Here is a 113,947-nt window from a genome sequence, read left to right as displayed (position 1 = left end):
CCTCGTTGAGTTCCCACAGATCGATGTCGTCCACCTTCAGGCCCTTGGCCTTGAGCAGCTTGGGCACCGAGAACACCGGGCCGATGCCCATCTCGTCGGGCTCGCAGCCGGCGACGGTAAAGCCACGGAAGAACGCCTTGGGCTTGAGCCCCAGGGCCAGTGCCCGTTCCAGGCTCATCACCAGGGTCATGGAGGCGCCATCGGACAGCTGCGAAGAGTTGCCCGCGGTCACCGAACCGTCCTCGGCAAACACCGGCTTCAAGGCCGCAAGGTTGTCCAGGGTGGTGTCCGGGCGGTTGCAATCGTCGCGGTCCACCACGCCGTCGAGGACCTGCACCTGCCCGGTACTCTTGTCCTCGACCTTGTACTTGACCGTCATCGGCACGATTTCATCGCGAAACAGGCCGGCGGCCTGGGCCTGGGCGGTACGCTGCTGGCTTTGCAGGGAGTACCGGTCCTGGGCTTCGCGGCTGACGTTGTAGCGCCGGGCCACCACCTCGGCGGTCTGGCCCATGGGGAAGTAGATGCCCGGCACCTGCTCCTTGAGCAGCGGGTTGATCAGGTTGTCGGTGTTGACGCTCTTCATGGTCAGGCTGATGGATTCGACACCGCCGGCGACGATGATGTCGCTGCAGCCGGAGGCGATCTGGTTGGCAGCAATGGCGATCGCCTGCAGGCCTGAAGAACAGAAACGGTTGAGGGTCATGCCCGCGGTGCCAGTGCCCAGGGCCGAGAGCACGGCGACGTTGCGACCGATGTTGAAACCCTGAGCGCCCTCATTGGAGCCGGCGCCGACGATGCAGTCTTCGACACTGGCCGGGTCGATGCCGTTGCGGGCAAGCAGCGCATTGACGCAATGCGCGGCCATGTCATCCGGACGGGTCTGGTTGAACTTGCCGCGAAAGGACTTGGCCAGGCCGGTCCGTACGCTGTCGACGATCACCACTTCACGCATGACGCACCTCAATTGTTGTTGTCGGGAGGAAGAGCATCGAGCATAGAGGCCCCTCCTCGGCGACCGCGACAATCATTCACTGGGCGTATGCGCGACCATCGGCCTACTTCTTGTCCTTCTTGTCTTTCTTGTCGTGCTTGTCGGAACGCTCGAACGCGGCTTCCAGGGCACGGTTGATGGTGCGCAAAACCTTGACCCGAGCCCAGCGTTTGTCGTTGGCCTCCACCAGGGTCCAGGGCGCCACTTCGGTGCTGGTGCGGTCAACCATGTCGCCGACGGCAAGGCGGTAGTCGCCCCACTTGTCGCGGTTGCGCCAATCGTCCTCGGTGATCTTGAAACGCTTGAAGGGAATCGCCTCCCGCGCCTGGAAACGCTCCAGTTGGGTGTCCTTGTCGATCGCCAGCCAGAACTTCACCACGATCACCCGGGCATCAGCCAACTGCTCCTCGAAGTCGTTGATCTCGCTGTAGGCCCGCAGCCAGTCCGCCGGCTGGCAGAAACCCTCGACCCGCTCCACCAGCACCCGGCCATACCAGGAGCGGTCGAAGATGGTGAACTTGCCCCGCGCCGGAATATGCCGCCAGAAACGCCAGAGATAGGGCTGCGCCCGTTCATCTTCGGTGGGCGCGGCAATCGGCACGATGCTGTATTGGCGCGGGTCCAGGGCCGCCGCGACCCGGCGAATGGCGCCGCCCTTGCCCGCCGCGTCATTGCCCTCGAAGACCGCCACCAGGGCGTGCTTGCGCATGCGCTTGTCCCGCAGCAGACCGGCCAGGCGCGCCTGCTCGGTAATCAACTGTTCCTCGTAATCGTCCTTGTCCAGGTGCTGGGTCATGTCCAGGCTGTCCAGCAGACTCAACTCATCCACCGCCGTCGGCAGCGGTGCGGCATTGACCTGGGTCGGCTTCAGCGGTTGACGGTTCAAGGCATTCTGCAACCCCTCCAGCAGGATCCGGCCCACGGTGAGGCTGCGGTAATGCGGATCGACGCCCTCGATCACATGCCAGGGCGCGTAGTCGCGACTGGTGCGGCGCAACACCCGCTCGCCGTACTTGACGAACTTGTCGTAAGTCTCCGACTGCTGCCAGTCCAGCGGGCTGATACGCCAGCTGTGCAGCGGGTCATCCTGCAACGACTTGAGGCGGTCCTTCATCTGCTTCTTGGACAGGTGAAACCAGAACTTGAAGATCAGCGCGCCTTCATCGCAGAGCATCTTTTCCAGGCGTTCGGCACCATTGATCGCCTGATCCAGGCGCGGGTCCTTGATCTCGCCATGCACCCGGCCCTGGAGCATCTGGCTGTACCAGTTGCCGAAAAACACCCCCATGCGGCCCTTGGCCGGAAGCATCCGCCAGTAGCGCCAGGCCGGAGGTCGCGACAGTTCTTCATCGGTCTGCTGATCGAAGGTGCGCACCTCGATCAAGCGTGGGTCCATCCATTCACTGAGCAGCTTGACCGTCTCGCCCTTGCCTGCGCCCTCGACACCATTGATCAACACAATCACCGGAAACCTGGCCTTCTGGCGCAGCTCGAACTGCGCCTCAAGCAAGGCCTCGCGCAAGGCCGGCACCTCGGCGTCGTAGGTTTCCTTGTCGATGGCGTGACCGATTTCAGCGGATTCGAACATGGGTGGCTCCCTTCCAAGAATTTTCCAAGACTAGCGGATGGACCTCGGCCAAGGAAAACAAATCCCTTAACCCGCCGCGGCTTGCCGTGGATCAGGCACGGAGCCGGTGATCGGCTAGAATGGCCGCCTTGCGCAACATGAGCCGAACATGACACCTGAACTGCCCCACGCCCAGCTCGACTGGGACGACCAAGGACGCCCGCGCTCGCGGGTCTTCGACGACGTTTACTTCTCCAGCGACTCGGGCCTGGAAGAAACCCGCCATGTGTTCATCGAACAGAACCGCCTGCGGGAACGCTTTGCCGCCTTGAACGCCGATGCGCGATTCGTCATCGGTGAAACCGGCTTCGGCACCGGGCTGAACTTTCTCTGCGCCTGGCAGTTGTTCCGGCAACAGGCGCCGGCCACTGCCCGGCTGCATTTCGTCAGCGTGGAAAAGTACCCCCTGCGTCCGGCCGATCTGCAACGGGCCCTGGCCCTGTGGCCGGAACTGACCGAACTGAGCCAGCCGTTGCTCAAGCACTACGTCGCCGTGCACGGCGGTTTCCAGCGCATCGTGCTGGATGACGGCCGGGTCACCCTGACCCTGCTGATCGGCGACGCCCTGGAGCAGTTGCCGCAACTGGACGCCCAGATCGACGCCTGGTTTCTCGACGGTTTCGCCCCGGCGAAAAACCCCGACATGTGGACCCCGGAACTGTTCGCCGAACTGGCGCGTCTGGCTGCACCAGGTTCCACCCTCAGCACCTTCACCAGCACCGGCTGGGTACGCCGCCTGTTGAACGCCGCGGGCTTCAAGATGAAGCGCACCCCGGGCATCGGTCACAAGTGGGAAGTGCTGCGCGGCGAATTCCTTGGCTGGCCCGAAGACAGCCCATCGCCGGCACAGGTCAAACCGTGGTTTGCCCGCCCGCCGGCCCAGGCCAAAACCGCCTTGGTGATCGGCGGCGGGCTGGCCGGTTGCGCCAGCGCCGCCAGCCTTGCCACCCGCGGCTGGCAGGTGCAATTGCTCGAGCGTCACGCGCACCTGGCCCAGGAAGCCTCGGGCAATCCGCAAGGGGTGCTCTACCTCAAGCTCTCCGCCCACGGCACCGCGCTGTCGCAGATGATCCTCAGCGGCTTCGGCTACACCCGGCGCCAGCTTGAACACCTGCAACGCGGCCTCGACTGGGACGGGTGCGGGGTACTGCAACTGGCCTTCAACCCCAAGGAGGCCGAACGCCAGGCGCAGTTGGCCGCGGCCTTCCCCACCGACCTGCTGCGGCAGCTGGATCAGCCAGAGGCCCAAGCCCTGGCCGGCATCGGCCTGGACCACGGCGGCCTGTTCTACCCCGAAGGAGGCTGGGTGCATCCGCCGGCCCTGTGCCAGTGGCAGGCCAAACATCCGCAGATCCAGGTCCTGGCCCACCGGGAGGTGCTGGAATTACGTCGGGTCGATCAGCAATGGCAAGCCTGGGACGGCGAACGGATGCTGGCCAGTGCGGCGGTGGTGATCCTTGCCGGTGCCGCCGAAATCAAGCGCTTCCCGGCCAGCGCCGAATTGCCCCTCAAACGCATTCGCGGCCAAATCACCCGCCTGCCGCAGACCGTACAAAGCCAGAGCCTGGCCACCGTGGTCTGCGCCGAAGGTTACGTCGCTCCGCCGCGACTGGGGGAGCACACCCTGGGCGCCAGCTTCGACTTCAACAGCCAGGACCTGACCCCGACCAGCGCCGAGCATGCCGGCAACCTGGACATGCTGCGGGAAATCTCCAGCGACCTGCTGCAACGCCTGAACGCCGAACAACTGCCCCTGGACAGCCTGCAAGGTCGTGCGGCCTTCCGTTGCACCAGTCCGGACTACCTGCCCATCGTCGGCCCCCTGGCGGACCCGGCAGCGTTCGCCGACACCTACGCCGTCCTGGGCAAGGACGCGCGCCAGGTACCAGACCTGCCCTGCCCCTGGCTCGACGGCCTGTACATCAACAGTGGCCATGGTTCTCGCGGCCTGATCACCGCGCCGCTGTCCGGCGAACTGCTGGCCGCCTGGCTGGAAAACGAGCCGCTGCCACTGCCCAGGAGCGTGGCCGAAGCCTGCCATCCCAATCGCTTTGCCCTGCGCCGCCTGATTCGCGGCAAGGCCTGAGACAGAGCGCCAACCCCGGGTATTGAACGGCACCGCCGGCCCTTGGCCGAACGCAAAAGCGCTCTTCACGCCTCAGCACCACCGGTCGGCTTATAACCGATCGGTCTAAAACTCCCGAGTTATGCACAGGTCAGTTTCCAGGTAGCCGCCCCTTTGGCGACTGCGGATCGACTCTCCCCAACGGAAAAACCGGTAAGGACTTATGTGCGGATTAGCTGGCGAATTACGCTTTGATCATCAACCTGCCGACCTGGCAGCGGTTGAACGAATCACCCACCACCTGGCCCCCCGTGGCCCCGACGCCTGGGGCTTTCACAGCCAGGGCCCGATCGCCCTGGGCCATCGACGACTGAAAATCATGGACCTGTCGGACGGCTCGGCGCAGCCCATGATCGACAACCAACTGGGCCTGTCCCTGGCCTTCAACGGCGCCATCTACAACTTCCCCGAATTGCGCGCCGAACTGGAAGCCCTGGGCTACGCCTTCCATTCCGGCGGCGACACCGAAGTGCTGCTCAAGGGCTACCACGCCTGGGGCACGGACCTGCTGCCCAAGCTCAACGGCATGTTCGCCTTCGCCATCTGGGAGCGCGACGCCCAACGCCTGTTCATCGCCCGCGACCGCCTCGGGGTCAAGCCTTTGTACCTGTCGCGCAGCGGCCAGCGGCTGCGCTTCGCCTCGGCCCTGCCAGCCTTGCTCAGGGGCGGGGATATCAACCCGATCCTCGACCCGGTGGCGCTCAATTACTACCTGAACTTCCACGCCGTGGTTCCGGCACCACGCACCTTGCTGGCGGGCATTGAGAAACTGCCACCGGCCACCTGGATGCGCATCGAGGCCGACGGCCGCACCGAACAGCAGACCTGGTGGTCCCTGCCCTACGGCCCCCGTGCCGACGAAACCCGGCTGAGCCTGGAAGACTGGACTGACCGAGTGCTCGATAGCACCCGCGAGGCGGTGGCCATCCGCCAACGGGCGGCGGTGGATGTCGGCGTACTGCTCTCCGGCGGGGTCGACTCCAGCCTGCTGGTGGGCCTGCTGCGGGAAGTCGGAGTGGACAACCTGTCGACCTTCTCCATCGGCTTCGAGGATGCCGGCGGCGAACGTGGCGACGAGTTCCAGTACTCGGACCTGATTGCCCGCCACTACGGCACCCGGCATCACCAGTTGCGGATCGACGAGCGCGAGATCATCGAACAGTTGCCCGCGGCGTTCCGCGCCATGAGCGAGCCGATGGTCAGCCACGATTGCATCGCCTTCTATTTGCTATCCCGAGAAGTGGCCAGGCACTGCAAGGTGGTGCAAAGCGGCCAGGGCGCCGACGAACTGTTCGCCGGCTATCACTGGTACCCGCAAGTGGATGGCGCCAGCGATCCCTATCAGGCTTACCGCGACGCCTTCTTCGATCGCAGCCATGACGACTACGCGGCCACCGTGCAGCCACAATGGCTGACCGACCACGACGCCGCCGGCGACTTCGTCCGCGAGCATTTCGCCCAACCCGGCGCCGATGCGCCGGTGGACAAGGCCCTGCGCCTGGACAGCACGGTGATGCTGGTGGATGACCCGGTCAAGCGGGTGGACAACATGACCATGGCCTGGGGCCTGGAGGCGCGCACGCCGTTCCTGGACTATCGCCTGGTGGAGCTTTCGGCCCGAGTGCCGGCGCGCTTCAAGTTGCCGGACGGCGGCAAGCAGGTGCTCAAGGAAGCAGCGCGGCGGGTGATCCCCAGCGCAGTCATCGACCGCAAGAAAGGCTACTTCCCGGTACCGGGCCTAAAGCACTTGCAGGGCGACACCCTGAACTGGGTGCGCGAACTGCTGCTGGACCCGAGCCAGGATCGCGGCCTGTTCAACCCGGCCATGCTCGATCGCCTGTTGACCGATCCCCAGGGCCAACTGACCCCGCTGCGCGGCTCCAAGCTGTGGCAGTTGGCGGCCTTGAACCTGTGGCTCAGCGAACAAGGAATCTGACCGATGAAAGCCAATGCCACGGCCTACAGCCAACGCCTGCTACGCGGCCAGGCGCCGTCCTATGAACGCCTGCAAGCGCGCTTTGCCGAGGACGGCAGCGAACCCGGGCGCGCGCCCATTGCCCTGCACTGCGGTTGGGGCCGACTGCTGATCGGCCACACCTTTCCCGATCCCGGCAGCCTGGCTGCGGAACTGCTCAACGAGCAGCCGGGTGAACGCGACATCGCTCTGTACGTGGCTGCACCGCAGCAGGTACTGGGCCTGGAACCGGCGCAGCTGTTCCTCGACCCTTCCGACACCCTGCGCCTGTGGTTCAGCGACTACCGCCAGGCCACCCGGGTGTTTCGCGGTTTCCGCATCCGTCGGGCGCAAAGCGAAGCCGACTGGCAGGCCATCAACCGCCTGTACCAGTCCCGGGCCATGCTGCCCATCGATTCGCAACGGCTGACCCCACGCCATCAGGGCGGTCCGGTGTACTGGCTGGCCGAAGACGAGGACAGCGGCGCGGTGATCGGCAGCGTCATGGGCCTGAACCACCACAAGGCCTACCAGGACCCGGAGCACGGCAGCAGCCTCTGGTGCCTGGCGGTGGATCCCGACTGCAGCCGCCCGGGCGTGGGCGAAGTGCTGGTGCGGCACCTGATCGAACACTTCATGAGCCGCGGCCTGAGCTACCTCGACCTGTCGGTGCTGCACGACAACCATCAGGCCAAGAACCTGTACGCCAAGCTGGGATTTCGCACCCTGTCGACCTTCGCCATCAAGCGCAAGAACGGCATCAACCAGCCGCTGTTCCTCGGTCCCGGGCCGCAGGCGGACTTCAACCCTTATGCGCGGATCATCGTCGAGGAGGCCCATCGTCGCGGCATCGATGTGCAAGTCGACGACGCTGCCGCCGGGCTGTTCACCCTCAGCCACGGCGGGCGCCGGGTGCGTTGCCGGGAATCCCTGAGCGACCTGACCAGCGCCATCAGCATGAGCCTGTGCCAGGACAAGCGCCTGACCCACAAGGTGCTCAAAGAGGCCGGCCTGCATCTGCCCGCGCAACAGCTGGCGGGCAGCGCCGACGACAACCTGGAGTTTCTCGACCAGCACCAGCGGCTGGTGGTCAAACCCGTGGACGGCGAACAGGGCCAGGGCGTGGCCGTGGACCTGCGCACGATCGAAGAGCTGCAGCGAGCGGTCGACAGCGCCCGCCGCTTCGACAGCCGGGTCCTGCTGGAGAGTTTCCACGAGGGCCTGGACCTGCGAATTCTGGTGATCGGTTTTGAAGTGGTGGCCGCGGCCATCCGCCGTCCCGCCGAGATCATCGGCGACGGCCAGCATTCCATTGGTGCCTTGATCGAAGCCCGCAGCCGCCGGCGCCAGGCGGCCACCGGCGGCGAAAGCAAGATCCCCCTCGACCCGGAAACCCAGCGCACCCTGCATGCCGCCGGTTTCGACTACAACAGCGTGCTGCCCGCCGGCGAGCGGCTGTTCGTCCGGCGCACCGCCAACCTGCACACCGGTGGCACCCTGGAAGACGTCACCGGCGTCCTCCATCCGACCCTGGCCGAGGCCGCCATCCGCGCGGCCCGGGCCCTGGACATTCCGGTGGTCGGCCTGGACCTGATCGTGCCGGCGGCAGACCAGCCGGACTACGTGTTCATCGAGGCCAACGAGCGCGCCGGGCTGGCCAACCACGAACCGCAGCCCACAGCCGAGCGTTTTATCGACCTGCTGTTTCCCCACAGCCAACCGGCGCCTTGATCCTTCGCCGGCAAGCCGGCTCCTACCCTCTCGTAGGAGCTGGCTTGCCAGCGAACTCTCATCGAAACCATCGATGGCCTTTTCTCATTCGGAGTTTCCATGACCCGTCAGATTCCCCAGCCCGATCTCGCCTACCTGCAGAAAGTCCTCCTGGAAATGCTCGCCATTCCCAGCCCCACCGGCTTTACCGACACCATCGTGCGCTATGTCGCCGAGCGCCTGGAAGAACTGGGCATCCCCTTCGAACTGACCCGGCGCGGGACCATCCGCGCCACCCTCAAGGGCCAGAAGAACAGCCCCGACCGGGCTGTCTCGGCGCACCTGGACACCATCGGCGCCAGCGTCCGTGCGGTGAAGGACAACGGCCGCCTGACCCTGGCCCCGGTGGGCTGCTGGTCCAGTCGCTTTGCCGAAGGCAGCCGGGTCAGCCTGTTCACCGACAACGGCGTGCTGCGCGGCAGCGTGCTGCCGCTGATGGCCTCCGGCCACGCCTTCAACACCGCGGTGGATGAACTGCCCATCAGTTGGGACCATATCGAACTGCGCCTGGACGCCTATTGCACCACCCGCGCCGATTGCGAATCCCTGGGTATAGGCGTGGGCGACTTTGTCGCCTTCGACCCCTTGCCGGAATTCACCGAAAGCGGCCACATCAGCGCCCGGCACCTGGATGACAAGGCCGGCGTCGCCGCCTTGCTGGCGGCGCTCAAGGCCATCGTCGACAGCGGCGAGCCGTTGATGATCGATTGCCACCCGCTGTTCACCATCACCGAGGAAACCGGCAGCGGTGCGGCGGCGGCCCTGCCCTGGGACGTCAGCGAATTCGTCGGCATCGACATTGCCCCGGTCGCACCGGGCCAGCATTCCAGCGAGCATGCGGTGAGCGTGGCCATGCAGGACTCCGGCGGCCCTTACGACTATCACCTGTCCCGGCACCTGCTGCGCCTGGCCGCCGAGCACGAACTACCGGTGCGCCGCGACCTGTTCCGCTACTACTTCAGCGACGCCCACTCGGCGGTCACCGCCGGCCATGACATTCGCACCGCGCTGCTGGCCTTTGGGTGCGACGCCACCCACGGCTACGAGCGCACCCACATCGACAGCCTGGCGGCGCTCAGCCGCCTGCTCAGCGCCTATATCCTCAGCCCGCCGGTGTTCGCCAGCGATGCGCAGCCGGCCCAGGGCTCCCTGGATCGCTTCAGTCATCAGCTGGAACACGACGCGCAGATGGAGAGCGACACTCGGGTGCCCTCGGTGGACAGCCTGGTGGGTAACAGGTCCTGAACCACGACCTGGGGTTTGTGCGCGCTGCAACTGGCGGCACGACCCCGGGCGCAGTAGCATCCGGGATTGTTTTTCGGAGCCCCCCAAAATGCTGATTCCCCACGACCAACTTGAAGTCGACACCCTGACCCGTCTGATCGAAGACTTCGTCACCCGCGAGGGCACCGACAACGGCGATGAAACGCCTCTGGAAACCCGCGTGCTGCGGGTGCGTCAGGCCCTGAGCAAGGGCCAGGCGGTAATCGTTTTCGATCCGGACAGCGAGCAGTGCCAATTGATGCTCAAGCACGATGTGCCCAAGGAATTGTTCGACTGATGCCGGGACCGGCCCAGCCTTTGGGCCAGGATGCTCAGCCGTTGGAAAAGCGCGGGCCGAACAGAATCACGCTGGCCCCGATCACACACAGCAGCAACCCCAACCAGTCCGAGCCCAGGGGCCGCACACGCTCCACCACCGCCAGCCAGCCAATGGACGCAACGATGTAGATACCACCGTAGGCGGCATAGGCGCGTCCGGCGTAAGTGGCTTCGACTTTGGTCAGCAACAGGGCGAACAGGGTCAGGCTGATCAGGGCGGGAATCACCCACAGGGCGCTCTTGCCCTGGCGCAACCACATCCAGAAGGCATAGCAGCCGGCGATTTCAAACAGCGCCGCAAGGAAGAACCAGAGGTAATTGAGCATGCAAGGTCTCGTCAGGATTGCCAGGTGCCGGCAACCCTAACGAGGCCATGGCGGTGGAGCAAGCTCAGTGGGCGCTCTGTTTGGCCTTGGCGCGCATCTTGTCGGCCATCAGGGTCATTTCGTCGTACAGCGCCTGAGGTTTTTTCTGCTTCAGGGCCCAGGCCATGCGCCCTTGTTCGTGGGGCAGGATCATGAACTGGCCGGCGTTGACCTGGGTGTGAATGTAATCGGCAATCTCGGCGGCGGTGATCGGCGAGCTTTCCAGCAACTTGCCCACCTGAGCCTTCATCGCCGGGGTCGGGCCGCGGAAGGAGTCCAGCAGGTTGGTCTGGAAGAACGACGGGCAGACTACGTGCACGCCGATTTCCTGCTGCGCCAGCTCCACCAGCAGGCTCTCGGACAGCGCCACTACGCCCGCCTTGGCCACGTTGTAGTTGCTCATGGCCGGGCCCTGCATCAAGGCGGCCATCGAGGCGATGTTGATGATCTTGCCCTTGCTTTGCTCCAGCAGCGGCAGGAAGGCCTTGCAGCCCTTGACCACGCCCATCAGGTTGATTGCGATCTGCCAGTCCCAATCCTCCAGGGACAGCTCGCTGAAGAAACCGCCCGATGCCACACCGGCGTTGTTGACGATGATGTCGATGCCGCCGAACTTGACCTCGCAGGCCTGGGCAAAGGCCGTCAACTGGCTGTAGTCACGCACATCGCAGCGCTGCACGAAGCCGTCGCCACCGGCTGCGCGTACCTGCCTCAGGGTTTCCTGCAGTCCCGCCTCGCTGACATCGGACAAGGCCAGCCGCCAGCCATCGCGGGCCCAGCGCAAAGCGATTTCGCGACCCAGGCCGGAGCCGGCGCCAGTGATCATCATGCGATTTTGCATAAGAGTTGCCTTGTTGTTCCGGGGAAGATGGGCCGCAGTGTAGCGAAGGCCACTGCGCCACCCACGCACCATCAGAATGCTGAATGCCCCGGGCAAACCAATCAGTTGGTGAACACTACAGCGCCCGCAAAAGGCAACCTTGCCAGGTGTAAAGGAAATAACCCTGGAAGCGAAAAAACTTAAAAAACTTTGAATTTTCTCGAAAGGAGCCTGGTCGGACTTATTAAGCGCCTGGCTTTATCCATCAAGCCAAGTTGTCCTTGAACAACCGGGTTGTTCAACACTACTCCAATAAGGAAACCACCATGGGCACCATTCTGATCGTCATTCTGATTTTGCTGCTGATTGGCGGCCTACCTGTTTTCCCACACTCCAGAAGTTGGGGCTATGGTCCTTCGGGAATCATCGGTGTCGTGCTGGTGGTGCTCCTGGTTTTACTGCTGCTGGGCAGGATCTGAATTATTGAAAAAGTTCCACCATCGATTCACACAAGCCAAAAGCGTCCTGATCAACAGGGCGCTTGGTGCAGTTCAAACATCAATGAAAAACGTCCACTCATTCATAGATGAACGTCACCATGGCATTGGTCCGAACATAACCAGCCGTCACTTTCGGACCGTAATTCAAGTAAAAGACGGTTAACGGTATGCTAAGCATTTCTTCATCGACAGTAGTTTGCGTAGTCTTGAACTCCGTCCGGGTGCCAAGTTCCTGTATAACCTGGCTACTGGCATCACCTTGTACCAGAATCAACCCCACCCCCTTGGCCATGCCCTCGTCTTGGCTATTGAGCAGAACATGCCCATTGTAGATGCCCCCATCAATGACATAGGCCACCTTGATCCCTTTGTCACACTTAAGATCGATCGCGAACGACGTAGGGTTAAACACAAATTCATCCGTAGTGAACTTTCTCAACGGGACGGAAGGCATGATGACCGTTTGCACCGGACGCAGAACACTACAACCACTGCGCTGAGCGTTGTACGACACGTTATTGAACAAGATCTCATTGCTCAATTGGTTGTGGTAATAAATCCTGATCTTGTGATCGGTGAACTTTCCTGAACTGATGGGACCAGTCTTGACCAGTTCCAACTTGAACTTATGTGGGGGTGTATAAGTAGTGGGGTTCAGCCGACGCTCGAACCTGGGCCACTCCATGTACACACCACCCTCGTTGTACCAGTAAATCCGCATGCCAATTCCTGGCACCCCGGTCTCATAGACATGTTCGTAGGCTGTCTTGGTGGCGCCCCCCACAAAACCGTAGTCAAACCAAAGCCCATCACCGCTACAGTTCATGGTCGTTTTACCCTGATCAATTTCCTTGACCAGAATAGTGCTGCCCACCGGAATATCGCGAGGAGGCTTAAGCATGGCGAAATCGGCACTGGTAAAGTGTGTCGACAGTGGACTTCCGGTACAGGTATTAGCCCAAGCATAATTGCCATACATGGTGCTAAGCAGTAACCACGCGATCAAGGGCCATCGATTGTTTAGCAGGACTCTAATATTCATCCATTACCTACCTGTTTAAGATTCGGCTGCCCGTATGGCAGGGCAACTCCAATTGCTGGTAGTACTCGTCATTCGGAGCGGGATCGCTGGGCATGCGATAAGACGCGAGGCAGTTCTGCCCTTCTCCCCACTGGATCAATAACTGGCCTTGACCTTCCAAGCCTCGGACAAAGGCTCGACCGCCCTGTCCAACCTGCGTCAACACCTCCCCCGTAGGCCCGAAGACTTGCGCCCCCAGGGGAATCATCTCGCCATCGTCGCGCACCAGCTTGAGCAGCATCGCCCGGCCCGTCACGGTCGGATAACGCAGCATGACCACGGCGCCCGCGCGCGGAGCGACCTGCTGCGATGTCATCTCCAGCTCGACATCCCGAGAGGTGCCTTTAGGGTCCAGCGCCATGTCGTTGCGTCGATAGGGCGTTAGCCCCGTCACCACCGCATACCCGTTGTCAGCGATTCGAGTAGAGGCGTTACTGAGCACTTGAGCGCCCTTGGCACCGGAGGCTTCAAGCACGGCTATGGTTTCGCCCTGACTCGAGGTTGCGTTGATGCCTCCCGGGTGGGCGACCAGGGTGCCTTGCATGGCCAAGTTGGCTTGCTGATAGTTCTCTCCGCGGCTGGCACTCAGGCTGTAATTGGCGTGGCTCGCGTCATAGCGCAGGTTCCCGCCATAGTTGCTATTGCTCTGCCCCTCATACAGGTCGCGTGAACCGTAGAGGCTGTAACCGACCTGGCCACTTTCACCAAGACCACCGCTCAACGAAGTATTGACGCCGTGATTGCCGCTGCCGTCGTAGCTGATGGACGAGTTCAGAAAGGGTGAATAGCGGCTGCGCCCCAAAGGCAAGCTGATACTCAGCAGGTACTGATTGTCCATGCTGCCGCTACCACTGCGGGTGCGGGTGGCGCTGAAGCTGAAGCCTCCCCAGTCGAAGTTGTTGGAGTACCCCACCTGATAGCTCAAATCCCGCCCCTGGTCGCGACTCCAGTAGTTCTGCGCCAGACCGGAAAAACTCAGTTGTCCCAGGCGTTCGCCTATCGGTTGGCTCAGGCTCAACTGCAGCCGACTGCGTTGCTTGAGCGACAGGTTTTGCGACGGGTTGTCCTGCAGGCGCGCGAACTCGTCGAAGTTCAGATAGCCCTCGCTGGAAAAGCGGTAGGCCGCCACGCTGAAGTTAGTGGCGGTGCTTGCAATCTGCTTGTTGTACGACAAACGCAGGCTGCGGCCACTCAATTGCGCGCTGCTGTCAGCCTGGTCACCGTTCAAGCCTGAGGCCTGGGAATGAGTCAGATCCATCGCCACCGCGCCCAGGGAAGTGCTCAAGGCCACCCCACCCTGCAAGGCCCGATAATCCCGAGCCAGGATACTGCCGCCGTAACCGGTCCACAGATTGGACAAGCCGTACTGATAGGTGCCCTGGACAAAACCGGGCAGGCTATCAAGGCTGTCATCGCGCAAGCGTCCGGCGCTCAGGCTGAAGCGCGAACTGCCGGGCCGCAGTAGCTGGGCCATCGAGGCATAGGGCACCACAAAGCTTTTGGTCCGTCCATCGGCCTCGGTGATGGTGACGTTGAGGTCACCGGCGTAACCGGCGCTGTTCAGATCGTCAATGGCAAAGGGCCCAGGAGGCACCGTGGTCTCGTACAGCAGATTCTGCCTCTGGCGCACGCTGACCTTGGCGGTGGTATCGGCAACACCACGGATCACCGGAGCAAACCCACGCATCGAATCCGGCAACATGCGCTCATCGCTGCGCAGCTGTATGCCGGTAAAGGAAAAACTGTCGAACAGATTGCCGGGGGTATAGAACTCGCCCAGGGTCAATTGGGCCTGGGCGGCGGTGATATCGCGCTGCACATAGCTACTCAAGGCGTTGTACTGACTGCTCCGGCCGGAACTTGACTGGCCGTCGTAGCGATAGGAGCCATTGTGTCGCAGACGCCATTGGCCAAGGTTCAGACCGGTGTTCAGGCCGCTGTAGAACTGACGACTGCTCTGTCCACTGCTACGGTTCTCGGACAGGTTGTGGTTGTAGCCAAGAAAGCCGGCATTGACCCCCGCGTCCCATTCTTTGGGAGACACATAGCCACGTTTGGTCCGGGTCAGGTAAAGCTGGGGAATGGAAAGATCGGCACGCAGGTCGGCCATATCCACCTCAAGATGCCCCTGAGGCACCATTTCATCAGGCCCCAGGCACTCTGCTGCCCGAGCCAGGGTGGCCTGATCCTCAGGCAACCGGGTGAAATCAACGCCAAGCTGCTCCAGCAAAGCAGGCGGCAGACAAGGCTCGACCTTCGAGCCATCGACCGATCTCCTGAGCAGGATTTCTTGAGTCCCAATGCGGTTCTGGTTGAGATACAAGTCAAGGCGATAGGTGCCAGGCGTCAGTGGGTTGCCTCGCTCATAGCTGGACAGATCCAGCGTTTCTCCACGGCCGTTGCCAAAAAATGCCGGATTGAAGCGAATAGGTTCAGCTGCATCGCTTGCATCGCTAGCCACACACAACAAGACCAGCATCATCGTTGGTGGAATGAAATCGTCACGCACAACAAGACACTTTCTAAAGTAAGAAAATGCACGAAGCACAACTAAAAATAACAAAACTGACAAAGCACTCATCTAACCTGTCCATATAGTCAGAACGATGAATCAATGACTAAAGTACCGAGCGAATCATCTCAGCACGAACATGAAGTGAGTGATAGCCAACGAATTTTCTGTTTTTTATAACGACAGCTTAGCCTCAGCATGCACATTTGACCCAAAATCGTTGATCCAGTCGTATATCACCCCACCCTCTATCTCCGAGGTATTTATTGCTTGTTCAAAAACGAAATCAGCAGAAGATTTTGGTGCAACCATGTGACTCTTTACCTTCAGCGCCTTACCATTTTTAAGTTTCAATTCAACAGAATTGAAAGACACATGAAAGGCACCATCATTCGTCACACGCAATACAGTTCCCTTAGTAGAACCTAACAAACTCCAACGCAATTTTTCGGCGCTCTGACTGACGCTTCCCGGGAGATCTGCAGGGCGAAAAAACAACTTCAGACGTGTACGAAAAGCAAACTGCATATGATTGCCAATCTGCTTGCCGGGTAATGGTGGCACATCTAACACATTGAGCCAGAACACCGACTCACGATCCTTGGGTACAGTGTTTGACGGAGCATAAGCAATACGCAGCGACTGCCCCTTGCTAGGGTCTATCCTCACCATGGGCGGCGTTACCACGAATGGTGCATCCACCTCATCGGGCTTTGCATCGACGCGACCATCGTCGATCCACGTCTGGACCAACGCCGCTTTTTGCCCTTGATTGCTCAGCCTGAGAGAAACCTCACGCTCCTTAGCTGGATAGACGATTCGTGTAGCATCAATCACCACGCTGGCTTGGACAGATAAAGAACACAGCGAAATAGCGATACAACTAAGTAGCCCAGAAGGGAAACAGCGAAACATAGATTTATTTGCTCGCAACGTAAAGCCTTGAAGCTTTAGCCTCAAGGCTTTTATTTCATTCGTAAATGAGGTCAAACATTAATTCAGCTTTTACATCACCCGATGTAACTGGTCCATTAGCGGCCAGATACTGAGCAAAAAACGGAAATACTGTCAGCTCAGTATCAGCTGCAAATGGAACTAGCGGATTCCCAGCGAACTGTTCGAGAAGGTGAATGGCTTTATAGTCATGATCAAGTAGCTGTATCTGAGCCGTCGACCCACCGGGAGCCTTGTTGAGGATAGCGCCAGTAGCTTCATCAATCGTGTTTGAGTTTACGACAAATCTCCCCTTCAATTTAGTTCCATCACACTTAGTGACCGTGATAGAAAAAGGACGTGGAGAAGAAACATTGCCAGCGGCTTTAAGAGCATTGACACTTACCGTATCAAGTTCGGGATTTGTAGCCTCTACTACGCATGTCGACTCCGTCACCTTACCTTGAAACAGAACCAGCACATCATGCGCAAAAGCACTGTTTACTCCGAGGAATAACCCAGATACAACACCCGCTGCCAAACAAAACTTTTTCATTAGATTCTCCCTTTACCCATCGTCATGGCGCACTAACAACCGCACCATTCAACAATCAATGCTGCGTGCCAGATCTGGAGTGCTGTAGGTATCCATCCGGGCCGAAGCGGATGCGATCATTACAGTCTGTTGTATTGGCTAACATCAGATGAATCCTAAAACCCAAGAAACTTCCTGTTTGAAGGCGAGAAATCGACTACTCCGCAAGAAACTTTTCCCAAGAAGAACGGGAAATACCTCAAGACCAGTGAATGGCCTCATCTGTCGACAGGCAAAAAAAAACACCCCATCAGGGGTGTTTTCTTTACCAGTCAGGTCTTGCCAGCGCTCCACGGGAGCGGACAGGTCCAGCAGTCAATCCGGCTTGCCGTTGACCACGCCAGCGGTGTTGTCGAGCAGGCTCTTGGTCGCGGTCTGCAGGAAGGACTCCAGCTTCTGCTTGAGTTGCGCCTCATCGGCGGCTCCGGAAATCAGCTCGCCGCCTGGGGTTGCACCCAGTTCGTACTTGTACAGTCTGGGCGGCATTTCCTTGGGCAATACCAGCACCCGATCCGCCGTCAGCAGCGCCACGGTCTGATCGCTACCCGAGGGCTTGATCACGCCAAAGCCCTTGTCGCCTTCGGGCAGGTTGAGCAGGTCGCGCCCCCAGCACTGGTGCAACACATCGCCACCGAGGCGGCCCATGATGGTTGGCACGATATCGATCTGCGTGCCCACGGTGTGGTCGCGCTGGCCGAACTTCTCCTGGATACCGGGTGCAATCATCAGCATCGGCACGTTGAAACGGCCCAGGTCCATTTCAGTAATCTGCTGCTCGTTGCCAAAACCGTGGTCGCCGACCACGACAAACAGCGTTTCCTTGAAGTACGGCTCCTTGCGCGCCTTCTCGAAGAACTGGCCCAACGCCCAGTCGGAGTAGCGCATGGCGGTCAGGTGCTCGTTGAGACTGCCACGGTCGGTGACCTTCTCCACTGGCAATGGTGTCGGCAATGCATAAGGGGTGTGGTTGGACAGGGTTTGCAGCAGGGCATAGAACGGCCCCTTGCCATCACGGGCCTTCAACTCTTCCAGGCCGCGGTTGAACATGTCCTGGTCGGACACACCCCAGGTCGGGTCGGAGAACACCGGATTGACGAAGTCATTGCGGCCGACGAAGTTGGTCATGCCCTGGTTGCCAAAGAACCCCGACTGGTTGTCCCAGGCGAAATCACCGTTATAGACATACACATCGTCGTACTTGCGGGCGCTGAGCAGTTGCGGCAAGCCGGACAGCTTGTGGCTGCCTTCCGGAGTCTGCATCAGGTACTCGAAGCCCGGCAGGTTGGGGAAGCAAGCCATGGTGGCGAACATGCCCTGGTGAGTATGGGTGCCGTTGGAGAAGAAGCGATCGAACAGCAGGCCTTCCTTCGACAGCTTGTCGAAATAGGGTGTGACCTGACCCGGACGCTCCAGCGCTCCAACCGAGTGCCCGGCGAAGCTTTCCATCAGGATCACCACGACGTTCTTGATCGGCAGGGTCTTGTCCGCATCCGGGGTGTAGTTGCGGCGCACGGCGGCGATATCCGCATCCACCAGCTTGTCGCTCGGCACCAGCAGCATGTCGCGTACGGTCTGCTGAGCCAGAGGCTGAGGCAGGGTCGCCTTCCAGATATTGTTGCGGTCTTCGGACAGGCGATCCTTGGCCGCCGCCATCAACTGCAGAGTGCCGTTGAGGCCCAGCTGGTTGGCGAAGTTCGACTCGGTGGTGTAGACGTCGCCCCAACGCATGGGCGGGCCCTGACGCAGCGTGCCACGAGCGGCGACCACACAGATCAGCAGGCAGACCACGAACACCGCGATGCGCGCATACCAGGGCGCAATCTGCCGAGTGCCGACATTGCCTCCGCTGAACGGGCCGCGCGGCCGGGTAGCGCGGTCAGCGCCCTTGAATGCCAGGCTGAGAATCCAGGTCCCCACCGCCCAGGCCAGCAGGTAGCGAACCACCGGGAAACCGTACCAGAGCATGCTCATCACGGTTTTCGGATCTTCTTTCACGTACTGAAAGACCAGGCCATTGAGGCGCTGGTGGAATTCACGGTAGAAGTCCATCTCCATCAGGCCGAGGAACAGCGCGATGCTGGAGGTCACCGTCAACCAGAAGCGCAACAGTCCGCGCGCCGCCATGGCCCGGGCACTGGTCAGCGCCAGGATCAGCGGAACGCTGAGATAGACCACCAGCCGCAGGTCAAAACGCAGCCCGTTGGCAAACGCCTCAAGGAAGGTCGAAGCCGGAGTGTCGAGAATCATCTCGCGGTTGTAGATCAGCAGCGCAACGCGCAACAAAGAGAGCATCACCATCACGACCAGCGCGCACAGCAGCGTGTAGGCCAGATGGGATTTAACGGTCGGTTGCAGCAGGCGATTCGAGGATCGCTGCTGACTCAGGGCATCCGAGTTTGCCATGTCGTTTTAGGACCCATTGGAAGTTTAAGTTGCAAAGAAAAAGCAGCGTTCTGCCCTCTTTTTGTCGCCAGGGCGACGGGGGATTACGCGGTGCGCAGATGTTGCACGATCACTGAAGGCATTGCCATTGATTAGTGGGTACTACCGACAAGCCCACCTCCTACAGCTCTGGAACAACAGATTGCAGGGATTTACAGCTCGTGGAAAAACGCCGGCGAATTGTCTTTGAGGCTTTGTGAAAATTTCGTCCAACGCATGTTTAGACACACAAAAAGGGCCTCACGGCCCTTTTCTTCATCTTGCAACCTTCGCGGGTCAGAGCCGCACATTGCCTCGCGGCCCGGCAATGGCCCAGATGATCAACCCCAAGACCGGCAGGAAGATGATCAACAGCACCCAGAGGATCTTCATCCCGGTTTCGGCGCCGCTTTTCAGCACATTGATGATGGCCCAGATATCCAGGGCCAGAATGATCAGGCCAATCAGGCCATTGAAGGTGGAACCCATGGTGTCGCTCCCAAATGATGGTGTGCTTCCTTAGGATAGCCGTCCGCCTTCGGGGTTCCGCTGTGTTGCACCAAGGCCCGTGATTCAGACGTGCACGGCAATCTTCAGCGCTTCCAGGGCCGGCGCCGCGGCGATACCGACCTCGGCACACAGCTCCAGCACTCGCGGCAGGTCATTGCCGTAGACCAGCACCATCTGCAGCTCGTCATCCAGTAGCTGGCTGAAATTCATCAGCACATAGCCGCCGTTCTCCGGGTTCATGCTGCCCATCTGGATCTGGATGCGGTTCAAGGCCGTCAAGGCATCGATCTTCGCCAACTGCTTGGGCTTGATGTTGAAAGGCACGTCCTTGCCGAAGGAAGCGACGATCTGTGCGAACAGGTCGACATAAGTGTCGGCCTGAAACAGCACGGTATCCGGCAAGCTGCCAACCACCACCCACTCGCCCAGGGGAATGGGGAAGCTGTCGTCATAGTTGATGTCCGGGTTGGCTGCCAGGAACGCCTGGGGGTCGGCGTAGGCCTGGGCCGCTTCGTCGGCGATCTGCTGGATCTCGGCGTCGCCCATGCACCCGGAGCTGATTTTGCTGATGAGTTCAATGAGGGCGGTTTTCATGGGCACATCCTGAAGGCAAGGAAATTCGAGGGCGCGAAGGATAGCCTAAAGTGCGCGGCCAGACCTACGCCTGTTAGGCGGGCCTGGCGCTCTCGCCCCTCGGGCCCGGACGGCTCAGGCGAGGAGTTTTTCCAGCTGTGCGGCAGTGTCCATCGCGCCCATGGTCTTGGCGGCTTCCAGGGCGCTGACACCATTGCTGTCGCGCGCCTTGAGATCGGCGCCCTGGCTGATCAGGTAGGTGACGATTTCGCAGCGGTTGAACATCGCCGCCATCATCAGCGCGGTCCGCCCGTCAAAGGACGCCCCCTCAACTTGCGCGCCGCCCTCCACCAACGCCTTGACCACCGCCAGGTCGCCCTTGAAGGCGGCGCCGGCAATCGGACTCTGGCCATTGTCGTTGCGGATCTCGGGATCGGCCTTGTGCTTGAGCAGCACCTGCACGGCGTCCACATGCCCGTAATAGGCGGCCAGCATCAGCAAGGTGTCACCCTTGTGGTTGCGCAGGTTGACCGGCAGGCCACTGGCCGCCAGCTTGTCGAGCATCTGTGCGTCACCCTGGCGGGCCACGTTGAATACCTGTTCGACAAACTGGGCGGCCTCGTCTTCAGTCATCTGGCGGCTTTTGTCGGTCATCGGAAACTCCAGGTTCGGCCAATCGGAAAGGCGCTAGTGTCCCCAAGCCGGCCGCGGCCTGTCATCCCTTTTTTGCCAAGAACCGCCATAGACAGAATCAATAACGCAGGCGTCCGGCCTGAATGTCCGCCAGAATCGGCGGGGTCAGCCGCACGTAAGTGTCCGACCCCGGCAACCAGGCGTAGACCGGATCATCGGCCACCTGCTCCAGGTCGAATGCCTGCTCCTTGAGGCGGCTTTTCTGGTATTTGAAAGTGCCCGTGGTGTCCATCTTCACCTTGATCCGCAGAAACAGGGGCACGGCATACGCCGGCAACTGCTGCCGGGCAAATTGCAACAATTCGCTGAAATCCAGGGTCGCCAGGGACTGCGCGGGGGTGATCGCCACCATCCCCGCCCGGCCGTTGGTGTTACGGATTTCAACGCCATAGGCCACCACTTCGGCAATCTGCGGATGCCCCAGGAGAATGTTCTCCACTTCAGTGGTGGAAACGTTCTCGCCTTTCCAGCGATAGGTGTCCCCCAGCCGATCGACGAACTGCACATGGCCAAAACCGATGTCGCGCAGCAAGTCACCGGTGTTGAAGTAGCAATCGCCCTTCTCGAACACATCCTTGAGGATCACCTTGAGGTTCTTCTCCGGATCGGTGTAGCCATCCAGCGGCGCCTTGTCGTCGATCTTCGCCAACAGCAGGCCCTGACCGCCCTTGGCCACCTTCTGCATGAAGCCCTGGCTGTTGCGCAGTGGCGCGCCGGTGTCGTGGGCATACTCCACCAACGCCCAGGGAATCAGGGAAAACCCCACCGTGTTGTCGAAGTTGAGGATATTGCTGAAACCGATATTGCCGTCGCTGGCCGCGTACAGCTCACAGACATGAGCGACGCCGAAACGCTGCTTGAACTCGCTCCAGACTCCCGGGCGCAGGCCGTTGCCGATCATTTTCAGCACACCATGCTCGGTGTCCTGCGCACTGCCTGGCTGATCGATCAGGTAGCGACACAGCTCACCGACGTAGCCCAGGGTCGTCGCCTTGTAGCGACGCGCATCATCCCAGAACTGACTGGCGCTGAACTTGCGGCGAATGGCGAATCCCGACGCCCCGGTGATGGCCGAGCCCCAGCACACGCACAACCCGGTGGCGTGGTACAGCGGCAGGGTGCAATACACCACGTCGTCGGGCCGCATATCCAGGGCAATGGTGCCGAAACCAGCGGAGGTGCGCATCCAGCGCCCATGCTTGAAGATCCCCGCCTTGGGCAGCCCGGTAGTGCCGGAGGTATAGATATAGAAGCAGGGGTCATTGAAGAAGATCTGCTGGGTCTGCTGCAGATTGTCTGCGGGATAACCGGCACTCTCGCGCATCAGGTTGAGCATCCCCTCCGGGGCACTGCCCGGATCGGCGAGGGTATCCTGATCGGCCACGAACCAGGTGCGCTGCGGGTCGATACCCACCTGATCGCGCACCGCGCCATAGGCCGCCAGCAACTCACCGCCCAGCATGATTCCCGCCGGCTTCACCAACTGCAGACTATGCGCCAGCACGCTGTGGGTCTGGGCCGTGTTGAGCATGGCGCAGATCCCGCCGAGCTTGGCCACCGCCAGCACCGTGACCAGCAGTTCCGGACGGTTCTCGATGAAGATCGCCAGCACATCGCCCTTGCCGATGCCCCGGTCGTGCAGGTAGGCGGCGATACGGTTGGCCCACTGATTGACCTGGGAATAACTGAGAACCCGCTCGCCGCACAACAAGGCCGGCCCATCGGGATTGCGCAAGGTCGCCTGCTCGAAACTCCAGCCCAGACCACAGGCCTGATCAGGCTTGTCGATGTTGCCCGCCCTGACGCCGCGCACCACCCGCGGCAGGGCCCTGGCAATGGAGGGCAGCTTACGCAGCATCATGCCCCAGGTGATCATGTCGCTATTGTGCTTGTTCATGCTGACTCCGGTTCGAAGACAAAGGTCTGTGCCCCGACCACACAGGTCGGACGTGACAAGTTCTGGAACAAGAATCAACCGGGCGCTACGCCCCTAGTGTCGGCAACAGGCAAGCAGAGGCGGTGGATGGATCCCGGGACGGGACGGAAGAACAACAAACGCGGCGCTGCTGACAGCACCGGCAGTGGAGCGGTGGGACCGTTCATGGAGGGCGTCCTGGTATTTTTATTATCTGGTGGGCTGGATCGCTCGATCACGCCACAACCATTCCATGTCACAGACACGCCTCGCAAAGGTCTTTGGCAAAGGGCCAAGGCCGATTTGAAACGGCGCGACTGGCTGGAAAATACGTCAGCGGTCGCGAGACTGTACACGGAGTTTTTGCAAACTTTTGTATCTCACCCGCTGCGTTCTGCCGAAGGCTGCAACCCCCGTATCAGCGAGTGAATTTTGCGCCGGAGCCTGCAGTCACACCCTCGTGCCCAGGCCAGCCCCAACCCGCCGCCGGCCTGCAAAATGCAGGATGCACGATGGCCTTTCATGCAATTTGCACGAATCACGATTTCAACAAAAATTATAACTAATTGATTTAAAAGGAATTTTAAAAAAAACAATACTGGCACAATCACTGCACCTATCCGTTCACGCTTGCCATTCAAGAGCTAACGGAGCTGATAGACATGAGCCTGATCCAAGAAAAATTCTCCTCCCTGTTCTCCAACTTCGAAGTCACCACCCAGCCTCGTCCCGACGGCGGCATCCTGCTGACCTTGCGCAACAGCGAAGGCAAAGTGTTCAAGCGTTCGATTTCCTACGCGCAGCTGCACGCCGCCGACCAACTGTCCTGGGCCATCAGCGCGATTCGTCGGGATCTGGCCGAACAGGCCAGTGAACTGCCACAGATTTCCATGCTGCAAAGCCAGAACCGCTTTGCCCTGCCGACCTACCACAGCGCATAAAGCCTGCTGCCATGGTTCGACTGGCCGGCCCACCTTGCGTGGGACCGGCCTATGGCCGTTGTTCCTCGTGCCTAGTCTTCCAGCCGCGGGAACTGGCTGGCGATGGCGTCGCCGGTCGGATTGGCGACCCAGCCTTGCGCATTAGTGAACAGACGGATGGCCACCAGATTGGGTTCCTCGCCCATATCGAACCAATGCGCAGTGCCCGCAGGCAGCGAAATCAGGTCATTTCTTTCGCAGAGCACGGCATAGACGTAGTCGTCGATGTGCAGGGAGAACAGGCCGCGTCCGGCCACGAAAAATCGCACTTCATCCTCGCCATGGCGATGTTCGTCGAGAAAGCTGGCGCGCAGTTCGGCTTTCTGTGGGTGGTCGCGGTTGAGGCTGATCACGTCGACGCTGAGATACCCCTGCTCGGTCATCAACCGGTCGATCTGCTCTCGATAAGCGTCGAGCACCTCTTGCTGGCTGGCGCCCGGCGCGATGCGGGTGGTAGCCGGCCAGCGCTCGAAGCGAATGCCCTGCTCGGCCAGGGTCGCCGCGATATCGTCGAAATGGGTCAGAACCTTGTTCGGCAGGTCCGGGCTGGATACGTGGTAGACGGACAGGCTGCTCATGACGGCAACTCCTCTTGCATGCGGGTGGCAATGATAACGGCTGCGGCCATGGCGGCGACGCTGGCAATACTAAAGGTCAATGTGGCGCCCAGGACGTTCCAGCTGTAGCCGGCATACAAGGCCCCCAGCGCGCCACCGGTTCCAGCCAGCGCGGCATACAACGCCTGCCCCTGGCCTTGCTGGCGCGCACCGAAACTGCGCTGGACAAAATGAATCGACGCGGCGTGAAAACTGCCGAAGGTGGCCGCGTGCAACACCTGCGCCAGCAACAGCATCCAGAAATACTCGGCCAGACTGCCCAGCAGCAACCAGCGCAGCGCCGCCAACAGAAAACTCGCCAACAGCACTCGACGCACGGAAAACCGCGCGAGAATCCGGCTCATGGCCAGAAACATCAGCACCTCGGCCACCACTCCCAGGGCCCAAAGCACGCCGATCAGGCCGCGGGTATAACCCAGACGTTCCAGATGCAGGGTCAGGAAGGTGTAGTAGGGCCCATGGCTCATTTGCATCAACGCCACGCACAGGTAGAAGGCCAGTACCCCGGGACCGCGCAACTGCTTGAGAAATCCGTCCCCGGCCAGGCGCGGCCCCTGAACCACGGGGCGGGCATTGGGCACCCACAGGCTGCTGAGCACGATCCCCGCCATGATCAGCACCAGCGCCACGGGATAGATATCCAGGCTCAACCACTCGAATAGGCGGCCCATCGCGACCACCGTAAAAATGAAACCGATAGAGCCCCAGAGACGGATCTGGCTGTAGCGAGAGGCCTGCCCTTGCAAGTGCGCCAGGGTGATCACCTCGAACTGTGGCAGCACTGCGTGCCAGAAGAAGGCATGCAGGGCCATGACCATCGCCAGCCAGGCGTAGCTCTTGCTGACGAAGATAAGGGAGAAGCAGACCAGGGTGCAGAACGCGCCAAAACGCACGATTGCCAGGCGCCGGCCGGTGTAATCACCGAGCCAGCCCCACAGGTTGGGCGCTACGCAACGCATGAGCATGGGAATGGCCACCAGCTCACCGATCCGCGCGCTGGAAAAACCCAAATGATCGAAATACAACGCCAGGAACGGCGCGGTCGACCCCAGCAGGGCGAAGTAGAACAGGTAGAAGCTGGAAAGCCGCCAGTACGGCAGCGTCGCCCCGGCCATCAGGCCGTGGCGACTGGCAGAACCGCCATTACAGCTGACCCAATACCGGCGTGCTGACGCGCACGTCGGCATTCTGGCCGCGGTGACGCAGCAGATGATCCATCAGCACGATAGCCATCATCGCTTCAGCGATCGGCGTGGCGCGAATACCCACGCAGGGGTCATGGCGGCCCTTGGTGATCACGTCCAGCGGGTTGCCATCGATATCGATGGAGCGCCCTGGCGTGGTGATGCTGGACGTCGGCTTGAGCGCCAGGTGGGCGATGATCGGCTGCCCCGAGGAAATGCCCCCGAGGATGCCGCCGGCGTTATTGCTGAGAAAGCCTTGCGGGGTCAGTTCATCACGGTGCTCGGTGCCGCGCTGGGCGACGCAGGCGAAACCGGCGCCGATCTCCACGCCCTTGACCGCATTGATGCTCATCAATGCATGGGCCAGTTCGGCATCCAGACGATCGAAGATCGGCTCGCCCAGGCCCGGCATCACGCCTTCGGCCACCACGGTGATCTTGGCTCCCACCGAGTCCTGATCCCGACGCAACTGATCCATGTAGGCCTCAAGCTCCGGAACCTTGTCCGGATCGGGACTGAAGAAGGCGTTGTCTTCTACCGAATCCCAGGTCTTGAAGGGAATCTCGATCGGCCCCAGTTGGCTCATGTAGCCGCGGATCACGATGCCCTGGGTGGCCAGGTATTTCTTGGCAATGGCTCCGGCCGCCACGCGCATGGCGGTTTCCCGCGCCGAACTGCGACCGCCGCCGCGGTAATCGCGAATGCCGTACTTGTGGTGATAGGTGTAGTCGGCGTGAGCCGGACGGAACAGATCCTTGATCGCCGAATAGTCCTTGGACTTCTGGTCGGTGTTGCGGATCAGCAGGCCAATGGAACAGCCCGTGGTCTTGCCCTCGAACACTCCGGAAAGGATCTCGACTTCGTCGGGCTCCTGGCGCTGGGTGGTGTGCCGACTGGTACCGGGCTTGCGCCGGTCCAGATCACGCTGCAAATCCTCCAGTGACAGCTCAAGACCCGGCGGGCAGCCGTCGACAATGGCGACCAACGCCGGGCCATGGCTTTCGCCCGCGGTGGTGACAGTGAACAGCTTGCCGTAGGTATTGCCGGACATGCGGGGAGCTCCGTGAAATCAGCCGAAATAACTCAATCAGGATTACTGAAGGGCGCAAGTATACGCAGGCTACCCAACTAGTTCATCCTCGAACCTTCTGCCGCTGCCCGAGTCCAACTGGCACCTTATCCATGATGGCGTGATGATGCTGCGAGCCCTTCTCTTGAGCCTTTCCCTGTTCACCGGCCTGGTCCAGGCCACCGTCCTGCAACGCCCAGTCAGCCTGGACACCGGCCACGGCGAGCTGTATGGCTCGTTGCTGCTGCCCAAGTCCGAGCAACCCGTGCCGGTGGTGCTGATCATTTCCGGCTCGGGCCCCACCGACCGCGACGGCAACAATCCCGACGGCGGACGCAACGACAGCCTCAAGCGCCTGGCCTGGGTCCTGGCCAAGCACAACATCGCCAGCGTGCGCTACGACAAGCGCGGTGTGGCAGCCAGCCTCGCGGCGACCCCGGATGAACGCAACCTGACGCTCGATGCCTACGTGGCCGACGCTGTGGCCTGGGGCAACAAGCTCAAGGCCGACCCGCGCCTGGGCCAATTGATCGTACTGGGCCACAGCGAGGGGGCGCTGATCGCCAGCCTCGCCGCACCGCAACTGGATGCCGCGGGGGTGATCTCCATCTCCGGCACCGCCCGGCCCGTGGATCAGGTCCTGCGCCAGCAATTAAGTTATCGCCTGCCGCCAGCACTGATGGTGCGCAGCAATGAACTGTTGGACAGCCTCAAGGCCGGCCAGGTGGACACCGATGTGCCGCCTGCCCTGCAAGTGATCTTCCGCCCCAGCGTACAGCCCTATCTGATCACCCTGTTCCGCGAAGACCCGGCCGCCGCCTTCGCCCGTCTGAAAATGCCGGCACTGATCATTCAGGGCAGCAACGACATCCAGGTCAGCGTCGATGACGCCCGGGTACTCAAGGCGGCCAAACCGGATGCCCAACTGACCTTGATCGACGGCATGAACCACGTCATGCGCATCGTGCCCAACGATCTCAAGCGCCAACTGGCGTCCTACAAGGACCCACAACTGCCCCTGGCGGCAGAACTGGGCCGGTCGATCATCGGTTTTATTGACGGACTTCACACCCGTTAGGCTGTTTTTACCCTCCAGTCCTGAAAAAAACGGCCGATAAGCCTTTGCCGGCCGTTCGATTGCTGTCGGCGCGCAGCGATTGGACAGGACTTGCCCTTATGACTGATACCCCGAATTCACCCGCCTCCGAGCAGGAAGCCGCCGCACCGGAAGCACCGCCGTTGCCGTGGGCGGATGTTCAGGCCGAACATCACAAGATGCTGCGCCTGGCGCCCCTGAAGACCGATCGCGCCACCGGCGTGCGGCCTTTGCGCTTTGTCGAATTCGGTTACGCCGAACGCAGCAACAAAGAGCACAGCCTGCTGCGCATGACGATCCGCCTGCCCGGTCAGCGGGTGCGCAAGGAACAGAACCACCTGGATGTCTGGGTCGAACACGACACCCGTCGGGTGCACTTCGAGCCCGAGGGCGGGCTGCAGATCGAACCGCTGAACCGGGGCATCGGGCGCTTCCTGCTGGCCCAGGCCGCGCAGTGGGCGCAAAAGAAGTGGCCGCATTACCGGGTGGACGGCTTCGACCTCGCCAACAAGGACGCCCTCAATGAAGACACCCGCCTGCGTCGCGATCATGTGTTGCGCACCCAGGGCTTCGATGTGGTGTATGCCGACGCCCAGCACCTCAAGGGCAGCGTCAAGGATGTCCAGGTCGGCGAGTTGCTGAGCCAGTGGAACACCGAGAAGCTGCAGTTCGTGGAAATACTCGAAGCGGCGCAGATGCTCCAGCAGGCCGAACAGAACCTGGAGGAGCTGGAAGTCAATCTGCGCAAGCAGGAAGAGAAAGTCACCAAGTACAAACGTGAAGACACCGGCCTGCGCTTCACCATCACCTGCCTGGTGGCCTTCGCGGTATTCCAGGCGGGGCTGCTGATCTGGATTGCGACGCACCGCTGAGGCGCATCCTGCTGACTGTTCAAGTCAAGGCCCGCATCACGCGGGCCGGCCCATCACTCAAACGCGAGAAGCAAACAGCGCCTGATGTTCGCGGCACTGCTCCGCTGTGAGCATGAACACGCCGTGACCACCGCGCTCGAAGTCGAGCCAGGCAAAATCCACTTCCGGATAAAGCGCCTCGACGTGAACCTGGCTGTTGCCCACTTCAACGATCAGCAACCCCTTCTCGGTCAGATGATCGGCGGCTTCGGCGAGCATGCGTCGCACCAGATTCAGGCCATCGTCGCCACAGGCCAGGCCCAGTTCGGGTTCATGCTGGTACTCGTCCGGCATGTCGGCAAAGTCTTCGGCATCGACATAAGGCGGGTTGGACACGATCAAGTCGAAGCGCTGCCCCGGCAAGCCATCGAAGCCATCGCCCTGAACGGTAAACACTCGCTCGTCGACGCCGTGGCGCTCGATGTTCTGATTGGCCACTTCCAGCGCTTCGAAGGACAGGTCGGCCAGCACTACTTCGGCGTCGCGGAATTCGTAGGCGCAGGCGATGCCGATGCAACCGGAGCCGGTACACAAGTCGAGAATCCGCGCTGGCTCGTTGCCCAGCCAGGGTTCAAAGCGTTTTTCGATCAGCTCGCCGATAGGGGAACGGGGAATCAGCACTCGCTCATCGACAATGAACGACATGCCGCAGAACCAGGCCTCGCCCAACAGGTAGGCCGTGGGCACCCGCTCTTCGATACGGCGCTTGAGCAGGTGCTGCAGATGGACCAGTTCGTCCTCTTCCAAAGCACAGTCCAGATAGCTGTCGGCAATTTCCCAAGGCAGGTGCAAGGCACCGAGCACCAGTTGGCGGGCCTCGTCCCAGGCATTGTCAGTGCCATGGCCGAAGAACAGATCCTCCCCATGAAAACGGCTGACAGCCCAGCGGATATGGTCGCGCAAGGTGCGCAGGCGGGAAGTGATCACGGGACAGACTCCTGACAAAACGACCGGCAATACTACCAGCCAAAACGCCCGCCGACGACGAATGAAAAACCGTAGCCAGGCGATCGTCCGCCGCGCAGGTTTTACCGCTCAAAGGTCAATACCTTGCCCCTCTTGACAAGGCTGCAGGCCAACAACGGCGCACCTTACGTTAGTAGCGATTCACAGAAGCGCTCTGCCAGAGGACAATGTCGCAAAAGCCCCACTCACAGGAGCCCCAGAATGTCCGTTCCAAAGACGATGTTTCAACTCAGCGGTCGTGGTTACGCCGCGGCCAATTTGAGCCACGCGACCCTTGTGATCATCGACGCCCAGAAAGAGTACCTCAGCGGTCCCCTGGCCCTGTCCGGCATGGACGCGGCCGTAGCCAATATCCGTAAACTGCTGGTGGCGGCCCGGGCAGCCGGCCGGCCTATCGTGCATGTGCGCCACCTCGGCACCGTCGGCGGCCTGTTCGATCCCCAGGGCGAGCGCGGTGAGTTCATCCCGGGCCTTGAGCCGCAAGGCGACGAAACCATCATTGGCAAGCTGTTGCCCAGCGCCTTCCATGGCACCGAACTGGAAAAACGCCTGCAAGACCTCGGCTCCCTGGACCTGATCGTGGCCGGTTTCATGAGCCACTCCAGCGTCAGCACCACCGTGCGAGCAGCCAAGAACCTGGGTTTCCGCTGCACCCTGGTGGAAGACGCCTGCGCCACCCGCGACCTGCCCCACAAGGGCGGCATCCTCAGCGCCGAGCATGTTCAGCAGACCGAAATGGCAATCATGGCCGACAACTTCGCCACCCTCGCCCAGACCGCAAGCCTGATCTGATCAGCCCTGATGAGCGGCTGCCGGGCCGCTCATCCATAAACGCCTCGCATTTGCAGCAATTGCCCTAGCCTCAGGAACCACCCGGTCAACTCCCGGTCGAAGGGCCGATACCCATTGAGGAAGGTCGGAATGAAGATATCCGATGGTTTTGACGCACGCCGGTTGCGGCCCAGAAGCCCGCGAAACTGGCGATTGCGCCTGGGGGCGGGACTCTCCGCATTGCTGGCGACATTCGGCGTACTGCTGGCGATGGCGGGTGCGGCCAGCCTGCTGGGCCGCGCTCCGGCGCTGGGAGAACTCAATGCCAGCGCGGCGGGGTCGGCGGTGATTCTGGCGGTTGGCCTGTTGCTGCTGTATGTCGGCGTTCGCCTGTGGCGGCGTTGCCGGCGACGCATGCGCCAGCCCCTGGCGTTGAACATGGCGCCGCACCTGATGAAAAAACACGACTGACGAATCTGGGTGCGATTTGCACGCCTGAAGATCTGCCGAGTTGGGTAAACTAGCCGCCCTTCGCGGAGGCTGACATGCAAGACGACGATTTTTCCCTGTTCAAGAACGAGATCCGCGGCGTCAAGCCGATCAAGCACGATCGTGCCGACACAGGCAAACCCAAGGCTGACCGCGCGCAGATCGCCAAGCTGCGCCAGGCCGCCACCGTGCGCAGCGAAACCACTACGGTGGATGGGCTGTCGGACCAGTTCGTCATCGATGTAGGACCGGAAGATGAGCTGATGTGGGCCCGCGACGGGGTCCAGGAAAGCCAGATGCGCAAGCTGAAAATCGGCCAGATCCCCTTCGAAGGCAGCCTCGACCTGCACGGCATGACGGTAGAAAAGGCCCGGGAAACCCTCTGGGCATTTCTGGCCGAAGCCACCCGTTTCGAGATCCGCTGCGTGCGCGTCACCCACGGCAAGGCCGTGCGTCTGGATGGCAAGCGCCCCATGATCAAGAGCCACGTCAACACCTGGCTGCGCCAACATCCACAGGTGCTGGGCTTCACCTCATGCCAGGCCAAACACGGTGGCACCGGTGCACTTTACGTGATGCTCAAACGCACCATGATGGAAGGCCGTGACGAATAAAGCCGCTGCATCACGCTTGCAGCGTCGTGTCCGCCACCGTACCCTTGCCCTTTGCGTAAAATCCCACAGGTAGTTTCATGTCTCTGGAACAGAATTACACCGCGATCCTCGGCCAATTGGGCGAGGACGTCTCCCGCGAGGGCCTGCTCGACACGCCCAAGCGTGCCGCCAAAGCCATGCAGTACCTTTGCCGCGGTTATGCCCAAACCCTGGAAGAGGTCACCAACGGTGCCTTGTTCAGCTCCGACAACAGCGAAATGGTGCTGGTCAAGGACATCGAGCTCTACTCGCTGTGCGAACACCACCTGCTGCCGTTTATCGGCAAGGCGCACGTCGCCTACATTCCCAGCGGCAAGGTTCTGGGGCTGTCGAAAGTGGCGCGCATCGTCGACATGTATGCCCGTCGCCTGCAGATCCAGGAAAACCTCAGCCGGCAGATCGCCGACGCCGTTCAGCAAGTGACCGGTGCCCTGGGCGTCGCCGTGGTGATCGAAGCCAAGCACATGTGCATGATGATGCGCGGCGTGGAGAAGCAGAACTCGTCAATGATCACCTCGGTGATGCTGGGTGAGTTCCGCGAGAATGCGGCGACCCGCAGCGAGTTCCTCAGCCTGATCAAGTGACAGGCGGCAAGCAAGAAACCGGCGATGATCGCCGGTTTTTTTTCGCCCGGCAAAATCAGGTAAGCTGCCGCCCCTTCATTCATGGGCAAGAGGCAATACCGTGATCGTCAAAGCGCTGCGAGTCGGCCTGGGTCAACTCATCATTTTCATCGACTTCATCACCCGTCCGCGCAAGCAGAAGCGCACAGCTGCCGCTCAGGCGAAGGTCGAAGCGGCCGCCAAGGGCCTGACCCTGTATCAGTTCCACGCCTGCCCGTTCTGCGTGAAGACCCGCCGCACCCTGCACCGCCTGAACGTGCCGGTGGCCCTGCGCGACGCCAAGAACAACGAGCAGGATCGCCAGACCCTGCTGGAACAGGGCGGCAAGATCAAGGTGCCGTGCCTGCGGATCGAAGAGAACGGCCAGACCACCTGGATGTACGAGTCCAAGGTGATCATCGATTACCTGAACCAGCGCTTCTCGGCGGCCTGAGGCCATTGCCCGGGACGAAGCCGTCCCGGGTCAGTTGCAGATCCGGCCAGGTCCGCTCAATCGAACATCCCGACATGCCGCGGATGGCTCTGCACTCGCTGGATCCAGGCCTGGATGCCTGGGTATCGGGCCAGGTCGAAGCCGCCTTCATGGGCCACATGGGTGTAGGCAAAGAGCGCGATATCGGCAATGGAGTAGTGCTCGCCCACCAGATAAGGCGTGCGACTCAGCTGCTTTTCCATCACATCCAGTGCCTTGTAGCCACGTTTGTGCAACTTCAGGTATTCCTCCCGGCGCGCTTCGGGCAAGCCTTCGTAGACTTGGATAAAACGCGCTACGGCAATATAGGGCTCATGGCTGTATTGCTCGAAGAATTGCCACTGCAGAACCTGGGTGCGCAGGCGCGGTTCACTGGGCAGGAACTCGCTGCCATCGGCGAGAAAGTTGAGAATCGCGTTGGACTCCCACAGACAAGTGCCGTCCTCCAGCTCCAGCACCGGAATCTTGCCGTTGGGATTTTTCGCCAGGAATGCCTCGGTCTGGGTGTCGCCTCCGAGAATGTCCACCGCCTGCCATTCATAGGGCAGCCCCAGCAAATTGAGCATCAGCTTGATCTTGTAGCAGTTGCCCGAACGGTAATCGCCATAAACCTTGTACATGGCCCTCCCCTTAGGCTGCCTGTGCAGCCTGTGCTTGACGTATCACGGTGGCCAGCCGCTTGAGGCCTTCGTCCAGACGCGTCGGATCGATATGGCTGAAATTCAGCCGCAGATGCCCATGATTGCGTTCCGGCTCAGAGAAGAACGGTTCGCCGGGCATGAAAGTCACGTCCTGCTCCAACGCCGACTGGAGCAAAGTGCGGGTATCCAGGGGCTGTTTCAAGCTCAACCAGAAAAACAGACCGCCCTCGGGCACCTGCCAATCTGCCAGATCGGCGAAATGACGATGCAATGCCAACTGGAAAGCATCCCGTCGCTGGCGGTAGAAACCGCGCAGCGCGTCCAGATGTTCCTGGAACTGCCGGCTGCCGATCCATTGCATGGCTTGCCACTGGCCGACGCGGTTGGTGTGCAGGTCAGCAGACTGCTTCAAACGCAACAGATGGGGGAACAGGTCCGGGCTGGCAATCAGGTAGCCGACCCGCAATCCCGGGAGCAAGGTTTTCGACACCGTGCCGGTGTAGATCCAGCTGGCCTTCTGCAGACGACTGACAATCGGCGTGGCACTGCCACCATCGAAAGACAGTTCGCGATAGGGTTCATCCTCGATCAGGGTGACCCCGAACTCGTCCAGCAACGCCGCCACGGCTGTGCGCTTGCTCTCGCTATAACGCACCGCCGATGGGTTCTGGAACGTCGGAATCAGGTAGACGAAGGCCGGACGATGCTGTTCCAGGCCCGCACGCATCTGCGCCAGGTCCGGGCCGTCAGCCTCCAGGGGCACCGTCAGGCAGTCGGCACCGAACAGCTGGAAGATCTGCAGGGCCGCCAGATAGGTCGGGGCCTCCAGCATGATCCGCGTGCCCTTGTCGATGTAGAGCTTGGCTGCCAGATCAAGAGTCTGCTGGGAGCCGCTGACCACCAGCACCTGGCTCGCCTCACACGGCAGACCCAGCCTGCGCGCCTCGGCCGCCAGGGCCTCGCGCAACTGCGGCTCGCCTTCACTCATGCCGTACTGCCCCATGGACAGCGGCATGTCTTGCCACTGCACCTTGGGTAGCATCACTTCGGCCGGCAGGCCTCCAGCGAACGACATCACTTCCGGGCGCTGGGCCGCTGCCAGGATTTCACGGATCAGGGAGCTTTTGAGGCGCGATACACGTTCGGAGAAAGCCATGGAGATCACCGCTAGCGAAGGAGGGGGAAAATACGTCAAACTGCTTGACCGAAATTACGCCGACTCCCGCAGATACGTCAATATGCTTGACCTTAAAAACCAGACCTCGCAACAGGCCGCCATGGAGGCTTTCTTCTTTGGTTATCAGGCCTTCACCGCCAAGGCCGACGAAATGCTCGAACGCCGGGGCCTGAGTCGCGTGCACCAACGCATCGTGTTTTTCATCGCGCGCTACCCGGGCCTGAGCGTGAAAGAGCTGCTCAATCTGTTGGGTGTGAGCAAGCAGGCGCTGAACACGCCCTTGCGCCAACTCATGGAAATGCACCTGGTGGACAGCGTCGCTCCGGACAGCGACAAACGAAAACGTCTGTTGCAGCTGAGCGCCGAGGGTTCGCGTTTCGAACAAGCTTTGCGCCGCGAACAGGTCAAGCTGCTGCAACGCGCCTTTAGCGAAGCTGGAGAAAGCGCCGTCGACGGCTGGCTGGCGGTGAACCAGGCCCTGGCCGGAAAAACCGCAGACAACTGATTCCGCCCTCCCTTGCCGTCCGCTCGGGCGGCATCCATCGCACATACACGGCAGTCGGCCCCAGGGCATAACCAGGGGCCGGTATATAGCCACGCCCGCAGATTTTTCGCACACAAAAGCAAAAACATTATTTGCTTTCTTTGTATACAAAAGCATAATTCGCCCGTGCGAGTTCTTGACCTAAAAGTCAACAAACCCCGCAAGCCCTGCCTGCCTCAAAGAGCCGTCGCCCACCTTCTGACGCCCGGTTCTGGAAAAAACAATAAAACTCTTGAGGAGTACTCGCTGTGGAAAGCCGCAAATCCGAAGCCTCTCCGCTGGACCTCTCGCCCTCGCTGAACAGCGGCTGGCTGGAACGCATCTTCAAACTCAGGTTGCATGGCACCACGGTGAAGACCGAGCTGATTGCCGGTCTGACAACCTTCATCACCATGGCTTACATCATCTTCGTCAACCCCAACATCATGGCCGACGCCGGTATCGATCATGGCGCCGCCTTCGTCGCCACCTGCATCGCCGCAGCCCTGGGCTGCCTGTTGATGGGGCTGTACGCCAACTGGCCGGTGGGCCTGGCCCCGGGCATGGGGCTGAATGCCTTTTTCACCTACACCGTGGTCGGCACCATGGGCTACCACTGGGAAACGGCTCTCGGAGCCGTGTTCATTTCCGGCGTGCTGTTCATGATCCTGACCCTGTCCAGGGTCCGCGAATGGCTGCTCAACAGCATTCCGGTGAGCCTGCGCTATGCGATGGGCGCCGGGGTCGGTCTGTTTCTCGGCCTGATAGGCCTGAAAACCGCCGGCATCATCGTCGACAGTCCGGCAACCCTGATCAAACTCGGCTCCCTGCGCGAGCCCGGCCCGCTGCTGGCGGCGATCTGCTTTCTGATGATCGCGGTGCTCAGCTACCACCGGGTGTTCGGCGCCATCCTGATCAGCATCATCGCGGTGACTCTGGCCGGCTGGGGCATGGACCTGGTGCACTACAAGGGTATCCTCTCCACCCCACCGAGCCTGGCGCCCACCTGGATGGCCATGGATATCGCCGGGGTGTTCAACGTCAGCATGATCAGCGTGGTCCTGGCCTTCCTGTTCGTGCACATGTTCGATACCGCCGGCACCCTGATGGGCGTGGCGCAGCGCGCCGGCCTGGTCAACCCGGACGGCAAGATCGAGAACCTTTCCCGAGCCCTCAAGGCAGATAGCGCCTCCAGCGTCTTCGGTGCCGTGGTCGGCGTACCGCCAGTGACCAGTTACGTGGAAAGTGCCGCCGGGGTGGCGGCCGGCGGGCGCACCGGGCTGACGGCGGTCACCGTTGGCGTGCTGTTTATCGCCGCCATGTTCTTCGCGCCGCTGGCGGGCATGATCCCCGCCTACGCCACAGCCGGCGCCCTCATCTATGTGGCGATGCTGATGATGGGCGGCATGGCCCATATCAACTGGGACGAGGCCACCGACAGCATTCCGGCGATCGTCACGGCGATCATGATGCCGCTGACCTTCTCGGTTGCCGACGGCATTGCCCTGGGCTTCATCACCTATGTGGTGCTCAAGGCCGGCACCGGCAAGCACAAGGAAATCTCCATCAGCCTGTATGTCTTGTGCGCGATCTTCATTGCCAAGTTCGTCTTCCTCTAGGCCCTCCTGCTCCAAACAGGCCCCATCCCGTTGGATGGGGCTTTTTCGTTGCGCAACCCTGGGCGGCCCAGGGTCCACTCTCGCCGAAACTGGCCCACACACCGATCAAGGCTGCATGCCGGACAAAAAAAGCCCGCAGTGTGAGCGGGCAAGGACCAAAAGAAGCTATTTGCGCAGGATTCTTGGGGGTAAGTCCTAGCTTCCTCTGTAGGTCGAATAGCTGTAGGGCGAGATCAACAACGGCACGTGGTAATGCTCCTGCTCGGCACTGATGCCAAAACGCAGCACCACTACATCCAGAAAGGCCGGCTGCGGCAGTTGTACGCCTAGGGCGCGGTAGTAGTCACCGGCATGGAACTGCAGCTGGTAGACCCCGGAGCGGTAGTCTTGTCCCTGCAGCAAGGGACTGTCGCAGCGGCCATCGCTGTTGGTCAGGGTGCTGGCGACCAGTTCCAGCTGCGTCCCTTCAACCCGATACAGCTCGACCTTGATAGCGCTGCCGGGGCAGCCATGTGCGGCATCCAAAACATGTGTAGTCAAACGTCCCATTGATTCTGCGTGCCTGCGCCATTGAGTGAACAGGCCTCGCGCCTCCCGGAGTCAGTGATTGAAAGGGGACCGCGGCGTTTCAGCAGTGGAAAGGCTGCGGAGAGGTTCCGATTAAGACATTTTTCAAAAAAATTGTACACAATAATAATCACAAATTTACCCACAACCGGTGCCATCCACGACAACCTGCGAATTGCCCTCCAAACCTCAGCAGCAGGCGACTTTCCAGGCATAAGCTGACCAACCGGGCAAGTTTCTTGCAAGCAGGACTCCTCGCGATAAAAGGGGAAAAATGCAAAAAAACGGGCTTACAAACCGAATATAAATTTGTATACAATCGCCCCATCGCAGTGACGCCCACCTGGCTTCCCGGCTTCAGGTTCCGCCACGCCACCGTTATCACGAACAAGAAGGAAGACTGCAGTGAGCGCTGACTACCCTCGCGACCTGATCGGTTACGGCTCCACCCCTCCTCATCCTCACTGGCCGGGCAATGCCCGAATCGCCCTGTCCTTCGTGCTCAATTATGAAGAAGGCGGCGAGCGCAACATCCTTCATGGCGACAAGGAATCGGAAGCCTTTCTTTCGGAAATGGTTTCGGCGCAGCCGCTGCAAGGCGAGCGCAACATGAGCATGGAATCGCTGTACGAGTACGGCAGCCGCGCCGGCGTCTGGCGGATTCTCAAGCTGTTCAAGGAATTCGACATTCCGCTGACCATCTTCGCCGTGGCCATGGCTGCCCAGCGCCACCCGGACGTGATCCGCGCCATGGTCGAAGCCGGTCACGAGATCTGCAGCCACGGCTACCGCTGGATCGACTACCAGTACATGGACGAGGCACAGGAACGCGAGCACATGCTCGAAGCCATCCGCATCCTCACCGAGATCACCGGCGAACGCCCTCTGGGCTGGTACACCGGCCGCACCGGCCCGAACACCCGGCGCCTGGTGATGGAGGAAGGCGGTTTCCTCTACGATTGCGATACCTACGACGACGACCTGCCCTACTGGGAACCCAACAACCCCACCGGCAAGCCGCACCTGGTGATCCCTTACACCCTGGACACCAACGACATGCGTTTCACTCAGGTGCAAGGCTTCAACAAGGGCGACGACTTCTTCCACTACCTCAAGGACGCTTTCGACGTGCTCTACGCCGAAGGTGCCGAAGCGCCGAAGATGCTTTCCATCGGCCTGCACTGCCGGCTGATTGGCCGCCCTGCGCGCCTGGCTTCGCTCAAGCGCTTCATCGAGTATGTCAAAGGCCATGAACAGGTCTGGTTCACTCGCCGCGTCGACATCGCCCGCCACTGGCAACAAACCCATCCTTACCAGGGAGCGACGAAATGACCGCCTTCCACAGCCTCAAGCCCTCGAGCCTGAGCCGCGAAGACTTCGTCAAGGCCTTCGCCGACATCTACGAGCATTCGCCGTGGGTGGCTGAAAAAGCCTACGACCTGGGCCTCGACGCCTCCGTCGACCAGATCGAAGGCCTGCACCAGCGCATGAGCGATATCCTCCTGAGCGCCGATCACGCCACCCAACTGGCACTGATCAACGCTCACCCGGACCTGGCCGGTAAAGCCGCCGTCCAGGGCCAATTGACCGAAGCCAGCACCCACGAGCAGGCCGGTGCCGGCATTCACCAATGCACGGCCGAAGAGTTCCAGCGTTTCACCGAGCTGAACGATGCCTACAAGGCCAAGTTCAAGTTTCCCTTCATCATGGCGGTGAAGGGCAGCAACCGGCACCAGATCCTCGCCGCGTTCGAAACCCGCATCCACAACGCCGTGGATACCGAATTCAAATGCGCGCTGGCCGAGATCAACAAGATCGCCTTGTTCCGCTTACAGGCCCTGTAGCGGCAGCTCAGCATCCCCGCTCCGCTTGAGGCCGCCGTCGCCGGCAAGCCGGCGGCGCCAGTGGATGATGAACCGACACCCTCATCAGAGAACATAAGAAGAACAGCATGCGCACATTAGTGATTGAACCCCTGAGCAAAGAAGCCTTCGCCCCCTTCGGTGACGTCATCGAGACTGAAGGCAGCGACCACTTCATGATCAACAATGGTTCGACCATGCGCTTCCACCGCCTGGCGACGGTTGAAACCGCCCAGCCGGAGGACGAAGCGATCATCAGCATCTTCCGCGCCGACGCGCTGGAAATGCCCTTGACCATTCGCATGCTGGAACGCCATCCGCTGGGCAGCCAGGCTTTCATCCCGCTGCTCGGCAACCCCTTTCTGATCGTGGTCGCGCCACTTGGCGATGAACCTGTATCGGGCTTGGTCCGCGCCTTCGTCAGCAATGGCAGGCAGGGCATCAATTACCATCGCGGCGTCTGGCACCACCCGGTGCTGACGATCGAAAAGCGGGATGACTTCCTGGTGGTTGATCGCAGTGGCAAAGGCAATAACTGCGATGAGCATTTCTTCAAAGAGGATGAGCGTTTGATCCTCGCCCCCCACCAATAAGAGAAGGCTTGATCACTCGACAACAAGGGTGACAGGCAAGAGGTAAAGACTGTGGAAGCACATCTGTTGGAATGGCTCAACCTGAGCGTGCGTTGGGTACATATGATCACTGGTGTGGCCTGGATCGGCGCATCGTTCTACTTCGTCTGGCTGGAGAACAACCTCAATCGCGTCAACCCCAAGGACGGCCTGTCCGGCGACCTCTGGGCGATTCACGGTGGCGGTATCTATCACCTGGAAAAATACAAGCTGGCCCCGCCCTCGATGCCGGAGAACCTGCACTGGTTCAAGTGGGAAGCCTACTTCACCTGGATGTCGGGGATCGCCCTGCTGTGCCTGGTGTTCTACTACAACCCGATGCTCTACCTGGTGGCTCCCGGCAGCGGCCTGAGCGGCCCTGAAGGCGTGGCCATCGGTATCGGTGCGCTGATTGCCGGCTGGTTCGTCTACGACTTCCTCTGCGACTCGCCACTGGGCAAGAAACCCGCCCTGCTCGGCTTCATCCTGTTCCTCCTGCTGATCGGCGCCGCCTACGGCTTCAGCAAGGTGTTCAGCGGCCGGGGCGCGTACCTGCATGTGGGCGCCATCATCGGCACCATCATGGTGGGCAACGTATTCCGCATCATCATGCCGGCCCAGCGCGCGCTGGTGGCGGCGATCGCGGAGAACCGCACCCCGGACCCGACCCTGCCGGCCAAGGGCCTGTTGCGTTCGCGTCACAACAACTACTTCACCCTGCCCGTGCTGTTCATTATGATCAGCAACCACTTCCCGAGTACCTACGGTAGCCAGTACAACTGGTTGATCCTGGCCGGGATCGCGGTCCTGGCAGTGCTGGTGCGTCACTACTTCAACACCCGTCATGACAGCCACAAGTTCGCCTGGACCCTGCCCGTGGCGGCGCTGGGCATGATCTGCCTGGCTTATGTGACCGGTCCGACGCCAGCGCCCAGTGCTGCGGACGTGGCCAAGGCCCCTGCCCAGACTCAGTTCCAGCCATTGCCGGAAACCGCCCTGGGCGGCAAACCGGCAACCACGACCGACGCTCAGCCAGCCTCCACGCCAGCGGCGCCCGCCGCGACCAGCGCCCCGGCCCAGGCTTCGAACACCGGCCCGGCCTTTGACAAGGTGCACAGCGTGATTCAGGAGCGTTGCGCAGTCTGCCACTCGGCCAAGCCCACCAGCCCGCTGTTCAGCGCCGCGCCGGCCGGGGTGATGTTCGACACACCGGAACAGATCCGCCTGCAAGCCGCGCGCATCCAGGCCCAGGCCGTGACCAGCCAGATCATGCCGCTGGGCAACATCACCCAGATGACCCAGCAGGAACGTGAACTGATCGGTGCCTGGATTGCCCAGGGGGCCCAGACCCACTGATCAGCGCCTGTACCCAGGCTGCTTCGCGAGCAAGCTCGCTCCTACAGAACCGGATTCATCTGTAGGGGCGGGCTTGATTGCCGTCAGCCGTCCAAGATTCGTCCGCGGCAAACCCGCTGCGCGCCAAGACGCAGCGGTTAAATCACAAGAATAAAAAGATTCGAGGTGTTGCATGTCCGATTCATCCGAACAGTGCGTCCCCGCTGCGCCCGCCATCGTGCGCTTGCCTTTCCTGCAACTGATCCTGGTGGGGCTGCAACACGTTCTGCTGATGTATGGCGGTGCAATTGCGGTACCGCTGATCATCGGACAGGCCGCCGGCCTGAGTCGTGAAGAAATCGCCTTCCTGATCAATGCCGATCTGCTGGTGGCTGGAATCGCCACCATCGTCCAGTCGATGGGCATCGGCCCCATGGGCATTCGCATGCCGGTGATGATGGGCGCCAGTTTCGCCGCCGTAGGCAGCATGGTGGCCATGGCCGGCATGCCTGGCATCGGCATGCAGGGCATCTTTGGTGCCACCATCGCCGCGGGCTTCTTCGGCATGCTGATTGCGCCGTTCATGTCCAAGGTGGTGCGCTTCTTCCCGCCCCTGGTCACAGGCACGGTGATCACCTCGATCGGCCTGTCACTGTTTCCGGTGGCGGTGAACTGGGCCGGCGGTGGCAGCAGTACCGCGCAATTCGGTTCACCCATCTACCTGACCATCGCTGCGCTGGTGCTGGGCACCATCCTGCTGATCCATCGGTTCATGCGTGGTTTCTGGGTGAACATTTCCGTGCTGATCGGCATGGGCCTGGGCTACGTGCTGTGCGGCATGATCGGCATGGTCGACCTTAGCGGCATGGCCCAGGCGCCCTGGCTGCAGGTCGTCACCCCGCTGCACTTCGGCATGCCGCAGTTCCATCTGGCACCCATCCTGTCGATGTGCCTGGTGGTGGTGATCATCTTTGTCGAATCCACCGGGATGTTCCTGGCCCTGGGCAAGATCACCGGCCAGGAGGTCAGCCCGCGCATGCTGCGCCGCGGCCTGCTGTGCGATGCTGGCGCCTCGTTCTTCGCCGGTTTCCTCAACACCTTCACCCACTCCTCGTTCGCCCAGAACATCGGCCTGGTGCAGATGACCGGGGTGCGCTGCCGCTCGGTGACCATGGTCGCCGGCGCTCTGCTGATCGTTCTCAGCCTGCTGCCCAAGGCCGCCTTCCTGGTGGCCTCGATTCCACCGGCGGTCCTGGGCGGGGCGGCCATCGCCATGTTCGGCATGGTGGCCGCCACCGGGATCAAGATCCTCCAGGAAGCCGATATTGGCGACCGACGCAATCAACTGCTGGTGGCGGTGAGCATCGGCATGGGCCTGATTCCCGTGGTGCGTCCAGAGTTCTTTGCCCACTTGCCACTGTGGATGAGCCCCATCACCCACAGCGGCATCGCCATGGCGACCTTGAGCGCGCTGTTGCTGAACCTGCTGTTCAACATTCTTGGGGGCACCGAGCGTGCCATCAGCAACGCTGAACAGGCTCACCAGCATTAAGGCTTGACCAGGGCGCCGAACCGGCGCCCCGATCCGTGCTTCACCGTTCATGCATGAGTGCGGTGCTCGCCAGCCCTGCACCGATCACTGCCCAGCAACGCCGCGCCTTGAAAATAAGAATAAACAGGGAGCCCGCCATGCAGCCTGCACCGGCCCGACTCATGTCCGCCGCTCGACATCCCGTGGCCACCCACTGCGCCCCTGATGACGGCTCGTCCACGCGGTTTCTTCGCCTCTTGGCACGGACAGCGCGCTGAGATGCGCGGTCTGCCTGCCCCAAAGTGGCTACAAGTGCGCTGTTGCGGAGCACTTGAGCCCTGCCGTGGGAGCCAGTATTCTCCGCGGCCGCGCAAATCCGGTCTAAAAAAAAGCCCGGATGAAAAACCTGACCTGAAGGCCAACTTATCCCGGCCCGGACAGGTCTCGAGGCGCACGAAATCAATGCTCGAAACACTCTCGTTCGACTGTATCGCTACAGCCGACCGGGAGTTTTTTGGCTTTTTTCGGCCTTGGCTCAGCTCTTGCTATCAGCAACAAAGCTGACCGATCGGATGGTTTTTAAAGCAAAGAAAAAAGGCGCCACACCAGAGCGCCGAGCCATAAAAACGTGGAACTACCTACTTTGGGAGCAACCGAATGAAACCGATGTGCAAGAGCCTGATGTTGGCCGCCAGTGTGCTGGTGGGGGGACAGGCCGTGGCTGGCGACCTGTTGCAGTGGCAGAACAACAGCCTGACTTACTTGTACGGCAAGAACTTCGAGGTCAACCCGCAGATTCAACAGACGGTGACCTTCGAACATGCCGACGCCTGGAAATACGGCGACAACTTCTTCTTCCTCGACCGGATCTTCTACAACGGCAAGGAAGACGGCAACGTCGGCCCGGACACTTACTACGGCGAGTTCACCCCGCGCCTGTCGTTCGGCAAGATCTTCGATCAGAAGCTGGAGTTCGGACCGATCAAGGACGTGCTGCTGGCCTTCACCTACGAGTTCGGCGAGGGCGATAACGAGTCTTACCTGATCGGTCCCGGTTTCGACCTGGCAGTGCCCGGTTTCGACTACTTCCAGCTGAACTTCTACCAGCGCCACACCGAAGGCAGCCGCCCGGGCGACAACGTCTGGCAGATCACTCCGGTCTGGTCGTACACCATTCCCGTGGGCCGCTCGGACATCCTGATCGACGGTTACATGGACTGGGTGGTGGACAACGACCAGAACGCCAAGGGCACCTACCACGCCAACCTGCACTTCAACCCGCAGGTCAAATATGACCTGGGCAAGGCCCTGAACTGGGGCGCCAAGCAGCTGTACGTCGGTTTCGAGTACGACTACTGGAAGAACAAGTACGGCATCGAGGATTCACGCAACTTCGAGACCAACCAGGACACCGCCAGCCTGTTGGTCAAGTATCACTTCTGATACTCCATGAGACGGCCGGCCCTCATGTTCCGATGAGAGCCGGCCACTCGGACCGATGGGCCAGCGCGACGCTGCCTATCAGGCAAGACGTGATCCGGAGTCCTGCCAGAATCCCGGATCGGCACTCTTGAGCCGTTCCACCGCATTGTGGATGTGGCTCAGCGCTGCCTGCCGTGCCCCTTCGACATCACGCGCGGCGATGGCCTCATACACCGCGAAATGCTCATCACGCACCGAATGCGCCAGATCCCGGCGCCGCTCCTCGTTGGAACGGGTGATGCGGATCGCCTCCTTGATGAACTGGGCAATGAACTCATGCAATGAGGGATACAGCGGATTGCCGGTGGCCTGGGAAATCGACAAGTGAAACGCCAGGTCCTGCTCCACGCCGTCCTGGCCGGCCTGCTCGGCCACATCGATAGCCAACAGCGCCTGGTGGATCGCCTGCAGTTGCTCGGGGGTATGGCGCTGCGCCGCCAGCGCCGCAGCCTCGCCCTCGATACCACGTCGCAGTTCAGTCACGCGGAGCACTGCCTCGATCGACCCGCGTACATCCAGATCAATAGTGAAGGCCTTGATATGCGCACCCTCGCTGACCACGGTGCCGCTGCCTTGGCGCACCTCCACCAACCCAGCCGACTTCAAGCGTGAAATCGCCTCGCGGATAACCGTGCGGCTGACCCCGAAACGCTCGCACAGAACCGGCTCGGTGGGCAGCCGCGAACCCGGCAAGGCCTCGCCACTGGCGATATGCGCCTTGAGCGCCGCAGTCACTTGATCGGCCAGCGTGCCCTTGGCCGCATCCTTGAGCGTCGCCAGGGAATCGACGGCGAGGGAAGAGTTGTCAGGCTTGGACATGGGTATCTCTGTATTCAAAGCGGCTAACGGTACTGCATTTCAAGCACGCCGTCCCGCTCGGTGTCCGGGCCATTGAATTCGTATGATGTATTATGATATCTAAGACACCTCAGCAAGTCCGACAAAAACAAAATCACCCAAATACAAGAAAAAAGGATGGGTAAAGACATGACTGAATCACTGGTGCAAACGGCCACCCGCTCACCCACCGCCTCGTTTGAGGACCTGGCTTATCGCAAAGTCGCCTGGCGCATCCTGCCCTTGCTGTTGCTGTGCTACCTGGTGGCCTACCTGGATCGGGTCAACGTCGGCTTCGCCAAGTTGCAGATGTCCGAAGACCTGCAATTTTCCGAAGCGGTCTACGGCCTGGGCGCGGGGATTTTCTTCATCGCCTACTTTCTGGTGGAAATTCCCAGCAACCTGATCCTGCATCGAGTCGGTGCGCGCCTTTGGATCGCTCGCATCATGATCAGTTGGGGCATCATTTCCTCGTGCATGGCCTTCGTCAGCACCCCCACCTCTTTCTATGTCATGCGCTTTCTGCTGGGCATCGCCGAAGCCGGGTTCTATCCCGGTGTCATCCTGTACCTGTCCTATTGGTTCCCTTCCAGCCGCCGCGGCAAGATGTACGCCCTGTTCGCCACCGCGGTGCCGCTTTCGGGGTTGATTGGCGCGCCCCTCTCCGGCTGGATCATGAGTGCCCTCAATGGCCACCAGGGCTTCGCGGGTTGGCAGTGGATGTTCTTCCTCGAAGGCTTGCCGTCGATCCTGGTGGGCGGCCTGGTGATCTACTGCCTCAGCGACCGTATCGCCGACGCGGGCTGGCTGACCCGTGAAGAAAAAAGCCTGCTGCAAAGCCGAATCGAAGCCGAGGCCGACGGCCATCAGGTTCACAGCGTCAGACAAGTGTTCAGGCAACCCCGGATCTGGCTGCTGACCGCCATCTACTTCTGCATGATCGCCGGCTTCTACACCGTTGGATTCTGGCTGCCTTCGCTGATTCGTCTGGCCGGGGTCAGCGACGTGTTCGAGGTCGGCATGCTCACGGCGATCCCCTATGCCGCGGCTGCGCTGACCATGCTGCTGATCTCCCGCAGCGCCGACCGGTTGCGCGAACGCCGCTGGCATTTGGCGCTGACCGCAGTGCTCGGCGGTGTCGGCCTGATGATTTCCGCAACCTGGAGCGACAACTTCACGGTCTCGATGATCGGCCTGACGCTGGGGGCGATGGGCGCCTTCAGCACCCTGCCGCTGTTCTGGAGCCTGCCCACGGCCTTTCTCGGCGGCACCGCAGCTGCCGCTGGCATCGCCTTGATCAACTCCTGGGGCAACCTCGCCGGTTTCGTTTCGCCTTACTTGATGGGGTTTCTCAAAGACCTGACCCAAAGCACCACCATCGGCATGTATGTGATGGCCAGCGCGTTGTTCATCGGCGCCCTGCTGGTCTTCAAGATTCCCGGAAAACTCGTCAATCGCTAAATAAAGGGAGCCACCCATGAATATTCTCGTCACCGGCGCAGCCGGCTTCCTCGGACGGCGGCTGATCGAAGCCTTGCTGCAACGGGGCACACTGACTGACCGGCACGGCCAACTGCAGCCCATCAAGCGCATTACCGCATTCGACCGCGAGCCCGTGCAGGGCCTCGATGATCCACGGGTGCGGGTCAAAGGGGGAGACATCGCGGACGAACAGGTGCTGGCCAAACTGATCGACGCCGACACCGATAGCATCTTTCATCTGGCGGCTGTGGTCTCCAGCCAGGCGGAGGGCGACTTCGAACTGGGCATGCGGGTCAACTTCAGCGCCACCCAGGGCCTGCTGGAGCGCGCGCGCCAGCTGGGCTCCTGCCCCAAGTGGGTGATGACCAGTTCTGTGGCGGTCTTCGGCGGGCAACTGCCCAAGAGCGTTGACGATGATCAGGTCTGGGCTCCGCAAAGCTCCTATGGAACCCAGAAAGCCATGAATGACCTGCTGCTTGCCGATTACAGCCGACGCGGCTTTATCGATGGCCGCAGCCTGCGCATGCCAACCATCGTGGTGCGACCAGGCAAACCGAACCTGGCGGCGTCCAGCTTCGCCAGCGGTATCATCCGCGAACCCCTCAATGGACAGGCCAGTGTCTGCCCGGTAGCCCCGGATACCCGACTCTGGTTGATGTCTCCAGCCCAGGCCATCGCCAACCTGATCCATGGTCATGAGCTGGCCGCAGAGCGTTTGAGTCATGGCCGAGTGATCAACCTGCCCGGTCTGTCGCTGACCGTGGCGCAAATGATCGACGCGCTGCGGGAAGTGGCCGGAGACGAGGTCGCCCGCCTTATTCAACTGCGTCCGGACGCCAAGATCGAACGCATCGTCGGTTCCTGGCCGGGAGCCTTCAGTGCCGGATATGCACGCGGGCTGGGTTTCACCGCAGACGACAATTTTATCGGTGTGATCCGCCAGTTCATTCAGGACTACCAGCCTCACTGACCCCAGGCTGCGAAAATCCCGGGCTTATCGGCTGAGCCCGGGCATCAGCCCTTCAGGTCGAGAAACCGTGCCAACTCCTCGCCTTTGGCCAGGGCGTCACTGCGCCCCAGTTCGATCAACTCACTGCAGTACGCCGCCTCGAACAACAGATAACTCAGGACCCCGGCACCGCTGGTGCGGGTTGCCCCCGGTCCGCGCAGGAACAGGCGCAGCGCCGCCGGCAACTCCTGCCGATGCCGCGCCGCGATTTCGTCGATCGGTTGGCTCGGGGCAATCACCAGCACTTCCACGGGTGCAATGCCCAGGCCGCGATCCGCGGCACTGCCGGGTAACAGCCGACTGAAATGATTGAGTCGCTCCAGCAGTTCGATATCGCTTTCCAGACTGTCAATGAAGGTGCTGTTGAGCATATGGCCGCCAATCTGCGCCAGAGTCGGCTGCTGCCCGGTGTAAGAACGCTGCAGGGCGGCGTCTGGATCATTGCCCCGCGGATTGCCACTGACCCCCACCACCAGCACGCGGCTGGCCCCCAGGTGCAACGCTGGGCTGATGGGCGCCGATTGGCGCACGGCGCCGTCGCCGAAGTATTCCTGGTCGAGTTTCACGGGCGCGAACAGCAAGGGGATCGCTGCACTGGCCAGCAGGTGGTCCACCGTCAGATGAGTGGGAACACCGATGCGCCGGTGGCGCAACCAGGGATTGATGACCCCGCCCCCTTGATAGAAGGTCACCGCCTGTCCGGACTCATAACCGAAAGCCGTTACCGCCACCGCGTGCAACTGCCCCTGGGCAATCGCCTGATTGATGCCCGAGAGGTGCATGTGCTGGTTGAGCAGGTCACGCAACGGCGAATTGTTGATCAGCGCTACAGGCACCTGAGCGCCAAGCCCCAGCAGGCTGTGGCCGACAAAACGACTGGCCTGACGAATCACCCCGGGCCAATCGCTGCGCATCACCTGATCACTGCGAAAGCTGCTCCAGAATGCCGTGAGGCGCTTGATTGCCGCGGAAAAATCCGTGGCGCCGCTGGCCAGGCTGACGGCATTGATGGCCCCGGCCGAGGTGCCGACAATCACTGGGAACGGATTGCGCGCCCCAGGCCCCATCAATTCGGCAATCGCCGCCAGCACGCCCACCTGATAGGCCGCCCGGGCGCCACCTCCCGAAAGAATCAAACCGGTGATCGGTTCCGCCGCACTCATCAATTCACTCCATCCATGGCGCTCAAGATCCCGATCCGTAGCCGGGGTTCAACCGCGCTTCTTGTAAAGCTTGGGCTCGCCCGGCGGCCGGCTCTTGAAGCGTCGATGAGCCCAGAGGTACTGCTCGGGGCAGGCGCGCAACGCTGTTTCAATCCACTGGTTGATTCGCAGGCAATCCTCTTCTTCAGTGGCACCGGGAAAATCCGTCAGCGGCGCATGAATCACCAGGCGATAGCCACTGCCATCGGCCAGGCGTTCCTGGGTGAAAGGCACCACCAGCGCCTTGCCCAGGCGGGCGAACTTGCTGGTGGCGGTCACGGTAGCGGCCTGGATGCCGAACAACGGCACGAACAGACTCTGCTTGGCGCCATAGTCCTGATCCGGTGCATACCAGATCGCCCGGCCGGCCCGCAGCAGCTTGAGCATGCCCCGCACGTCCTCCCGCTCGACGGCCAGGGAGTCCAAATTGTGCCGTTCACGGCCACGGCGCTGAATGAAGTCGAACAGCGGGTTCTTGTGTTCGCGATACATGCCGTCGATGGTGTGCTGCTGGCCCAGCAGCGCCGCGCCGATCTCCAGGGTGGTGAAGTGCAGGGCCATGAGAATCACCCCATGACCGTCGTGCTGGGCCTGCTTAAGGTGTTCCAGCCCTTCGACATGGGCCAGGCGCGCCAGACGCGGCTTGGACCACCACCAGCTCATGGCCATTTCGAAGAAGGCGATCCCGGTGGATGCGAAGTTCTCCTTGAGCAGGCGCTTGCGCTCCGCGGCGGACTTTTCCGGGAAGCACAGCTCCAGATTGCGCTGGGCGATCGCCCGTCGAGCGCCGGCTACCCGGTACATCAACGCCCCCAGGGCACGACCGATTTGCAGGAGCACGGGATAAGGCAGTTGGACGATCAGCCATAACACACCCAGTCCCAGCCACAGCGGCCAGAAACGTGGAGAAAAGAATGCAGCTCGAAAACGCGGGCGATCCATTACAGATTCCGGACAGACAACAAGGTCGCGCATTCTACATCGGTTCGACCTGGCTTGCGGGGCGCGGGCGATCTCGTTATAAGTCTCGGCACTTTTAGTGACAAGCCGCCTTCTGCAGACCATGAGCCAAACCGAATCGCTAGACCAAGATCCTGTGTTCCAGTTAAAGGGCAGCATGCTCGCCATCACGGTGCTGGAACTGGCCCGCAACGACCTTGAAGGCCTTGATCGCCAACTGGCCGCGAAAGTCGCCCAGGCCCCGAACTTCTTCAGCAACGCGCCGCTGGTGCTGGCGCTGGACAAGCTGCCTGCCGCCGAGGGCTCGGTGGATCTGCCCGGGCTGATGCGCGTCTGCCGCCACCACGGGCTGCGCACCCTGGCCATTCGTGCCAGCCGCATAGAAGACATTGCCGCGGCGATTGCCGTCGATCTACCGGTGCTGCCGCCTTCCGGTGCCCGGGAACGGCCACTGGAACCGCCCGAGAGCGAGGTCAAGAAAGTACCGGAGAAGCCGCCGGAGCCCACGGTCAAACCGACCCGCATCATCACTTCGCCCGTACGCGGCGGACAGCAGATCTATGCCCAGGGCGGCGATCTGGTGGTGGTGTCCTCGGTCAGCCCCGGTGCGGAACTTCTCGCCGATGGCAATATCCATGTATACGGCCCGATGCGTGGCCGGGCCCTGGCGGGGGTCAAGGGCGACACCAAGGCGCGGATTTTCTGTCAGCAATTGAGCGCTGAATTGATCTCCATCGCTGGCCAGTACAAGGTTTCCGAGGACCTGCGACGCGACCCTTTGTGGGGCTCTGGAGTCCAGGTCAGCCTGTCGGGTGACGTGTTGAACATCACACGTCTTTAACGGATACTGCCGCATTTTCCAAGCATCTCTAAAACGTAGCGATTACGGCTCAAACGAAGTAGGAAATTGGCAATCAGCAGTGTTTATCGACGATGAACCCTGCCGCTGACCGAGCTCCAGCCAAGGCTGTCCGACTGCAGTAGTTTTCAAGAGATGTTTTTCAGGGGCTAAAAGTCCTTTTTCCTTAGGGGTGAAACACCTTGGCCAAGATTCTCGTGGTTACATCCGGCAAGGGTGGTGTGGGTAAAACCACCACCAGCGCCGCTATCGGTACCGGCCTCGCTCTGCGTGGTCACAAAACAGTCATCGTCGACTTCGACGTCGGCCTGCGTAACCTCGACCTGATCATGGGCTGCGAGCGTCGCGTGGTGTATGACTTCGTCAACGTGGTGAACGGCGAAGCCAACCTGCAGCAAGCCCTGATCAAAGACAAGCGCCTGGAAAACCTCTACGTGCTGGCCGCCAGCCAGACCCGGGACAAGGACGCGCTGACCCTCGAAGGCGTGGAAAAAGTCCTGATGGAACTCAAGGAAACCTTCGAGTTCGTGGTCTGCGACTCGCCTGCCGGTATCGAGAAAGGCGCACACCTGGCCATGTACTTCGCCGACGAAGCCATCGTCGTGACCAACCCTGAAGTGTCCTCGGTCCGTGACTCCGACCGCATGCTCGGCCTGCTGGCCAGCAAATCCCGCCGCGCCGAAAAAGGCGAAGATGCGATCAAGGAGCACCTGCTGCTGACCCGCTACAACCCGGAGCGCGTCAGCAATGGCGAAATGCTCGGCGTTGAAGACGTCAAAGAAATTCTCGCAGTGACCCTGCTGGGCGTGATTCCCGAATCCCAGGCGGTACTCAAGGCCTCCAACCAGGGCGTGCCGGTGATTCTCGACGACCAGAGTGATGCGGGCCAGGCCTACAGCGACGCGGTCGATCGTCTGCTGGGCAAAACCGTGGAACACCGGTTCCTTGATGTCGAGAAGAAGGGATTCTTCGAGCGTCTGTTTGGAGGTAGATAATGAATCTTTTTGACTTCTTTCGTGCCAGCAAAAAGGTCAGCACCGCGTCGGTAGCGAAAGAGCGTCTACAGATCATCGTGGCGCATGAACGCGGCCAGCGCAGCACCCCCGATTACTTGCCCGCCTTGCAGAAGGAACTGGTGGAAGTAATCCGCAAGTACGTCAATATCGGGTCCGACGACGTGCACGTCGCTCTGGAAAACCAGGGCAGTTGCTCGATCCTGGAACTCAATATCACCCTGCCTGATCGCTGATTGATCCGCCAGGAGCCACGGCGGCTCGCAGGCCTCATGCATTGAATGGGGTCGGCGAGCCGCCGTTGGCGTTTGTTACGAGGCTGTTTTAATGCCGTTGTCGAATATCCACATCCTGCATCAGGACGCTGCCGTCCTGGTGGTGAACAAACCTACCCTGCTGCTTTCCGTCCCCGGTCGCGCCGACGACAACAAGGACTGCCTGATCACCCGCCTGCAGGAAAATGGTTACCCCGAAGCCCGGATCGTCCACCGACTGGACTGGGAAACCTCCGGCATCATTCTCCTGGCTCGGGACCCGGACACTCATCGCGAGCTGTCGCGGCAGTTTCACGACCGTGAAACCGAAAAAGCCTACACAGCCCTGTGCTGGGGCCAGCCGGAACTGGACAGCGGCAGCATCGACCTGCCCCTGCGTTATGACCCGCCAACCAAGCCCCGGCACGTGGTGGATCACGAATTCGGCAAGCACGCCCTGACCTTCTGGCGCGTGCTGGAGCGCTGCGGCGACTGGTGCCGGGTCGAACTGACGCCGATCACCGGACGCTCCCATCAACTGCGGGTACACATGCTGTCCATCGGGCATCCGCTCCTGGGTGACGGCCTCTACGCCCACCCGCAAGCCCTGGCTGCCTGGCCGCGCCTGTGCCTGCACGCCAGCATGCTCAGCTTCACCCATCCGCAGACCGGCGAACGCCTGCGCTTCGACTGCCCTGCGCCATTTTGATAACAACCTGTTCAGCCCGCGCCCTCAGTAAGGACACTTGACCGATGACGTGCATAGCAGCACTTGCCCCGCACTCCCTGGTAAAAACCCCAGAGCAGTTGCTCTATCTGGTTTACGGTAACCACGAGGTTTATCGGCGCGAAGTCAAATTCAGCATCCTTACAGCACTTAGCCTTTTGAATAACGGAGAGTCGCTGTGCATCAGGATAATGACCGACCGCCCCCAGGACTATGTTGGCTGGCCGGTAGATATCGTCGCTTTGAACGAAGAAATCCTGCATCAATGGCAAGGCCATAACGGCTATCACCACCGGCGCAAGGCCTGTGCCATGGCCGTCGGACTTAAACTCGCGGAAAAAACCCTTTTCGCAGACACCGATACGCTCTTTCTGAAAAACCCTCATCTGCTGCTGAAAAAGATCAGTCCTCAGAACTACTTGATGGATGAGTTTGAATACCATTGGCGAGATGTGAGTACGCGCCAGAATTACCTCAAGCTCGGTGCATGCCTGCAAACGCATGGCGTAAGACCCGACAGTGACTTCAAGCTCTACAACAGTGGCCTGTGCGGACTGACCAACAGCGATACGCCACTGCTGGAAAAGTCCATCGGTTATATCGATGAGTGGACTCAGGCCCCGTTCGATATTCACACGATCGAACAGATTGCCTTGTCATTTGCAATGCGTGACTTGCCCGTGCAAGAAACCAAGAAGTACGTTTATCACTACTTTGCCAAAAAGCGTTTCTTCCACACGATGCAGGCGCGCTTTTTCGAACTTTACGGCGAAGACTATCGTTCTGAACTGATCTCGTTATCTCGAGAGGTTCCACGCCAGGTACCCGAACCCGCTCTCTGGAAACAACTTCAAATCAAGTGGCGCCTACGAAAACTCGACGGTGAGCTAAAGAAGATTGCCCGGGACCTGCATTATGGAAACGAACTGTCGAGCAATCCTTACCACTTGGCCTGTAGGCACGAGTGGTGGAAAAACGCGTCCCGGGAGATCGGACGCTGGGATCCGCAAAAACAACAACGACTGCTGAATCTCGACAGTGGCTCCTGGCCAAAGGTATTGCCCAGCCCCACCCGCCAGGAAGACCAACAGGGCATCTTGAATTTTCTGCGCGAACAGCTGGCGTCAGCCAAGCATTGAAGCGAGTTCTGCTGTCAATGGACGACCTGCTTCAAACGCTCTTGCCCATCGCCACGATCCAATACGTTAAACTCGCGCCACTGCTGTCTGGAGCTACTTATGCGCGAAGAGTTGAACCAAGGCCTGATCGACTTCCTCAAGGCCTCCCCTACCCCTTTCCATGCCACTGCCAGCCTTGTTCAACGTCTGGAAGCGGCCGGTTATCAACGCCTCGACGAGCGCGAGCCATGGACCACCGAGGCCAACGGTCGTTACTACGTCACTCGTAACGACTCCTCTATCGTCGCCTTCAAGCTGGGGCGGCACTCGCCGTTGCAAGGCGGCATCCGCCTGGTGGGCGCACACACCGACAGTCCGTGCCTGCGGGTCAAGCCGCAGCCGGAACTGCAGCGCCAGGGCTTCTGGCAGCTGGGCGTGGAAGTCTACGGCGGCGCGCTGCTGGCCCCCTGGTTCGACCGCGACCTGTCCCTGGCCGGCCGCGTGACCTTCCGTCGCGATGGCAAGGTGGAAAGCCAACTGATCGATTTCAAGGCACCGATCGCGATCATTCCCAACCTGGCCATTCACCTCAACCGGGAAGCCAACCAGGGCTGGGCAATCAATGCACAGAATGAACTGCCGCCGATCCTGGCCCAGTTCGCCGGCGACGAGCGGGTGGATTTCCGTGCGGTCCTGACCGACCAGCTGGCTCGGGAACACGGCCTGAACGCCGACGTGGTGCTGGACTACGAGTTGAGCTTCTATGACACCCAGAGCGCGGCGGTAATCGGCCTGCACGGCGATTTCATTGCCGGTGCGCGCCTGGACAACCTGCTGTCCTGCTACGCCGGATTGCAGGCCCTGTTGAACGCCGACAGCGACGAAACCTGCGTACTGGTGTGCAACGACCACGAGGAAGTGGGCTCCTGCTCGGCCTGCGGCGCCGACGGCCCGATGCTCGAACAGACCTTGCGTCGCCTGCTGCCCGAAGGCGACGAGTTCGTGCGCACCATCCAGAAATCGCTGCTGGTGTCCGCCGACAACGCCCACGGCGTGCACCCCAACTACGCGGACAAGCACGACGCCAACCACGGCCCGAAACTCAACGCCGGCCCGGTGATCAAGGTCAACAGCAATCAACGTTACGCCACCAACAGCGAAACCGCCGGTTTCTTCCGCCACCTGTGCATGGCCGAAGAAGTGCCGGTACAGAGCTTCGTGGTGCGCAGCGACATGGGCTGCGGCTCGACCATCGGCCCGATCACCGCCAGCCACCTGGGGGTGCGCACCGTGGATATCGGCCTGCCGACCTTCGCCATGCATTCGATCCGCGAACTGTGCGGCAGTCATGACCTGGCCCACCTGGTGAAAGTGCTGAGCGCCTTCTACGCCAGCCACGAACTGCCCTAAGGCATGCGGCGGGCGTGGACCTCCACGCCCGCCGGCTTCTGATACACATCAACCCAGGTCGCGACAAAGCGACCTAGACTGATAAGTACCTCTTCTGACAAGGCCGTCGCCATGATCTCGATGTCTTCGTTCCATTCCATGCTCATCCCGATTCTCTCGGGCATGATCCTGTTGGCCATCGGCTTCAATTTCCGGGACAAGAACCTCGGGGTGTTCAGCATGTGGATCGGCATGCTGCTGATTCTCGGAACCGTGGTGTACAAGATCCTCGCCAAACTCGCGGAATAAATGCAGCACCTGCCCTCGCATTGAATTTGGTGGCCTCGTACACTCGGTCGATCCGTTTGTCTGCGAGGTTGACCACCCAGTGTTTGCTCGTCTTTTCGCCCTGCCCTGCTATGCACTCGTCTGCCTGCTGACCCTGCTGCCGCTGAGCAGCGCTCAGGCGGTGGGCCTGCCAGGCCTGCTGGGTAACCAGACCAAGGCGCAGCCCCAGGCCGAGGAACCCCTGGGGCAATCCCTGGATGAGGTCATCAAGTCCCTGGAGAACGACCAGCAGCGGGCCAAGCTGCTGGCAGACCTGAAAAAGCTCCGGGACGCCACGAAAAAAGCTCAGCCCACCCCCGAGGAAGGCGTACTGGGCTTGATCGGCGGCACCCTGAGCAGTCTTGAGAAGCAGTTTTCCGGCGCCGACAGTCCGGTCAACCGCTGGACGGACGAGTTCGATCTGGCCCAGGAAGAACTGGCGGCGCTGATGCTGCCGGCCAGCCAATGGCTGCCGATCATCTTTGCCTTTGCCTTGATCCTCATGGTCTGGAGCCTGCTGGCGGCGGCTTTGATCTGGCTCAGTCACCGGGTGCGCCTGCGTTTTGGCCTCACCGACGAACTGCCCCAGCATCCCAAGACCTGGGACTTGCTGCGTTTCGCCCTACGCAAGCTCGGCCCCTGGCTGATCGCCCTGCTGATCACCGTGTACCTGACCTACTCCCTGCCCTCTTCCCTGGGCAAGGACCTGGCCATGGTCCTGGCCTACGCGCTGGTGGTGGGTACCTGCTTCTCGGCGATCTGCGTGGTGGCGTTTTCCGTGCTCGATGGCCCGAACCGCCATCGCGCGCTGTACATCCTGCGCCGCCAGGCCTTCCGCCCGCTGTGGTGGATCGGCAGCTTCGCCGCTTTCGGCGAAGCCCTGAGCGACCCGCGCATGGTGGCCAGCCTCGGCCAGCACCTGGCGCATACCGCGGCGACCTTCGCCAATGTGATGGCGGCGTTGTCCACCGGGGTGTTCATCCTGCGTTTTCGCCGGCCCATCGCCCACCTGATCCGCAACCAGCCGCTGTCCCGGCGCCTGACCCGCCGGGCCCTGAGCGACACCATCGAAATCATCGGCACCTTCTGGTACCTGCCGGCCCTGGTGCTGGTGGGCATTTCGCTGTTCGCCACCTTTGTCTCGGCCGGCGATACCAGCACCGCCCTGCGCCAGTCCCTGCTGTGCACCGTGCTGTTGGTGCTGTGCATGGTGATCAACGGCCTGGTGCGGCGCCACGCGCTCAAGCCGCAACGTGGGCACAAACGCCACGCGCTGTACTCCGAGCGCCTGAAAAGCTTCTTCTATACCCTGGCTCACCTGGCGGTGTGGCTGGCGTTCATCGAACTGGGCCTGCGGGTCTGGGGCATGTCGCTGATCCGCTTTACCGAAGGCGACGGCCATGAAGTCAGCGTCAAGCTGTTCAGCCTCGGCGGCACCCTGATCTTCGCCTGGCTGATCTGGATTCTCAGCGACACCGCGGTGCATCACGCCCTGACCCGCTCGCGCAAGGGGCTGGCCAATGCCCGCGCGCAAACCATGATGCCGCTGATCCGCAACGTGCTGTTCGTGGCGATCTTCATCATTGCCACCATCGTCGCCCTGGCCAACATGGGCATGAACGTCACGCCGCTGCTGGCCGGTGCCGGTGTCATCGGCCTGGCCATCGGTTTCGGCGCCCAGTCCCTGGTGGCGGACCTGATCACCGGCCTGTTCATCATCATCGAGGACTCCCTGGCCATCGACGATTACGTGGATGTCGGCGGCCACCTGGGCACTGTCGAAGGCCTGACCATCCGCACCGTGCGCCTGCGGGACATCGACGGCATCGTGCACACCATCCCGTTCAGCGAGATCAAGAGCATCAAGAACTACTCCCGGGAATTCGGCTACGCGATCTTCCGCGTGGCGATTCCCTACAACATGGAGATCGACGACGCGATCAAGCTGATGCGCGATGTCGGCCAGAAAATGCGCACCGATCCCTTGCAGCGGCGCAATATCTGGTCACCGCTGGAGATTCAGGGCGTGGAAAGCTTCGAGTCCGGCAGCGCCATCCTCCGGGCTCGCTTCAAGACTGCGCCGATCAAGCAATGGGAAGTGTCACGGGCTTTCAACCTGTCCCTCAAGCGCCACCTGGACGAAGCCGGGCTGGACCTGGCCACCCCGCGCATGAGCATCCAGGTGATCACCCCCGGCAGCACCCCGGAAAAACAATGACCCTGTAGGAGCCGGCTGGCCGACGAAAGCGATCAACCGGCCCGGCTCGCCTACAGCACGTCAACGCCGACATGAATCGCGTCATGCCGCCAGAACTCCAGATCACAATCGATCAGCCGCTCGTGCTGGTCATAGTTGACCCGGGCGATGCGCAGCCCGGGACTGCCCACCGAGACCTTCAAGGCCGCCGCCGCTTCCGGCTGCAATGAAGTGGGCACGATCTCGAAGCGCACCCTTCCGTAATGCAGGTCGTAATGCCGGGCATAAAGCTCGGTGATCGACTGGTTCAGGTCCAGCTCGAGAATGTGCGGAAAGTACTTGGGATTCAGGTAGTGCTCGACGTACAGCACCAGCCGCTCGTCGATGCGCCGCACCCGGCAGATCTGGATCACGCTGGACAGCGCCGGCAGCTGCAGCCAGGCGCAGACCGCCGCCGAAGCCGGTTGCAGCCGCGCCGAAATCACCTCGGTGGAAGGCACTCGCCCCTGGGCACTGACCATGGCGTGGAAATGGCTACGCTGCATCAGGTTGTAGGCCAGCCGCGGCGGCGAAACGAACCAGCCCCGGCGCTCCTCGCGGTAGATCTGCCCCTGGGCCTCCAATTGCAGCAAGGCCTCGCGCACGGTGATGCGGGTGGTGGCGAACAGTTCGCTGAGCTTGCGCTCGGCCGGCAGCTTGCTGCCCGGCGCCAACAGACCGTGGGCGATCTGTTCCTGCAGGACCTGGCCGATGGCTGTCACCGCTTTGGTTGCATCAATACGCATCAACGTTACCTATCTGGACTAGACCAGCACTGTTTCAGGGCAGCGCAGTGGTCGGGACAGCGCTCTGCAGCCGTGTCCAAAGCCTAGGCAATGCATATGACTGAGAGATGACAAAGCCGCCGAGCGGCCCCCTGGCGAACCTGCAAATTGCCCGCCAGAACCTTGCAGAACGGGTGTTTGGTCATGGTCTACGCTTATTTCGCAGCGCCGGACCTGCGCCCGAATCCATGCGCCGACCGTTGGCACCGACATCAAAGTGTCATCCAACACGCCTAAATTGGCTCAGGTATTGCTGACCTAGACCAACCCACCGCAAGACCGTCGATAACAACGCAGCGTTGAACACGCCCAAAGGAGCTTCGGATGAAACAGCTTTTCCTGGCATCACTGTTAGGCTCGACCATTGCCCTGTGCACCGCCGCCATGGCTGCTGATAACGATTTGAAAACCCTGGAAGCCGCTGCGAAAGCAGAAGGCGCGGTCAACAGCGTCGGCATGCCCGATGACTGGGCCAACTGGAAAGGCACCTGGGAAGACCTGGCGAAAACCTACGGCCTCAAGCACATCGATACCGACATGAGCTCGGCCCAGGAGATCGCCAAGTTCGCCGCCGAGAAAGACAACGCCAGCGCCGACATCGGCGACGTGGGCGCGGCCTTTGGCCCGATAGCGGTCAAGCAGGGCGTGGTCCAGCCTTACAAGCCAAGCACCTGGGCCCAGGTCCCGGACTGGGCCAAGGACAAGGACGGCAACTGGGCGCTGGCCTATACCGGGACCATCGCCTTCATCATCAACAAGAAGCTGCTGCACGGCTCTGACGCACCCAAGAGCTGGGCCGACCTGGAAAAAGGCAAGTACAAGGTTTCCATCGGTGACGTGAGCACCGCCGCCCAGGCCGCCAACGGCGTACTGGCCGCCGCCATCGCCAAGGGTGGCGACGAGAAGAACATCCAGCCGGCGCTGCTGATGTTCGCCGAGATCGCCAAGCAGGGTCGCCTGTCCCTGGCCAACCCGACCATCGCCACCATGGAAAAGGGTGAAGTGGAAGTCGGCGTGGTCTGGGACTTCAACGGCCTGAGCTACCGCAACAAGATGGTCAACAAGGACGACTACGAAGTGCTGATCCCGTCCGATGGCTCGGTGATTTCCGGCTACACCACCATCATCAACAAGTACGCCAAGCACCCCAACGCCGCCAAGCTGGCCCGCGAATACATTTTCAGCGATGCCGGCCAGACCAACCTGGCCCGCGGCAATGCCCGGCCGATTCGCGCCGAACACCTGACCCTGCCGGCGGACGTGCAGGCCAACCTGCTGCCCAACGAGCAGTACAAGCACGTGACGCCGATCAAGGACGCCGATGCCTGGGAGAAAACCTCCAAGGCCCTGCCGCAGAAGTGGCAGGAAGAAGTGATCATCAACATGCCATAACGCTGTATCAGTCGTAGGAGCCGGCTTGCCGGCGCAGGCCTGCACGAAGGTGCAGATACCTTCGCCGGCAAACGCAGTGCCGTCCGGCCGCTCCTGCAGGCTCCACGCGCTGCCTGATCCCGGAGTCCCCCCGTTCATGAAGCACAACGTCATTCTTGTGGTGCTCGACGGCCTCAACCACGAAGTGGCCCGACACGCCATGGGCCATCTGCAAGCCTACGTCGGCGCAGGCCGCGCCGCCCTGTACAAGTTGCAATGCGAGTTGCCGGCCCTGTCCCGCCCCCTGTACGAGTGCATCCTCACCGGCGTCGCACCAATCGACAGCGGCATCGTGCACAACCAGATCTCGCGCCTGTCCAACCAGCGCAGCCTGTTCCACTACGCCCGCGAGGCCGGCCTGAGCACGGCCGCGGCGGCTTACCACTGGGTCAGCGAACTCTACAACCAGAGCCCGTTCAACGCTCCCCGCGACCGCCATACCGTCAACCCGGAACTGCCGATCCAGTACGGCCACTTCTACTGGAGCGATCACTACCCCGATTCCCACCTGTTCGCCGATGCGGAGAACCTGCGGCTGCGTCATCAGCCGAACCTGCTCCTGGTGCACCCGATGAACATCGACGATGCCGGGCACAAGCACGGCCTGGACAGCGCCCAGTACCGCAACAGCGCGCGCTCGGCGGACATCATCCTCGCCGACTATCTGCAAGGCTGGCTCGATGCCGGCTATCAGGTACTGGTGACGGCCGATCACGGCATGAACAACGACCGCTCGCACAATGGCCTGCTGGCCGAGGAGCGGGAAGTCCCACTGTTCGTGCTCGGCGATGCCTTCAGCCTCGACCCCAACGCCACGCCCAAGCAAACCGAGCTGTGCGGCACTATCTGCCAACTGCTGGGCGCAGCCCATGACAAACCTTTCTGCCGGGAGCTGTTGCAGTGAATTCAGTGACCCGCGGCAAATGGCTGGCGGCGCTGTGCCTGGTGCCCTTTGTCCTGTTCTTCATCGTGTTCCAGATCGCCCCGCTGGCATGGGTGCTGATCAACAGCCTGCAGTCGGAAGAGTTCGGCTGGGGCCTGGCCAACTTCAGCAAGATCTTCAGTTCGAAGTTCTATCTGCAGGCCATCCAGTACAGCCTGGAGATCAGTTTCTGGTCCAGCGTGTTCGGCATCATCATCGCCGTGCTGGGCAGCTACTCGCTGCGCAGGGTGGACTCCAGGCTGCGCAACTTCGTCAACGCCTTCGCCAACATGACCAGCAACTTCGCCGGCGTGCCCCTGGCCTTTGCCTTCATCATCCTCCTGGGCTTCAACGGCACCATCACCATCATGCTCAAGCAGTCGGGGATCATTCAGGACTTCAACCTGTACTCCAAGACCGGGCTGATCATTCTCTACACCTACTTCCAGATTCCCCTGGGCGTGCTGCTGCTCTACCCGGCCTTCGACGCCCTGCGTGAAGACTGGCGCGAATCCGCCGCGCTGCTGGGTGCCAGCGGCTGGCAGTTCTGGCGACATATCGGCCTGCCGGTGCTGACCCCGGCACTGCTCGGCACCTTCGTCATCCTCCTGGCCAACGCCCTGGGCGCCTACGCCACGGTCTACGCCCTGACCACCGGCAACTTCAACGTGTTGCCGATCCGTATCGCCGCCATGGTTTCCGGGGACATCTCCCTGGATCCGAACATGGCCAGCGCCCTGGCCGTGGTGCTGGTGGCACTGATGACCCTGGTGACCATCGTCCATCAGCTGCTGTTGAAGAGGAGCTACCATGTCTCGCGCTGAACCCGGCTCCGCCGCGCTCTACCACCGGGTGGTGGTCTACTTGCTGTTCGCCATCCTGCTGCTGCCGCTGCTGGGGACCTTTGTCTATTCCATCGCCAGCAGTTGGTCGGCCACCATCCTGCCCAGCGGCTTGACCTTCAAGTGGTACCTGCAGCTGTGGAGCGACCCGCGCTTTCTCAACGCCTTCGGCCAGTCGCTGCTGGTCTGCGTCGGCGCGCTGGTGCTCTCGGTAGTGTTGATCCTGCCGCTGCTGTTCGTGGTGCACTACCACTTTCCCAAGCTCGATGCGCTGATGAATATCCTGATCCTGCTGCCCTTCGCGGTGCCGCCGGTGGTGTCTTCGGTGGGCCTGCTGCAGCTCTATGGTTCGGGGCCCTTGGCCATGGTCGGCACGCCCTGGATCCTGATCGGCTGCTACTTCACCGTGGCGCTGCCGTTCATGTACCGGGCCATCACCAACAACCTGCAGGCGATCAACCTCCGCGACCTGATGGACGCCGCCCAACTGCTCGGCGCCAGCACCTGGCAGGCGGCTTTCCTGGTGGTCCTGCCCAACCTGCGCAAGGGCCTGATGGTGGCGCTGCTGCTGTCGTTCTCGTTCCTGTTCGGCGAGTTCGTGTTCGCCAACATCCTGGTCGGCACCCGCTATGAAACCCTGCAGGTCTACCTCAACAACATGCGCAACAGCAGCGGCCACTTCACCAGCGCCCTGGTGATCTCCTACTTCTTCTTTGTGCTGGTTCTGACCTGGGCCGCCAACATCTTGAACAAGGACAAAAGCCAATGAGCTTCGTCAGCGTCCAACACCTGCAAAAGCACTACGCCGGCACCACAGTGTTCAGCGACATCAATTGCGAGATTCGCAAAGGCGAGTTCGTCACCCTCCTGGGCCCGTCCGGCTGCGGCAAATCCACCCTGCTGCGCTGCATCGCCGGGCTGACCCCGGTGGACGGCGGCAAGATCCTTCTCGACGGCCAGGACATCGTGCCCCTGAGCCCTCAGAAACGCGGGATCGGCATGGTGTTCCAGAGCTACGCGCTGTTTCCCAACATGACCGTGGAACAGAACGTGGCCTTTGGCCTGCGCATGCAGAAGGTCAACGCCGACGACAGCCACAAGCGCGTGCAGGAAGCCCTGCAACTGGTGGAGCTCAACGACTACGCCAGCCGCTACCCCCATCAACTGTCCGGCGGCCAGTGCCAGCGCGTGGCCCTGGCCCGCTCTCTGGTGACCCGACCGCGCCTGCTGTTGCTGGACGAACCGCTGTCGGCCCTGGACGCGCGGATCCGCAAGCATCTGCGTGAACAGATCCGCAACATTCAGCGGGAGCTGGGACTGACGACCATCTTCGTCACCCACGACCAGGAAGAAGCGCTGACCATGTCCGACCGGATCTTCCTGATGAACCAGGGCAAGATCGTCCAGAGCGGCGACGCCGAAACCCTCTACACCGCCCCCGTGGATGCCTTCGCCGCGGGCTTTATCGGCAACTACAACCTGCTGGACGCCGAAAGCGCCAGCAAGCTGCTACAACGGCCGGTCAACGGGCGCATCGCCATTCGCCCGGAAGCCATCGAACTGCGCAAGGAAGGCCAGTTGGATGCCCTGGTGCGCAGTCACAGCCTGCTGGGCAATGTGATCCGCTACCGGATCGAAGCCCGTGGCGTGGAACTGGTGGTGGATGTACTCAACCGCTCGGCCGATGACCTTCATGCAGACGGCCAGCGCCTGGCATTGACCATCGATCCGGCAGCCCTGTGTGAGGTAGCCTGATGGCATTCACGCAATTGATCCTGAAGAGAGAGCGGTACTGATGGCCCTGGCAATTTTTGATCTGGACGAAACCCTGATTCACGGCGACTGCGCCACCCTCTGGAGCGAGCAGATGGGCCGCCTGGGCTGGGTCGACAGCGAATCGTTCATGCGCCGCAACCATGAGCTGATGGACGCCTACAGCCACGGCAAGCTGGCCATGGAGGAATTCATGGATTTCAGCCTGGAGCCCATGACCGGGCGTACACCGGAGGAAGTCGCGCACTTGGTCGAGCCCTGGGTGGAAGAGGTGATCGAACCGATCATCTTCAGCGATGCCTGCAAAGCCATCGCCGCCCATCGCCAGGCCGGCGACCGGATCCTGGTGATCTCGGCCTCGGGCACCCATCTGGTGAAACCGATTGCGGCCCGCCTGGGCATCGACGAAGTGCTAGGCATCGAGCTGGAGGTGCAACATGGGGCCTACAGCGGCCGCACCGTTGGCACCCTGACTTACCGCGAAGGCAAGATCACCCGCCTGCTGGAATGGCTGGATGCCGAGGAGGAAAACCTGGAAGGCGCGACCTTCTACTCCGACTCGCGCAACGACCTGCCGTTGCTGCTGCGAGTGGATCATCCGCAAGTGGTGAACCCGGACCCGGTATTGCGTGAGCACGCAGAAAAAGCCGGCTGGCGGATCCATCACTGGAAGTGACCTGCCCCCGAGAACCCCGGAGCTGGCTTGTGTAGGAGCTGGCTTGCCAGCGAACTCAATCGCCTTATCCGGCAGGTCAGCTCCTACAGGGCTCAGTTCAGGCTGGGGTCAATCACCAGCACCAGCTTGCCCGACACCTTATTGGTCGCCAGTTCGGCAAAGGCGACTTCAGCGTCCTGAATCGGAAAGGTCTTGGCCAACTGCGGACTCAGACGTCCCTCAGTAAACAGCGGCCAGACATTTTGCCCGAGGTCGCTCAGCAGATCGGCCTTGAACTGCTCGTTGCGGCTGCGCAGGGTCGAGCCGAGCAACTGGATGCGCCTGGCCAGAACCTGGGCCAAATCCAGTTGCGCTTCACGCCCCCCCATCAAGCCGATCAACACCCAACGCCCATCCACCGCCAGCAACTTGAGGTTGTCGGCCGCGTAATTGGCCCCCACCGGATCAAGAACCACATCGAACGGGCCAAAGTCCCGCAGCGCCTCCAGGCCATCGGTACGCACCACGCCGCCCTGGGCCCCCAGGCTTTCGCAATAGGCCAGGCGATCAGCGGAACCGACACTGACCCAACACGGATTACCGAACGCCTTGCACAATTGAATGGCGGCCGAACCGACACCACTGGCCCCGGCGTGCAACAGCACCTTCTCCCCGGGCTTGAGCGCCGCCAGTTGGAACAGGTTGAGCCAGGCCGTGGCGTAGACCTCGGGCAATGCCGCCGCTTCGACCAGGGACAGGCCCTCAGGCACCGGCAGCACATGGCGCGCATCCACTACCACTTCCTCGGCCATGCCGCCACCGGCCAGCAGCGCGCACACCCGATCTCCGATCTGCCAGGACGAACCCGGGCCTACTTCGCTGATAATCCCCGAGCACTCAAGGCCCAGGATCGAGCTGGCTCCCGGAGGCGGAGGATAGAGTCCGGCTCGCTGCAGCAGGTCGGCACGATTGAGCCCCGCAGCCGCCACACGAATGCGAACTTGCCCTACATCACAGGCCGGACTTGGCTCTTCAACCCACTCCACATGACCTTCAACGCCTTGCAATGCTTTCACAGTGCCTCCATAGTGAGTCTGGACTGAGCCCGGAGCGGTAGCACCGGGCTTTTTGCATTATGCGACCGGCCCTTATGGAACCGGCGACTTCAAAGACGGCCTAATATGCGTTATCAATTGCCCCCGCGTCGAATCAGCATGAAGCATTTGTTCCCCAGCACCGCCCTCGCCCTTTTCATTGGTTTCGGCTTACTGCCGATGTCGACCAATACGTTCGCAGCCAATAGCTGGGACAACCTTCAGCCCGATCGCGATGAGGTAATTGCCAGCCTCAATGTTGTAGAACTGCTCAAACGCCACCATTACAGTAAACCGCCGCTGGACGATGCGCGCTCGGTGATCATCTACGACAGCTACCTGAAGCTGCTGGATCCGTCGCGCAGCTACTTTCTGGCCAGCGACATTGCGGAATTCGACAAATGGAAAACCCAGTTTGACGATTTCCTCAAGAGCGGCGACCTGAACGCCGGATTCACCATCTACAAGCGTTATCTGGACCGGGTCAAAGCGCGTCTGGACTTCGCCCTCGCGGAACTCAACAAGGGCGTCGACAAGATCGATTTCAACGCCAAGGAAACCTTGCTGATCGACCGCAAGGACGCACCATGGCTCAAGACCACCGCAGAACTCGACGACCTGTGGCGCAAACGCGTCAAGGACGAAGTGCTGCGGATGAAGATCGCCGGCAAGGATCCCAAGCAGATCCAGGAAACCCTGACCAAGCGCTACAAGAACCAATTGGCGCGCCTGGACCAGACCCGGGCCGAAGACATCTTCCAAGCCTACATCAACACCTTCGCCATGTCCTACGATCCGCACACCAACTATCTGTCGCCGGATAACGCGGAAAACTTCGACATCAACATGAGCCTGTCGCTGGAAGGCATCGGCGCCGTGTTGCAGAGCGACAACGACCAGGTCAAGGTCGTGCGCCTGGTGCCGGCAGGCCCGGCCGACAAGACCAAGCAAGTGGCTCCTGCGGACAAGATCATCGGCGTTGCCCAGGGCGACAAGGAAATGGTCGACGTGGTCGGCTGGCGCCTGGACGAAGTGGTCAAGCTGATCCGTGGGCCGAAAGGCACCCTGGTGCGCCTGGAAGTGATACCGGCGAGCAATGCGCCAAATGATCAGACCAGCAAGATCGTGCCCATCACCCGCGAAGCGGTGAAGCTCGAAGACCAGGCGGTGAAGAAGTCGATCCTCAACCTCAAGCAGGATGGCAAGGACTACAAGCTCGGGGTGATCGAGATCCCGGCCTTCTATCTGGATTTCAAGGCCTTCCGCGCCGGTGACCCGGACTACAAGAGCACCACCCGCGACGTGAAGAAACTGCTGACCGAGTTGCAGAAAGACAAGGTCGACGGCGTGGTCATCGACCTGCGCAACAATGGCGGCGGTTCTCTCCAGGAAGCCACCGAACTGACCAGCCTGTTCATCGACAAGGGCCCGACCGTACTGGTGCGCAACGCCGACGGCCGTGTCGATGTACTGGAAGACGAAAACCCCGGCGCCTTCTACAAAGGCCCGATGGCGCTGCTGGTCAACCGCCTCTCGGCTTCGGCGTCGGAAATTTTCGCCGGTGCCATGCAGGACTATCACCGCGCACTGATCATCGGTGGCCAGACCTTCGGTAAAGGCACGGTGCAGACCATTCAGCCACTGAACCATGGCGAGCTGAAACTGACCCTGGCCAAGTTCTACCGGGTTTCCGGCCAGAGCACCCAGCATCAGGGCGTGCTGCCGGATATCGGCTACCCGTCGATCATCGACACCAAGGAAATCGGCGAAAGCGCCCTGCCTGAAGCCATGCCGTGGGACACCATCCGCCCGGCCATCAAGCCCGCCGTTGATCCGTTCAAGCCGTTCCTGGCCCAGCTCAAGGCCGAACACGAAAGTCGCTCGGCGAAAGATCCGGAGTTCGTGTTCATCCGCGACAAGCTGGCCCTGGCACAGAAACTGATGGCGGAAAAGACCGTCAGCCTCAACGAGGCCGATCGTCGCGCACAACATGCCGACATCGAAGCCAAGCAACTGGCGCTGGAAAACGCGCGTCGCAAGGCTAAGGGCGAAGAGCCGCTCAAAGAGCTGAAGAAAGAGGACGAAGACGCGCTGGCCGCTGCCGAGCCGGACAAGACCAAGCCGGAAGACGACGCCTACCTGAGCGAAACTGGGCGCATTCTGCTGGACTATCTGAAGCTCAACACCTCGGTGGCCAAGCACTGAAGATGATGGCAATTTAATTCGATCGCTCCTCGGATCGTCATTAAACAGTCATCATTCTGTCGTGAAATAAAGGACCGGGCGCCGCTCTTGAACTGGAGCGGCGCCCGGTCCTTTTTTTATCGACAGAGATCGCCATGACCACGACCGAACAGCTGAGTGCATTGAGTTCAATCCTGGCTCAAAGCGGTTTGCACAGCCTGTTCCAACCGATCATCAGCCTTTCCGAGCGGCGCATCCTGGGTTACGAGGCCCTGAGTCGCGGTCCCTCCAACAGCCCCCTGCACTCCCCTGTCGCCCTGTTTGCGGTAGCGCGTCAGGCCGGCCGCCTGAGCGAACTGGAGATCGCCTGCCGCCACAGCGCCTGCAAACGCTTCAGCGAGCAGCAACTGCCCGGCAAACTGTTTCTCAACGTCTCCCCCGAATCCCTGCTGGAGGCGGCCCACCAACCCGGGCGCACCCTGCAACTGCTCCAGGACTTCGGCATCCCGCCCAGCCAGGTGGTGATCGAACTCACCGAACAAACGCCCATCGACGACTTTCAGCTGCTGCAGAATGCCCTGCATCACTACCGCGACATGGGGTTTTCCATCGCCCTGGACGACCTCGGCGCCGGCTATTCAAGCCTGCGCCTGTGGTCCGAGTTGCGCCCGGATTATGTGAAGATCGATCGACACTTCATCGACGGCATCCATCAGGACGCGCTCAAACGCGAGTTCGTCGGTTCGATCCTGCAGATCGCCAAGGCTTCCCGCGCCCAGGTCATCGCCGAAGGCATCGAGATGCTCGAGGAACTGGCGGTGCTCACTGAAATGGGGGTCGATCTGGTCCAGGGCTACTTGCTGTGCCGGCCGCAGGAGCAGCCGCCACGTGATGCGCGGGCGATGATGCCCAAACACGACCATCCCAGCGTGGCGCTCAACGACGAAGGCAGCGACCTCAGCGCCCTGCTCAACGAGCAACCGGCCGTCGCCCGCAATACGCCAACGGCCAACGTCCTGGAAGCCTTTCGCCGGCAAGCCAACCTCAATTCCCTGGCTGTCCTTGACGAGCTGGACCAGCCCTGCGGGATCGTTCATCGGCACTCACTCTCGGACGCCCTGCTCAAACCCTTTGCCACCGACCTGTTTGCCCGCAAACCCATCAGCCGCCTGATGAACGACGATTTCCTCGCCGTCGAACTCAGCCAATCCCTGCAGCAGGTCAGTCGCCTGATCACCAGTCGCGCGCGGCAACGCATCGAGGAAGACTTCATCATCACCCTCAACGGCCAGTACCTGGGACTGGGTCGGGTCATAGACGTACTCAAGCTGATCACCGAGCTGAAAATCCAGCAGGCTCGCTACGCCAACCCGTTGACCTTGCTGCCGGGCAACGTCCCCATCCAGCAGTGCCTTACACGCTTGCTGCAGCAGGGGCGGGAATCGGTGATCTGCTATGTGGATATCGACAGCTTCAAGCCCTTCAACGATATCTACGGCTATGGCCGTGGCGATGAAGTGCTGCTGTGCCTGGCTCAATGCCTGAATGATCGGGTCGATCCCAGCCGCGACTTCGTCGGGCATATCGGCGGCGATGACTTCTTGCTGGTGCTGGGTCCGGAAGACTGGCGCAAGCGTCTGAATCAGCTGCTGGACGACTTCCACAGTCAGTGTCGACGCTTCTATCGCAGCGAACACCTGGAAGCCGGCTGTTTCGTAGCGCCCAACCGCCAGGGCGTGCGCCAGGAGTTTCCCCTGTTATCGCTGTCCATCGGCGTGGTGCACCTGTATCCAGAGGCCTGTGGACAACTGGATTCCAGTCAGCTGGCGGAACTGGCATCCCAGGCCAAGCATCACGCCAAGAACGTCCAGGGCTACAGCATCCACGTGATCGACAGCCTGGAAGCCGCAACCAGCCTGGGAACGCATCCCCTCAAAGAGCCGCTGCAGGATCAGCCGATTGATCGAGCTGCATCAGTTTGAGCTCCGCAAGAGGATGACCGGCCTGTGCCGAAAGCCGCCACCAGCGGGCGGCCTCGACCGCATCGGGAGCCTTGCTGGGCGAGCCGGCAAGACTGATCACACCCAGTTGATAGGCCGCTTTGCCGTCACCCGCCAATGCCGCCAGACGCAACAGGCGCTGGCCTTCCTCACGCGCACCAAGCCCTTGCCCGCGAAAGGTCAGGATGTGCCCATAGAAACTCTGCGCACCGACGTTACCCAGATTGGCCATGCGTGCGAACTGCCCTTCCATCCAACGCCAGGTACGGGGTTGACGGATAAACCAGGGCCAATGAAACAAGCGGCGCGCCAGCCAATAGCCGAGTCGCGCCTTGAGTGGCAGGAACATTCAAGCCTCCGCTGATTCGGGGTACTCGTACTCGAACACCCGCACCACTTCCGAAGCGTGCCATGAGGCGGCAGCCACCCCATCGGAAGGCCCGGAAAAACGTCCCAGGCGCTCGACACACTCGAAGAATCCGGTACGCGGCAAACGACTGGCGCCCTGGCTGATCACCAATGAGCTGCGCAGTGGCTGTTCGGCTCGAGCATCCAGGGCCGCCAGGTGCTCCAGGGCGGCCGTCAAGGTCTGCATGGCCGGACTGGGCAGTTGCAATCGCTCCAACAGCGCACGATAGGTTAAAAGGTGACGTTGACGACGGGCTTGATCCAGCTCACCCAACAGCCCATCCCAGTGCTGACGACTGATCCTTACACTCACGATTGCTCCCTCCACCCCGGCACCGTCAACTCCCAGGCCAGGCTGCGGCGAATCGCAGCGTCGGGTTGACGCTCGCCACTTTCAATCAGGGCCAGGTAAGACGGACTGATACCTACTTTGCGGGCCAGCGCCTCGATGGCGATGCCCTTCCCTTCGCGCAGATTGCGTAATTGATCCAGGCCCGGAAGACTCTGGGCCGGTGGCGCCGCCTGAGACGTAGCGCCAGCATGTGATAGTGGTTCGGTGAGGCCTGCGGCTGTCAATAAAGCTTGATACTGAGCCCACGGCAGAACCGCGTATTCGGGCTCGCCATCGCGTTCAATAATCTGAATATCCATTACTACCCCGTAGGACAACGACACTTATCGAGTCGGACTTTTCCTTTGAAGTGTAATCCTAACAGCGGCTGCGGTCGCGGGAAGCATGATTGTTGACGCCGCGAGTCAATCGACTCAGTTTTGCCGCGGTCCCTCCAGGCGCAACTGTTCCGGTGTATCCGGCAGACGTTCGACTGCCGCCAGTTTTTCCGGGCGCTGACGGCCACGCCAAGCGCGGAAGGCGCTGAGTTCGTCGTCCAGGGTCTTCATCAGCCAGGCCAGCACGGCAATGTCGTCGAGCATGCCAAACACCGGGATGAAATCGGGAATCGCGTCCACCGGACTGAGGAAATACATCAGCCCCGCCACCACCGATAACAAGGACTTGGAGCTGATCGCCCGATATTCGCCTCGCCAGTAAGCCAGGCATAACGCCTGGAGCAGGCGCAGGTCGTCTTTGACCTTGCCCAAGCGCCCTCCCTGGATCGCTCCCTTGCTGGCGACCGCGAACAATAGCGTCGGCAAACGACCACGGCTCAGCAACCGGCCCGCCAAGGGCAGGAAGCGAGCAAAGTTCCAGGGTGTTTTCATCATCACTCCCACTGAAATGTTATCCACACAAATTGTGGATAACCTTGTGAACAGAGCTATTTTTCACGGCTGAAAGCCCCGTCTCACAAGGGCTGAGCTCAGATCGGGCGTTTTTTACTCACATAAAAAAACCCATAATTTCATTGACTTGGCAGCCTTCAACGACTACCCGCAGCTGACAACCCGTTCTGACCGCGGACGATGCCGCTGGTTCGCATTAATTGCCAGATGAGTCTTGCAGAAACGACAACGCCCCGTAAAAACGGGGCGTTGCTTCAGGCGCAAAGACAGGTTACTTGGCGGCGTCCTGCTTGGCTGGATCCTTGATCCCCAGCAGTTCCAACTCGAATACCAGCACCGAGTTGGCCGGGATCGACGGGCTTGGGCTTTGCGCGCCGTAAGCCAGATCGCTAGGGATATACAACTTGTACTTCTCACCCACGTGCATCAATTGCAGGCCTTCAACCCAACCGGGGATCACGCCACTGACCGGCAGATCGATCGGGCTGCCACGCTCTACCGAGCTGTCGAACACGGTGCCGTTGGTCAAAGTACCGGTGTAGTGAACGGTCACCACGTCAGTCGGCTTTGGCTGAGCGCCGTCGGCCTTCTTCAACACTTCGTACTGCAGGCCGGAAGCGGTGGTGGTCACACCGGCTTTCTTGCCGTTCTCTTCGAGGAATTTCTTGCCGGCAGCCGCCGACTCTTCGCTCATCTTGGCCATGCGCTCTTCGGCACGCTTTTGCAGCGCGGCAAAGGCTTCGACCAGCTCTTCGTCCTTCAGCTTCTGTTCTTTCTTGCCGACGGCATCTTCGATGCCCTGGGCGACGGCTTTGGAATCCAGATCATCCATGCCTTCCTGAGCCAGGCTCTTGCCCATGTTCAGGCCGATACCGTAGGAAGCTTTTTGCGCCGGGGTTTTCAGCTCTACGCTGGTCTGCGAATCACAACCCGCAAGTACCAGGCTAACCAGGGCCACCGCCGCCGCCAACCGATGCTGTTTCATGCTATTTCCTTGTTCATGCGCCTAAAGGGCAATCGAATAAAGCCGCGAGCTTATCAGGCGACCACGACCAATGGCTACCGGCGTAAGAGTAGTAAATGTCCGATAAGTTCACGTCTTTAAACACGTTTTTGTGCTGTGGGGAACGCCCCGCCCAGGCGGCTGAATGAGGCACTGGAACGAGCGCGAATAACCATAGCGCAAGTAATGGCTACTTGCCGCGTCAATGACGCTCAGGCATAAGGAAGGCAAATTCGACAAGGACGTACATCTTGCGCCTCATTTACCGTGTATTACTGATAATCGCCGTCCTGATCGGCACAGTCCTGGCCGTGGTCCTGTACTACATCGCCAACCCCAAGCTTCCTGAATATGTGCCCGTCGAACAGGTGCACTATCTGGATCAATGGGATGCAACAGACCGCCAGACCTACTATTTCACCCCCCAAGGCACCCAGGTCAAAGGCCTGCGCTATGAATGGTTTGTGGCCCTGGAACTGCCCTTCTCCGAACAGTCCTTTGCCGCGCCCGAGTACCTGGCGCGCTTTGGCTTTCTGGTGGAGCCCGGACAGAAAGCCACAGCGCTGAATCCCGGCAACCTCCCGGCAGGCTTCGCGCGCCACCAAAACCCCGGCAGCCCGGAACACTACCTGGACATCACCTGCGCGGCCTGTCACACCGGCGAACTGCGCTTCAACCATCAGGCCCTGCGTATCGACGGAGGCTCGGCGCAGCACGTACTGCCCTCAAGCGTGCCGACCCTGCGTGGCGGCAGCTTCGGCCAGGCGCTGGTGGCCAGCCTTGCCGCCACCTACTACAACCCCTGGAAATTCGAACGTTTCGCTCGCAAAGTCCTGGGCGACAACTATGAGGAGCAGCACCAGCAACTGCGCAAAGACTTCAAGCGCTCACTGGACAACTTCCTGCAAGTGGCCTGGAACGATACCCACCGCGGCCTGTATCCCACCGAGGAAGGGCCGGGTCGTACCGACGCATTCGGGCGCATCGCCAACGCCAGTTTCGGCGACGCGATTTCCCCAGAGAACTACCGCATCGCCAATGCTCCCGTGGACTACCCGCAATTGTGGGATATCTGGACATTCGACTGGGTACAGTGGAACGGCTCGGCGCAGCAACCCATGGCGCGCAATATCGGCGAAGCCCTCGGGGTCGGCGCGACCCTGAACCTGTTCGACGCCAACGGCCAGCCGCTCACAGGCGAATCACGCTATCCATCCAGCGTGCGGGTTCGTGACCTCAACCTCATCGAAGAAACCTTGCAGCGCCTCAAGCCCCCGGCCTGGCCGGAAACACTGCTGGGCGCCGTCGATAAGCCCCTGGCCGCCAAGGGTCGTGAGCTGTTCGTCCAGCATTGCGCAGGCTGCCATCAGCCGTCGGTGAGCGAGAACAATGGCCGACCGGTTCAGCAGTTGAAAATGCTCCCGGTTTCCGTGATTGGCACCGACCCGAACTCCGCCAGCAATATCGCCGACCTGCGCTATGACCTCAGCGCCCTGCAGTGGGATACCGCCGAGCTGGCAAAATCCAATGTCGAGCTGCACCCGACGCCCACCGAACCGCTGGACCTGCGCCAACTCTCGGCGGCCAAGGGCCTGGCCTACATCACCGCCTTCGTCGAAGAGCGCGCCTATCGTGACGCCAAGGTCAGCCCCGAGGAGCGCCCACGACTGGACGGCTATGGCCTGCCAATCGGGGTACGAGAGCTGCGCGCCTACAAGGCCCGCCCGCTGGCCGGGGTCTGGGCAACCCCGCCCTACCTGCACAACGGCTCGGTGCCCAACCTGTATCAACTGCTGTCTCCGCAAGCGGAGCGCTCGACGACCTTCTATCGCGGCACCTTCGAGTACGACCCCAAGCACCTGGGCTACCGCCCGGAAGCCTTCAAGAATGGTTTTGAATTCGATACCCGCATCAGCGGCAACCACAACAGCGGTCACGAATTCCGCCCTGGCCAGCGAGGCAACGGAGTTATCGGCCCGTTGCTGCAGCCCGAGGAGCGCTGGGCATTGCTGGAATACCTGAAAGTGCTGGGCGGACCGCTGGAGTCACAACTGCCATGAAACTCGATCTCGCAAGAAAACGACCGTCGCTGCTGGCCAGGCTGTGGCTGCGCCTGGGCTCATTGCTGGGCAAGACGCTGCTAATGCTGCTGGTCATCGGCCTCCTGGCCTGGGCGCTGTCCAGCGCCTGGTTCGCCTGGCAGCACCGCGGCCCGGTGGCGGTACAGGAGCAGATTCCCGCCGATGAGGCCGCGCGCACCCAGGACATCATCCAGACCGCCGTGCGCATCGTCGACCAGCACCGCGAGGGCACCCGCTACCTGCGCGATGCCCATGCCAAGGCCCATGGCTGCGTAAAAGCCGAGGTCCAGGTACTCAAGGACCTGAGTCCGGAGCTGCGCCAGGGAGTGTTCGCCAGTCCTGGCCAGACCTGGCAAGCGACGGTGCGCTTGTCCAATGGCAATGCCTATCCGCAGTTCGACAGCATTCGCGACGCCCGCGGCATGGCAATCAAACTGTTGGATGTGCCAGGGCAACAGTTGATACCCGCGGAATCGGGGCGACGCGAGCAGGACTTCGTGATGTTCAACCATCCGAACTTCTTCGTCAGCGATGTGGCCGAGTATCAGCAGAACATCGCCGCCCAGGCGGACGGCAAGAAAGCCGGGGCGTTCTTTCCTGACTGGGATCCTCGCAGCTGGCAGGTCCGCCACCTGTTCATCGCCCTGGCCACGCTGTCACCGGCACCGGCCAGCCCGACCCAGAGCACGTACTTCTCGGTTTCGCCCTACAAGTTCGGCAATGCCAATGCCAAGTTCCGGGTGATGCCGGACCCCGACAGTTGCCCGGCCTACAGCCTGCCGGCGCAGAATCAGGACCTGCCCAACTTCCTGCGCAGCGCCCTGACCCAACAACTGTCCACCGATCGGGTTCCGGCCTGCTTCGTCCTGCAGATCCAGCGTCAGAACCCGAGCCGGTTCATGCCGATCGAGGACACCAGCATCGAATGGAAGGAAAGCGACGCCCCCTTTGAAACCGTGGCGCGCTTGACCATTCCCGCACAGGACTTCGACACCCCGGCGCAGAACCTGGCCTGCGACAACCAATCCTTCAACCCCTGGTTCGGCATCGAAGCCCATCGCCCCATCGGCGGTATCAACCGCTTGCGCAAAGCGGTCTACGAAGCTGTCAGCGACTATCGGCACAGCCGAAACGCCGAGCAGTAAGCCATGAACAAGAAAAGCGGCCCAAGGGCCGCTTTTTTTCGCACAGGATCTGAACCAAGCCAAATCCCAGACAGCAAAAAGCCCGCGTTAGCGGGCTTTCTGTGGTGACCTGGCGTTCAGTGTTCCAGGTTACCGAATATGGCGCAGCGGACGGGACTCGAACCCGCGACCCCCGGCGTGACAGGCCGGTATTCTAACCGACTGAACTACCGCTGCGCGTAGCGTTGAAAGTAAGTGGTGGGTGATGACGGGATCGAACCGCCGACATTCTGCTTGTAAGGCAGACGCTCTCCCAGCTGAGCTAATCACCCTTTACCTTCGTTGCGGGGCGCATTATGCCACAGAAATTCGTAAAGTGTTGATTTAATTAATAATTTTATTAAAAAACCAAATTTCCGTGAACAGCAACGCAACCCACATAACTCTTTACAGCAAAAAGCCCGCGCTAGCGGGCTTTCCGTGGTGACCTGGCGTTCAGTGTTCCAGGTTACCGAATATGGCGCAGCGGACGGGACTCGAACCCGCGACCCCCGGCGTGACAGGCCGGTATTCTAACCGACTGAACTACCGCTGCGCGTAACACTGAATGCGAATGGTGGGTGATGACGGGATCGAACCGCCGACATTCTGCTTGTAAGGCAGACGCTCTCCCAGCTGAGCTAATCACCCTTCACGTTCGGTGTGGCGCGCATTCTACGGAGCAGTCCGTACTCTGGCAAGCACTTTTTATAATAATTTTTTCAGGCCCTCCAAAGGCTTAGCGAAGGGTTGGCCTGAGCAGCAGCGAAGAGAATAATGCCCTCCTTTGTATAAAGGAGAGATTCACCCCATGTGGTTCAAAAACCTGCTGATCTATCGCCTGACCCAAGATCTGCCTTTTGATGCTGAGGCGCTGGAAACTGCACTGGCGACCAAACTGGCGCGCCCCTGTGCAAGCCAGGAGTTGACCACTTACGGTTTCGTCGCCCCTTTCGGCAAAGGTGAAGACGCCCCGCTGGTTCACGTCAGCCAGGACTTCATGCTGGTGGCCGCACGCAAGGAAGAACGCATCCTGCCTGGCAGCGTGGTGCGCGACGCGGTGAAGGAAAAGGTCGAAGAGATCGAAGCCGAACAGATGCGCAAGGTCTACAAGAAGGAGCGCGATCAGATCAAGGATGAAATCATCCAGGCCTTCCTGCCCCGCGCCTTTATCCGTCGCTCTTCGACCTTCGCCGCCATCGCCCCGAAACAGGGCCTGATCCTGGTCAACTCGGCAAGTCCCAAGCGCGCCGAAGACCTGCTCTCCACCTTGCGCGAAGTCCTCGGCACCCTGCCAGTACGTCCGCTGACCGTGAAGATCGCCCCGAGCGCAATCATGACCGACTGGGTCAAGACGCAGAAAGCCGCCGACGACTTCTTCGTGCTCGACGAATGCGAGCTGCGCGACACCCACGAGGACGGCGGCATTGTGCGCTGCAAGCGCCAGGACCTGACCGGCGAGGAAATACAACTGCACCTGAGCACCGGCAAGGTGGTCACTCAACTGGCCCTGGCCTGGCAGGACAAGCTGTCCTTCATGCTCGACGACAAGATGGTGGTCAAGCGCCTGAAGTTCGAAGACCTGCTGCAGGACCAGGCGGAACAGGACGGTGGTGATGAAGCCCTCGGCCAGCAGGACGCCAGCTTCACCCTGATGATGCTGACCTTCGGCGACTTCCTCCCGGCGCTGTTCGAAGCCTTGGGCGGCGAGGAAATTCCGCAAGGTATCTGACGCCTTGTCCGGATAGCCGCCCGCACTAGACGCCACCGCCCTCGGTGGCGTTTTCACATAAAAAGGAACAGGTCATGCGCGCACTGGCTGCACTCAGCCGCTTTGTCGGCAACACCTTCGCCTACTGGGTACTGATCTTCGCCATCCTGGCATTCTTTCAGCCCGGCTGGTTCATCGGCCTCAAGGGCGCCATTGTGCCGCTACTGGGCCTGGTGATGTTCGGCATGGGGCTGACCCTGAAACTCGAAGACTTCGCCGAAGTGGCGCGTCATCCCTGGCGGGTGGCCCTGGGGGTAGTGGCGCATTTCGTGATCATGCCAGGCGTGGCCTGGGCCCTCTGCCAGGTATTTCACCTGCCGCCGGAAATCGCCGTCGGAGTGATTCTCGTCGGCTGCTGCCCAAGCGGCACTTCCTCCAACGTCATGACCTGGCTGGCCCGAGGCGATCTGGCTCTGTCGGTAGCGATTGCCGCGGTGACCACCCTGCTCGCCCCGCTGTTGACCCCGGCACTGATCTGGTTGCTGGCCTCGGCCTGGTTGCCGGTGTCGTTCATGGAGTTGTTCTGGTCGATCCTGCAGGTGGTGCTGCTACCGATCGCGCTCGGCGTCCTGGCCCAACGCCTGCTGGGCCAGCGGGTGCAGCACGCGGTAGAGGTGCTGCCGTTGGTTTCGGTGGTGAGCATCGTCATCATCGTCACCGCCGTGGTGGCGGCCAGCCAAGCGAAAATCGCCGAATCCGGGCTGCTGATCATGGCAGTGGTGATGCTGCACAACAGCTTCGGCTATTTGCTGGGCTACTTTACCGGCCGAGTCTTCAAACTGCCCCTGGCACAACGCAAATCCCTGGCACTGGAAGTCGGCATGCAGAACTCCGGCCTCGGGGCGGCCCTGGCCAGCGCCCATTTTTCGCCCCTGGCGGCCGTGCCCAGCGCCCTGTTCAGTGTCTGGCACAATATTTCCGGTGCGCTGCTCTCTACCTACTTGCGCCGCATGCATGACGAAAACGAGCAAAAACTGGAAACACAACAGCTCAGCGACTGAGCGGAAAAACTGATCGCCCGAACAGAATTGGGCAGTATACTGCGCACCGCGAGGACGACCTCGCCACTCGATCGAGTGATTAATTCTGGGGACGACCCCGTCCACCGATGAGGTCAGCATGTCCTGGATCATTTTGTTGTTTGCCGGTTTGTTCGAAGTAGGCTGGGCCGTCGGCCTGAAGTACACCGACGGTTTCAGCCGTCCGTTGCCCACCGCCCTGACCATCCTCGCCATGGCCATCAGCCTGGGCCTGCTCGGCCTGGCCATGAAGGAACTGCCCCTGGGCACCGCCTACGCCATCTGGACCGGAGTGGGTGCCATCGGCACGGTCATCGCAGGGATCATCCTGTTCGGCGAATCCATGGCCCTGGTGCGCCTGGCCAGCGTGGCGCTGATCATCGCCGGCCTGGTGGGCTTGAAGGTCAGCGCCAGCTGATCGCCACCGCGCAGCAATGAAAACGCCCGCAGCAATGCGGGCGTTTTTGTATCCGGCAGAAACTAGCGCCGTGATCCGCGCAATTGCGCCACCAGGGTCTGCAAGTGCGCCGGCTCCGCCGTCTCCACCGCCACTACCGGCCCGGCCACCAGGGTCACTCGTGACCAGATGCGATGAAAGAAGCCCTTGCTCGGATCGCGGCTGAAGAAGCTGCCCCACAAGCCTTGCAGGGCCATGGGAATCACCGGCACCGGGGTTTCTTCGAGAATCCGTGTCAACCCGCCCTTGAACTCGTTGATCTCGCCATCGGCCGTCAGCTTGCCCTCGGGAAAAATGCACACCAACTCACCGTCGCGCAGGTACTGGGCAATCCGTTTGAAGGCCTTTTCGTAGATCTCCAGATCCTCATGCCGTGCAGCGATAGGAATGGTTCCGGCGGTGCGGAAGATAAAGTTCAGCACTGGCAGGTTGTAGATCTTGTAATACATCACGAAGCGAATCGGCCGACGCACCGCGCCGCCAATCAACAAGGCATCGACGAACGACACGTGGTTGCACACCAGCAACGCCGCCCCTTCATCGGGGATCTGCTCCAGGTTGCGATGCTCGACACGGTACATGGAATGGCTGAGCAGCCAGATCATGAAGCGCATGCTGAATTCCGGCACCACTTTGAAGATGTAGACGTTGACCGCGATATTGAGCAGCGACACCACCAGGAACAGATGAGGAATGGTCAGTTCGACCATGCTCAGCATGACGATGGAAACCAGCGCCGAAACCACCATGAACAGCGCATTGAGAATGTTGTTGGCGGCGATCACCCGAGCCCGTTCGTTCTCCGGTGTGCGCGACTGGATCAGCGCATACAGCGGCACTATATAGAAGCCACCGAAGACCCCCAGGCCCAGAACGTCGAACAGCACCCACCAGGCGTGGGCAAAACCCAGGACTTCGAGCCAGCCATGTCCGCTGGCGCTCTGCGGAATGCCGCCGGAATGCCACCACAGCAACAGGCCGAACACGGTCAGGCCAAAGGAGCCGAACGGCACCAGACCGATCTCGACCTTGCGCCCCGAAAGCTTCTCGCACAGCATTGATCCCACCGCGATACCCACCGAGAACACGGTAAGAATCAGGGTCACCACCGTCTCGTCACCGTGCATCCATTCCTTGGCATAGGCCGGAATCTGGGTCAGATAGATCGCCCCGACAAACCAGAACCAGGAGTTGCCGACAATGGAACGCGACACCGCAGGGGTCTGCCCCAGGCCCAGGCGCAGAGTGGCCCAGGACTGGCTGAAGATGTTCCAGTTCAAACGCAGGTCCGGGGTCGCGGCGGCTGCTCGGGGAATCGCCCGGCTGGCCAGGTAGCCGAGCACCGCGACACCGATCATGGCGCTGGAGACAATCGGCGCGTAATGCGCCGACGACATCATGATTCCGGCACCAATGGTGCCTGCCAGGATCGCCAGAAAAGTGCCCATTTCCACCAGGCCGTTGCCGCCCACCAACTCCTCCTCGTGCAGGGCCTGGGGCAGGATCGAGTACTTCACCGGGCCGAACAGCGCCGAGTGAGTGCCCATGGCGAACAACGCCACCAGCATCAACGACAGGTGATCGAAGGCAAAGCCCACCGCTCCCACCACCATGATCGCGATCTCCCCGAGCTTGATCAGGCGGATCAATGCATCCTTGGCGAACTTCTCGCCAAACTGTCCGGCAAGGGCGGAAAACAGAAAGAACGGCAGGATGAACAGCAAGGCACAGAGGTTGACCCAGATCGACCGGTCTCCCTCGATGCTCAACTTGTACAGAATGGCCAGGATCAGCGACTGCTTGAAGATGTTGTCGTTGAACGCGCCAAGGGATTGCGTGATGAAAAACGGCAGGAACCGCCGCTTGCGAAGCAAGGTGAACTGCGAAGGGTGACTCATCGTCCATGTCCCTGAGTGGCGTGGATACTGTTATTGGAATGTCGAATATCGATCCAGGCCACAACCTTACCTATCTTTGCCGATTATTTCCGTAAGCCCGCAATGCACGGCGAAACAAACAACTCTCCTTTATAGGCGCCCTGCAGCGTACGCTTGGCCACGATCAGCCACATCACCGCCAGCGCCACCACCAGCACCGCGCCAAACACGCTGAAAAAGCCCAGGTGCAAGGTGCTGCCCAGTTTCAGAGTGGCCAGCGAATACACCCCCAACGGGAAGGTAAAGCCCCACCAGCCGAGGTTGAAGGGAATGCCCTCGCGCAGGTAACGGCGGGTGATCAGCACGGCCATCAACATCCACCACAGGCCGAAACCCCATAAGGTCAGGCCCGCTACCAGCCCCAGGCCGGCGGCAATCTCGCCCACGCCGGGCAAACCATTGGCAGCAAAGATCGCCGGCGCGTCGCCGCCCAGTACCAGCATGCCCAAGGCACCGGTGCCGATCGGCCCCAGGGCCAGCCAGCTGGAGGCCGCCATGCTTTCGTGGGGCAATTTGTGCAAGGCCATGCGCAGTAGCAGGATGGTCAGGATGCTGAAGGCCACCGGCAGCGAGAAAGCCCACAACACGTAACTGGTATTGAGCACCACCCATTGGGCATGGGCATCCACCAGATGCGGCGCCAGCAAGCCACCGCTGGCCGCTGCCACTTCGGCCGCCACCACCGGCAGCAACCAGACGGCGGTCATCTGATCGATGCTGTGCTCCTGCCGGGTGAACATCATGTAGGGGATCAACACCCCGCAAGCCAGGGACATGGCCACATCCAGCCACCACAACACTTGCGCCAGATGCACCGCCGCCTCACCCCAGCGTGGAATGCCGAACAGCAGCAAGCCATTGATGAGGGTCGCCAGCCCCATGGGAATGGTGCCGAAAAACATCGATACCGTTGAATGAGCAAAGATTCGCCGCGCCTCATCGAAGAACAGCACCCAGCGCGCGGTGTACATCGCGGTAAAGAGCAAAAACAGGATGATGGTCAACCACCAGAAGCCTTCGGCCACCTGATGCAGGCCGGGCACCGGAGCCGGCCATTGGGCCAGCGCCAGGGCCAGGACTCCGGTGCCCATGGTGGCGGCGAACCAGTTGGGCGTGAACTGACGAATGGCTTCGCGTGGGTGTTGCAGATGACTCAAGGGCCGGCGGCCGGTTTTGATGCTGTGGGTGCATGGCATGGCGTGTCTCCTGTCCTCTGATGAGGTGGAGTCCATGGTAGAACCGAATCGAATATCTATATAACGGGTAATTTCTCTATCTGTTATCTATTTTACAGATATAAAGCTAGACGCTGCCCGCGGACTCAATCACCAACACCCTGGCAACACCCTGAGGATGAGCCACATGCTCGGTCCCCAGGTCGGCATAAAAAATATCACCCACCTCCAGCAGCACCGACTGCTCCAGCCCTTCAAGGCGATAGCGCATCTGCACCTGGCCACCCAGCACCACGAATACCTCCTCACCGTCATTGACGTGCCAGCGGTAGGGCTGGTCAGTCCAGTGCAGGCGCGTGGTGATGCCGTTCATGTTGGCAATGTCCAGGGCCGCCCAGGCCCGTTCACCGGTAAAGTCCGCGCTGCGAATGACCTTCATGCCGACCTCCCTGGCACCCGGGATTCCGAGCGACCCAAATGGCAGCCCGTTACCGGCAAGGTGAAACACCAGCGATGCAGCAGCCGGTCGAACAACCGACGATCAGGCTCAGGGGACATAAGGCACTCCATGGCAACAGGGAACAGGCGCCCATAGTGAACGTGAGCAGCCCTTTCGCCAACCGACACCCATGCGCTCAATCGCCAGGACAAACCGGTCCATGGACCATCAACCCTACTGCAGGGCAATCGAGTATTTGCTCAGGCTCCCGGCGCCGTGCAGGGCTGCAGGGGACGCCGCACCAGCACCAGGAGCGCGCCGAGGGACAACAGGATCAGCAGCGCACCGTAACCATCGGTGGTGGCAATCAGGCCGAAGCGACGGGTGAGGTTTCCCGCCAGCAAGGCCGGCAGGCAGAACGCCAGGTAACTCAAGACATAAAACGCCGACATCAGCCCCGCGCGCTCATGGGGCAAGGCCAGCGGCACCACGCTGCGCAACGCGCCAAGAAAACCGGCGCCAAAGCCACTGCCCAGCACCAGGGTGCCGACGAAAAACGCTATCAGGCTGGCACTGTGCACGGCGCCGAGCAGCAGCATCACCCCCAGCGCCAGCAACCCGGCCCCCAAGCGCAGGACCTTGTCGGCCGGACGCTGGCGCAAGGAAAAGATCATCACCGCGCCACTGAGGGTCAATACCGCCACCATGGCCCCGCCGATCAGGTTCGAAGTGGAGCCGGTGGCGGCGCGAACCAGCGACGGCGCCAGGGACAGATAGAACCCCCCCACCGCCCACACCGCCACATCCACCGGCAACGCCAGCCATAATGCCCGCCGTGCTTGCGGCGGCACATGCAGCGTCGGGCGCAGCGAGGCCCAGGCGCCGGGCTGCGCGCTGACACTTTCCGGCAAGCGCCAGACATACAGGGCCTGAACGCAGAATACCGCCAACAGCAGCCAGTAACTGAGCTGCAGCGGCAGGGGCGCGAACTCCACCAGCAGGCTGGCCCCCATAGCGCCGCAGGCCATGCCCAGCAAGGGCGCCACACTGTTGACCAAAGGGCCCTGGCGACGATCGACATCCAGCAGCGCGGCACCAAGCACACTGGTGGCCATGCCGGTGGCAAAGCCCTGAATCACGCGCGCGGCAATCAGCCATTGCACCCCGCTTTGATTGATGAACAGCAGCATCGCCAGGCAATTGAGCAGCAGAGCGACGAAAATCACCGGCCGACGCCCCAGGTAGTCCGACAGCGAACCCACGGTCAACAGCGCCGCCAACAGGCTCAGGGCGTAAACCCCGAACACCAGGGTCAACACCGCCGGAGAAAAATGCAGGGACTCCTGATACAGGTGATACAGCGGTGTCGGCACGCTGGACGCCGCCAGGAAACTCAGCAGAGTAACGGCCAGAAATACCAGACTGCGACGGCTGGCCCCACAAGCATTGATTGCACCGGACATGAGCACGCTCCACTAAAGCTAATATTTTGCTTTTGTGCAGTGTGCTACCGGCCTGAGCTTAAAGCAAATTCTTTGTGTTAAGGTTCGACCCCATGGCCATTAAAGAAGCTTTACGCCCTGGCGGCCGCAGCGCCCGGGTTCAGGAATCGATCCATACGGCAGTCCGCGAACTCCTTGAAGAACAGGAGCGCTCGACCCTGACCGTGCCGCAGATTGCCACCCGCGCCGGCGTCACCCCGTCGACCATCTATCGGCGCTGGGGCGACCTCTCGGCGCTGCTGGCCGATGTCGCCCTGGCGCGCATGCGTCCGGACAGTGAACCGGCGAACACCGGCAGCCTGCGAGGCGACCTGCGCGCCTGGGCCGAGCAGTACCTGGATGAAATGAGCTCGGAACCCGGGCGCAACATGATGCGCGACGTGCAGAGCAGCGCCACGCCAGGCTATTGCGTGACGATCCTCAGCGCGCAATTGCAGACAATCCTCGAACGCTATCGGGACAGTGAAGAACCCCTGCCGGACCTCGACCGCCTGCTGAACCTGATCGTGGCTCCGACGGTGTTCCGCATCCTGTTCTCCGCCACCCCGCTGTCGGTACCGGAACTGCACGCCCTGATCGAACTGGCCCTCCTGCCCTAGCCTGCAGAAACGGCGGCCCGGCCCTGCGACATCAGACCGCGCTGATACCTTGGTCGACACTGACGCCAACCACACATCGTGCCAGACTACCTGGCCGGGCTGAGGTGCCCGGTGTCTTTGCTCCGGAGTTTCCATGTCGTTGTCCAGCGGGCTGATCGCCGCCGTTGCCCTGGCCTATATGGCCGTCATGTTCGCTATCGCTTTCTACGGCGATCGTCGCAGCACGCCCCTGCCGCCGCGGGTCAGGGCCTGGGTATACAGCCTGTCGCTGGCCGTCTACTGCACCAGTTGGACCTTCTTCGGCGCGGTCGGCCAGGCCGCCGAGCAGCTCTGGGCCTTCCTGCCGATCTACCTGGGCCCGATCCTGCTGCTGGTACTCGCGCCCTGGGTGCTGCAGAAGATGGTGATGATCAGCAAGCAGGAGAACATCACCTCGATTGCCGACTTCATTGCCGCGCGCTACGGCAAATCCCAATCCCTGGCGGTGGTGGTGGCCCTGATCTGCCTGGTGGGCGTGCTGCCCTACATCGCCCTGCAGCTCAAGGGCATCGTCCTCGGCGTCAACCTGTTGATCGGCGCCGGGGCCGACGCCATGGGCACCCGGGCCCAGGATACGGCGCTGATCGTGTCGCTGATCCTGGCACTGTTCACCATCGTCTTCGGCACCCGCAACCTGGATGCCACCGAGCACCACCGCGGCATGGTGCTGGCGATTGCCTTCGAGTCACTGGTCAAGCTGTTCGCCTTTCTCGCCGTGGGCGCCTTTGTCACCTTCGGTCTGTATGACGGCTTCGACGACCTGTTCAACCAGGCCATGCTGGCGCCGCGCCTGGAGCAATACTGGAAGGAAACCATCAACTGGCCATCGATGGTGGTCCAGACCGGGGTGGCGATGATGGCGATCATCTGCCTGCCACGGCAGTTCCACGTCACCGTGGTGGAGAACATCGAACCCCAGGACCTGCGCCTGGCCAAATGGGTGTTCCCGGCCTACCTGGCACTGGCGGCGCTGTTTGTGGTGCCCATTGCCCTGGCCGGACAGATGCTCCTGCCCAGCAGTGTGCTGCCGGACTCGTTCGTCATCAGTCTGCCCCTGGCCCAGGCCCATCCGGCCCTGGCCCTGCTGGCGTTCATCGGTGGCGCTTCGGCCGCCACCGGCATGGTGATCGTGGCCAGCGTGGCGCTGTCGACCATGGTTTCCAACGACATGCTGCTGCCCTGGCTGCTGCGCCACAAGAATGCCGAGCGGCCCTTTGAAGTGTTCCGCCACTGGATGCTCTCGGTGCGCCGGGTCAGCATCGTGGTCATCCTGCTGCTGGCCTATGTCAGCTATCGCCTGCTGGGCTCCACCGCAAGCCTGGCGACCATTGGCCAGATCGCCTTTGCCGCGGTAACCCAACTGGCACCGGCCATGCTCGGCGCGCTGTACTGGAAGCAGGCCAACCGTCGCGGGGTGTTCGCCGGACTCGCCGCCGGCACCTTCATCTGGTTCTACACCCTGGTCCTGCCCATCGCCGCCCACAGCCTGGGCTGGTCCCTGAGCAGTTTCCCCGGCCTGGCCTGGCTGCACGGCAACCCGCTGAACCTGCCGATCACGCCCCTGACCCAGGGCGTGGTGCTGTCCCTGGCCGGCAACTTCACCCTGTTCGCCTGGGTTTCGGTGCTGTCACGCACCCGGGTTTCCGAACACTGGCAGGCCGGACGCTTCATCGGCCAGGAAATCAGCGGCCGCCTCAGCTCGCGCTCCATGCTGGCGGTGCAGATCGATGACCTGCTGAAGCTCGCCGCACGCTTTGTCGGCGAGGAGCGTGCCCGCCAGAGCTTCATTCGCTTCGCCTATCGCCAGGGCAAAGGCTTCAACCCGAATCAAAACGCCGACGGCGAGTGGATCGCCCACACCGAACGCCTGCTCGCCGGTGTTCTTGGCGCCTCCTCGACCCGTGCGGTGGTCAAGGCCGCCATCGAAGGCCGGGAGATGCAGCTCGAAGACGTGGTGCGCATCGCCGACGAAGCCTCGGAAGTCCTGCAGTTCAACCGCGCCCTGCTGCAAGGGGCGATCGAAAACATCACCCAGGGCATCAGCGTGGTGGACCAGTCGCTGAAACTGGTGGCCTGGAACCGTCGCTACCTGGAGCTGTTCGACTACCCCGACGGCCTGATCAGCGTCGGCCGGCCGATTGCCGACATCATTCGCCACAACGCCGAACGCGGCCTGTGCGGCCCGGGGGAAGCGGAAGTCCATGTCGCCCGGCGCCTGCACTGGATGCGCCAGGGGCGGGCCCATACGTCCGAGCGCCTGTTCCCCAACGGCCGGGTCATCGAGCTGATCGGTAATCCGATGCCCGGCGGCGGCTTCGTCATGAGCTTCACCGACATCACCCCCTTCCGCGAGGCCGAGCAGGCCCTCACCGAGGCCAACGAAGGCCTGGAGCAGCGGGTAGCGGAACGCACCCATGAACTGTCCCAGCTCAACGCCGCGCTGACCGAAGCCAAGGGCACGGCGGAAGCCGCCAACCAGTCCAAGACCCGTTTCCTAGCTGCCGTCAGCCACGACCTGATGCAACCCCTGAACGCTGCACGACTGTTCTCCGCCGCCCTCTCCCATCAGGACGACGGGCTCTCGCCCGAAGCCCAGCAACTGGTGCAGCACCTGGACAGCTCGTTGCGCTCGGCGGAAGACCTGATCAGCGACCTGCTGGACATCTCGCGCCTGGAGAACGGCAAGATCACCCCTGAACGCAAGCCTTTCGCGCTTAATGAGCTGTTTGACACCCTGGGGGCGGAATTCAAGGCACTGGCCCAAGAGCAGAACCTGCAATTTCGCGTGCGCGGCAGTCGCTTGCGGATCGACAGTGACAGCAAACTCTTGCGTCGGGTCCTGCAGAACTTCCTTACCAACGCCTTCCGCTACGCCAAGGGACCGATACTGCTGGGGGTACGCCGTCGCGGCGACTCATTGAGCCTGGAAGTCTGGGACCGTGGACCGGGCATCCCCCAGGACAAGCAGCAGGTGATCTTCGAGGAGTTCAAGCGCCTGGACAGTCACCAGACCCGCGCCGAAAAAGGCCTGGGCCTGGGCCTGGCGATTGCCGACGGCCTGTGCCGGGTGCTCGGCCACCCTCTGCAGGTACGCTCCTGGCCCGGCCGGGGCAGCGTCTTCAGTGTCAGCGTGCCCCTGGCCCGCAGCAGCGCAATTGCCCCGGGCAAGACCGCCGAGCTCAACGGCCAGTCGCTCAATGGCGGGCAAGTGCTCTGCGTGGACAATGAAGACAGCATTCTGATCGGCATGAACAGCCTATTGACGCGCTGGGGCTGTCAGGTCTGGACCGCGCGCAACCGCGAGGAGTGCGCGGCGCTGCTCAAGGAGGGCATCCGTCCGCAATTGGCGCTGGTGGACTACCACCTCGACGATGGCGAAACCGGCACCGACGTCATGGCCTGGCTACGCACTCAGCTGGGGGAGCCGGTGCCTGGCGTGGTGATCAGTGCCGATGGACGTCCAGAGATGGTCGCCCAGGTGCACGCGGCGGGGCTGGATTATCTGGCCAAGCCGGTTAAACCGGCCGCCCTGCGCGCCCTGTTGAGCCGGCATCTGCCACTGGGCTGAGCCTGTGGCAGATTACTCCGGCAACTCCAGTTCGCGCCCTTCGGCATCAGTCATGGCGCGCTCCAGCAAATCGCTCGGCAGGCTCTTGCTGGCCCGGGCACCCAGCAACTTGAGCTGCTCACTGCGGCTGACCAGGTTGCCCCGGCCCTCGGTCAGCTTGTTGCGCGCCGCCGAATAGGCCTTGTCCAACTGCTGCAGGCGATTGCCAACTTCATCCAGGTCCTGGATAAACAACACGAACTTGTCATACAGCCAGCCTGCGCGTTCGGCGATTTCCCGGGCGTTCTGACTCTGGCGCTCCTGTTTCCACAGGCTGTCGATCACCCGCAGCGTGGCCAGCAAGGTGGTCGGGCTGACGATCACGATGTGCCGGTCGAAGGCTTCCTGAAACAGATTGGGTTCGGCCTGCAGTGCAGCGGAAAAGGCCGCCTCAATGGGCACGAACAGCAGCACGAAATCGAGGCTGTGCAGCCCTTCAAGGCGCTTGTAGTCCTTGCCGGCCAGGCCTTTGACGTGATTGCGCAAAGACAGCACATGCTGCTTCAGGGCCGCCTGGGCAATCTGCGGATCATCGCTGCCGACATACTGCTGATAGGCGGTGAGGCTGACTTTTGAGTCCACCACCACCTGCTTGTCACCCGGCAGCATGATCAGCACATCAGGCTGGAAACGTTCGCCGTCCGGCCCCTTGAGGCTGACCTGGGTCTGGTACTCGCGCCCTTTCTCCAGACCGGCATGCTCCAGGACCCGCTCAAGAATCAGTTCGCCCCAGTTGCCCTGGGTCTTCTGGCCCTTGAGGGCGCGAGTCAGGTTGGTGGCCTCATCGCTCAGGCGCAGGTTCAGTTGCTGCAGGCGCTCCAGTTCCTTGGCCAGGGAAAATCGCTCGCGAGCCTCGGCCTGATAGCTTTCCTCGACCCGTTTCTCGAACGATTGAATGCGCTCCTTGAGCGGGTCCAGCAACTGTCCGAGACGCTGCTGGCTGGTTTCGGCGAAACGCTGTTCGCGCTCGTCGAAAATCTTGCCCGCCAACTCGGCAAACTGGGCCCGCAGTTCGTCCCGGGAACCCTGCAAATCGGTCAGGCGCTGCTGGTGGCTTTCCTGTTGCTCGCGCAGTTCGGCCTGCAACGAAGCGGCCTGGGCGTCCAGACGACGCAGTTCATTCTCTTTGGCTGCCCGCTCAAGGTTCCAGGCGTGGGCCGCATCACGAGCGTTATCGCGCTCGATCTGCAAAAGCTCCACTTCACGCCGCAAGGCGGCCAGGTCCGCTTGCTTGAGGGCGTTGGCCTGACTCAGATCACTGACTTCATCGCGGCAGGCATCCAACTGCGCGGCCAGGCCTTCCTGGGCCAGTTGGGCAGTGGCCAGCCGCTCTTCCAGCAGCGACAGCTCGCTCTGACTGGAACTGGCGCGCCGCTGCAGCTGCCAGGCCAACATCAGTAGCGGCAACGCCGCCCCCGCCAGGCCGAGCAGCAGGCTGGTCAAGTCCATAGCCATAGCGATTCCTGTCATCAAAATAAGAAATGAAGGTTAACCAAGCCACCGGAGGTTGGACAGTTCAGTCTTCGATCCGACCCAGCTCAAGTTGTGCACGGCGGTCGCCGGCACGCGCGGCCTGGCGCAATAGATCGTGACCGATACGGCGGTCCCGAGCGTTGCCGCACTCGCGGCACATCAACTGCCCCAGGCGACTCTGCGCCGCTACCACGCCATCACGCGCAGGTTGCTTGAGCAAGCGCCCGGCAAAGTACTTGACGTTGGTGTTGTGCCCCAGGCGTGGGCTGTCCAGCAGCCACAGGGCAACCCGCAGGGAAAAGCGCTTGGGCTCGGTAACACTGGCAGGGGTAGCGGTAACAGAGGGTGATACTGAGCGAAACTTCATAAAGCACTGTGGGGGCAGATCGGAAGGCGCGCCACTCTACTCCTTTTTTCGCTCGGGTAAAGACCAAAAGAGCCAGCATGCCCGTGCTAGAGCAAGCGCTTGGGACAATCCACAGAAGCTGTGGATAACTCAGTGGACAACCCCTCCACAACCCTCCCAAAGCCCCATGAGACGGGCTCTGCAGTCAAACTGACGATTTTTTCACCAGTAAAAAAAGACGATGTTTATCATTGACTTAAATTCTCGAGACAGGCTATGGGAGCCGCCCCGGCGAAGGTGACAACCCGGTGACATGTGGCGCAACAAGTGTGCACAACCCTGCGCAAATTCACCGCGCAAATGCACCACTTTCGTACACTCCACCGTATCGGAGGTGACACAGTCGTCACACCGTAACGTCGCTGCCCCAAGGAGTATTTTTCCTAGCACACTTGCATTCCTGCCTTCAACCCAATAGACTTCGCCCCGTTAGTACCAAGCTGAAAGTCAATTCTGGTCGAACAAGTCCCGCCGACACCTCTCGTAACGAGAACAACGTCGAATATCAAGGACCGACCACCTCGCTGGTTTCCAGGTAATTATCAAACTGACGCTGCCCTTGAAACGAAATCAAAGGCCGGCCCAAGTTGCTTACTCTGACCGAACCAACCTGCAAATTGATCAGGATCGCCACCCTGGGCGCAGAACCTTTGCCCTTGTTGTGTTGCCTGCCCTCCTAAGTACCTACCTGCCAGCCCTAGCGCAACCTTATTAAAGCGCTGCAACTGGCTGCTTTGTTCCAGTCGGGTTCTTCGTCTGACCAATGGTGGTCGACGTTACTGGAACGTTTTAACGTTGCACGGTTCTTAACCGTGTCATTTGTAGGAACACCTAATAATTATGTCTACTCAACTCCAGACTCAGGATGCCATTCGCACCCTAACCCACGCTTTTGCTCCGTTGAACTGCCTGATCATGGCCGCTCGCAAAGGCTGCTTCAGCTTCACCCTGGTCAACGAACACGGCATCGCCCGTCACAGCGAACGCCTGTATCCCGATCAATACTCCAGCGCCGAACCGCTGCAGGCCGTGATCGAGCGTACTCGCCAGGCCCTGGTGGCCTGATACGCCAGAGCGCTGAAAACCCAAGAGCCTCGCCTGATCGCGGGGCTTTTTATTGCCTGTAATTTGCCAATGCACGCCTCCAGCCAAAGTGCCAATAGATATAAGGTTTATAACAAGAGCTCGGAAATGTTTTAAAAACAGGCCTTTACAACATAGATATGACACTACACTTCAAGTCAGGCGGCCCGCGCCGCTTCCGGCAAACCTGATCCCTTCATTGCTGCCAAGCACCTTCGGGTTTCGCCGGCCACCTTCACCCCTCGAGGGCATTATGGGTATCGCCGCCAGCGAGTTGTGCCGCTATGTCATTCGCCCAACGCTGATGTACCTGGGCAGTCATAGCAAAACCGCTGAAGCCTTGTTGCTGGGCATTGCCGCCAGTCAGTCGGCGCTAGGCTCGGCACTGCACGATCGCCGCGGCCACGGCCTGTATCGCATCACTGAAGTGCGCCACCAGGCCCTCTGGGATCACTACCTGGCACTGGACCCGGAACGGGCCAGCCTGGTGAGAGGACTGGCCAGCCAACATGCATTCCTCGCCGGACCGCACCTGGAACTGACCGTCAATCTGCGTTACGCCACCGCGATCGCCTGGTTGCTGGTGGAACAACAACACACCCCGCTCCCCGCAGCCGACGATCTGCTCGGCATGGCCCGTATCTGGAGGAAGACCTTTCAACCACAAGGACGTTTGAGAGATTTCGCCTGCGCCTGGCAAACCTGCGTTTCGCCGTTGAGCCAAGTCGCCTGCTGACACCGGCTTTTACAAAATCGGAGAAAAAAGCCGATTTTGGTCGGATTGTCCTACAAAACACCAGAAAATCTACTGATTTAGCCTATAGCGCCATAGCCGAAATGTTGGTAATTTTCGCCACGGTGATCACCAGGAGTTCTAATAATGAAAAAAGTCATGCTCAAATCCACCATCAGTCTCGCCGTCGCACTTGCCTCTACCCAGCTATTTGCCAGCGGCTTTGCTCTTAACGAACAAAGCATTAGCGGCATGGGTACTGGTTTCGCGGGGCGCTCTTCCGCTGCCGATGATGCAAGCACTGTATTTGGTAACCCAGCCGGCATGTCTCGCCTCAAACGCCAGCAAGTAACTGGCGGTATGGCTGCTATCGATGCATCCACCGACCTTAAGGACACCAGCGGCAGCCGTAGCGGCACCAACAAGGGCGACATGGTGCCCTTCACCGCCGTACCCATGGGCTTCTACGTCAAACCAATCGATGACCAATGGGCATTCGGCCTGGGCGTTTATGCGCCGTTTGGTTTGATAACCGATTATGAAAGCAACTTTCAGGGACGTAACTTCGGCAGTAAGAGCGAAGTTAAAGTCGTAACCTTCCAGCCAACGGTCAGCTACGCCTTCAACGATAAAGTCTCCATCGGTTTTGGCCCGACCATCAACCGGATTTCTGGTGTGCTGGAATCGGCGCTGACCACTCCCGCCTCGCCTAATGACGGCCGGGTCCAGATCAAAGGCGACGACGTTGGTTACGGCTACAACATCGGGGTTCTGGTCCAGGCGACCGACACCACTCGTGTCGGCCTGACCTACCACTCCAAAGTGAACTACAAACTGGAAGGCCATACCGAAGTCACTCCAGGAGCCGGTACCAACCCGCTTCTTTTGAAAAGCAATCGTTATGACGCCTCCCTGAAGATCGAAACTCCAGAGTCCTATGACCTTTCGGTCACCCAGGAGCTGAACGATGCCTGGAAGCTCTATGCCGGTACCACCTGGACCCGCTGGAGCCGCTTGAAGGACATCACCGTCAACAACGAAGGCGTAACTGCCTCTTCCGGCGGCGCTCTGGCCCCTGTACTGAACCTTGGCACCATCAAGGAAGAGCAGAACTGGCACGACACTTGGGCTTACGCCATCGGCACCTCGTATCAGCTGAACAAACAGTGGACCTTGCGTACCGGTCTGACCTTTGACCAAGCGCCGACCAACAACACCGACCGCTCGCCTCGCATCCCTACCGGCGACCGGACCATCTTCAGCCTGGGTGCTGGCTGGAGCCCAACAGAAGACCTGACCATCGACGTGGCCTACTCCTACCTCAAGGAAGAGAAAGTCAACGTCAACCGCAAAAACGCACTCGGCCAGACCTACAACGCCGAGTACGAGAACAGCGCAAACGGTTTTGGCGTAGGTGCAACCTACCGCTTCTAATCGTTCCGAGGCCTGCGCCTCCAGAGCTGAATGAAAAAGCCCTGCCTCTCACGAGGCAGGGCTTTTTCAATTACCGGTACTGAATGCTCAAGACTTCGACGCCAACGCCTTCTCCACCGCCTCCAGGAATTCCGGATTATCCGGCTTGGTCAGGCTGGAAAAACTGGCAATCACATTGCCCTGCCGATCCACCACGTACTTGTAGAAATTCCACTTCGGCGCGCTGCTCTGCTGCGCCAGTACCTTGAACAGGTGCACCGCATCCGCCCCCAGGACCTTCTGTGGCTCGGTCATGGTGAAAGTCACGCCATAGTTGACGTAGCAGACCTTGGCCGTCTCGGCCCCATCCTTGGACTCCTGCTTGAAGTCGTTGGACGGCACGCCCACCACCTCCAGCCCCTGCTCCTTGTAACGCTGATACAGCGCTTCAAGGCCTTTGAACTGCGGAGCGAACCCACAGAAGCTCGCGGTATTGACCACCACCAGCGGCTTGCCGGCGAAGCGCTGACACAGATCGATGGACTCTTTGGCGTGCAACTTGGGCACAGATCCCTCCAACAACGCCGGACAATCCGCCGCCCAGGCCGAACCGGCAAACAGTGTGAGCAATGCCGGAACCACAAACCAGCGCTTAGCCATGTTCAGTGTCCTTCAATAGTCGTCGGATACCGACGTTACTCGCCCCTGCGCCCACCTAGCAAGCACCCATGCCCAACTGCATCAGCGCCAGTCCGCCGCGATGCCAGCCCCACCAGGCCAGCCACAACAGCCCAATGCCGACGCCCAGCCCGGCACTCCACCCCAGCCATGACTTCACGCTGCACTCGCCTGCAAGCGCGCCACCGGCCGCTCGCGCACCGGCCAATTGAGCGCCGCAGCCAACAGACTGAGAAGAATCGCCACCTGCCAGATCAAGTCGTAACTACCGGTACGGTCATACACCACGCCCCCCAGCCAACCGCCAAGAAAGGAGCCCAGCTGATGGAACAGAAACACGATGCCGCCAAGCATGGAGAGGTTCCTGACCCCGAACAGGGTCGCGACCGTGCCATTGGTCAAAGGCACGGTGGACAGCCAGAGAAAACCCATGGCCATGCCGAACAGATAAGCGCTGGTCTGGGTCACCGGCAGCCACAGGAACAGGCCGATCACCACCGCTCGCAACAGGTACAGACCGGTCAACAGCCGCGGCTTGGACATCCGTCCACCCAACCAGCCCGCCGTGTAAGTACCAAAGATGTTGAACAAGCCAATCAGCGCCAGCACCGTGGTTCCAACGGTTGCCGGTAGATGCTGATCCACCAGATAGGCCGGCAGATGCACGCCGATGAACACCACCTGGAAACCACAGACAAAGAAGCCGAACGCCAGCAACCAGAACCCCGAGTGAGAGCAGGCTTCACGCAGGGCCTCGCCCAGGCTCTGTTCATGCCCCAGCACCGGCAGCGGCTTGTCCTTGAGCATGCCGACCAGCGGCACGATCAGCGCCACCAGCAGCCCCAGCACCAGCAACGCCGTCGACCAGCCGAGCCAGCCGATCAGCCCCAGGGTTCCCGGGAGCATGGCGAATTGACCAAAGGAGCCTGCGGCACTGGTGATCCCCATGCCCATGCTGCGCTTTTCCGGCGGCAAGGCACGACCGACCACCCCGAGAATCACCGAGAAGGAAGTTCCGGACAAACCGATGCCAATCAGCAACCCGGCACTCAGGGACAGGCTCAGAGCCGAATCCGAAAGCCCCATGAACACCAAGCCCACCGCGTACAACACACCACCGATCAACACCACCCTGGCAGCCCCAAAGCGGTCGGCCAGGGCTCCGGTAAAGGGCTGGGCCAACCCCCAGATCAGGTTTTGCAGGGCAATGGCAAAGGCGAACACCTCACGCCCCCAACCGAACTGCGCACTCATGGGCGGCAGAAACAGGCCAAAACCGTGCCGCACGCCCAGGGACAGCGCCAGGATCAATGCACTGCCGAGGAGGACCCAACCGCTGGTGCGCCACATCGATGACATTTTTATTCTCCAGTTACGGGTATATACCCGCTTATGATCGAACGAAGCGGCATCAGGCCAGTTCGTTCAGCAAGGCCAACAAGGTTTCACGCTTCTGCGCGCCCAGGCGATCGATCAGCCGCTGCTGAGCCGCCTCCCAGGCCGGCAAGGCCGCCGCCAGTCGCTCGTGCCCCGCCTCGGTCAGTTGCACCAGGCGATTGCGCTGATCGTCACCTTCCAGCAAGCGAACCAGACCGGCCGCCTCCAGCACCCGCACATTGCGTCCCAGAGTACTGCGATCCAGGCCCATGGCCTCCGCCAGGCTGGAAATGCTCGGCTGATCGAGACGCAGCAGATTGTTCAGCAAGGAATACTGGGCGACGTTAATCCCGAAGCCATCCAGGGCGCCGTCGTAATACCTGCTGACGCCACGCGCGGCACGACGCAGATTGGTGCACAAACACTGAGAGGGAAGCATGGTGCGTGTATATACCCGCGATTAACTCAAGGCAAGAATTTTCAACTCAATCGGCAAATCCGGATCTGCCTCAAAATGCCACCACCGCCAGCAGCACGGTCACTTCCAGCAACTCCAGCAACGCCCCGGCGGTGTCTCCGGTGGTGCCGCCCAACCGCCGCATCATCAAGTGTCGCAGCCAGACAAACAGCAACAGCGCCAGCAACAGTGCCCAGAGTCCGCTGTAACCCCCCACCAGCCAACACCCCAGCAGGCTCACGCCCAGCACCTGGCGCCCGGCCAGCCGCGGCAGGTGATCGGCCAGGGCCTGCCCCAGGCCGCCGGCGCGAACATAGGGCGTGCAGAGGAACAATCCGAGCAGCGCCGCGCGCCCGATCAGCGTCGCCAGCAACAAGGCGAACGCCTGCTGCTGCTCGATCAGCGCCACCAGAGCGGCGAACTTGAGCAGCAACACCAGCACCAGAGTCACCACCGCGATCGGTCCGCTGCGCGGGTCCTTCATGATGCTCAAGGTGCGCTCGCGGTCGCCAAAGCCTCCTAGCCAGGCATCGGCGCTGTCGGCCAGCCCGTCCAGGTGCAGGCCGCCGCTGAGCAGGACCCAGGCAGCCAGCAGCAGCGCCGCATGCAGCAGCAACGGCGTTCCTGCAAGCAGCGCATTCAACCCCCACAGCAACAGCCCAAACAACAGCCCTACCAGCGGATAGAACAACAACGAGCGCCCCAGCTCTTGGGGTTCCGGCATGCCCGGCAAGCGCACCGGCAAACTGCTGAGAAACTGCAAGGCAATCCAGAACGGCAACATCTCAGCCCTCCTCGCTCAGCAGACCCGGGGCGACTTTCAAGCGGAACAACGAGCCATGACTGACTTCGACACTCAACAACTGCTCCCGGGGCAGCCCCCGCGCACGAGCCAGCAACAGGCGCATGACCCCGCCATGACTGATCAACAGCACCCGCTGCCCGGCCCACGACTGGTACAGGCCATCAATGGCCCCCAGCACCCGCTGGGAAAAGTCCGCCACCGGCTCTCCCTGGGGCGGTGTAAAGCTGTAGGGATCAGCCCAGAAACGTCCCAGGTCCTCAGCCTCGGTATCCATCAGCGCCGCCGCGCTGCGCCCTTCCCAGGCGCCAAAATGCAGCTCCCGCAGATCGGGCGCCAGACTCAGGGGCAGCCCCAGCCGGGCGGCCAGTTGCTCGGCAAACCGCGAACAGCGCTGCAACGGCGAACTGACGATCCGATCCCAGGGCCCGCGTCCCTGAACCCCATCGCGCATCTGTTGCCAACCACGCTCCGTCAGGGCGTCATCCAGACTGCCGCGCAGGCCGCCGCCCAGTTCGGTTTCCCCGTGGCGCAACAGGTCCAGGTGCAAGGTCATGCCGGGCGATCCGCCACCGCCGCCTCGGCGAAGGTCGCCATCTGCCCGTGCAGATCGCAGGCCAGACGCAGCAATGGCACCGCCAGCGCCGCACCGCTGCCCTCTCCCAGACGCAAGCCCAGGTCCAGCAGCGGCTCGGCCTCAAGGGCCTGCAACACATAGCGGTGTCCTGGCTCCGCCCCCTGATGGGCAAACAGCAGCCAAGGACGACAGGCCGGATTCAGCCGCACCGCCACCAGCGCCGCGACGCTACAGATAAAGCCATCCACCAGCACCGCGATGCCTTCCTGGGCACACGCCAGATAGGCGCCCACCAGCGCCGCCACTTCAAACCCGCCCAGGTTGAACAGGGTTTGCAGGGCATCGCCACGGCAGGCGGCATGCCGTGCCAGGGCCCGCTCGATCACTTGAGCCTTGTGGCTGACGCCGGCGGCATTCAGGCCGGTGCCAGGACCGGCCAATTGCGCCACCGGGATATCCAGCAAGGCACAGGCAATGGCGCTGGCCGCCGTGGTGTTGCCAATGCCCATCTCACCGCCGATAAACAGCTGGGCTCCCTCGGCGCGGGCCCGCAACACGCTGTCGCGCCCGGCCTGCAGGGCCTGCTCGCCCTGAGCCGGAGTCATGGCCGGTCCCTGGACAAAACTCTGCGTACCCGCTCCCAGGTTCAGGTGGCGCACTCCCGGCAGGTTCAAGCCGGACGCCACCGTTCCCAGGTCCACCACTTCCAGTTGCGCCCCCAGTTGCCGCGCCAGCACGCTGATCGCCGCCCCGCCACTGACAAAGTTCAGCAGCATCTGCCCGGTGACCTCTTGCGGATAGGCCGACACTCCTTCGGCAACCACCCCGTGATCACCGGCGAAGATCGCGATCCACAGCCGCTCCAGGCCAGGCTTGAGGCGCCCCTGCAAACCGGCCAGGCGCACTGCCAAAGGCTCCAGCTGGCCGAGCGAGCCGGCCGGCTTGGTCAGTTGCTGCTGTCGCGCCAATGCTTGCTCGACCATCTGCGCATCGATCGCCTTGCATGGATTCAGCCACCAGGAGTTACTCATAACGCAGTTCCTTTCAAAGTCAGGGGCAGGCCGGCCACCGTCAGCACCACACGCTGACAGCGCTCGGCCAGAGCTTGATGCAGCCAACCGGCTTCATCCACGTAACGGCGAGTCAATTCGCCCAGCGGCACGACACCCATTCCGGTTTCGTTGCTGACAAAAATGATCGTTCCAGGCAGACCGGGCAGGCACTGCAACAAGGCGTCGCGCTCGGCCAGCAGACGCTCCTGGTCGTCCAGCATCAGCAGGTTGGTCAGCCACAGGGTCAGGCAATCCACCAGCAGGCAATGCCCGGGGGCCGCGGCTTGCTGCAGTACCCGGGCCAGCTCCAGCGGTTCTTCGATCAAGCCCCAATGACTCGGCCGGCGCTCGCGATGATGGGCGATACGCTGGTTCATCTCGCCATCCAGGGGCTGGCTGGTGGCGATGTAGGTGACCGCCAGGGCGCTGTCGGTGGCGAGTTGTTCCGCCAGGCGACTCTTGCCGGAACGGGCGCCACCGAGAATCAGTTGCAGCATGCTTGAGCACCTTTGAAATGAATGTTCATCGCAGTTCTAGCGACCACAGAGCGTGAGCAGCGCGGCGGTGTCCAGATGTCGCTCCACCAGATCCGCCAGACGCTCGATATCGCGCTCGCGCAAGGCGTGGTAGTCCACCTCCTGGACCGCCTCCAGGCCAGCCCAGCGCAACAGCGCGCTGCAGGCCGCCGGGGTTTCGAACAGGCCATGCAGGTAGGTGCCGAGAATCTGCCCATCGGCGCTCAAGGCACCGTCGCTACGTCCATCGTCCAACTGCACGGCGGCCTGCTCCAGGGCTGGTCCACGAGTGACCCCGGCGTGAATCTCATAGCCACTGACCGGCGCATTCTCCAGGGTCAGGCGGCCACTGACGTTGCGCAGCTGCTTCTCCTTTTCCAGCACGGTTACAAAGGCCAGCAGGCCCAGACCCGGGCTGGAACCGGCTGCACCCTCCAGGCCCAGCGGGTCGTGCACCTGCTCGCCGAGCATCTGCAGGCCGCCGCAAATACCCAGCACCTTGCCGCCGTAGCGCAAGTGCCGGGCAAGCGCTTGCTCCCAGCCGTTGCTGCGCAGGTAGGCCAGGTCGCCGCGCACGCTTTTCGAACCGGGGAGGATGATCAGGTCGGCGGCGGGAATCGCCTGCCCGGGCCCGATGAATTGCAAGTCGACCTGGGGATGCAAGCGCAGCGGGTCGAAATCCGTGTGGTTGCTGATCCGCGGCAACACCGGCACCACCACCTTGAGCACGTGCTCGACCTTGCCGGCCTGACGTCGATCGATGCCGTCCTCGGCTTCCAGGTGCAGGTCCATCACATAGGGCAGCACCCCGAGCACCGGCTTGCCAGTGCGGGCCTCCAGCCAGTCCAGTCCCGGTTGCAGCAGGGCCAGGTCGCCTCGGAAGCGGTTGATGATGAAGCCCTTGACCCGCGCCTGTTCACTAGGCGACAGCAGCTCCAGGGTGCCCACCAGATGGGCGAACACCCCGCCACGGTTGATATCGGCGATCAGCAGCACCGGGCAGTCCACCGCCTCGGCGAAACCCATGTTGGCGATGTCGCCGGCACGCAGATTGATCTCCGCCGGCGAGCCGGCGCCCTCCACCATCACCACCTCATAAGCACCCCGCAGGCGCTCATGGGAAGCCAGCACCGCCTGCATGGCGATGGCCTTGTAGTCGTGATAGGCCACGGCATTCATGGTGGTCACGGCACGACCGTGAATGATCACCTGGGAGCCGGTGTCGCTGTTGGGCTTGAGCAACACCGGGTTCATGTCGGTGTGGGGCGCCAGGTTGGCCGCCTGGGCCTGGACCGCCTGGGCCCGACCGATTTCGCCACCCTCGGCGGTCACCGCACTGTTGAGCGCCATGTTCTGCGGCTTGAACGGCACCACGCTGACGCCCTGGCGCAGCAGCCAGCGACACAGCGCGGTAACCAGGGTGCTCTTGCCGGCATCCGAGGTGGTGCCCTGCACCATCAGGGTGGTCATGGGTATTCCTTGCGATAGGCCTGCAGCGCCTGCTCCAGGCGTGCCCAATCGGCATCGTCGGCGGGCAGGCCGAAACGCAGGCTGCTGTTGTGAACGAACAGCCGCAGCAGAATGCCGCGCCGCGCCATGAATTGATAAAGCCGCTCGGCCTCGACGGTGATCAGCCATTGGAACAGTGCACAGCCACCCTGTGGCTTGAAGCCGAAGCCTTCCAGGATCTCACTCAGGCGCTGACTGGCCGCCTCGCTGCGCAGGCGCTGCCGCGCATGCCCCTCGACATCCCGCAGGCACGCCTGTCCCAGCACCCGGGTCGGTCCACTGACCGCCCAGGGCCCCACCTGCTCCGCCAGCAGCTTGAGCAGCCGGCGCTCGGCCAGGACAAATCCCAGGCGCACGCCGGCGAGGCCAAAGAACTTGCCAAACGAACGCAGGACAATCAGCCCCACCTGATGAGCATGGCGCGCCAGGCTCAGGTCCGGGGTGTTGTCCATGAAGGCTTCATCCACCACCAGCCAGCCGCCGCGTTGGGCCAGGCGCGCGTGCCAATCCAGCAGGCGCGCCGGAGTCAGGCTCAGGCCGGTGGGGTTGTTGGGGTTGACCACCACCAGCACATCGAGGCTGTCGAGAAAGAAATCCACTTCCTGCTCCAGCACCTCTCGCACCCGGTAGCCACTGCGGCGCCAGGCTTCGGCGTGCTCGGCATAACAGGGCGACAACACCCCGACCTTGCCCGCCCGCCGCAGTCGCGGCAGCAATTGGATCGCGGCCTGGGAACCGGCCACCGGCAATACCTCGTCGGCTCCGTAATAGGCACAGGCCGCCTGCTCCAGACCGTCATCGGTTTCCGGCAGGCGCGCCCAGGCCCGCAGGGGAATGGCCGGCACGGGAAACGGCCAGGGCGCCAATCCGCTGGACAGGTCCAGCCAGGCCTCTTCGGCAATCCCGTATTCCTGGGCCGCCTTGCGCAACCTTCCACCGTGCTCAAGCATAGAATTCAGCCCCCAGGCACAGAATCAACAACCACAGCCAGACACCTCGCTGCACCAACTGCCAGCCGCGATCAATGGAGTCGGCACTGGCCGGCTCGCCTTCGCCCAGAGGCGGACGCTGATGCAACTCACCGTGATAGATCGCCGCCCCGCCCAGCTCCACACCCAGGGCTCCCGCTCCGGCCGCCATGACCGGGCCGGCATTCGGGCTGTCCCAGGTCGGGCCCTGGCGGTGCCAGCACCGCAGCGCCAGACGGGTCTTGCCGAGTAAGGCGTAGGTCAGGGCCACCAAACGCGCAGGAATGTAATTGAGCAGGTCGTCGATCTTCGCCGCCGCCCAGCCGAAACGCTCGAAGCGCTCGTTACGGTAGCCCCACATCGCATCCAGGGTGTTGCTCAGGCGATAGAGCACCACCCCCGGCGCGCCGGCCACGGCAAACCAGAACAACGCGGCGAACACCGCGTCGCTGCCGTTCTCCAGCACCGATTCGGTAGCCGCACGGGCCACGGCGGAGGCGTCCAGTTCGCTGGTCTGGCGGCTCACCAGGAACCCCACCCGGCGCCGGGCTTCCTGCAGATCATCGCTGCGCAAGGCCCTGGCCACCGGCTCGACGTGCTCGCCAAGACTGCGCAGGCCCAGAGCGCAATACAGCGCCAGGATCTCCACCAGCCAACCGATGTAGGGCAGCCAGGACAGGGCGGTGGCCAACAGGGTCAGGGGCAGTACCGCCAGCACCCAGGCGCTGACGCCATGGCTGCGCCAGCCTCGGCCCGCAGCGTTGAAACGTTGCTCGATACGATCCGCCATGCGGCCGAAGGCCACCAGCGGATGCCAGCGCTTGGGCTCACCCAGCAGCGCATCCAGCGCCACCCCGGCGACACTCAGCAACGCCACGCTCATTGACTCACTCCCCAGTAATTTTCATACAGCAACTCACTCAATGGCCGGGGCTGCGCCCAGCCCTGCAGCGCCAGCATCGGCGCCGGATAGAACTCGGTAACCGGTCCCAGGCACAGCACGGCCAGGGGCTTGGCACCGGCGGGCAATCCCAGCAGGTCAGCCAGGGCCTGGGGCTCGAACAGCGATACCCAGCCCATGCCCAGGCCTTCGCTGCGCGCCGCCAGCCAGAGGTTCTGAATGGCACAGGACAGCGAGGCCAGGTCCATTTCCGGCAGGGTCCGCCGGCCGAAGACATGCCGCTCGCGGCCGTCCATCAGGGCCGCCACCAGCACCTCGGCACAGTCATGAATGCCCTCGACCTTAAGCTGCATGAACTCATCGGAACGCTCGCCCAGCGCCTCGGCGGTGCGCACCCGCTCCTCCTCCACCAACTGCTGGATGCGCCCGCGCAACGGGCGATCGCTGATGCGGATAAAACGCCAGGGCTGCATCAGCCCCACGCTGGGCGCCTGATGCGCCGCCTCCAGCAAACGGCGCAGCAACTCGGGCGCGACACTGCCACCGGCGAAATGCCGCATGTCCCGGCGTTCGGCGATGGCGCGATACACGGCCTCACGCTCCGCCGCAGAAAATCCCTGCTCACTCACCACTCACACTCCCTGCAGGAGCCGGAGCGAACAATGCCGCTACCGCTGCCGGATTGGATGGAAAGTAGAAGTGCACATAAGAAGCGGTCATGCGTCCATCGCGATACACCGCCTCCGCCCCGCGCCCACCGTTGGGACTGATGCCACGGGCAATCGGCTCAAGGGCGGTCGTGGTCAGGGAGTGATGGTAGGTATGACCACGCAAGCTGCCCTCCGGCAACTCCACGGCCTGCAAGGCCAGGGCCGCCAGACGCTTCTGCATCACCGCCGCGCCGGGCAGCAGCCCCAACAGCTCGGCACTCTGGCCTTCGACGTCGGTCAGGGAGTCGAGCAGGTAAAGCATGCCGCCACACTCGGCGAGCAACGGCTTGCCCGCGCCATGGTGGGCACGAATCGCGTCGAGCATGGCGCGGTTCTGCGCCAGGGCCTGGTGATGCAACTCTGGGTAGCCACCGGGCAGGTACAGGCTGTCCGCCTCTGGCAACTGCGCGTCATGGATAGGGGAGAAGAAATGCAACTGCGCGCCCATGGCCCGCAACAGATCGAGGCTGGCACCGTAGGTAAAGGCAAACGCCTCGTCACGGGCCACGGCGATGCGCACCCCCTCCAGCAAGGGCTCGCAAGCCACTGGGGTTGGCGCGGCAAAACTCACGGCGGGCGGCAACTCCACCTGACAACTGCTGGCCAGCGCCTCGGCGGCGGCATCCAGGCGCAGGTCGAGATCATTCAGTTCACGGGCCTGCACCAGCCCCAGGTGGCGGCTGGGCAGTTCGATATCGGTTTCCCGGGACAGGGCGCCGTACCAGCGCAAGCCCTCGGTAAGGCTGCCTTCGAGCAACTGCGCGTGGCGCAAGGTGCCGACCCGGTTGGCCAGCACCCCGGCGAACGGCAGGTCCGGCTGATAGCGGGCCAAGCCCAGGGCCAGCGCGCCGAAGGTCTGGGCCATGGCGGTGCCATCGATCACCCCCAGCACCGGCACCCCGAAATGCCGCGCCAGATCGGCGCTGGAGGGAGTACCGTCGAACAGCCCCATGACCCCTTCGATCAGGATCAGGTCGGCCTCAGCCGCGGCTTCCCAGAGCAAGCGCCGGCTTTCCTGTTCGCCCACCATCCACATGTCCAGCTGGTACACCGGAGCGCCGCTGGCACGTTCGAGAATCATCGGGTCGAGAAAGTCCGGACCGCATTTGAACACCCGGACCTTGCGCCCCTGATTGCGGTGCAGGCGAGCCAGGGCGGCGGTCACGGTGGTCTTGCCCTGGCCGGAAGCCGGTGCGGCGATCAATACCGCCGGGCAATGACGAACATCGGTCATGAAATCACGCTCACAGCTCAACACCTTTCTGCGCCTTGATGCCGGCCTGGAAGGCATGCTTGACCATGCCCATTTCGGTGACGGTATCCGCCAGTTCGATCAGTTCCGGCTTGGCCCCACGGCCGGTCACCACCACATGCTGCATGGGCGGCCGGGCTTGCAGGTCGCTGAGCACCTGATCCAGATCCAGGTAGCCGTGCTTGAGGGCGATGTTCAGCTCGTCGAGCACCACCAGACCGATGCCCGGGTCGCTCAGCAGTTCCTTGGATACCGCCCAGGCAGCTTCGGCCGCGGCGATATCGCGCTGGCGATCCTGGGTTTCCCAGGTAAAGCCCTCGCCCATCACATGAAAGCGCACCTGCGGCGCAAAACGCCGGAAGAACAGTTCTTCGCCAGTGCTGTTACGGCCCTTGATGAACTGCACCACACCGCACTGCATGCCATGGCCCATGGAACGCGCCAGCATGCCGAAAGCCGAACTGCTCTTGCCCTTGCCATTGCCGGTCAACACCAGCAACAGGCCACATTCGTTGGGCGAGTTGGCGATGCGCTCATCGATCACGGCTTTCTTGCGCAACATGCGCGCCACATGGCGCTCGTCACGATCGGGGGATTCACTCATGGGGCAGCTCTCCGTTGGGGCTGGGGAACGGCGGGCAGGAAAAGGAATAGACGGCGCAAGCCTGGCATCGCCCACCGTGATGCCGTTGGATGGATCAGGCCGGTCTCCGGGCTCATGAGGGGCATTGCTGCCTGACTGCGCGCCTTCCCATGTCGTGGACACAGTGGCATCTGGCGCAGCCTTGACTCATCTACCGTTGCGGGGGCAGCGCCGGAATCGTCGCCATGTCCATCGCTGGAACAGGCCCTGACCGGCTTCCCTGTTTCACTCTGTCGACCAGCGGCCACAGAGCACCTGAAACAAGTCGCGAAGGTTAGAGGGTTGGGGGTGGAGCGTCAATTAAAGCCAGCCGTCGCACAACACACAAAACTGCACCGCATCAACAAACTGGCGCCAATCTTGTGCCACACTCAGCACATTGATATCAAATAGCCATAACTCACCCCAACCGCCAGACAATAACAAGGACGGACCCCGATGCAAGGCATGATCATCAGCAATCCAAAGCTGGAATTCCTGCGCCCGATGCTGGAACGCTGGTTTGATTGCATTGACCGCTACAACGCCGTTCGCGGCGATAGCGAAACCCCTTACTGGTTCGACGAGCAGGCCAACCTGGGATTGCTTTCCACCGCCGCCTGGATGGCGGAGATGGTCAGCCTCGAACACAGCCCCAGCAAAAAACAGCAGGAGGAAGGCGCCCGCAACGCACGCACCGATCTGTACCTGGCCACCCGGGAAGAGCGCGCCTACATTCAGGCCACCCAGCGCTGGCCCCAGGTCAATGGCTTGCACCTGACCCAGGCCTTGCTCGACGTTGCCGGTGACGCGAGAAAAATCAGCTACCCCAGCGACCTGCGGCTCGGCTGCCTGTTTGTCAGCCCGCAAAAGGCTCAGCACAGCGCCACCCCGGAAGAACTTCAGGACATGCTCGACGAACTACAAAAGGAACACTGCTGCGCGGTGGCCTGGTACTTTCCGTACGCCTATCGCAAGTTGCGCAACGAGGCCGGCCAGTACCATCCCGGGGTTGCCGTACTGTTCAAGGAGGCCCGCTGATCAGGCGGAACCATACGCCGGCTATGCTCCTCTATGACAAGGACGTCCGTGCACTCATAGGGAAATCAGCATGCTCAAGTCTCGACACGCTTTGCTTATCGCGATCGCCGCCAGCCTTACGGCCTGCGGCGAAACCTCCAGCCTGCAAGTTTCCGACGGCACCGGCCCCAGCCCCAAGCTGCCGGAGCCCAATCCGACGCTGATCCCCACGGTGAACATCGCCCCGGCGATTGGCTGGCCCAAGGGTACCCAGCCATTGGCGGCAGCCGGCACCCAGGTCAATGCCTTCGCCGAAGACCTCGATCATCCGCGCTGGCTCTATGTCCTGCCCAACGGCGACGTGTTGGTGGCGGAAACCAACGCACCGCCCAAACCCGATGACAGCCAGGGCATTCGCGGCTGGATCGCCGGGAAAATCATGGGCCGCGCCGGCGCTGCGGTGCCCAGCGCCAACCGCATTACCCTGCTGAGGGACCAGGATCACGATGGCGTGGCCGAAACCCGCAGCGTGTTCCTGGACCACCTGAATTCGCCGTTCGGCATGACCCTGGTCGGCAATGACCTGTATGTGGCGGACACCGACAAGCTGCTGCGCTTTCCTTACCAGAACGGCGACACCCGGATCACTGCGGCCGGCACCAAGGTCGTCGACCTGCCCGGTGGCACACTCAATCACCATTGGACCAAGAACGTCATCGCCAGCCCGGACGGGAGCAAGCTCTACGTCACCGTGGGCTCCAACAGCAACGTCGGGGAAAATGGCCTGGACCAGGAACAGGGCCGCGCGGCGATCTGGGAGGTGGACCGGACCAGCGGCCAGCATCGCCTGTTCGCCACCGGCTTGCGCAATCCCAACGGTCTGGCCTGGGAGCCGGTCAGCGGGGCGCTGTGGACCGCGGTGAACGAGCGCGACGAGATCGGCAGCGACCTGGTGCCGGACTACATCACCTCGGTCAAGGACGGCGCCTTCTACGGCTGGCCCTTCAGCTACTACGGGCAGCATGTGGATGCCCGGGTCAAACCGCAGAACCTCGACCTGGTGAGCAAGGCCATTACCCCGGACTACGCCGTTGGCCCGCACACCGCCTCTCTGGGGCTGACCTTCGCCCAAGGCAGCAAGCTCCCCGCCCCGTTCACCGAAGGCGCGTTCATCGGTCAGCATGGCTCATGGAACCGCAAGCCCCACAGTGGCTACAAAGTCATCTTCGTCCCCTTCAGCGCCGGCAAGCCCCAGGGACCACCCGTGGACGTGCTCAGCGGCTTTCTCAGCGCCGATGAAAAAGCCTATGGACGCCCGGTTGGGGTAGTGATCGATCGGCAAGGCGACTTGCTGGTGGCCGATGACGTCGGCAACACGATCTGGCGGGTATCGGCTGCCAAAGCCCCCTGACTCAGCGCTTGCGGCACAGGGTCAAGCCGTCCCCCAGGGGCAGCAGAGACAAGTCGATGCGCGAGTCATCCTTCAAGGCCCGATTGAGCGCCTGGATGGCTCGGGTATCTTCGCTGGCGGGCGCCACCTCCAGCACACGCCCGCTCCACAAGGTGTTGTCGAATACCGCCAGGCCACCGACTCGCAACAGACGCAAGGCGGACTCCAGATAGGCCGGGTAATTGGCTTTATCGGCATCGATGAAGATCAAGTCGAAAGACTCATGCCGGCCGGCCAACTCCAGGCCGACCAGGGCTTCCAGCGCCGGAGCCAGGCGCAGCTCGATGCGTTGCTCAAGGCCCGCCTCCTGCCAGTAACGGCGGGCCGTGGCGTTGTAGTCACCGGGCAGGTCGCAACAGATCAACGAGCCGTCAGAGGGAAGGGCCTGAGCCATACACAAGGCGCTGTAGCCGGTAAAGGTTCCCACTTCCAGCACCTGGCGAGCAGCGGTCAGCTTGATCAGCAGCGCAAGAAACTGCCCCTGCTCCGGCGCCACCTGCCAACGGGCATTGGGCAGGGCCTGGGTTTCATCCCGCAGACGTCGCAGCAGCGGCGTTTCGCGCAGGGACACATCCAACAGGTATTGATACAGGGCATCGTCGAGGTTGAGCGTACGCGCAGTCACAAACACCTCGACCAGAGCGGAATTATGGATTGTGCGCCAGATGTTCCGGCTGCAGCACGCGCTTGGCGCTCAGGTAGGCTTTCTGCCAGTAGGCCTTGGACAGGCTGTCGAGCTTCACCGTACCACCGGTGGCCGGGGCATGGACAAAACGCCCCTCGCCGACATAGATCCCGGCATGACTGACCTGGGAGCCGCCATTGGTGGCGAAGAAGATCAGGTCACCGGTTTGCAGGGCGTTCTTGCCCACGTCCGGCGCCTGCATGCCGATCATTTCCCGGGTCGACCGTGGCAGGGAGATACCCGCGGCATCACGGTAGACGTAGCCGATCAGGCCGCTGCAATCGAACCCGGAGTCTGGAGTATTGCCGCCCCAACGATAAGGCGTGCCGACCAGCCCCAAGGCGCGGAACAGCACATCTTCAGCGACGGGAGAAAAGGCCTGGGAGGAGTTGAAAACCGGTGCACGTACCACAGGCGCAGGTGGCGGGGTACGGCTGGCGCAGGCGCTGAGCAGCGCGGCGAGGGCAATAAGGGCAAATCGGGCCGAGGTCGACATAAGCTGAACAATCCTGATCGGGATGCGGCTTTCTCTGCCGTGGTACTGAAAACAAAACCGCGTAAGCAGGGCTTACGCGGTTAGTTTCAACAATAGATCAGGATTCTAGCGTCTACGCGCCAAACTTCAAGTAAGACTTTAACTTCGCCCTACAAACTATCCGCTTATTTGCGTGCAGTGACCACGGTTGGCGCCATGGCGAGTGCGCGCTTGGCTTCAATGAAGGTCTTGCTCCAGTAGCTGTCACCCAGGCTATCGACCCGCACACCACCGCTGCGGCGGCTGCTGGAGTGGATGAACTGATCATCGCCCAGGTAGATACCGGCATGGCTGACGCGCCCGCGACCGTTGGTGCTGAAGAACAGCAAATCACCCGGCTTGAGGTTGTTGCGCGCCACCAGAGGAGCCTTGACGTTGATCATTTCACGAGTGGAGCGCGGCAGATTCATGCCCGCCTCTTCGCGAAACAGATAACCGATGAAACCGCTGCAATCGAAGCCGGCTTCCGAGGTACCACCGAAACGGTAGCGGGTACCGATCAGGGACATGCCGCGCTCGAGGATGCTGTCAGCCAGAACTGGCAACTGGTAAGGCTTGCTGTCAGAGAACTCTGCCAGTTCCTTTTCAGTTGCCAGCTCGTCCTGGTAAACAGCGGAAGACTGATTTTTGACGGAGACTTGAGCCTGTTGGCCAGCTTGCTGCTGAGACACCGGAGTGTGGGAAGCGCAACCAAACAACAGGGTAACGAGTGCGAGAGGCACGAGGGGTGCGAAGCGATTTAGCATGGGCACGACCGTGGCTTGAAATAAATGAAGACGCGACTATGCCTTCTATCGCCCTCATTTGCAAATTCAATCGATCAGAATGTGACTTATGAGTTTCTTCCGTACATCTAAGGCTTTAAGCCCACTTCAAGTCCGCCCGTCTTTGGAAACCCTTCCAAAGGCGCGTTTTCTGACGCCTGAAATATGCCGAAGACCTGCAAGAAAACGGCTGCAAGCCTTGGTTTTACCAGCCCAGGGTTTCTTTCAGGAAGGGAATGGTCAGCTTGCGCTGAGCCTGCAACGAGGCCTGATCAAGACGCTCAAGCAGCTCGAACAGAGCACTCATGCTGCGGGTCCCACGGGTCAGGATAAAATGCCCGACTTCGTCGGTCAGATGCAGTCCACGACGAGACGCTCGTAGCTGCAAGGCACGCAATTTGTCTTCATCGGAGAGCGGGCGCATCTGAAAAATCAGCGCCAGGGTCAGTCGAGACTTCAAATCCGCCAGCTTCACCGGCAACTCACGAGGCGAGGTCGAAGCGGCAATCAGCAAACGCCGGCCACTGTCACGCAAGCGATTGAACAGATGGAACAGCGCCTCCTCCCAATCAGCCTTGCCCGCTACCGCCTGCAGGTCATCCAGACACACCAGCTCGTACTGCTCCAGGTTGTCGAGAATCTCGATACCGCGATCCAGCAGCTCCGCCAGCGGCAGATAAACCGCAGGCTCCCCCAACTGCTCAAAACGCAGACAAGCCGCCTGCAGCAAGTGCGTACGGCCCACGCCGTCCTTGCCCCAGAGATAGATCAGGCTTTCGGTCCAGCCGGCGTCGGCTTCGCAAAGGCGCTCGACGTAGCCGAGTGCTGCGGCATTGGCGCCTGGGTAGTAGTTGATGAAGGTGGCGTCGTCACGCAGACGCACACCTAGGGGCAGCTGAATCGGTTTCATGCTGACTGAACAGTTCCAAAGGAACCGTTAGTGGCCTCTGTGTAAAGTTTGCAAAGTTTATACCCGTGACGCCGAGCGCACAATGCAGCAGACCACAAGCAAAATCAAAGGTTTGCGTCAGCAAAACAGCACTCAAGGACGAACTTTGACAGCCCGGGCAACAGCCAATGAGCGCTAGCCAGCGCAGGCCCGCAAGGCGCTCATTGCCGTCACTCGCTGCGCACTGGCCTACAGATCAGGATCCTCGGCACCGCTGTAGAGGCCTGAATCCTTGTACAGATCGTGCATGTGCCGCACCAGCACCATGATCACTGCTGCCACTGGCAAGGCCAGCAGTACCCCGGTAAAACCGAACAGCTCACCGCCAGCGAGAATGGCGAAAATCACCGCCACCGGATGCAGGCCGATACGATCGCCCACCAACAACGGCGTCAGCACCATCCCCTCCAGCGCCTGCCCCACCATGAACACCGCAACGATGCCGATCATGGGATACAGTTCACCACCGAACTGGAACAGGCCGGCAGTCAGCGCCGCACCAATACCGATGACAAAGCCCATGTACGGCACGATCGCCGCCAAGCCGGCAATCAGGCCGATCAACAGCCCCAGCTCGAGCCCCACCAGCATCAGTCCTGCCGCGTAGATCATCCCCAGGGCCAGCATCACCAGCAATTGCCCACGGACAAACGCCCCTAGCACCTCATGGCACTCTCCCGCCAGAGACACCACCTGCTCTTCGCGATTGCGCGGCAGCAGACTGCGGATCTTGGCCATCATCAGGTCCCAGTCCCGCAACAGATAGAAGCTGACCACCGGAATCAGCACCAGGTTGGCCAGCCAACCGATCAGCGCCAACCCCGACGCCGTGGCCTGGCTCAGCACCACGCCAACAATGTCGGTGGTCTGGCCCATGTGCTCGCTGATCGCAGCCTTGACCTTGTCGAACTTCCAGAAGCCATCCGCCAGGCCCAATCGGGCCTGCACCCAAGGCATGGCGGTGTGCTGCACCCAATCGAGCATCTGCGGCGCCAGCTCGTAGAGGCGCAGCAACTGCTTGGCCAACATCGGCACCAGCACCAGCAACAGCGCCATGATGATCAGCGTGAACAAGGCAAACACCGCCACCACGCCCCAGGTACGCGACAGCCCCCACGCTTCCAGCCGATCCACCAGCGGGTCGAACAGATAGGCCAGCAATAGCGCCACCAGGAACGGACTGAGGATTGGATGCAACAAATAGACGAACCCACAGGCCAGGAGCACGCCCCCCAACCAGACCCAACGCCGCGTATCAGCCATAAACCACTCCTGCTTCTATATAGAAGGAAACCAATCTGCTACCAGCGAAAACGCAATTGTGCGGCCTGCGGCGCAGCAACCGCCGGCGCCGTCCCTTCAGCCCCCTGCACAGGGGCCTGTGCCTCGCCGGCAGGAATTTCCTGCAACCTGGCCAGGGACAACTGCGCCCGCAGTTGCTCTGCACTGCCATTGACCCGATAGATCACGCGATCACCATCGATGCTCTGAATCTGCGCACCAAAAGGCTCCAACAGATGCCCCAGCGCCGCGTAGTGCTCCAGAGTCATGCCCTGCACTTCCAGCAATTGTTCGCTGGAGGCTCCCGGACGCGTGACGAAACTCGGCGCCAGGCGCTGACCCCCCGCCAGCAGCACGCCATCGGCCAGCGCCGCCGTATCCGCGCCCTGAACAGTGCCCTGCTCTTTCTGATCGCCGAGCCACAAACGCCACTTGGCCTGCCATTGCCCGCCCTCTTCACGGGCATGCACCGCCAACAGTGCATCGGCGCCGTAACGCTCCGAAGCCTGGCGCAGAGGAGCCGGGTCGGCGCCTTCAAGATTGGGCGCCGTGGCAACGATCTGCTCATCCAGATCGCCCAGTGGCAGGCGCAGCGGCAGACCACGATGCTGCGCCGCACGCCGCAGAGGCGCGGCACTGGCCTGACCGTCACCGACCAGGCTCGAGCCCTCAGTGGAGTCGCTCAACCACCAGCCCAGGATCGATGGCCGGTTGCTGCCCCACAACGGCAGGCCCGCCTGGCGCAGCGCGCGATCGGTGCTGACCGGATCAAAGTCCACTTGCAGGCTTTCCGGCGGACCGGCGTCGTAGCCGTATTGGCTGATGATCTGCTGCGGATCCTTGCGAATTGCCGCCAGCCCCGCGCCCTGAGCCGCCTTGGCATCGCCGGTCAGGCGCAGCACCAGGGTCTCCAGGGCACGCTGCGTGGCCTGGTCGCGCTCCTCGGGCGACTGACTGCTCACCGGCTCGCGCACCTGATACAGGCCATTGAGGGTTTCGGCATGACTCGCCAGGCTGACCAATGACAAACAGCCCACAAACAGAAATTGACCCAGACGCATGGAAGATTCCCGACGACAAAAAAACGATTGAAACAGCGCGCAAGAACCACTGCGAGCAAGGCTGTGACCACAAGCCCCGGTAAAACATTCACCCGTCGCCCGACTGTTTTCACGCTGTCATAACGATAGCCACTTGAGCGCTATACCTTATACAGGCATGGGCAGGACCACCAACACGGCCAATCGCGGTTTTTTTAGGCGGATATGCCTCTACCCGTCGGCCCGAGGATGGCCGCTGCCCCACAAGCCTGATAAAATCGCGCGCCTTCGCAGACCGGCACCAGCCGGGCACCCTGAATCACTTTCCCAGTGCTCGGGCAGGCTCTCTGGTTCGGTCGATACCCCTGAATCCCCCCTAAAGGCCTGGATCATGAGCAAGCAACCCTCCCTGAGCTACAAAGACGCCGGTGTAGACATCGACGCCGGTGAAGCATTGGTCGAACGCATCAAGAGCGTCGCCAAGCGCACTGCGCGCCCGGAAGTCATGGGCGGCCTGGGCGGTTTCGGCGCCCTCTGCGAAATCCCGGCCGGCTACAAGCAGCCCGTACTGGTTTCCGGCACCGACGGCGTCGGCACCAAGCTGCGCCTGGCCCTGAACCTGAACAAGCACGACAGCATCGGCATCGACCTGGTTGCCATGTGCGTCAACGACCTGGTGGTCTGCGGCGCCGAGCCGCTGTTCTTCCTCGACTACTACGCCACCGGCAAGCTCAACGTGGATACCGCCGCCCAGGTGGTCACCGGTATCGGTGCCGGCTGCGAGCTGTCCGGTTGCTCCCTGGTTGGCGGCGAAACCGCTGAAATGCCCGGCATGTACGAAGGCGAAGACTACGACCTGGCCGGTTTCTGCGTCGGCGTGGTGGAAAAGGCCGAGATCATCGACGGCTCGAAAGTGGCCACCGGTGACGCCCTGCTGGCCCTGCCATCCTCCGGTCCGCACTCCAACGGCTACTCGCTGATCCGCAAGATCATCGAAGTCTCCGGCGCCGACATCGAAAGCATCCAGCTGGACGGCAAGCCACTGACCGACCTGCTGATGGCCCCGACCCGCATCTACGTCAAGCCGCTGCTGAAGCTGATCAAGGACACCGGCGCGGTCAAGGCCATGGCTCACATCACCGGCGGCGGCCTGCTGGACAATATTCCTCGCGTACTGCCAAAAGGCGCCCAGGCGGTGGTCGACGTGGCGAGCTGGAAACGCCCGGCGGTCTTCGACTGGCTGCAAGAACAAGGCAACGTCGACGAGCACGAAATGCACCGCGTTCTGAACTGCGGCGTGGGCATGGTCATCTGCGTGGCTCAGGACCAGGTTGAAAATGCCCTGAACGTCCTGCGCGAAGCAGGCGAGCAACCTTGGGTCATCGGCCAGATCGCCACCGCAGCCGAAGGCGCGGCCCAGGTCGAGCTGAAGAACCTCAAGGCTCACTGATGCAAGAGCGGATGTCGCCGACCTGTGATGTTGTGGTGCTGCTGTCCGGCACCGGCAGTAACTTGCAAGCCCTGATCGACAACGCGCGGAGCGACGACAGTCCGTTCCGCATCGCTGCCGTGATCTCCAACCGCGCCGACGCCTATGGGCTGCAGCGCGCCCAGGAAGCGGGGATCCCGACCCGCTTCCTCGATCACACCACCTTCGAAGGCCGCGAGGCCTTCGATCAGGGGCTGATCGAGCTGATTGACACCTTCCAACCGAAACTGGTGGTCTTGGCCGGATTCATGCGCATCCTCAGCGCCGGATTCGTTCGTCACTACCAGGGCCGGCTGCTGAATATCCACCCCTCGCTGCTGCCCAAATACAAAGGGTTACACACTCACCAGCGGGCGCTGGAGGCCGGGGATACTGAACACGGCTGCAGTGTGCACTTCGTGACCGAGGAACTCGATGGCGGGCCACTGGTCGTACAGGCTGTGATCCCGGTAGAGTTGCACGACTCGCCGCAAAGCCTGGCGCAGCGAGTGCACAT

At 61.5% G+C, this 113,947-nt stretch carries 111 protein-coding genes, 4 tRNA genes and 1 riboswitch (2 of these 116 cut by a window edge); of the genes, 55 read left to right on the top strand and 60 right to left on the bottom strand.

Going from position 1 to position 113,947, the window contains the following annotated elements:
- Both DNK59_RS26525 and pap read right to left on the bottom strand, forming a co-directional pair.
- On the bottom strand, positions 1–955 hold the 5' portion of the coding sequence (locus DNK59_RS26525) for a thiolase family protein (RefSeq protein ID WP_092311990.1). The gene continues 230 nt to the left of window position 1, outside the view; 955 of the gene's 1,185 nt are visible here — the first part of the coding sequence; the start codon lies at positions 953–955; its stop codon lies off the left edge, out of view.
- A 103-nt stretch (positions 956–1,058) separates the two neighbouring features.
- Positions 1,059–2,582: a polyphosphate:AMP phosphotransferase gene (gene pap / locus DNK59_RS26520; protein WP_110725144.1), complete on the bottom strand. Its 1,524-nt coding sequence runs from the start codon at positions 2,580–2,582 to the stop codon at positions 1,059–1,061.
- Between the two features lie 148 nt (positions 2,583–2,730).
- Between pap and mnmC the strand changes: the two genes are divergently transcribed.
- From mnmC to DNK59_RS26495, 5 genes are all read left to right on the top strand, one after another.
- Complete coding sequence (gene mnmC, locus DNK59_RS26515; RefSeq protein ID WP_110725143.1) at positions 2,731–4,707, top strand: bifunctional tRNA (5-methylaminomethyl-2-thiouridine)(34)-methyltransferase MnmD/FAD-dependent 5-carboxymethylaminomethyl-2-thiouridine(34) oxidoreductase MnmC; 1,977 nt, start codon at positions 2,731–2,733, stop codon at positions 4,705–4,707.
- A gap of 202 nt (positions 4,708–4,909) precedes the next feature.
- The gene (locus DNK59_RS26510; protein ID WP_110725142.1) at positions 4,910–6,682 is read left to right on the top strand and encodes an N-acetylglutaminylglutamine amidotransferase; all 1,773 of its coding nucleotides are present in this window, start codon (positions 4,910–4,912) and stop codon (positions 6,680–6,682) included.
- Between the two features lie 3 nt (positions 6,683–6,685).
- Positions 6,686–8,431, top strand: a complete 1,746-nt coding sequence (gene ngg, locus DNK59_RS26505) for an N-acetylglutaminylglutamine synthetase (protein WP_110725141.1) — start codon at positions 6,686–6,688, stop codon at positions 8,429–8,431.
- 99 nt (positions 8,432–8,530) lie between these two features.
- Positions 8,531–9,715, top strand: coding sequence for an osmoprotectant NAGGN system M42 family peptidase (locus DNK59_RS26500; RefSeq protein ID WP_110725140.1), 1,185 nt, complete (start codon positions 8,531–8,533; stop codon positions 9,713–9,715).
- An 88-nt stretch (positions 9,716–9,803) separates the two neighbouring features.
- Entirely contained in the window at positions 9,804–10,031 is a 228-nt protein-coding gene (locus DNK59_RS26495) for a YheU family protein (protein WP_025127101.1), read from the top strand.
- A gap of 34 nt (positions 10,032–10,065) precedes the next feature.
- Here the strand turns inward: DNK59_RS26495 and DNK59_RS26490 are convergent, their stop codons facing one another.
- The gene (locus tag DNK59_RS26490; protein WP_102860827.1) at positions 10,066–10,398 is read right to left on the bottom strand and encodes a YnfA family protein; all 333 of its coding nucleotides are present in this window, start codon (positions 10,396–10,398) and stop codon (positions 10,066–10,068) included.
- A gap of 64 nt (positions 10,399–10,462) precedes the next feature.
- On the bottom strand, positions 10,463–11,278 hold the full coding sequence (locus tag DNK59_RS26485) for an SDR family oxidoreductase (protein ID WP_110725139.1): 816 nt from the start codon (positions 11,276–11,278) through the stop codon (positions 10,463–10,465).
- A gap of 305 nt (positions 11,279–11,583) precedes the next feature.
- Here DNK59_RS26485 and DNK59_RS26480 point away from each other — a divergent pair, with 305 nt between their 5' ends.
- Entirely contained in the window at positions 11,584–11,736 is a 153-nt protein-coding gene (locus DNK59_RS26480) for a DUF3309 family protein (RefSeq protein WP_007945780.1), read from the top strand.
- A 97-nt stretch (positions 11,737–11,833) separates the two neighbouring features.
- Here the strand turns inward: DNK59_RS26480 and DNK59_RS26475 are convergent, their stop codons facing one another.
- The 9 genes from DNK59_RS26475 to DNK59_RS26435 all read right to left on the bottom strand — a co-directional run bounded on the left by DNK59_RS26475 (position 11,834) and on the right by DNK59_RS26435 (position 22,972).
- A complete protein-coding gene (locus DNK59_RS26475; protein WP_158288765.1) occupies positions 11,834–12,658 on the bottom strand; it encodes a fimbrial protein in 825 nt (274 codons plus the stop codon).
- Between the two features lie 148 nt (positions 12,659–12,806).
- A complete protein-coding gene (locus tag DNK59_RS26470) occupies positions 12,807–15,419 on the bottom strand; it encodes a fimbria/pilus outer membrane usher protein (RefSeq protein ID WP_110725137.1) in 2,613 nt (870 codons plus the stop codon).
- Positions 15,420–15,524: 105 nt separating this feature from the next.
- A complete protein-coding gene (locus DNK59_RS26465; protein WP_146249944.1) occupies positions 15,525–16,340 on the bottom strand; it encodes a fimbria/pilus periplasmic chaperone in 816 nt (271 codons plus the stop codon).
- Positions 16,321–16,839 (bottom strand): fimbrial protein, encoded by a 519-nt coding sequence (locus DNK59_RS26460; protein ID WP_110725135.1) that lies wholly within the window; start codon positions 16,837–16,839, stop codon positions 16,321–16,323. Before DNK59_RS26460 ends, DNK59_RS26465 begins: the two co-directional genes overlap by 20 nt.
- A 354-nt stretch (positions 16,840–17,193) precedes the next feature.
- The gene (locus DNK59_RS26455; RefSeq protein ID WP_110725134.1) at positions 17,194–19,281 is read right to left on the bottom strand and encodes an LTA synthase family protein; all 2,088 of its coding nucleotides are present in this window, start codon (positions 19,279–19,281) and stop codon (positions 17,194–17,196) included.
- Between the two features lie 315 nt (positions 19,282–19,596).
- The gene (locus tag DNK59_RS26450) at positions 19,597–19,788 is read right to left on the bottom strand and encodes a PLDc N-terminal domain-containing protein (protein WP_060840477.1); all 192 of its coding nucleotides are present in this window, start codon (positions 19,786–19,788) and stop codon (positions 19,597–19,599) included.
- Between the two features lie 84 nt (positions 19,789–19,872).
- Positions 19,873–20,403: a hypothetical protein gene (locus DNK59_RS26445; protein ID WP_092311948.1), complete on the bottom strand. Its 531-nt coding sequence runs from the start codon at positions 20,401–20,403 to the stop codon at positions 19,873–19,875.
- Between the two features lie 114 nt (positions 20,404–20,517).
- Positions 20,518–21,036 carry an ankyrin repeat domain-containing protein gene (locus DNK59_RS26440; RefSeq protein WP_110725133.1) on the bottom strand — a complete coding sequence of 173 codons (519 nt, stop codon included), beginning with the start codon at positions 21,034–21,036 and terminating at the stop codon, positions 20,518–20,520.
- 97 nt (positions 21,037–21,133) lie between these two features.
- On the bottom strand, positions 21,134–22,972 hold the full coding sequence (locus DNK59_RS26435; RefSeq protein ID WP_110725132.1) for a long-chain-acyl-CoA synthetase: 1,839 nt from the start codon (positions 22,970–22,972) through the stop codon (positions 21,134–21,136).
- 126 nt (positions 22,973–23,098) lie between these two features.
- Here DNK59_RS26435 and DNK59_RS31735 point away from each other — a divergent pair, with 126 nt between their 5' ends.
- Positions 23,099–23,419, top strand: coding sequence for a hypothetical protein (locus tag DNK59_RS31735; protein ID WP_146249943.1), 321 nt, complete (start codon positions 23,099–23,101; stop codon positions 23,417–23,419).
- Between the two features lie 233 nt (positions 23,420–23,652).
- A complete protein-coding gene (locus DNK59_RS26430; RefSeq protein ID WP_092311939.1) occupies positions 23,653–23,931 on the top strand; it encodes a DUF3509 domain-containing protein in 279 nt (92 codons plus the stop codon).
- A 71-nt stretch (positions 23,932–24,002) separates the two neighbouring features.
- On the opposite strand, the gene DNK59_RS26425 is transcribed toward DNK59_RS26430, so the two are convergent.
- Genes DNK59_RS26425 through aroC form a run of 3 tightly spaced genes read right to left on the bottom strand, consistent with a single transcriptional unit; the run spans position 24,003 to position 26,822 of the window.
- A complete protein-coding gene (locus DNK59_RS26425) occupies positions 24,003–24,548 on the bottom strand; it encodes an acireductone dioxygenase (protein WP_110725131.1) in 546 nt (181 codons plus the stop codon).
- Complete coding sequence (locus tag DNK59_RS26420; protein WP_110725130.1) at positions 24,545–25,702, bottom strand: MFS transporter; 1,158 nt, start codon at positions 25,700–25,702, stop codon at positions 24,545–24,547. Before DNK59_RS26420 ends, DNK59_RS26425 begins: the two co-directional genes overlap by 4 nt.
- A 28-nt stretch (positions 25,703–25,730) precedes the next feature.
- On the bottom strand, positions 25,731–26,822 hold the full coding sequence (aroC, locus tag DNK59_RS26415; protein WP_110725129.1) for a chorismate synthase: 1,092 nt from the start codon (positions 26,820–26,822) through the stop codon (positions 25,731–25,733).
- Positions 26,823–26,964: 142 nt separating this feature from the next.
- Between aroC and DNK59_RS26410 the strand changes: the two genes are divergently transcribed.
- Positions 26,965–27,918: an alpha/beta hydrolase gene (locus DNK59_RS26410; RefSeq protein WP_092311928.1), complete on the top strand. Its 954-nt coding sequence runs from the start codon at positions 26,965–26,967 to the stop codon at positions 27,916–27,918.
- Positions 27,919–28,016: 98 nt separating this feature from the next.
- Positions 28,017–28,808: a hypothetical protein gene (locus DNK59_RS26405; RefSeq protein ID WP_092311925.1), complete on the top strand. Its 792-nt coding sequence runs from the start codon at positions 28,017–28,019 to the stop codon at positions 28,806–28,808.
- Between the two features lie 57 nt (positions 28,809–28,865).
- Here DNK59_RS26405 and prmB read toward each other — a convergent pair whose 3' ends face one another.
- Positions 28,866–29,774 (bottom strand): 50S ribosomal protein L3 N(5)-glutamine methyltransferase, encoded by a 909-nt coding sequence (gene prmB, locus DNK59_RS26400; protein WP_092311922.1) that lies wholly within the window; start codon positions 29,772–29,774, stop codon positions 28,866–28,868.
- A 240-nt stretch (positions 29,775–30,014) separates the two neighbouring features.
- On the opposite strand from prmB, the gene DNK59_RS26395 reads away from it, so the two are divergent.
- The 5 genes from DNK59_RS26395 to DNK59_RS26375 all read left to right on the top strand — a co-directional run bounded on the left by DNK59_RS26395 (position 30,015) and on the right by DNK59_RS26375 (position 32,782).
- Complete coding sequence (locus tag DNK59_RS26395; RefSeq protein ID WP_092311919.1) at positions 30,015–30,605, top strand: cysteine hydrolase family protein; 591 nt, start codon at positions 30,015–30,017, stop codon at positions 30,603–30,605.
- 129 nt (positions 30,606–30,734) lie between these two features.
- The gene (locus DNK59_RS26390) at positions 30,735–31,055 is read left to right on the top strand and encodes a hypothetical protein (protein ID WP_110725128.1); all 321 of its coding nucleotides are present in this window, start codon (positions 30,735–30,737) and stop codon (positions 31,053–31,055) included.
- A 74-nt stretch (positions 31,056–31,129) separates the two neighbouring features.
- The gene (locus DNK59_RS26385; RefSeq protein WP_060840489.1) at positions 31,130–31,687 is read left to right on the top strand and encodes a Smr/MutS family protein; all 558 of its coding nucleotides are present in this window, start codon (positions 31,130–31,132) and stop codon (positions 31,685–31,687) included.
- A 77-nt stretch (positions 31,688–31,764) separates the two neighbouring features.
- Positions 31,765–32,310, top strand: a complete 546-nt coding sequence (folE, locus tag DNK59_RS26380; RefSeq protein ID WP_011062625.1) for a GTP cyclohydrolase I FolE — start codon at positions 31,765–31,767, stop codon at positions 32,308–32,310.
- A 100-nt stretch (positions 32,311–32,410) separates the two neighbouring features.
- On the top strand, positions 32,411–32,782 hold the full coding sequence (locus DNK59_RS26375) for a glutathione S-transferase N-terminal domain-containing protein (RefSeq protein WP_092311913.1): 372 nt from the start codon (positions 32,411–32,413) through the stop codon (positions 32,780–32,782).
- A gap of 56 nt (positions 32,783–32,838) precedes the next feature.
- Here the strand turns inward: DNK59_RS26375 and DNK59_RS26370 are convergent, their stop codons facing one another.
- Positions 32,839–33,441: a glutathione S-transferase family protein gene (locus DNK59_RS26370; RefSeq protein WP_092311909.1), complete on the bottom strand. Its 603-nt coding sequence runs from the start codon at positions 33,439–33,441 to the stop codon at positions 32,839–32,841.
- A 10-nt stretch (positions 33,442–33,451) separates the two neighbouring features.
- The gene (locus DNK59_RS26365; RefSeq protein WP_110725127.1) at positions 33,452–34,618 is read right to left on the bottom strand and encodes a PLP-dependent aminotransferase family protein; all 1,167 of its coding nucleotides are present in this window, start codon (positions 34,616–34,618) and stop codon (positions 33,452–33,454) included.
- 82 nt (positions 34,619–34,700) lie between these two features.
- Here DNK59_RS26365 and DNK59_RS26360 point away from each other — a divergent pair, with 82 nt between their 5' ends.
- Complete coding sequence (locus tag DNK59_RS26360) at positions 34,701–35,144, top strand: MarR family transcriptional regulator (protein WP_092317104.1); 444 nt, start codon at positions 34,701–34,703, stop codon at positions 35,142–35,144.
- Positions 35,145–35,431: 287 nt separating this feature from the next.
- Positions 35,432–36,781, top strand: coding sequence for an NCS2 family permease (locus DNK59_RS26355; RefSeq protein WP_092311903.1), 1,350 nt, complete (start codon positions 35,432–35,434; stop codon positions 36,779–36,781).
- A gap of 195 nt (positions 36,782–36,976) precedes the next feature.
- Here DNK59_RS26355 and uraH read toward each other — a convergent pair whose 3' ends face one another.
- Positions 36,977–37,330, bottom strand: coding sequence for a hydroxyisourate hydrolase (uraH, locus tag DNK59_RS26350; RefSeq protein WP_110725126.1), 354 nt, complete (start codon positions 37,328–37,330; stop codon positions 36,977–36,979).
- Between the two features lie 423 nt (positions 37,331–37,753).
- Between uraH and puuE the strand changes: the two genes are divergently transcribed.
- The 6 genes from puuE (at position 37,754) to DNK59_RS26320 (ending at position 44,130) form a co-directional block, all read left to right on the top strand.
- Positions 37,754–38,680, top strand: a complete 927-nt coding sequence (gene puuE / locus DNK59_RS26345; RefSeq protein WP_060840497.1) for an allantoinase PuuE — start codon at positions 37,754–37,756, stop codon at positions 38,678–38,680.
- Positions 38,677–39,192 (top strand): 2-oxo-4-hydroxy-4-carboxy-5-ureidoimidazoline decarboxylase, encoded by a 516-nt coding sequence (gene uraD, locus DNK59_RS26340; RefSeq protein ID WP_110725125.1) that lies wholly within the window; start codon positions 38,677–38,679, stop codon positions 39,190–39,192. Before puuE ends, uraD begins: the two co-directional genes overlap by 4 nt.
- A gap of 107 nt (positions 39,193–39,299) precedes the next feature.
- The gene (locus tag DNK59_RS26335) at positions 39,300–39,803 is read left to right on the top strand and encodes an ureidoglycolate lyase (protein WP_092311894.1); all 504 of its coding nucleotides are present in this window, start codon (positions 39,300–39,302) and stop codon (positions 39,801–39,803) included.
- A gap of 51 nt (positions 39,804–39,854) precedes the next feature.
- Positions 39,855–41,177 (top strand): urate hydroxylase PuuD, encoded by a 1,323-nt coding sequence (locus tag DNK59_RS26330; protein ID WP_092311891.1) that lies wholly within the window; start codon positions 39,855–39,857, stop codon positions 41,175–41,177.
- A 172-nt stretch (positions 41,178–41,349) separates the two neighbouring features.
- Complete coding sequence (locus tag DNK59_RS26325; RefSeq protein ID WP_110725124.1) at positions 41,350–42,708, top strand: nucleobase:cation symporter-2 family protein; 1,359 nt, start codon at positions 41,350–41,352, stop codon at positions 42,706–42,708.
- 636 nt (positions 42,709–43,344) lie between these two features.
- Positions 43,345–44,130 (top strand): outer membrane protein OmpK, encoded by a 786-nt coding sequence (locus DNK59_RS26320; RefSeq protein WP_092311886.1) that lies wholly within the window; start codon positions 43,345–43,347, stop codon positions 44,128–44,130.
- A 78-nt stretch (positions 44,131–44,208) separates the two neighbouring features.
- Here DNK59_RS26320 and DNK59_RS26315 read toward each other — a convergent pair whose 3' ends face one another.
- The gene (locus DNK59_RS26315) at positions 44,209–44,988 is read right to left on the bottom strand and encodes a FadR/GntR family transcriptional regulator (protein WP_256596678.1); all 780 of its coding nucleotides are present in this window, start codon (positions 44,986–44,988) and stop codon (positions 44,209–44,211) included.
- Between the two features lie 168 nt (positions 44,989–45,156).
- Here DNK59_RS26315 and DNK59_RS26310 point away from each other — a divergent pair, with 168 nt between their 5' ends.
- Positions 45,157–46,467, top strand: a complete 1,311-nt coding sequence (locus DNK59_RS26310) for an MFS transporter (RefSeq protein ID WP_110725123.1) — start codon at positions 45,157–45,159, stop codon at positions 46,465–46,467.
- 16 nt (positions 46,468–46,483) lie between these two features.
- Positions 46,484–47,458: a D-erythronate dehydrogenase gene (denD, locus tag DNK59_RS26305; protein ID WP_110725122.1), complete on the top strand. Its 975-nt coding sequence runs from the start codon at positions 46,484–46,486 to the stop codon at positions 47,456–47,458.
- A 44-nt stretch (positions 47,459–47,502) separates the two neighbouring features.
- On the opposite strand, the gene DNK59_RS26300 is transcribed toward denD, so the two are convergent.
- Together DNK59_RS26300 and DNK59_RS26295 are read right to left on the bottom strand one after the other, a co-directional pair.
- The gene (locus tag DNK59_RS26300) at positions 47,503–48,660 is read right to left on the bottom strand and encodes a patatin-like phospholipase family protein (protein WP_110725121.1); all 1,158 of its coding nucleotides are present in this window, start codon (positions 48,658–48,660) and stop codon (positions 47,503–47,505) included.
- Positions 48,661–48,708: 48 nt separating this feature from the next.
- Positions 48,709–49,641, bottom strand: a complete 933-nt coding sequence (locus DNK59_RS26295; protein WP_092311880.1) for a lipid A biosynthesis lauroyl acyltransferase — start codon at positions 49,639–49,641, stop codon at positions 48,709–48,711.
- A 121-nt stretch (positions 49,642–49,762) separates the two neighbouring features.
- Here DNK59_RS26295 and minC point away from each other — a divergent pair, with 121 nt between their 5' ends.
- The 8 genes from minC (at position 49,763) to DNK59_RS26260 (ending at position 57,564) form a co-directional block, all read left to right on the top strand.
- Positions 49,763–50,500: a septum site-determining protein MinC gene (gene minC, locus DNK59_RS26290; protein WP_092311877.1), complete on the top strand. Its 738-nt coding sequence runs from the start codon at positions 49,763–49,765 to the stop codon at positions 50,498–50,500.
- A gap of 200 nt (positions 50,501–50,700) precedes the next feature.
- Positions 50,701–51,513, top strand: a complete 813-nt coding sequence (gene minD, locus DNK59_RS26285; protein WP_011062650.1) for a septum site-determining protein MinD — start codon at positions 50,701–50,703, stop codon at positions 51,511–51,513.
- On the top strand, positions 51,513–51,767 hold the full coding sequence (gene minE, locus DNK59_RS26280; RefSeq protein ID WP_007898843.1) for a cell division topological specificity factor MinE: 255 nt from the start codon (positions 51,513–51,515) through the stop codon (positions 51,765–51,767). The genes minD and minE overlap by 1 nt, the downstream gene beginning before the upstream one ends.
- A gap of 91 nt (positions 51,768–51,858) precedes the next feature.
- Positions 51,859–52,494 (top strand): RluA family pseudouridine synthase, encoded by a 636-nt coding sequence (locus DNK59_RS26275; protein WP_060840505.1) that lies wholly within the window; start codon positions 51,859–51,861, stop codon positions 52,492–52,494.
- Positions 52,495–52,538: 44 nt separating this feature from the next.
- Complete coding sequence (locus tag DNK59_RS26270) at positions 52,539–53,651, top strand: hypothetical protein (protein WP_110725120.1); 1,113 nt, start codon at positions 52,539–52,541, stop codon at positions 53,649–53,651.
- Positions 53,652–53,750: 99 nt separating this feature from the next.
- Positions 53,751–55,040: a M18 family aminopeptidase gene (locus DNK59_RS26265; protein ID WP_110725119.1), complete on the top strand. Its 1,290-nt coding sequence runs from the start codon at positions 53,751–53,753 to the stop codon at positions 55,038–55,040.
- Between the two features lie 111 nt (positions 55,041–55,151).
- Positions 55,152–55,328 (top strand): hypothetical protein, encoded by a 177-nt coding sequence (locus tag DNK59_RS31960; protein ID WP_177431304.1) that lies wholly within the window; start codon positions 55,152–55,154, stop codon positions 55,326–55,328.
- A gap of 79 nt (positions 55,329–55,407) precedes the next feature.
- Positions 55,408–57,564, top strand: a complete 2,157-nt coding sequence (locus DNK59_RS26260; protein WP_110725118.1) for a mechanosensitive ion channel family protein — start codon at positions 55,408–55,410, stop codon at positions 57,562–57,564.
- A gap of 50 nt (positions 57,565–57,614) precedes the next feature.
- Here the strand turns inward: DNK59_RS26260 and DNK59_RS26255 are convergent, their stop codons facing one another.
- On the bottom strand, positions 57,615–58,328 hold the full coding sequence (locus tag DNK59_RS26255; protein ID WP_110725117.1) for a UTRA domain-containing protein: 714 nt from the start codon (positions 58,326–58,328) through the stop codon (positions 57,615–57,617).
- A 363-nt stretch (positions 58,329–58,691) separates the two neighbouring features.
- Between DNK59_RS26255 and DNK59_RS26250 the strand changes: the two genes are divergently transcribed.
- The 6 genes from DNK59_RS26250 (at position 58,692) to DNK59_RS26225 (ending at position 64,011) form a co-directional block, all read left to right on the top strand.
- On the top strand, positions 58,692–59,759 hold the full coding sequence (locus DNK59_RS26250; RefSeq protein ID WP_110725116.1) for an ABC transporter substrate-binding protein: 1,068 nt from the start codon (positions 58,692–58,694) through the stop codon (positions 59,757–59,759).
- Positions 59,760–59,895: 136 nt separating this feature from the next.
- The gene (locus tag DNK59_RS26245) at positions 59,896–60,702 is read left to right on the top strand and encodes an alkaline phosphatase family protein (RefSeq protein WP_092311856.1); all 807 of its coding nucleotides are present in this window, start codon (positions 59,896–59,898) and stop codon (positions 60,700–60,702) included.
- A complete protein-coding gene (locus DNK59_RS26240) occupies positions 60,699–61,544 on the top strand; it encodes an ABC transporter permease subunit (RefSeq protein ID WP_110725115.1) in 846 nt (281 codons plus the stop codon). Before DNK59_RS26245 ends, DNK59_RS26240 begins: the two co-directional genes overlap by 4 nt.
- Positions 61,531–62,331 carry an ABC transporter permease gene (locus DNK59_RS26235; RefSeq protein ID WP_060840510.1) on the top strand — a complete coding sequence of 267 codons (801 nt, stop codon included), beginning with the start codon at positions 61,531–61,533 and terminating at the stop codon, positions 62,329–62,331. Before DNK59_RS26240 ends, DNK59_RS26235 begins: the two co-directional genes overlap by 14 nt.
- Entirely contained in the window at positions 62,328–63,317 is a 990-nt protein-coding gene (locus tag DNK59_RS26230) for an ABC transporter ATP-binding protein (protein ID WP_110725114.1), read from the top strand. Before DNK59_RS26235 ends, DNK59_RS26230 begins: the two co-directional genes overlap by 4 nt.
- Positions 63,318–63,357: 40 nt before the next feature.
- Positions 63,358–64,011, top strand: a complete 654-nt coding sequence (locus tag DNK59_RS26225) for an HAD family phosphatase (RefSeq protein ID WP_092311850.1) — start codon at positions 63,358–63,360, stop codon at positions 64,009–64,011.
- Positions 64,012–64,103: 92 nt separating this feature from the next.
- Here the strand turns inward: DNK59_RS26225 and DNK59_RS26220 are convergent, their stop codons facing one another.
- Positions 64,104–65,066 carry a zinc-binding dehydrogenase gene (locus DNK59_RS26220; protein ID WP_110725113.1) on the bottom strand — a complete coding sequence of 321 codons (963 nt, stop codon included), beginning with the start codon at positions 65,064–65,066 and terminating at the stop codon, positions 64,104–64,106.
- Between the two features lie 138 nt (positions 65,067–65,204).
- Here DNK59_RS26220 and DNK59_RS26215 point away from each other — a divergent pair, with 138 nt between their 5' ends.
- Positions 65,205–67,289, top strand: a complete 2,085-nt coding sequence (locus tag DNK59_RS26215) for a carboxy terminal-processing peptidase (RefSeq protein WP_167365628.1) — start codon at positions 65,205–65,207, stop codon at positions 67,287–67,289.
- A 134-nt stretch (positions 67,290–67,423) separates the two neighbouring features.
- Positions 67,424–69,250, top strand: coding sequence for a bifunctional diguanylate cyclase/phosphodiesterase (locus DNK59_RS26210; protein ID WP_110725112.1), 1,827 nt, complete (start codon positions 67,424–67,426; stop codon positions 69,248–69,250).
- Here the strand turns inward: DNK59_RS26210 and DNK59_RS26205 are convergent.
- The 5 genes from DNK59_RS26205 to DNK59_RS26185 form a co-directional block, all read right to left on the bottom strand.
- The gene (locus DNK59_RS26205) at positions 69,201–69,617 is read right to left on the bottom strand and encodes a sel1 repeat family protein (RefSeq protein WP_092311841.1); all 417 of its coding nucleotides are present in this window, start codon (positions 69,615–69,617) and stop codon (positions 69,201–69,203) included. The genes DNK59_RS26210 and DNK59_RS26205 overlap by 50 nt on opposite strands.
- Complete coding sequence (locus tag DNK59_RS26200; protein ID WP_003179080.1) at positions 69,618–69,989, bottom strand: hypothetical protein; 372 nt, start codon at positions 69,987–69,989, stop codon at positions 69,618–69,620.
- The gene (locus tag DNK59_RS26195) at positions 69,986–70,327 is read right to left on the bottom strand and encodes a helix-turn-helix transcriptional regulator (protein WP_092317101.1); all 342 of its coding nucleotides are present in this window, start codon (positions 70,325–70,327) and stop codon (positions 69,986–69,988) included. Before DNK59_RS26195 ends, DNK59_RS26200 begins: the two co-directional genes overlap by 4 nt.
- Positions 70,328–70,441: 114 nt before the next feature.
- Positions 70,442–70,897 carry a YkvA family protein gene (locus DNK59_RS26190; RefSeq protein WP_110725184.1) on the bottom strand — a complete coding sequence of 152 codons (456 nt, stop codon included), beginning with the start codon at positions 70,895–70,897 and terminating at the stop codon, positions 70,442–70,444.
- Positions 70,898–71,189: 292 nt separating this feature from the next.
- Positions 71,190–71,903, bottom strand: a complete 714-nt coding sequence (locus DNK59_RS26185) for an FKBP-type peptidyl-prolyl cis-trans isomerase (RefSeq protein ID WP_016963891.1) — start codon at positions 71,901–71,903, stop codon at positions 71,190–71,192.
- A 269-nt stretch (positions 71,904–72,172) separates the two neighbouring features.
- On the opposite strand from DNK59_RS26185, the gene DNK59_RS26180 reads away from it, so the two are divergent.
- Together DNK59_RS26180 and DNK59_RS26175 are read left to right on the top strand one after the other, a co-directional pair.
- On the top strand, positions 72,173–73,981 hold the full coding sequence (locus DNK59_RS26180) for a di-heme-cytochrome C peroxidase (protein ID WP_110725111.1): 1,809 nt from the start codon (positions 72,173–72,175) through the stop codon (positions 73,979–73,981).
- Positions 73,978–75,147: a catalase family protein gene (locus tag DNK59_RS26175; RefSeq protein ID WP_110725110.1), complete on the top strand. Its 1,170-nt coding sequence runs from the start codon at positions 73,978–73,980 to the stop codon at positions 75,145–75,147. Before DNK59_RS26180 ends, DNK59_RS26175 begins: the two co-directional genes overlap by 4 nt.
- A gap of 139 nt (positions 75,148–75,286) precedes the next feature.
- Here DNK59_RS26175 and DNK59_RS26170 read toward each other — a convergent pair.
- From DNK59_RS26170 to DNK59_RS26155, 4 genes are all read right to left on the bottom strand, one after another.
- Positions 75,287–75,363 (bottom strand) — tRNA-Asp (locus tag DNK59_RS26170).
- Between the two features lie 19 nt (positions 75,364–75,382).
- Positions 75,383–75,458, bottom strand: a tRNA-Val gene (locus DNK59_RS26165).
- Positions 75,459–75,644: 186 nt separating this feature from the next.
- Positions 75,645–75,721: transfer RNA gene (locus tag DNK59_RS26160), tRNA-Asp, on the bottom strand.
- A gap of 19 nt (positions 75,722–75,740) precedes the next feature.
- Positions 75,741–75,816 (bottom strand) — tRNA-Val (locus DNK59_RS26155).
- Between the two features lie 160 nt (positions 75,817–75,976).
- Between DNK59_RS26155 and rdgC the strand changes: the two genes are divergently transcribed.
- The 3 genes from rdgC (at position 75,977) to sugE (ending at position 78,373) form a co-directional block, all read left to right on the top strand.
- Complete coding sequence (rdgC, locus tag DNK59_RS26150) at positions 75,977–76,897, top strand: recombination-associated protein RdgC (RefSeq protein ID WP_092311830.1); 921 nt, start codon at positions 75,977–75,979, stop codon at positions 76,895–76,897.
- A 74-nt stretch (positions 76,898–76,971) separates the two neighbouring features.
- Positions 76,972–77,937, top strand: a complete 966-nt coding sequence (locus DNK59_RS26145; protein WP_110725109.1) for a bile acid:sodium symporter family protein — start codon at positions 76,972–76,974, stop codon at positions 77,935–77,937.
- 118 nt (positions 77,938–78,055) lie between these two features.
- Positions 78,056–78,373: a quaternary ammonium compound efflux SMR transporter SugE gene (sugE, locus tag DNK59_RS26140; RefSeq protein WP_016967450.1), complete on the top strand. Its 318-nt coding sequence runs from the start codon at positions 78,056–78,058 to the stop codon at positions 78,371–78,373.
- A 62-nt stretch (positions 78,374–78,435) separates the two neighbouring features.
- Here sugE and DNK59_RS26135 read toward each other — a convergent pair whose 3' ends face one another.
- From DNK59_RS26135 to DNK59_RS26120, 4 genes are all read right to left on the bottom strand, one after another.
- Entirely contained in the window at positions 78,436–80,310 is a 1,875-nt protein-coding gene (locus tag DNK59_RS26135) for an MFS transporter (RefSeq protein WP_110725108.1), read from the bottom strand.
- Between the two features lie 83 nt (positions 80,311–80,393).
- Complete coding sequence (locus DNK59_RS26130) at positions 80,394–81,545, bottom strand: TDT family transporter (RefSeq protein ID WP_092311821.1); 1,152 nt, start codon at positions 81,543–81,545, stop codon at positions 80,394–80,396.
- A 106-nt stretch (positions 81,546–81,651) separates the two neighbouring features.
- Positions 81,652–81,963 (bottom strand): cupin, encoded by a 312-nt coding sequence (locus tag DNK59_RS26125; RefSeq protein ID WP_060840523.1) that lies wholly within the window; start codon positions 81,961–81,963, stop codon positions 81,652–81,654.
- 260 nt (positions 81,964–82,223) lie between these two features.
- Positions 82,224–83,426, bottom strand: a complete 1,203-nt coding sequence (locus DNK59_RS26120) for an MFS transporter (protein ID WP_110725107.1) — start codon at positions 83,424–83,426, stop codon at positions 82,224–82,226.
- 92 nt (positions 83,427–83,518) lie between these two features.
- Between DNK59_RS26120 and DNK59_RS26115 the strand changes: the two genes are divergently transcribed.
- Positions 83,519–84,064: a TetR/AcrR family transcriptional regulator gene (locus DNK59_RS26115; protein WP_110725106.1), complete on the top strand. Its 546-nt coding sequence runs from the start codon at positions 83,519–83,521 to the stop codon at positions 84,062–84,064.
- 133 nt (positions 84,065–84,197) lie between these two features.
- On the top strand, positions 84,198–87,671 hold the full coding sequence (locus DNK59_RS26110) for a PAS domain-containing hybrid sensor histidine kinase/response regulator (RefSeq protein ID WP_110725105.1): 3,474 nt from the start codon (positions 84,198–84,200) through the stop codon (positions 87,669–87,671).
- Positions 87,672–87,683: 12 nt separating this feature from the next.
- On the opposite strand, the gene rmuC is transcribed toward DNK59_RS26110, so the two are convergent.
- Together rmuC and DNK59_RS26100 are read right to left on the bottom strand one after the other, a co-directional pair.
- Positions 87,684–89,051 (bottom strand): DNA recombination protein RmuC, encoded by a 1,368-nt coding sequence (gene rmuC, locus DNK59_RS26105; RefSeq protein WP_177431307.1) that lies wholly within the window; start codon positions 89,049–89,051, stop codon positions 87,684–87,686.
- A gap of 175 nt (positions 89,052–89,226) precedes the next feature.
- Positions 89,227–89,550 (bottom strand): hypothetical protein, encoded by a 324-nt coding sequence (locus tag DNK59_RS26100; protein WP_082729289.1) that lies wholly within the window; start codon positions 89,548–89,550, stop codon positions 89,227–89,229.
- A gap of 879 nt (positions 89,551–90,429) precedes the next feature.
- Between DNK59_RS26100 and DNK59_RS26095 the strand changes: the two genes are divergently transcribed.
- The 3 genes from DNK59_RS26095 to DNK59_RS26085 all read left to right on the top strand — a co-directional run bounded on the left by DNK59_RS26095 (position 90,430) and on the right by DNK59_RS26085 (position 92,839).
- Positions 90,430–90,654 carry a hypothetical protein gene (locus DNK59_RS26095; RefSeq protein ID WP_060840529.1) on the top strand — a complete coding sequence of 75 codons (225 nt, stop codon included), beginning with the start codon at positions 90,430–90,432 and terminating at the stop codon, positions 90,652–90,654.
- A 271-nt stretch (positions 90,655–90,925) separates the two neighbouring features.
- Positions 90,926–91,408: a hypothetical protein gene (locus tag DNK59_RS26090; RefSeq protein ID WP_016967458.1), complete on the top strand. Its 483-nt coding sequence runs from the start codon at positions 90,926–90,928 to the stop codon at positions 91,406–91,408.
- A 144-nt stretch (positions 91,409–91,552) separates the two neighbouring features.
- Complete coding sequence (locus DNK59_RS26085; protein WP_110725103.1) at positions 91,553–92,839, top strand: OmpP1/FadL family transporter; 1,287 nt, start codon at positions 91,553–91,555, stop codon at positions 92,837–92,839.
- A gap of 87 nt (positions 92,840–92,926) precedes the next feature.
- Here DNK59_RS26085 and DNK59_RS26080 read toward each other — a convergent pair whose 3' ends face one another.
- From DNK59_RS26080 to cobO, 14 genes are all read right to left on the bottom strand, one after another.
- Positions 92,927–93,478: a glutathione peroxidase gene (locus DNK59_RS26080; protein ID WP_092311800.1), complete on the bottom strand. Its 552-nt coding sequence runs from the start codon at positions 93,476–93,478 to the stop codon at positions 92,927–92,929.
- A 55-nt stretch (positions 93,479–93,533) separates the two neighbouring features.
- Positions 93,534–93,656 carry a hypothetical protein gene (locus tag DNK59_RS32190; RefSeq protein ID WP_256596705.1) on the bottom strand — a complete coding sequence of 41 codons (123 nt, stop codon included), beginning with the start codon at positions 93,654–93,656 and terminating at the stop codon, positions 93,534–93,536.
- Positions 93,653–94,855 carry an MFS transporter gene (locus tag DNK59_RS26075; protein WP_110725102.1) on the bottom strand — a complete coding sequence of 401 codons (1,203 nt, stop codon included), beginning with the start codon at positions 94,853–94,855 and terminating at the stop codon, positions 93,653–93,655. Before DNK59_RS26075 ends, DNK59_RS32190 begins: the two co-directional genes overlap by 4 nt.
- A 52-nt stretch (positions 94,856–94,907) precedes the next feature.
- On the bottom strand, positions 94,908–95,312 hold the full coding sequence (locus tag DNK59_RS26070; protein ID WP_016965798.1) for a MarR family winged helix-turn-helix transcriptional regulator: 405 nt from the start codon (positions 95,310–95,312) through the stop codon (positions 94,908–94,910).
- Between the two features lie 70 nt (positions 95,313–95,382).
- Positions 95,383–96,114, bottom strand: a complete 732-nt coding sequence (locus DNK59_RS26065; protein WP_110725101.1) for an adenosylcobinamide-GDP ribazoletransferase — start codon at positions 96,112–96,114, stop codon at positions 95,383–95,385.
- A gap of 1 nt (position 96,115) precedes the next feature.
- The gene (gene cobC / locus DNK59_RS26060; RefSeq protein ID WP_110725100.1) at positions 96,116–96,688 is read right to left on the bottom strand and encodes an alpha-ribazole phosphatase family protein; all 573 of its coding nucleotides are present in this window, start codon (positions 96,686–96,688) and stop codon (positions 96,116–96,118) included.
- Positions 96,685–97,740 carry a nicotinate-nucleotide--dimethylbenzimidazole phosphoribosyltransferase gene (gene cobT / locus DNK59_RS26055; protein WP_110725099.1) on the bottom strand — a complete coding sequence of 352 codons (1,056 nt, stop codon included), beginning with the start codon at positions 97,738–97,740 and terminating at the stop codon, positions 96,685–96,687. Before cobT ends, cobC begins: the two co-directional genes overlap by 4 nt.
- Positions 97,737–98,258, bottom strand: coding sequence for a bifunctional adenosylcobinamide kinase/adenosylcobinamide-phosphate guanylyltransferase (gene cobU, locus DNK59_RS26050; protein WP_110725098.1), 522 nt, complete (start codon positions 98,256–98,258; stop codon positions 97,737–97,739). The genes cobT and cobU overlap by 4 nt, the downstream gene beginning before the upstream one ends.
- Before the next feature lie 36 nt (positions 98,259–98,294).
- Positions 98,295–99,746 carry a cobyric acid synthase gene (locus DNK59_RS26045; RefSeq protein WP_110725097.1) on the bottom strand — a complete coding sequence of 484 codons (1,452 nt, stop codon included), beginning with the start codon at positions 99,744–99,746 and terminating at the stop codon, positions 98,295–98,297.
- Positions 99,743–100,735, bottom strand: a complete 993-nt coding sequence (gene cobD, locus DNK59_RS26040; protein WP_110725096.1) for a threonine-phosphate decarboxylase CobD — start codon at positions 100,733–100,735, stop codon at positions 99,743–99,745. Before cobD ends, DNK59_RS26045 begins: the two co-directional genes overlap by 4 nt.
- Positions 100,728–101,636 (bottom strand): adenosylcobinamide-phosphate synthase CbiB, encoded by a 909-nt coding sequence (cbiB, locus tag DNK59_RS26035; protein ID WP_110725095.1) that lies wholly within the window; start codon positions 101,634–101,636, stop codon positions 100,728–100,730. Before cbiB ends, cobD begins: the two co-directional genes overlap by 8 nt.
- The gene (gene bluB / locus DNK59_RS26030) at positions 101,633–102,283 is read right to left on the bottom strand and encodes a 5,6-dimethylbenzimidazole synthase (protein WP_110725183.1); all 651 of its coding nucleotides are present in this window, start codon (positions 102,281–102,283) and stop codon (positions 101,633–101,635) included. The genes cbiB and bluB overlap by 4 nt, the downstream gene beginning before the upstream one ends.
- Complete coding sequence (locus tag DNK59_RS26025; protein WP_110725094.1) at positions 102,276–103,598, bottom strand: cobyrinate a,c-diamide synthase; 1,323 nt, start codon at positions 103,596–103,598, stop codon at positions 102,276–102,278. Before DNK59_RS26025 ends, bluB begins: the two co-directional genes overlap by 8 nt.
- Positions 103,599–103,608: 10 nt before the next feature.
- Entirely contained in the window at positions 103,609–104,220 is a 612-nt protein-coding gene (cobO, locus tag DNK59_RS26020) for a cob(I)yrinic acid a,c-diamide adenosyltransferase (RefSeq protein WP_092311770.1), read from the bottom strand.
- A gap of 79 nt (positions 104,221–104,299) precedes the next feature.
- Positions 104,300–104,533, bottom strand: a riboswitch (cobalamin riboswitch).
- A 164-nt stretch (positions 104,534–104,697) separates the two neighbouring features.
- Here cobO and DNK59_RS26015 point away from each other — a divergent pair.
- Positions 104,698–105,279 carry a hypothetical protein gene (locus DNK59_RS26015; protein WP_110725093.1) on the top strand — a complete coding sequence of 194 codons (582 nt, stop codon included), beginning with the start codon at positions 104,698–104,700 and terminating at the stop codon, positions 105,277–105,279.
- A gap of 70 nt (positions 105,280–105,349) precedes the next feature.
- On the top strand, positions 105,350–106,669 hold the full coding sequence (locus DNK59_RS26010; protein WP_110725092.1) for a sorbosone dehydrogenase family protein: 1,320 nt from the start codon (positions 105,350–105,352) through the stop codon (positions 106,667–106,669).
- A 1-nt stretch (position 106,670) separates the two neighbouring features.
- On the opposite strand, the gene DNK59_RS26005 is transcribed toward DNK59_RS26010, so the two are convergent.
- The 6 genes from DNK59_RS26005 to DNK59_RS25980 all read right to left on the bottom strand — a co-directional run bounded on the left by DNK59_RS26005 (position 106,671) and on the right by DNK59_RS25980 (position 111,983).
- Positions 106,671–107,333 (bottom strand): class I SAM-dependent methyltransferase, encoded by a 663-nt coding sequence (locus DNK59_RS26005; protein ID WP_110725182.1) that lies wholly within the window; start codon positions 107,331–107,333, stop codon positions 106,671–106,673.
- 22 nt (positions 107,334–107,355) lie between these two features.
- Complete coding sequence (locus DNK59_RS26000) at positions 107,356–107,889, bottom strand: C40 family peptidase (protein ID WP_092311761.1); 534 nt, start codon at positions 107,887–107,889, stop codon at positions 107,356–107,358.
- Between the two features lie 164 nt (positions 107,890–108,053).
- Complete coding sequence (locus DNK59_RS25995) at positions 108,054–108,674, bottom strand: C40 family peptidase (RefSeq protein WP_110725091.1); 621 nt, start codon at positions 108,672–108,674, stop codon at positions 108,054–108,056.
- A 223-nt stretch (positions 108,675–108,897) separates the two neighbouring features.
- Positions 108,898–109,602, bottom strand: a complete 705-nt coding sequence (gene hda, locus DNK59_RS25990) for a DnaA regulatory inactivator Hda (protein WP_007898944.1) — start codon at positions 109,600–109,602, stop codon at positions 108,898–108,900.
- 228 nt (positions 109,603–109,830) lie between these two features.
- Positions 109,831–110,904, bottom strand: coding sequence for an AI-2E family transporter (locus DNK59_RS25985; protein ID WP_110725090.1), 1,074 nt, complete (start codon positions 110,902–110,904; stop codon positions 109,831–109,833).
- Between the two features lie 38 nt (positions 110,905–110,942).
- Positions 110,943–111,983 carry a DUF2066 domain-containing protein gene (locus tag DNK59_RS25980; RefSeq protein ID WP_110725089.1) on the bottom strand — a complete coding sequence of 347 codons (1,041 nt, stop codon included), beginning with the start codon at positions 111,981–111,983 and terminating at the stop codon, positions 110,943–110,945.
- Between the two features lie 370 nt (positions 111,984–112,353).
- Here DNK59_RS25980 and purM point away from each other — a divergent pair, with 370 nt between their 5' ends.
- Together purM and purN are read left to right on the top strand one after the other, a co-directional pair.
- Positions 112,354–113,412 carry a phosphoribosylformylglycinamidine cyclo-ligase gene (gene purM, locus DNK59_RS25975; RefSeq protein WP_110725088.1) on the top strand — a complete coding sequence of 353 codons (1,059 nt, stop codon included), beginning with the start codon at positions 112,354–112,356 and terminating at the stop codon, positions 113,410–113,412.
- Between the two features lie 11 nt (positions 113,413–113,423).
- Positions 113,424–113,947: the 5' portion of a phosphoribosylglycinamide formyltransferase gene (gene purN, locus DNK59_RS25970; RefSeq protein ID WP_110725181.1), read on the top strand. The gene runs 127 nt beyond the window's last position; 524 of the gene's 651 nt are visible here — the first part of the coding sequence; it begins with the start codon at positions 113,424–113,426; the stop codon falls past the right edge of the window.

Origin of the sequence: Pseudomonas sp. TKO26, from assembly GCF_003225665.1 — a bacterium.
Classification (GTDB): Bacteria; Pseudomonadota; Gammaproteobacteria; order Pseudomonadales; family Pseudomonadaceae; genus Aquipseudomonas; species Aquipseudomonas saponiphila.
The sequence above is the reverse complement of the archived record's forward strand: the minus strand, read 5'-3'. Positions and strand labels throughout refer to the sequence as shown.

Coding starts and splice junctions, on each gene's coding strand:
- DNK59_RS26270 (WP_110725120.1), top strand. CDS start 52,539: ATGACGTGCATAGCAGCACTTGCCCCGCACTCCCTGGTAAAAACCCCA.
- pap (WP_110725144.1), bottom strand. CDS start 2,582: ATGTTCGAATCCGCTGAAATCGGTCACGCCATCGACAAGGAAACCTAC.
- DNK59_RS25980 (WP_110725089.1), bottom strand. CDS start 111,983: ATGCGTCTGGGTCAATTTCTGTTTGTGGGCTGTTTGTCATTGGTCAGC.
- DNK59_RS26235 (WP_060840510.1), top strand. CDS start 61,531: ATGTCTCGCGCTGAACCCGGCTCCGCCGCGCTCTACCACCGGGTGGTG.
- DNK59_RS26095 (WP_060840529.1), top strand. CDS start 90,430: ATGTCTACTCAACTCCAGACTCAGGATGCCATTCGCACCCTAACCCAC.
- DNK59_RS26430 (WP_092311939.1), top strand. CDS start 23,653: ATGAGCCTGATCCAAGAAAAATTCTCCTCCCTGTTCTCCAACTTCGAA.
- DNK59_RS26210 (WP_110725112.1), top strand. CDS start 67,424: ATGACCACGACCGAACAGCTGAGTGCATTGAGTTCAATCCTGGCTCAA.
- DNK59_RS26440 (WP_110725133.1), bottom strand. CDS start 21,036: ATGACCGACAAAAGCCGCCAGATGACTGAAGACGAGGCCGCCCAGTTT.
- DNK59_RS26320 (WP_092311886.1), top strand. CDS start 43,345: ATGAAACCGATGTGCAAGAGCCTGATGTTGGCCGCCAGTGTGCTGGTG.
- DNK59_RS26475 (WP_158288765.1), bottom strand. CDS start 12,658: ATGCTTAAGCCTCCTCGCGATATTCCGGTGGGCAGCACTATTCTGGTC.
- DNK59_RS26325 (WP_110725124.1), top strand. CDS start 41,350: ATGTCCGATTCATCCGAACAGTGCGTCCCCGCTGCGCCCGCCATCGTG.
- DNK59_RS26295 (WP_092311880.1), bottom strand. CDS start 49,641: ATGGATCGCCCGCGTTTTCGAGCTGCATTCTTTTCTCCACGTTTCTGG.
- DNK59_RS26225 (WP_092311850.1), top strand. CDS start 63,358: ATGGCCCTGGCAATTTTTGATCTGGACGAAACCCTGATTCACGGCGAC.
- DNK59_RS26125 (WP_060840523.1), bottom strand. CDS start 81,963: ATGAAGGTCATTCGCAGCGCGGACTTTACCGGTGAACGGGCCTGGGCG.
- DNK59_RS26390 (WP_110725128.1), top strand. CDS start 30,735: ATGAAGATATCCGATGGTTTTGACGCACGCCGGTTGCGGCCCAGAAGC.
- DNK59_RS26490 (WP_102860827.1), bottom strand. CDS start 10,398: ATGCTCAATTACCTCTGGTTCTTCCTTGCGGCGCTGTTTGAAATCGCC.
- cobU (WP_110725098.1), bottom strand. CDS start 98,258: ATGCTGCAACTGATTCTCGGTGGCGCCCGTTCCGGCAAGAGTCGCCTG.
- DNK59_RS26300 (WP_110725121.1), bottom strand. CDS start 48,660: ATGAGTGCGGCGGAACCGATCACCGGTTTGATTCTTTCGGGAGGTGGC.
- DNK59_RS25985 (WP_110725090.1), bottom strand. CDS start 110,904: ATGGCTGATACGCGGCGTTGGGTCTGGTTGGGGGGCGTGCTCCTGGCC.
- DNK59_RS26015 (WP_110725093.1), top strand. CDS start 104,698: ATGCAAGGCATGATCATCAGCAATCCAAAGCTGGAATTCCTGCGCCCG.
- minE (WP_007898843.1), top strand. CDS start 51,513: ATGAATCTTTTTGACTTCTTTCGTGCCAGCAAAAAGGTCAGCACCGCG.
- DNK59_RS26370 (WP_092311909.1), bottom strand. CDS start 33,441: ATGTACAAGGTTTATGGCGATTACCGTTCGGGCAACTGCTACAAGATC.
- mnmC (WP_110725143.1), top strand. CDS start 2,731: ATGACACCTGAACTGCCCCACGCCCAGCTCGACTGGGACGACCAAGGA.
- rdgC (WP_092311830.1), top strand. CDS start 75,977: ATGTGGTTCAAAAACCTGCTGATCTATCGCCTGACCCAAGATCTGCCT.
- DNK59_RS26395 (WP_092311919.1), top strand. CDS start 30,015: ATGTCCGTTCCAAAGACGATGTTTCAACTCAGCGGTCGTGGTTACGCC.
- DNK59_RS26500 (WP_110725140.1), top strand. CDS start 8,531: ATGACCCGTCAGATTCCCCAGCCCGATCTCGCCTACCTGCAGAAAGTC.
- cbiB (WP_110725095.1), bottom strand. CDS start 101,636: ATGAGCGTGGCGTTGCTGAGTGTCGCCGGGGTGGCGCTGGATGCGCTG.
- DNK59_RS26255 (WP_110725117.1), bottom strand. CDS start 58,328: ATGCGTATTGATGCAACCAAAGCGGTGACAGCCATCGGCCAGGTCCTG.
- ngg (WP_110725141.1), top strand. CDS start 6,686: ATGAAAGCCAATGCCACGGCCTACAGCCAACGCCTGCTACGCGGCCAG.
- hda (WP_007898944.1), bottom strand. CDS start 109,602: ATGAAACCGATTCAGCTGCCCCTAGGTGTGCGTCTGCGTGACGACGCC.
- DNK59_RS26190 (WP_110725184.1), bottom strand. CDS start 70,897: ATGAAAACACCCTGGAACTTTGCTCGCTTCCTGCCCTTGGCGGGCCGG.
- uraH (WP_110725126.1), bottom strand. CDS start 37,330: ATGGGACGTTTGACTACACATGTTTTGGATGCCGCACATGGCTGCCCC.
- DNK59_RS25995 (WP_110725091.1), bottom strand. CDS start 108,674: ATGCTAAATCGCTTCGCACCCCTCGTGCCTCTCGCACTCGTTACCCTG.
- DNK59_RS26265 (WP_110725119.1), top strand. CDS start 53,751: ATGCGCGAAGAGTTGAACCAAGGCCTGATCGACTTCCTCAAGGCCTCC.
- purM (WP_110725088.1), top strand. CDS start 112,354: ATGAGCAAGCAACCCTCCCTGAGCTACAAAGACGCCGGTGTAGACATC.
- DNK59_RS26420 (WP_110725130.1), bottom strand. CDS start 25,702: ATGGCCGGGGCGACGCTGCCGTACTGGCGGCTTTCCAGCTTCTACCTG.
- DNK59_RS26445 (WP_092311948.1), bottom strand. CDS start 20,403: ATGAAAACCGCCCTCATTGAACTCATCAGCAAAATCAGCTCCGGGTGC.
- DNK59_RS26455 (WP_110725134.1), bottom strand. CDS start 19,281: ATGGCAAACTCGGATGCCCTGAGTCAGCAGCGATCCTCGAATCGCCTG.
- DNK59_RS26085 (WP_110725103.1), top strand. CDS start 91,553: ATGAAAAAAGTCATGCTCAAATCCACCATCAGTCTCGCCGTCGCACTT.
- cobT (WP_110725099.1), bottom strand. CDS start 97,740: ATGAGTAACTCCTGGTGGCTGAATCCATGCAAGGCGATCGATGCGCAG.
- DNK59_RS26115 (WP_110725106.1), top strand. CDS start 83,519: ATGGCCATTAAAGAAGCTTTACGCCCTGGCGGCCGCAGCGCCCGGGTT.
- DNK59_RS31735 (WP_146249943.1), top strand. CDS start 23,099: ATGGATCCCGGGACGGGACGGAAGAACAACAAACGCGGCGCTGCTGAC.
- DNK59_RS26335 (WP_092311894.1), top strand. CDS start 39,300: ATGCGCACATTAGTGATTGAACCCCTGAGCAAAGAAGCCTTCGCCCCC.
- DNK59_RS26195 (WP_092317101.1), bottom strand. CDS start 70,327: ATGGATATTCAGATTATTGAACGCGATGGCGAGCCCGAATACGCGGTT.
- DNK59_RS26205 (WP_092311841.1), bottom strand. CDS start 69,617: ATGTTCCTGCCACTCAAGGCGCGACTCGGCTATTGGCTGGCGCGCCGC.
- DNK59_RS26250 (WP_110725116.1), top strand. CDS start 58,692: ATGAAACAGCTTTTCCTGGCATCACTGTTAGGCTCGACCATTGCCCTG.
- DNK59_RS26495 (WP_025127101.1), top strand. CDS start 9,804: ATGCTGATTCCCCACGACCAACTTGAAGTCGACACCCTGACCCGTCTG.
- DNK59_RS26230 (WP_110725114.1), top strand. CDS start 62,328: ATGAGCTTCGTCAGCGTCCAACACCTGCAAAAGCACTACGCCGGCACC.
- aroC (WP_110725129.1), bottom strand. CDS start 26,822: ATGTCCGGCAATACCTACGGCAAGCTGTTCACTGTCACCACCGCGGGC.
- DNK59_RS26410 (WP_092311928.1), top strand. CDS start 26,965: ATGATGCTGCGAGCCCTTCTCTTGAGCCTTTCCCTGTTCACCGGCCTG.
- DNK59_RS26110 (WP_110725105.1), top strand. CDS start 84,198: ATGTCGTTGTCCAGCGGGCTGATCGCCGCCGTTGCCCTGGCCTATATG.
- cobO (WP_092311770.1), bottom strand. CDS start 104,220: ATGAGTGAATCCCCCGATCGTGACGAGCGCCATGTGGCGCGCATGTTG.
- DNK59_RS26245 (WP_092311856.1), top strand. CDS start 59,896: ATGAAGCACAACGTCATTCTTGTGGTGCTCGACGGCCTCAACCACGAA.
- DNK59_RS26315 (WP_256596678.1), bottom strand. CDS start 44,988: ATGTCCAAGCCTGACAACTCTTCCCTCGCCGTCGATTCCCTGGCGACG.
- denD (WP_110725122.1), top strand. CDS start 46,484: ATGAATATTCTCGTCACCGGCGCAGCCGGCTTCCTCGGACGGCGGCTG.
- DNK59_RS26065 (WP_110725101.1), bottom strand. CDS start 96,114: ATGTTGCCGTTCTGGATTGCCTTGCAGTTTCTCAGCAGTTTGCCGGTG.
- DNK59_RS26010 (WP_110725092.1), top strand. CDS start 105,350: ATGCTCAAGTCTCGACACGCTTTGCTTATCGCGATCGCCGCCAGCCTT.
- DNK59_RS26450 (WP_060840477.1), bottom strand. CDS start 19,788: ATGGGTTCCACCTTCAATGGCCTGATTGGCCTGATCATTCTGGCCCTG.
- DNK59_RS26175 (WP_110725110.1), top strand. CDS start 73,978: ATGAAACTCGATCTCGCAAGAAAACGACCGTCGCTGCTGGCCAGGCTG.
- DNK59_RS26275 (WP_060840505.1), top strand. CDS start 51,859: ATGCCGTTGTCGAATATCCACATCCTGCATCAGGACGCTGCCGTCCTG.
- folE (WP_011062625.1), top strand. CDS start 31,765: ATGTCTCTGGAACAGAATTACACCGCGATCCTCGGCCAATTGGGCGAG.
- DNK59_RS26075 (WP_110725102.1), bottom strand. CDS start 94,855: ATGTCATCGATGTGGCGCACCAGCGGTTGGGTCCTCCTCGGCAGTGCA.
- DNK59_RS26000 (WP_092311761.1), bottom strand. CDS start 107,889: ATGTCGACCTCGGCCCGATTTGCCCTTATTGCCCTCGCCGCGCTGCTC.
- DNK59_RS26130 (WP_092311821.1), bottom strand. CDS start 81,545: ATGCCATGCACCCACAGCATCAAAACCGGCCGCCGGCCCTTGAGTCAT.
- DNK59_RS31960 (WP_177431304.1), top strand. CDS start 55,152: ATGATCTCGATGTCTTCGTTCCATTCCATGCTCATCCCGATTCTCTCG.
- DNK59_RS26070 (WP_016965798.1), bottom strand. CDS start 95,312: ATGCTTCCCTCTCAGTGTTTGTGCACCAATCTGCGTCGTGCCGCGCGT.
- DNK59_RS26080 (WP_092311800.1), bottom strand. CDS start 93,478: ATGGCTAAGCGCTGGTTTGTGGTTCCGGCATTGCTCACACTGTTTGCC.
- DNK59_RS26185 (WP_016963891.1), bottom strand. CDS start 71,903: ATGAAACAGCATCGGTTGGCGGCGGCGGTGGCCCTGGTTAGCCTGGTA.
- DNK59_RS26435 (WP_110725132.1), bottom strand. CDS start 22,972: ATGAACAAGCACAATAGCGACATGATCACCTGGGGCATGATGCTGCGT.
- DNK59_RS26425 (WP_110725131.1), bottom strand. CDS start 24,548: ATGAGCAGCCTGTCCGTCTACCACGTATCCAGCCCGGACCTGCCGAAC.
- DNK59_RS26090 (WP_016967458.1), top strand. CDS start 90,926: ATGGGTATCGCCGCCAGCGAGTTGTGCCGCTATGTCATTCGCCCAACG.
- DNK59_RS26385 (WP_060840489.1), top strand. CDS start 31,130: ATGCAAGACGACGATTTTTCCCTGTTCAAGAACGAGATCCGCGGCGTC.
- DNK59_RS26360 (WP_092317104.1), top strand. CDS start 34,701: ATGCTTGACCTTAAAAACCAGACCTCGCAACAGGCCGCCATGGAGGCT.
- DNK59_RS26100 (WP_082729289.1), bottom strand. CDS start 89,550: ATGAAGTTTCGCTCAGTATCACCCTCTGTTACCGCTACCCCTGCCAGT.
- DNK59_RS26485 (WP_110725139.1), bottom strand. CDS start 11,278: ATGCAAAATCGCATGATGATCACTGGCGCCGGCTCCGGCCTGGGTCGC.
- DNK59_RS26460 (WP_110725135.1), bottom strand. CDS start 16,839: ATGAAAAAGTTTTGTTTGGCAGCGGGTGTTGTATCTGGGTTATTCCTC.
- DNK59_RS26365 (WP_110725127.1), bottom strand. CDS start 34,618: ATGGCTTTCTCCGAACGTGTATCGCGCCTCAAAAGCTCCCTGATCCGT.
- DNK59_RS26025 (WP_110725094.1), bottom strand. CDS start 103,598: ATGACCGATGTTCGTCATTGCCCGGCGGTATTGATCGCCGCACCGGCT.
- DNK59_RS26045 (WP_110725097.1), bottom strand. CDS start 99,746: ATGACCACCCTGATGGTGCAGGGCACCACCTCGGATGCCGGCAAGAGC.
- uraD (WP_110725125.1), top strand. CDS start 38,677: ATGACCGCCTTCCACAGCCTCAAGCCCTCGAGCCTGAGCCGCGAAGAC.
- DNK59_RS26145 (WP_110725109.1), top strand. CDS start 76,972: ATGCGCGCACTGGCTGCACTCAGCCGCTTTGTCGGCAACACCTTCGCC.
- cobD (WP_110725096.1), bottom strand. CDS start 100,735: ATGCTTGAGCACGGTGGAAGGTTGCGCAAGGCGGCCCAGGAATACGGG.
- minC (WP_092311877.1), top strand. CDS start 49,763: ATGAGCCAAACCGAATCGCTAGACCAAGATCCTGTGTTCCAGTTAAAG.
- sugE (WP_016967450.1), top strand. CDS start 78,056: ATGTCCTGGATCATTTTGTTGTTTGCCGGTTTGTTCGAAGTAGGCTGG.
- DNK59_RS26215 (WP_167365628.1), top strand. CDS start 65,205: ATGAAGCATTTGTTCCCCAGCACCGCCCTCGCCCTTTTCATTGGTTTC.
- DNK59_RS26310 (WP_110725123.1), top strand. CDS start 45,157: ATGACTGAATCACTGGTGCAAACGGCCACCCGCTCACCCACCGCCTCG.
- DNK59_RS26135 (WP_110725108.1), bottom strand. CDS start 80,310: ATGAGTCACCCTTCGCAGTTCACCTTGCTTCGCAAGCGGCGGTTCCTG.
- DNK59_RS26510 (WP_110725142.1), top strand. CDS start 4,910: ATGTGCGGATTAGCTGGCGAATTACGCTTTGATCATCAACCTGCCGAC.
- DNK59_RS26405 (WP_092311925.1), top strand. CDS start 28,017: ATGACTGATACCCCGAATTCACCCGCCTCCGAGCAGGAAGCCGCCGCA.
- cobC (WP_110725100.1), bottom strand. CDS start 96,688: ATGACCTTGCACCTGGACCTGTTGCGCCACGGGGAAACCGAACTGGGC.
- DNK59_RS26470 (WP_110725137.1), bottom strand. CDS start 15,419: ATGAGTGCTTTGTCAGTTTTGTTATTTTTAGTTGTGCTTCGTGCATTT.
- DNK59_RS26480 (WP_007945780.1), top strand. CDS start 11,584: ATGGGCACCATTCTGATCGTCATTCTGATTTTGCTGCTGATTGGCGGC.
- DNK59_RS26120 (WP_110725107.1), bottom strand. CDS start 83,426: ATGTCCGGTGCAATCAATGCTTGTGGGGCCAGCCGTCGCAGTCTGGTA.